119 protein-coding genes and 2 pseudogenes (2 of these 121 only partly in view) are annotated in these 109,192 nt (G+C 61.2%); 52 read left to right on the top strand and 69 right to left on the bottom strand.

Annotated elements, in window-relative coordinates; genetic code table 11:
• Together PH551_RS06380 and denD are read right to left on the bottom strand one after the other, a co-directional pair.
• Positions 1-223: the start of an SDR family oxidoreductase gene (locus tag PH551_RS06380; protein ID WP_285192315.1), read on the bottom strand. The gene continues 551 nt to the left of window position 1, outside the view; 223 of the gene's 774 nt are visible here — the first part of the coding sequence; it begins with the start codon at positions 221-223; its stop codon lies off the left edge, out of view.
• Positions 220-1,206, bottom strand: coding sequence for a D-erythronate dehydrogenase (gene denD / locus PH551_RS06375; protein ID WP_285192314.1), 987 nt, complete (start codon positions 1,204-1,206; stop codon positions 220-222). Before denD ends, PH551_RS06380 begins: the two co-directional genes overlap by 4 nt.
• Positions 1,207-1,651: 445 nt before the next feature.
• On the opposite strand from denD, the gene PH551_RS06370 reads away from it, so the two are divergent.
• Positions 1,652-2,656 (top strand): LacI family DNA-binding transcriptional regulator, encoded by a 1,005-nt coding sequence (locus tag PH551_RS06370; protein WP_085781382.1) that lies wholly within the window; start codon positions 1,652-1,654, stop codon positions 2,654-2,656.
• A gap of 32 nt (positions 2,657-2,688) precedes the next feature.
• Here PH551_RS06370 and PH551_RS06365 read toward each other — a convergent pair whose 3' ends face one another.
• The gene (locus PH551_RS06365) at positions 2,689-3,162 is read right to left on the bottom strand and encodes an NUDIX hydrolase (RefSeq protein WP_285192313.1); all 474 of its coding nucleotides are present in this window, start codon (positions 3,160-3,162) and stop codon (positions 2,689-2,691) included.
• A gap of 97 nt (positions 3,163-3,259) precedes the next feature.
• On the opposite strand from PH551_RS06365, the gene PH551_RS06360 reads away from it, so the two are divergent.
• From PH551_RS06360 to PH551_RS06345, 4 genes are all read left to right on the top strand, one after another.
• A complete protein-coding gene (locus PH551_RS06360; RefSeq protein WP_285192312.1) occupies positions 3,260-4,081 on the top strand; it encodes a DUF1206 domain-containing protein in 822 nt (273 codons plus the stop codon).
• Between the two features lie 47 nt (positions 4,082-4,128).
• Entirely contained in the window at positions 4,129-4,626 is a 498-nt protein-coding gene (locus tag PH551_RS06355) for a metallophosphoesterase family protein (RefSeq protein WP_085781379.1), read from the top strand.
• The gene (locus tag PH551_RS06350; protein WP_285192459.1) at positions 4,626-5,171 is read left to right on the top strand and encodes a GXWXG domain-containing protein; all 546 of its coding nucleotides are present in this window, start codon (positions 4,626-4,628) and stop codon (positions 5,169-5,171) included. The genes PH551_RS06355 and PH551_RS06350 overlap by 1 nt, the downstream gene beginning before the upstream one ends.
• Positions 5,172-5,278: 107 nt before the next feature.
• Positions 5,279-5,797, top strand: coding sequence for a hypothetical protein (locus tag PH551_RS06345; protein WP_285192311.1), 519 nt, complete (start codon positions 5,279-5,281; stop codon positions 5,795-5,797).
• Between the two features lie 42 nt (positions 5,798-5,839).
• Here PH551_RS06345 and PH551_RS06340 read toward each other — a convergent pair whose 3' ends face one another.
• The 3 genes from PH551_RS06340 to PH551_RS06330 form a co-directional block, all read right to left on the bottom strand.
• The gene (locus PH551_RS06340) at positions 5,840-6,025 is read right to left on the bottom strand and encodes a hypothetical protein (protein ID WP_285192310.1); all 186 of its coding nucleotides are present in this window, start codon (positions 6,023-6,025) and stop codon (positions 5,840-5,842) included.
• A 103-nt stretch (positions 6,026-6,128) separates the two neighbouring features.
• Positions 6,129-6,485, bottom strand: a complete 357-nt coding sequence (locus tag PH551_RS06335) for a response regulator (RefSeq protein ID WP_285192309.1) — start codon at positions 6,483-6,485, stop codon at positions 6,129-6,131.
• Positions 6,482-8,176 carry a sensor histidine kinase gene (locus PH551_RS06330; protein ID WP_285192308.1) on the bottom strand — a complete coding sequence of 565 codons (1,695 nt, stop codon included), beginning with the start codon at positions 8,174-8,176 and terminating at the stop codon, positions 6,482-6,484. The genes PH551_RS06335 and PH551_RS06330 overlap by 4 nt, the downstream gene beginning before the upstream one ends.
• Positions 8,177-8,328: 152 nt before the next feature.
• On the opposite strand from PH551_RS06330, the gene PH551_RS06325 reads away from it, so the two are divergent.
• Positions 8,329-9,624, top strand: coding sequence for a GGDEF domain-containing protein (locus tag PH551_RS06325; RefSeq protein ID WP_285192307.1), 1,296 nt, complete (start codon positions 8,329-8,331; stop codon positions 9,622-9,624).
• Positions 9,625-9,734: 110 nt separating this feature from the next.
• Here the strand turns inward: PH551_RS06325 and PH551_RS06320 are convergent, their stop codons facing one another.
• A complete protein-coding gene (locus tag PH551_RS06320; RefSeq protein WP_085781373.1) occupies positions 9,735-9,935 on the bottom strand; it encodes a hypothetical protein in 201 nt (66 codons plus the stop codon).
• 235 nt (positions 9,936-10,170) lie between these two features.
• Positions 10,171-11,352, bottom strand: coding sequence for an MFS transporter (locus PH551_RS06315; protein WP_285192306.1), 1,182 nt, complete (start codon positions 11,350-11,352; stop codon positions 10,171-10,173).
• 154 nt (positions 11,353-11,506) lie between these two features.
• Here PH551_RS06315 and PH551_RS06310 point away from each other — a divergent pair, with 154 nt between their 5' ends.
• Positions 11,507-12,430, top strand: coding sequence for a LysR family transcriptional regulator (locus PH551_RS06310; RefSeq protein ID WP_285192305.1), 924 nt, complete (start codon positions 11,507-11,509; stop codon positions 12,428-12,430).
• Between the two features lie 442 nt (positions 12,431-12,872).
• Positions 12,873-13,499 carry a hypothetical protein gene (locus PH551_RS06305; RefSeq protein WP_285192458.1) on the top strand — a complete coding sequence of 209 codons (627 nt, stop codon included), beginning with the start codon at positions 12,873-12,875 and terminating at the stop codon, positions 13,497-13,499.
• Positions 13,500-13,597: 98 nt separating this feature from the next.
• Here PH551_RS06305 and PH551_RS06300 read toward each other — a convergent pair whose 3' ends face one another.
• The 6 genes from PH551_RS06300 to PH551_RS06275 all read right to left on the bottom strand — a co-directional run bounded on the left by PH551_RS06300 (position 13,598) and on the right by PH551_RS06275 (position 20,070).
• Positions 13,598-15,196: an MFS transporter gene (locus PH551_RS06300; RefSeq protein ID WP_085781370.1), complete on the bottom strand. Its 1,599-nt coding sequence runs from the start codon at positions 15,194-15,196 to the stop codon at positions 13,598-13,600.
• A complete protein-coding gene (locus tag PH551_RS06295) occupies positions 15,193-15,636 on the bottom strand; it encodes a DoxX family protein (RefSeq protein WP_085781369.1) in 444 nt (147 codons plus the stop codon). The genes PH551_RS06300 and PH551_RS06295 overlap by 4 nt, the downstream gene beginning before the upstream one ends.
• A gap of 161 nt (positions 15,637-15,797) precedes the next feature.
• A complete protein-coding gene (locus tag PH551_RS06290) occupies positions 15,798-17,780 on the bottom strand; it encodes an amidohydrolase (protein ID WP_285192304.1) in 1,983 nt (660 codons plus the stop codon).
• Positions 17,780-18,067, bottom strand: coding sequence for a XapX domain-containing protein (locus tag PH551_RS06285; RefSeq protein ID WP_285192303.1), 288 nt, complete (start codon positions 18,065-18,067; stop codon positions 17,780-17,782). Before PH551_RS06285 ends, PH551_RS06290 begins: the two co-directional genes overlap by 1 nt.
• Before the next feature lie 65 nt (positions 18,068-18,132).
• Positions 18,133-18,822, bottom strand: a complete 690-nt coding sequence (locus tag PH551_RS06280) for a hydrolase (protein ID WP_285192302.1) — start codon at positions 18,820-18,822, stop codon at positions 18,133-18,135.
• A 315-nt stretch (positions 18,823-19,137) separates the two neighbouring features.
• Positions 19,138-20,070 carry a VOC family protein gene (locus tag PH551_RS06275; RefSeq protein WP_285192301.1) on the bottom strand — a complete coding sequence of 311 codons (933 nt, stop codon included), beginning with the start codon at positions 20,068-20,070 and terminating at the stop codon, positions 19,138-19,140.
• A gap of 113 nt (positions 20,071-20,183) precedes the next feature.
• Between PH551_RS06275 and PH551_RS06270 the strand changes: the two genes are divergently transcribed.
• Positions 20,184-21,083 carry a LysR family transcriptional regulator gene (locus PH551_RS06270; protein ID WP_085781364.1) on the top strand — a complete coding sequence of 300 codons (900 nt, stop codon included), beginning with the start codon at positions 20,184-20,186 and terminating at the stop codon, positions 21,081-21,083.
• Between the two features lie 49 nt (positions 21,084-21,132).
• Here PH551_RS06270 and PH551_RS06265 read toward each other — a convergent pair whose 3' ends face one another.
• Positions 21,133-21,861, bottom strand: a complete 729-nt coding sequence (locus PH551_RS06265) for a gamma-glutamylcyclotransferase (protein WP_085781363.1) — start codon at positions 21,859-21,861, stop codon at positions 21,133-21,135.
• Positions 21,862-22,037: 176 nt separating this feature from the next.
• Positions 22,038-22,874, bottom strand: coding sequence for an alpha/beta fold hydrolase (locus PH551_RS06260; RefSeq protein WP_483315407.1), 837 nt, complete (start codon positions 22,872-22,874; stop codon positions 22,038-22,040).
• A 353-nt stretch (positions 22,875-23,227) separates the two neighbouring features.
• Here PH551_RS06260 and PH551_RS06255 point away from each other — a divergent pair, with 353 nt between their 5' ends.
• On the top strand, positions 23,228-23,419 hold the full coding sequence (locus PH551_RS06255; protein WP_285192299.1) for a hypothetical protein: 192 nt from the start codon (positions 23,228-23,230) through the stop codon (positions 23,417-23,419).
• Between the two features lie 395 nt (positions 23,420-23,814).
• On the opposite strand, the gene PH551_RS06250 is transcribed toward PH551_RS06255, so the two are convergent.
• Positions 23,815-24,219, bottom strand: coding sequence for a hypothetical protein (locus tag PH551_RS06250; RefSeq protein ID WP_085781361.1), 405 nt, complete (start codon positions 24,217-24,219; stop codon positions 23,815-23,817).
• Between the two features lie 296 nt (positions 24,220-24,515).
• On the opposite strand from PH551_RS06250, the gene PH551_RS06245 reads away from it, so the two are divergent.
• From PH551_RS06245 to PH551_RS06230, 4 genes are all read left to right on the top strand, one after another.
• Positions 24,516-25,406, top strand: a complete 891-nt coding sequence (locus PH551_RS06245) for an alpha/beta fold hydrolase (RefSeq protein WP_285192298.1) — start codon at positions 24,516-24,518, stop codon at positions 25,404-25,406.
• Positions 25,407-25,588: 182 nt separating this feature from the next.
• On the top strand, positions 25,589-26,026 hold the full coding sequence (locus PH551_RS06240) for a curlin (protein WP_085782030.1): 438 nt from the start codon (positions 25,589-25,591) through the stop codon (positions 26,024-26,026).
• A gap of 63 nt (positions 26,027-26,089) precedes the next feature.
• Positions 26,090-26,488, top strand: coding sequence for a curli-like amyloid fiber formation chaperone CsgH (gene csgH, locus PH551_RS06235; RefSeq protein ID WP_285192297.1), 399 nt, complete (start codon positions 26,090-26,092; stop codon positions 26,486-26,488).
• 169 nt (positions 26,489-26,657) lie between these two features.
• The gene (locus PH551_RS06230) at positions 26,658-27,071 is read left to right on the top strand and encodes a curlin (protein ID WP_285192296.1); all 414 of its coding nucleotides are present in this window, start codon (positions 26,658-26,660) and stop codon (positions 27,069-27,071) included.
• A gap of 67 nt (positions 27,072-27,138) precedes the next feature.
• On the opposite strand, the gene PH551_RS06225 is transcribed toward PH551_RS06230, so the two are convergent.
• From PH551_RS06225 to PH551_RS06205, 5 genes are all read right to left on the bottom strand, one after another.
• Positions 27,139-28,173, bottom strand: a complete 1,035-nt coding sequence (locus PH551_RS06225; protein ID WP_285192295.1) for an L-idonate 5-dehydrogenase — start codon at positions 28,171-28,173, stop codon at positions 27,139-27,141.
• Between the two features lie 9 nt (positions 28,174-28,182).
• Positions 28,183-29,589 carry a TRAP transporter large permease gene (locus tag PH551_RS06220; RefSeq protein ID WP_285192294.1) on the bottom strand — a complete coding sequence of 469 codons (1,407 nt, stop codon included), beginning with the start codon at positions 29,587-29,589 and terminating at the stop codon, positions 28,183-28,185.
• Positions 29,590-29,593: 4 nt separating this feature from the next.
• Positions 29,594-30,166: a TRAP transporter small permease gene (locus tag PH551_RS06215; RefSeq protein WP_097601694.1), complete on the bottom strand. Its 573-nt coding sequence runs from the start codon at positions 30,164-30,166 to the stop codon at positions 29,594-29,596.
• 262 nt (positions 30,167-30,428) lie between these two features.
• The gene (locus tag PH551_RS06210) at positions 30,429-31,403 is read right to left on the bottom strand and encodes a sialic acid TRAP transporter substrate-binding protein SiaP (protein ID WP_285192293.1); all 975 of its coding nucleotides are present in this window, start codon (positions 31,401-31,403) and stop codon (positions 30,429-30,431) included.
• Positions 31,404-31,427: 24 nt separating this feature from the next.
• A complete protein-coding gene (locus tag PH551_RS06205; protein ID WP_285192292.1) occupies positions 31,428-32,186 on the bottom strand; it encodes a FadR/GntR family transcriptional regulator in 759 nt (252 codons plus the stop codon).
• Between the two features lie 191 nt (positions 32,187-32,377).
• On the opposite strand from PH551_RS06205, the gene PH551_RS06200 reads away from it, so the two are divergent.
• Both PH551_RS06200 and PH551_RS06195 read left to right on the top strand, forming a co-directional pair.
• The gene (locus PH551_RS06200; protein WP_085781352.1) at positions 32,378-32,638 is read left to right on the top strand and encodes a hypothetical protein; all 261 of its coding nucleotides are present in this window, start codon (positions 32,378-32,380) and stop codon (positions 32,636-32,638) included.
• 169 nt (positions 32,639-32,807) lie between these two features.
• A complete protein-coding gene (locus PH551_RS06195; RefSeq protein WP_285192291.1) occupies positions 32,808-32,984 on the top strand; it encodes a hypothetical protein in 177 nt (58 codons plus the stop codon).
• A 49-nt stretch (positions 32,985-33,033) separates the two neighbouring features.
• Here the strand turns inward: PH551_RS06195 and PH551_RS06190 are convergent, their stop codons facing one another.
• Complete coding sequence (locus PH551_RS06190) at positions 33,034-33,231, bottom strand: cyclic nucleotide-binding domain-containing protein (RefSeq protein ID WP_285192290.1); 198 nt, start codon at positions 33,229-33,231, stop codon at positions 33,034-33,036.
• A gap of 131 nt (positions 33,232-33,362) precedes the next feature.
• Here PH551_RS06190 and PH551_RS06185 point away from each other — a divergent pair, with 131 nt between their 5' ends.
• Complete coding sequence (locus tag PH551_RS06185; protein WP_183704934.1) at positions 33,363-34,736, top strand: sensor histidine kinase; 1,374 nt, start codon at positions 33,363-33,365, stop codon at positions 34,734-34,736.
• A gap of 189 nt (positions 34,737-34,925) precedes the next feature.
• Positions 34,926-35,666, top strand: a complete 741-nt coding sequence (locus PH551_RS06180; RefSeq protein ID WP_285192289.1) for a Crp/Fnr family transcriptional regulator — start codon at positions 34,926-34,928, stop codon at positions 35,664-35,666.
• Here the strand turns inward: PH551_RS06180 and PH551_RS06175 are convergent.
• From PH551_RS06175 to PH551_RS06165, 3 genes are all read right to left on the bottom strand, one after another.
• A complete protein-coding gene (locus PH551_RS06175) occupies positions 35,650-35,889 on the bottom strand; it encodes a DUF6894 family protein (protein ID WP_085782029.1) in 240 nt (79 codons plus the stop codon). The two genes, PH551_RS06180 and PH551_RS06175, sit on opposite strands and share 17 nt — an antisense overlap.
• 117 nt (positions 35,890-36,006) lie before the next feature.
• Entirely contained in the window at positions 36,007-36,303 is a 297-nt protein-coding gene (locus tag PH551_RS06170) for a hypothetical protein (protein ID WP_285192288.1), read from the bottom strand.
• A complete protein-coding gene (locus PH551_RS06165; protein WP_285192287.1) occupies positions 36,296-36,595 on the bottom strand; it encodes a hypothetical protein in 300 nt (99 codons plus the stop codon). The genes PH551_RS06170 and PH551_RS06165 overlap by 8 nt, the downstream gene beginning before the upstream one ends.
• Before the next feature lie 274 nt (positions 36,596-36,869).
• Here PH551_RS06165 and PH551_RS06160 point away from each other — a divergent pair, with 274 nt between their 5' ends.
• From PH551_RS06160 to PH551_RS06145, 4 genes are all read left to right on the top strand, one after another.
• Entirely contained in the window at positions 36,870-37,241 is a 372-nt protein-coding gene (locus PH551_RS06160) for a hypothetical protein (protein ID WP_285192286.1), read from the top strand.
• Positions 37,242-37,375: 134 nt separating this feature from the next.
• Positions 37,376-37,672 (top strand): hypothetical protein, encoded by a 297-nt coding sequence (locus PH551_RS06155; RefSeq protein ID WP_285192285.1) that lies wholly within the window; start codon positions 37,376-37,378, stop codon positions 37,670-37,672.
• Positions 37,669-37,851: a hypothetical protein gene (locus PH551_RS06150; protein WP_285192284.1), complete on the top strand. Its 183-nt coding sequence runs from the start codon at positions 37,669-37,671 to the stop codon at positions 37,849-37,851. The genes PH551_RS06155 and PH551_RS06150 overlap by 4 nt, the downstream gene beginning before the upstream one ends.
• Before the next feature lie 67 nt (positions 37,852-37,918).
• Positions 37,919-38,350: a DUF983 domain-containing protein gene (locus PH551_RS06145; protein WP_285192283.1), complete on the top strand. Its 432-nt coding sequence runs from the start codon at positions 37,919-37,921 to the stop codon at positions 38,348-38,350.
• A gap of 24 nt (positions 38,351-38,374) precedes the next feature.
• Here the strand turns inward: PH551_RS06145 and PH551_RS06140 are convergent, their stop codons facing one another.
• Together PH551_RS06140 and PH551_RS06135 are read right to left on the bottom strand one after the other, a co-directional pair.
• Positions 38,375-39,094, bottom strand: coding sequence for a Crp/Fnr family transcriptional regulator (locus PH551_RS06140; RefSeq protein WP_285192282.1), 720 nt, complete (start codon positions 39,092-39,094; stop codon positions 38,375-38,377).
• A 113-nt stretch (positions 39,095-39,207) separates the two neighbouring features.
• On the bottom strand, positions 39,208-40,191 hold the full coding sequence (locus tag PH551_RS06135) for an alpha/beta hydrolase (protein WP_285192281.1): 984 nt from the start codon (positions 40,189-40,191) through the stop codon (positions 39,208-39,210).
• 401 nt (positions 40,192-40,592) lie between these two features.
• Here PH551_RS06135 and PH551_RS06130 point away from each other — a divergent pair, with 401 nt between their 5' ends.
• The 5 genes from PH551_RS06130 (at position 40,593) to PH551_RS06110 (ending at position 43,184) form a co-directional block, all read left to right on the top strand.
• Positions 40,593-41,327, top strand: a complete 735-nt coding sequence (locus PH551_RS06130; RefSeq protein WP_285192280.1) for a Crp/Fnr family transcriptional regulator — start codon at positions 40,593-40,595, stop codon at positions 41,325-41,327.
• Between the two features lie 278 nt (positions 41,328-41,605).
• Positions 41,606-42,154 (top strand): sigma-70 family RNA polymerase sigma factor, encoded by a 549-nt coding sequence (locus PH551_RS06125; RefSeq protein ID WP_285192279.1) that lies wholly within the window; start codon positions 41,606-41,608, stop codon positions 42,152-42,154.
• Positions 42,151-42,795, top strand: coding sequence for an NrsF family protein (locus tag PH551_RS06120; RefSeq protein ID WP_285192278.1), 645 nt, complete (start codon positions 42,151-42,153; stop codon positions 42,793-42,795). Before PH551_RS06125 ends, PH551_RS06120 begins: the two co-directional genes overlap by 4 nt.
• A 66-nt stretch (positions 42,796-42,861) precedes the next feature.
• Positions 42,862-43,014: a hypothetical protein gene (locus PH551_RS06115; RefSeq protein WP_210632049.1), complete on the top strand. Its 153-nt coding sequence runs from the start codon at positions 42,862-42,864 to the stop codon at positions 43,012-43,014.
• Positions 43,011-43,184, top strand: coding sequence for a hypothetical protein (locus tag PH551_RS06110; RefSeq protein WP_285192277.1), 174 nt, complete (start codon positions 43,011-43,013; stop codon positions 43,182-43,184). Before PH551_RS06115 ends, PH551_RS06110 begins: the two co-directional genes overlap by 4 nt.
• Positions 43,185-43,221: 37 nt before the next feature.
• Here PH551_RS06110 and PH551_RS06105 read toward each other — a convergent pair whose 3' ends face one another.
• Together PH551_RS06105 and PH551_RS06100 are read right to left on the bottom strand one after the other, a co-directional pair.
• Entirely contained in the window at positions 43,222-44,544 is a 1,323-nt protein-coding gene (locus tag PH551_RS06105) for a cytochrome P450 (RefSeq protein WP_285192276.1), read from the bottom strand.
• Positions 44,545-44,669: 125 nt separating this feature from the next.
• On the bottom strand, positions 44,670-45,197 hold the full coding sequence (locus tag PH551_RS06100; protein ID WP_285192275.1) for a sigma-70 family RNA polymerase sigma factor: 528 nt from the start codon (positions 45,195-45,197) through the stop codon (positions 44,670-44,672).
• Positions 45,198-45,482: 285 nt separating this feature from the next.
• On the opposite strand from PH551_RS06100, the gene PH551_RS06095 reads away from it, so the two are divergent.
• The gene (locus PH551_RS06095) at positions 45,483-45,986 is read left to right on the top strand and encodes a YciE/YciF ferroxidase family protein (protein ID WP_285192274.1); all 504 of its coding nucleotides are present in this window, start codon (positions 45,483-45,485) and stop codon (positions 45,984-45,986) included.
• Positions 45,987-46,062: 76 nt separating this feature from the next.
• Here the strand turns inward: PH551_RS06095 and PH551_RS06090 are convergent, their stop codons facing one another.
• From PH551_RS06090 to PH551_RS06055, 8 genes are all read right to left on the bottom strand, one after another.
• A complete protein-coding gene (locus PH551_RS06090) occupies positions 46,063-47,781 on the bottom strand; it encodes a GH32 C-terminal domain-containing protein (protein ID WP_285192273.1) in 1,719 nt (572 codons plus the stop codon).
• Positions 47,782-47,785: 4 nt separating this feature from the next.
• Positions 47,786-48,679: a carbohydrate ABC transporter permease gene (locus PH551_RS06085; protein WP_285192272.1), complete on the bottom strand. Its 894-nt coding sequence runs from the start codon at positions 48,677-48,679 to the stop codon at positions 47,786-47,788.
• Positions 48,672-49,604: a carbohydrate ABC transporter permease gene (locus tag PH551_RS06080; protein ID WP_285192271.1), complete on the bottom strand. Its 933-nt coding sequence runs from the start codon at positions 49,602-49,604 to the stop codon at positions 48,672-48,674. The genes PH551_RS06085 and PH551_RS06080 overlap by 8 nt, the downstream gene beginning before the upstream one ends.
• A gap of 89 nt (positions 49,605-49,693) precedes the next feature.
• Positions 49,694-50,986, bottom strand: coding sequence for an ABC transporter substrate-binding protein (locus PH551_RS06075; RefSeq protein WP_285192270.1), 1,293 nt, complete (start codon positions 50,984-50,986; stop codon positions 49,694-49,696).
• 36 nt (positions 50,987-51,022) lie between these two features.
• Complete coding sequence (locus PH551_RS06070) at positions 51,023-52,027, bottom strand: LacI family DNA-binding transcriptional regulator (protein ID WP_285192269.1); 1,005 nt, start codon at positions 52,025-52,027, stop codon at positions 51,023-51,025.
• Between the two features lie 82 nt (positions 52,028-52,109).
• The gene (locus PH551_RS06065; protein ID WP_285192268.1) at positions 52,110-53,963 is read right to left on the bottom strand and encodes an ABC transporter ATP-binding protein; all 1,854 of its coding nucleotides are present in this window, start codon (positions 53,961-53,963) and stop codon (positions 52,110-52,112) included.
• 218 nt (positions 53,964-54,181) lie between these two features.
• Complete coding sequence (locus PH551_RS06060) at positions 54,182-54,502, bottom strand: hypothetical protein (protein ID WP_085781329.1); 321 nt, start codon at positions 54,500-54,502, stop codon at positions 54,182-54,184.
• Between the two features lie 227 nt (positions 54,503-54,729).
• Positions 54,730-55,425 (bottom strand): NUDIX hydrolase, encoded by a 696-nt coding sequence (locus PH551_RS06055; RefSeq protein WP_285192267.1) that lies wholly within the window; start codon positions 55,423-55,425, stop codon positions 54,730-54,732.
• Positions 55,426-55,552: 127 nt separating this feature from the next.
• Here PH551_RS06055 and PH551_RS06050 point away from each other — a divergent pair, with 127 nt between their 5' ends.
• Positions 55,553-56,587, top strand: coding sequence for an SPFH domain-containing protein (locus PH551_RS06050; protein WP_085781327.1), 1,035 nt, complete (start codon positions 55,553-55,555; stop codon positions 56,585-56,587).
• Positions 56,574-57,512: a diacylglycerol kinase catalytic domain-containing protein gene (locus PH551_RS06045; RefSeq protein WP_285192266.1), complete on the top strand. Its 939-nt coding sequence runs from the start codon at positions 56,574-56,576 to the stop codon at positions 57,510-57,512. The genes PH551_RS06050 and PH551_RS06045 overlap by 14 nt, the downstream gene beginning before the upstream one ends.
• A gap of 20 nt (positions 57,513-57,532) precedes the next feature.
• Here PH551_RS06045 and PH551_RS06040 read toward each other — a convergent pair.
• From PH551_RS06040 to PH551_RS06030, 3 genes and pseudogenes are all read right to left on the bottom strand, one after another.
• Positions 57,533-58,145: pseudogene (locus PH551_RS06040) on the bottom strand (AAA family ATPase).
• A 627-nt stretch (positions 58,146-58,772) separates the two neighbouring features.
• A pseudogene (locus tag PH551_RS06035) lies at positions 58,773-59,719 on the bottom strand (IS110 family RNA-guided transposase).
• Positions 59,720-60,119: 400 nt separating this feature from the next.
• Positions 60,120-60,560 carry a GFA family protein gene (locus tag PH551_RS06030; protein WP_483315406.1) on the bottom strand — a complete coding sequence of 147 codons (441 nt, stop codon included), beginning with the start codon at positions 60,558-60,560 and terminating at the stop codon, positions 60,120-60,122.
• Positions 60,561-61,415: 855 nt separating this feature from the next.
• Here PH551_RS06030 and PH551_RS06025 point away from each other — a divergent pair.
• The 3 genes from PH551_RS06025 (at position 61,416) to PH551_RS06015 (ending at position 65,975) form a co-directional block, all read left to right on the top strand.
• Complete coding sequence (locus tag PH551_RS06025; RefSeq protein ID WP_285192264.1) at positions 61,416-63,158, top strand: adenylate/guanylate cyclase domain-containing protein; 1,743 nt, start codon at positions 61,416-61,418, stop codon at positions 63,156-63,158.
• 317 nt (positions 63,159-63,475) lie between these two features.
• On the top strand, positions 63,476-64,555 hold the full coding sequence (locus PH551_RS06020; protein WP_285192263.1) for a YihY/virulence factor BrkB family protein: 1,080 nt from the start codon (positions 63,476-63,478) through the stop codon (positions 64,553-64,555).
• A gap of 136 nt (positions 64,556-64,691) precedes the next feature.
• On the top strand, positions 64,692-65,975 hold the full coding sequence (locus PH551_RS06015; protein WP_285192262.1) for a cystathionine gamma-synthase family protein: 1,284 nt from the start codon (positions 64,692-64,694) through the stop codon (positions 65,973-65,975).
• A 49-nt stretch (positions 65,976-66,024) separates the two neighbouring features.
• Here PH551_RS06015 and PH551_RS06010 read toward each other — a convergent pair whose 3' ends face one another.
• Positions 66,025-66,438, bottom strand: a complete 414-nt coding sequence (locus PH551_RS06010; RefSeq protein WP_285192261.1) for a cupin domain-containing protein — start codon at positions 66,436-66,438, stop codon at positions 66,025-66,027.
• Between the two features lie 144 nt (positions 66,439-66,582).
• Entirely contained in the window at positions 66,583-67,347 is a 765-nt protein-coding gene (locus tag PH551_RS06005) for an SDR family oxidoreductase (RefSeq protein WP_285192260.1), read from the bottom strand.
• 477 nt (positions 67,348-67,824) lie between these two features.
• Between PH551_RS06005 and PH551_RS06000 the strand changes: the two genes are divergently transcribed.
• Positions 67,825-68,217 (top strand): IS110 family transposase, encoded by a 393-nt coding sequence (locus PH551_RS06000; protein WP_285192259.1) that lies wholly within the window; start codon positions 67,825-67,827, stop codon positions 68,215-68,217.
• Positions 68,218-68,376: 159 nt separating this feature from the next.
• Here PH551_RS06000 and PH551_RS05995 read toward each other — a convergent pair whose 3' ends face one another.
• From PH551_RS05995 to PH551_RS05985, 3 genes are read right to left on the bottom strand one after another with little or no spacing between them, the layout of a single operon-like run.
• Positions 68,377-69,576 (bottom strand): thiolase family protein, encoded by a 1,200-nt coding sequence (locus PH551_RS05995; RefSeq protein WP_285192258.1) that lies wholly within the window; start codon positions 69,574-69,576, stop codon positions 68,377-68,379.
• Positions 69,554-71,071, bottom strand: coding sequence for a class I adenylate-forming enzyme family protein (locus tag PH551_RS05990; protein ID WP_285192257.1), 1,518 nt, complete (start codon positions 71,069-71,071; stop codon positions 69,554-69,556). Before PH551_RS05990 ends, PH551_RS05995 begins: the two co-directional genes overlap by 23 nt.
• A 3-nt stretch (positions 71,072-71,074) precedes the next feature.
• On the bottom strand, positions 71,075-71,491 hold the full coding sequence (locus PH551_RS05985; RefSeq protein WP_285192256.1) for an acyl-CoA thioesterase: 417 nt from the start codon (positions 71,489-71,491) through the stop codon (positions 71,075-71,077).
• 53 nt (positions 71,492-71,544) lie between these two features.
• Here PH551_RS05985 and PH551_RS05980 point away from each other — a divergent pair, with 53 nt between their 5' ends.
• The gene (locus PH551_RS05980; protein WP_285192255.1) at positions 71,545-72,513 is read left to right on the top strand and encodes a zinc-dependent alcohol dehydrogenase family protein; all 969 of its coding nucleotides are present in this window, start codon (positions 71,545-71,547) and stop codon (positions 72,511-72,513) included.
• Between the two features lie 115 nt (positions 72,514-72,628).
• Here PH551_RS05980 and PH551_RS05975 read toward each other — a convergent pair whose 3' ends face one another.
• Entirely contained in the window at positions 72,629-73,000 is a 372-nt protein-coding gene (locus tag PH551_RS05975; protein ID WP_285192254.1) for a winged helix-turn-helix transcriptional regulator, read from the bottom strand.
• A 137-nt stretch (positions 73,001-73,137) separates the two neighbouring features.
• Between PH551_RS05975 and PH551_RS05970 the strand changes: the two genes are divergently transcribed.
• Positions 73,138-73,602, top strand: a complete 465-nt coding sequence (locus PH551_RS05970) for a nuclear transport factor 2 family protein (protein WP_285192253.1) — start codon at positions 73,138-73,140, stop codon at positions 73,600-73,602.
• 32 nt (positions 73,603-73,634) lie between these two features.
• On the opposite strand, the gene PH551_RS05965 is transcribed toward PH551_RS05970, so the two are convergent.
• Positions 73,635-74,240 (bottom strand): TetR/AcrR family transcriptional regulator, encoded by a 606-nt coding sequence (locus PH551_RS05965; RefSeq protein WP_285192252.1) that lies wholly within the window; start codon positions 74,238-74,240, stop codon positions 73,635-73,637.
• Positions 74,241-74,545: 305 nt separating this feature from the next.
• On the opposite strand from PH551_RS05965, the gene PH551_RS05960 reads away from it, so the two are divergent.
• The gene (locus PH551_RS05960; RefSeq protein ID WP_285192251.1) at positions 74,546-75,385 is read left to right on the top strand and encodes an oxidoreductase; all 840 of its coding nucleotides are present in this window, start codon (positions 74,546-74,548) and stop codon (positions 75,383-75,385) included.
• 50 nt (positions 75,386-75,435) lie between these two features.
• On the opposite strand, the gene PH551_RS05955 is transcribed toward PH551_RS05960, so the two are convergent.
• Entirely contained in the window at positions 75,436-76,311 is an 876-nt protein-coding gene (locus PH551_RS05955; RefSeq protein ID WP_285192250.1) for a LysR substrate-binding domain-containing protein, read from the bottom strand.
• Between the two features lie 106 nt (positions 76,312-76,417).
• On the opposite strand from PH551_RS05955, the gene PH551_RS05950 reads away from it, so the two are divergent.
• The 5 genes from PH551_RS05950 to PH551_RS05930 all read left to right on the top strand — a co-directional run bounded on the left by PH551_RS05950 (position 76,418) and on the right by PH551_RS05930 (position 79,277).
• On the top strand, positions 76,418-77,122 hold the full coding sequence (locus PH551_RS05950) for an SDR family oxidoreductase (protein WP_085781310.1): 705 nt from the start codon (positions 76,418-76,420) through the stop codon (positions 77,120-77,122).
• A 10-nt stretch (positions 77,123-77,132) separates the two neighbouring features.
• On the top strand, positions 77,133-77,705 hold the full coding sequence (locus PH551_RS05945; RefSeq protein WP_285192249.1) for a PNPOx family protein: 573 nt from the start codon (positions 77,133-77,135) through the stop codon (positions 77,703-77,705).
• A gap of 271 nt (positions 77,706-77,976) precedes the next feature.
• The gene (locus PH551_RS05940) at positions 77,977-78,534 is read left to right on the top strand and encodes a DUF3299 domain-containing protein (protein ID WP_285192248.1); all 558 of its coding nucleotides are present in this window, start codon (positions 77,977-77,979) and stop codon (positions 78,532-78,534) included.
• A gap of 75 nt (positions 78,535-78,609) precedes the next feature.
• Positions 78,610-78,870: an antitoxin gene (locus PH551_RS05935; protein ID WP_285192247.1), complete on the top strand. Its 261-nt coding sequence runs from the start codon at positions 78,610-78,612 to the stop codon at positions 78,868-78,870.
• Complete coding sequence (locus PH551_RS05930; protein ID WP_285192246.1) at positions 78,867-79,277, top strand: type II toxin-antitoxin system VapC family toxin; 411 nt, start codon at positions 78,867-78,869, stop codon at positions 79,275-79,277. The genes PH551_RS05935 and PH551_RS05930 overlap by 4 nt, the downstream gene beginning before the upstream one ends.
• 95 nt (positions 79,278-79,372) lie before the next feature.
• Here PH551_RS05930 and PH551_RS05925 read toward each other — a convergent pair whose 3' ends face one another.
• Both PH551_RS05925 and katG read right to left on the bottom strand, forming a co-directional pair.
• Entirely contained in the window at positions 79,373-80,098 is a 726-nt protein-coding gene (locus PH551_RS05925; protein ID WP_285192245.1) for an SDR family oxidoreductase, read from the bottom strand.
• 555 nt (positions 80,099-80,653) lie between these two features.
• Positions 80,654-82,840, bottom strand: coding sequence for a catalase/peroxidase HPI (gene katG, locus PH551_RS05920; RefSeq protein WP_285192244.1), 2,187 nt, complete (start codon positions 82,838-82,840; stop codon positions 80,654-80,656).
• Positions 82,841-82,984: 144 nt separating this feature from the next.
• On the opposite strand from katG, the gene PH551_RS05915 reads away from it, so the two are divergent.
• A complete protein-coding gene (locus PH551_RS05915) occupies positions 82,985-83,899 on the top strand; it encodes a hydrogen peroxide-inducible genes activator (protein ID WP_285192243.1) in 915 nt (304 codons plus the stop codon).
• A 44-nt stretch (positions 83,900-83,943) separates the two neighbouring features.
• Here PH551_RS05915 and panB read toward each other — a convergent pair whose 3' ends face one another.
• Positions 83,944-84,765 (bottom strand): 3-methyl-2-oxobutanoate hydroxymethyltransferase, encoded by an 822-nt coding sequence (gene panB / locus PH551_RS05910; protein ID WP_184459863.1) that lies wholly within the window; start codon positions 84,763-84,765, stop codon positions 83,944-83,946.
• Positions 84,762-85,685, bottom strand: coding sequence for a pantoate--beta-alanine ligase (gene panC, locus PH551_RS05905; protein WP_285192242.1), 924 nt, complete (start codon positions 85,683-85,685; stop codon positions 84,762-84,764). Before panC ends, panB begins: the two co-directional genes overlap by 4 nt.
• Positions 85,686-85,928: 243 nt before the next feature.
• On the opposite strand from panC, the gene PH551_RS05900 reads away from it, so the two are divergent.
• Complete coding sequence (locus tag PH551_RS05900; protein WP_285192241.1) at positions 85,929-86,408, top strand: ProQ/FINO family protein; 480 nt, start codon at positions 85,929-85,931, stop codon at positions 86,406-86,408.
• Here the strand turns inward: PH551_RS05900 and repC are convergent.
• From repC to PH551_RS05850, 10 genes are all read right to left on the bottom strand, one after another.
• Complete coding sequence (repC, locus tag PH551_RS05895) at positions 86,401-87,702, bottom strand: plasmid replication protein RepC (RefSeq protein WP_285192240.1); 1,302 nt, start codon at positions 87,700-87,702, stop codon at positions 86,401-86,403. The two genes, PH551_RS05900 and repC, sit on opposite strands and share 8 nt — an antisense overlap.
• Positions 87,703-87,914: 212 nt before the next feature.
• A complete protein-coding gene (gene repB, locus PH551_RS05890; protein ID WP_285192239.1) occupies positions 87,915-88,889 on the bottom strand; it encodes a plasmid partitioning protein RepB in 975 nt (324 codons plus the stop codon).
• 70 nt (positions 88,890-88,959) lie between these two features.
• Entirely contained in the window at positions 88,960-90,168 is a 1,209-nt protein-coding gene (gene repA / locus PH551_RS05885) for a plasmid partitioning protein RepA (RefSeq protein ID WP_285192238.1), read from the bottom strand.
• 240 nt (positions 90,169-90,408) lie between these two features.
• Positions 90,409-91,470, bottom strand: a complete 1,062-nt coding sequence (locus tag PH551_RS05880; RefSeq protein WP_085782018.1) for an ABC transporter ATP-binding protein — start codon at positions 91,468-91,470, stop codon at positions 90,409-90,411.
• Between the two features lie 22 nt (positions 91,471-91,492).
• Positions 91,493-92,347 (bottom strand): sugar phosphate isomerase/epimerase family protein, encoded by an 855-nt coding sequence (locus PH551_RS05875; RefSeq protein WP_285192457.1) that lies wholly within the window; start codon positions 92,345-92,347, stop codon positions 91,493-91,495.
• 45 nt (positions 92,348-92,392) lie between these two features.
• A complete protein-coding gene (locus PH551_RS05870; protein WP_097601242.1) occupies positions 92,393-93,631 on the bottom strand; it encodes an ROK family transcriptional regulator in 1,239 nt (412 codons plus the stop codon).
• 43 nt (positions 93,632-93,674) lie between these two features.
• A complete protein-coding gene (locus tag PH551_RS05865) occupies positions 93,675-94,517 on the bottom strand; it encodes a carbohydrate ABC transporter permease (RefSeq protein WP_085782016.1) in 843 nt (280 codons plus the stop codon).
• Positions 94,514-95,443 carry a carbohydrate ABC transporter permease gene (locus tag PH551_RS05860; RefSeq protein WP_085782015.1) on the bottom strand — a complete coding sequence of 310 codons (930 nt, stop codon included), beginning with the start codon at positions 95,441-95,443 and terminating at the stop codon, positions 94,514-94,516. The genes PH551_RS05865 and PH551_RS05860 overlap by 4 nt, the downstream gene beginning before the upstream one ends.
• 85 nt (positions 95,444-95,528) lie before the next feature.
• Positions 95,529-96,827: an extracellular solute-binding protein gene (locus PH551_RS05855; protein WP_097601244.1), complete on the bottom strand. Its 1,299-nt coding sequence runs from the start codon at positions 96,825-96,827 to the stop codon at positions 95,529-95,531.
• A 76-nt stretch (positions 96,828-96,903) separates the two neighbouring features.
• The gene (locus tag PH551_RS05850) at positions 96,904-97,182 is read right to left on the bottom strand and encodes a hypothetical protein (RefSeq protein ID WP_285192237.1); all 279 of its coding nucleotides are present in this window, start codon (positions 97,180-97,182) and stop codon (positions 96,904-96,906) included.
• On the opposite strand from PH551_RS05850, the gene PH551_RS05845 reads away from it, so the two are divergent.
• Positions 97,169-98,215: a Gfo/Idh/MocA family protein gene (locus tag PH551_RS05845; protein ID WP_285192236.1), complete on the top strand. Its 1,047-nt coding sequence runs from the start codon at positions 97,169-97,171 to the stop codon at positions 98,213-98,215. The genes PH551_RS05850 and PH551_RS05845 overlap by 14 nt on opposite strands.
• A 28-nt stretch (positions 98,216-98,243) precedes the next feature.
• Here PH551_RS05845 and PH551_RS05840 read toward each other — a convergent pair whose 3' ends face one another.
• Positions 98,244-99,383 (bottom strand): ROK family transcriptional regulator, encoded by a 1,140-nt coding sequence (locus PH551_RS05840; protein WP_285192235.1) that lies wholly within the window; start codon positions 99,381-99,383, stop codon positions 98,244-98,246.
• A gap of 144 nt (positions 99,384-99,527) precedes the next feature.
• The gene (locus PH551_RS05835; protein ID WP_285192234.1) at positions 99,528-99,716 is read right to left on the bottom strand and encodes a hypothetical protein; all 189 of its coding nucleotides are present in this window, start codon (positions 99,714-99,716) and stop codon (positions 99,528-99,530) included.
• 541 nt (positions 99,717-100,257) lie between these two features.
• On the opposite strand from PH551_RS05835, the gene PH551_RS05830 reads away from it, so the two are divergent.
• The gene (locus tag PH551_RS05830) at positions 100,258-100,941 is read left to right on the top strand and encodes a peroxiredoxin-like family protein (protein WP_285192233.1); all 684 of its coding nucleotides are present in this window, start codon (positions 100,258-100,260) and stop codon (positions 100,939-100,941) included.
• A gap of 329 nt (positions 100,942-101,270) precedes the next feature.
• On the opposite strand, the gene PH551_RS05825 is transcribed toward PH551_RS05830, so the two are convergent.
• The 4 genes from PH551_RS05825 to PH551_RS05810 all read right to left on the bottom strand — a co-directional run bounded on the left by PH551_RS05825 (position 101,271) and on the right by PH551_RS05810 (position 104,733).
• Positions 101,271-101,750, bottom strand: coding sequence for a DUF302 domain-containing protein (locus PH551_RS05825; RefSeq protein ID WP_483315408.1), 480 nt, complete (start codon positions 101,748-101,750; stop codon positions 101,271-101,273).
• 98 nt (positions 101,751-101,848) lie between these two features.
• Positions 101,849-103,054, bottom strand: coding sequence for an MFS transporter (locus PH551_RS05820; RefSeq protein ID WP_285192232.1), 1,206 nt, complete (start codon positions 103,052-103,054; stop codon positions 101,849-101,851).
• 88 nt (positions 103,055-103,142) lie between these two features.
• Entirely contained in the window at positions 103,143-103,643 is a 501-nt protein-coding gene (locus tag PH551_RS05815) for a cupin domain-containing protein (RefSeq protein ID WP_285192231.1), read from the bottom strand.
• A gap of 193 nt (positions 103,644-103,836) precedes the next feature.
• Entirely contained in the window at positions 103,837-104,733 is an 897-nt protein-coding gene (locus tag PH551_RS05810; protein WP_285192230.1) for a LysR family transcriptional regulator, read from the bottom strand.
• Positions 104,734-104,914: 181 nt separating this feature from the next.
• Between PH551_RS05810 and PH551_RS05805 the strand changes: the two genes are divergently transcribed.
• The 6 genes from PH551_RS05805 to PH551_RS05780 form a co-directional block, all read left to right on the top strand.
• On the top strand, positions 104,915-105,745 hold the full coding sequence (locus PH551_RS05805) for a 3-hydroxybutyrate dehydrogenase (RefSeq protein ID WP_085862089.1): 831 nt from the start codon (positions 104,915-104,917) through the stop codon (positions 105,743-105,745).
• A gap of 30 nt (positions 105,746-105,775) precedes the next feature.
• Positions 105,776-106,849, top strand: coding sequence for a patatin-like phospholipase family protein (locus PH551_RS05800; protein WP_285192229.1), 1,074 nt, complete (start codon positions 105,776-105,778; stop codon positions 106,847-106,849).
• A gap of 222 nt (positions 106,850-107,071) precedes the next feature.
• Positions 107,072-107,341 (top strand): BufA1 family periplasmic bufferin-type metallophore, encoded by a 270-nt coding sequence (locus tag PH551_RS05795; protein WP_085862087.1) that lies wholly within the window; start codon positions 107,072-107,074, stop codon positions 107,339-107,341.
• Positions 107,342-107,373: 32 nt separating this feature from the next.
• A complete protein-coding gene (gene bufB / locus PH551_RS05790; protein ID WP_285192228.1) occupies positions 107,374-108,399 on the top strand; it encodes an MNIO family bufferin maturase in 1,026 nt (341 codons plus the stop codon).
• Entirely contained in the window at positions 108,389-109,171 is a 783-nt protein-coding gene (locus PH551_RS05785) for an HvfC/BufC family peptide modification chaperone (RefSeq protein WP_285192227.1), read from the top strand. The genes bufB and PH551_RS05785 overlap by 11 nt, the downstream gene beginning before the upstream one ends.
• Before the next feature lie 14 nt (positions 109,172-109,185).
• A protein-coding gene (locus PH551_RS05780; RefSeq protein WP_285192226.1) for a DoxX family protein crosses the window boundary here: on the top strand, positions 109,186-109,192 show its 5' end (the start). 467 nt of this gene lie beyond the right edge of the window; the window shows 7 of its 474 coding nt (coding positions 1-7); its start codon is at positions 109,186-109,188; its stop codon lies off the right edge, out of view.

Below are 109,192 nucleotides of genomic sequence, written 5' to 3'. Positions count from 1 at the left end.
GCACCGAAGCGGGATCGCCGACATCGGCAGGAACTGCGAAAAACTCGGCCCCCGTTTCGCTGCCAAGATCGCTCGCCGCCTTCTCAAGCACATCGGCCCGTCGCCCTGAAATCACGACCCTGTAGCGGGCAGCGCCGAGTCCCCTTGATATGGCACGCCCGACACCGGTGCCGCCGCCGGTGACAAGCGCGATCCTTGCTTCTCCTCCCGCCGATATGCTCACGCAATCCTCCCGCCGAGTTCATCCTCGATATGCACCTGCAGAATTTCGTCGAAGCTCGTTTCCGCCGTAAAGCCGAGCGAAGAGGCTCTGGTCGCATCGAACTGAGTCGGCCAACCGGCGACGATGCGTTCAATCACGGGATCGGGCACGCGCTTGATGAGGGCGACCGCCTTGTCGCCGGCCACCCGGCGCAGAGCGTCGATCTCTTCGGAGACCAGCGCGGAAAGGCCCGGCATGGTGAGGTTGCGCCGCGCGCCGATCTTTTCGGTATCGATCGTCGCGGCATGGACGAAAAAGCCGACGGCCGCGCGCGGACTGGCAAACCAGTGCCGCACGCCGTCGCTGACCGGCAATATGGCTTCCTTGCCGACCAGCGGCTCGCGCAGGATGTTGGAGAAGAAACCGGAGGCAGCCTTGTTCGGCGCACCCGGGCGCACGCAGATGGTCGGCAGCCGTATGCCGATGCCGTCGAAGATGCCGCGGCGGGAATAATCGGCAAGCAGCAGTTCGGCGATCGCCTTCTGGGTGCCGTAGCTCGTCAGCGGCGTTGTGAAGAATTCGTCCGGAATGACCTCCGGGAACGGTGTGCCGAAGACGGCGATCGAGGAGGCAAAGACGACGCGCGGTACATAATCACTCTTGAAGCCGAGCTGACGGATCGCATCGAAGAGAGCGCGGGTACCATCGAGGTTGACGGCGTAACCCTTGTCGAAATCAGCCTCCGCCTCACCCGATACGATGGCGGCCAGGTGAAAAATCAGATCCGGCCGGCTTTGAATCAGCCTGTCAGCTGCGCCGGCGGCGGCAAGGTCGATCGTCTGCGTCGTCGAGACCGCCTGGAGCGTCTCCGGCACCGGCGGCTGAAAGGCATCCACCAGTGTCAGACGGGTGACGGGCCGACCGAAAGCGAGCGGCTCGCGCCCGATCTTCTCGACCAGCTTGCGGCCGACCATGCCGGCTGCGCCCAGGATCATCACATGCATATCGGCTCTTCCTCCCGTCGGCCGGTCTCTTCGGTCAAGATCAGGCTACTCTTCGTATTGTCTTGTGGTCACTCCCCGGCCGGCTCGCAACGCGATCTGGAACCGGCCCGATCGGCATATGCCTGATCGAATTCAGATAGGTTTGCAACCTGCGGGTCAAGTCACCTTTCCTGATCCGCAGATGATCGGTACGAACGTTAATCAGATGCCGGACCCTCCGAAGTGTTGCCTTTCCGCCCATCGACTCCCATTCGACGACCATGGCCTTCCTTGTCCCCCGCACGGCTTCTCTCCCGTTTCCGATGGCTGGTATCGATACCGGTATCGGTAACAACGCCCATTTTTACCGTGCATGTCAAGTAGCGAGTGTTTTCCTTTTTTGGAAAAGAGCCTATGAGTCTGACGTTGCCCGATGGCGAGGCAGTTCGACGATGGGGTCGGTGCGATGCGTAAATCCACACTGGAAGAGGTTGCCGCTGCGGCAGGCGTCAGCAAGATGACGGCATCGCGCGCTCTTCGTGGCGCCGCCGATGTCTCCAAGGAGACCCGCGAAAAGGTGCTTCAGCAGGCCGAGCGGCTAAATTACGTCGGCAACCGGCTGGCGCTCTCACTGTCGTCGCAGCGCACCAACCTCGTTGCCGTCGTCGTTCCCAGCATGTCCAACATCGTCTTTCCCGAAATGCTGGCGGGCATTTCCGCTGGGCTGCGGGGATCCGGCATGCAGGCGGTGTTCGGCATCTCGGACTATGACATGGCGAAGGAACGGGAGATCATCCGCGACATGCTCTCCTGGCGGCCCGCCGCCATCATCGTGACGGGCCTCGATCAGCCGGCGGAAACGGTCAAAATGCTGCAGAATGCAGCCATTCCCGTCATCCAGCTGATGGACCTCGACGGCACACCGATCGATTTCAACGTTGGCCTCTCGCACGGCAAGGCTGGGGAAGAGATGGCAAAAGCGCTTTTGGCGGCCGGCCGCCGGCGGTTCGGTTATATCGGCAGCGCGATCGACAGAGATCTGCGCGCAGGCAAGCGGAAGGCCGGCTTCGAGAAAGTGCTGCGCGAGAGCGGCCTTTCCTTCGTAGATGAGCGGTTCAACGCCGCCTATTCCTCAGTGGCGCACGGCAAGCGGCTGTCGATGTCCATGCTTGCCGCGACCCGGGATCTCGATTGCATCTATTATTCCAACGATGACATGGCAACGGGCGGCGTCTTCGCATGCCTGGAACTCGGCATTTCCAGCCCTGCCGAAATCCTGATCGCCGGCTTCAACGGATTGGATGTTGCCAGTGCCCTCCCCGTCAGGATTGCGACCTCGATCTCGCCGCGGCGCCAGATGGGCGAAGCCGCCGCCGCGCTTCTGCTAGCCGCGAACAGCGGTGACGAAAACCGGATATGCGAAAAAGTAATTGCTTTCACTCCGGAGATCACCGGAGTCGATCGAGGTTAAAGGCCTCGCGTGCTTCAGAGGATTGAGCGCGTTCACTGGTCTCGACCGAGCTGTTTTACGAGATCGGCAAGCATTGCGGCCTGGCCCTTGAGAATCTTGATCTCAGCCTCTGCGATCGCAAACCACCCAGCGCGGTCGACCTCGGGAAAACTTTGGATCCGACCCGATCGCGGCGGCCATTCGATCTGAAACTCCGAACTCCGTACCTTCTCGACATCAAGCGTGACGTCCGCCTCCACCGACCAGACGACCACCACCTTTCCGCCAGGCTGGCGATATTCTCCGAGCGGGACGAAGCTTCCCTTGATTTCGATGCCGAGCTCCTCCTGCGCCTCCCGGATTGCTGCCGACAGTTCGTCTTCGCCGGCCTCGATCAATCCTTTCGGGATCGACCAGGCGCCCTCGTCCTTCTTTGCCCAGAAGGGACCGCCGGGATGGACGAGCAGGACCTCCGGCCTCCTCTCGCAAAGGCGGTAGATGAGAAGCCCGGCGCTACGGACCGGCATCGGCAACTCCCTCAATGATCATGGTCTTTCCTCGAGGACAACTTTCCGCGCGGTGGCGCGTTAGAGCTGACAGCCACACAGACGCGCGGAGAATATCATGCCCAAAGGATTTCGTTTCGACCTGCTTGCCAAGAGCGGCTATGTGGCGCGCGGTATCGTGTTCCTCCTCGTGGCGGGCCTCGCTCTCTTCTCCGGCGTTGCCGGGGGGAAGCCGGAAACGAAATCGGCACTTTCGACGCTTCTCGAACAGCCCTTCGGCCGCGTCTGGGTCGGGCTCATCGGCGTCGGACTTCTGGGTTTCGTCGCTTGGCGACTGGCGCAGTCGCTCGCCGACAGCGACGGCCATGGCCGCGACACCAAGGCCATCGCCATCCGCGCGGTTTTCTTCGGCAGCGCCGTCGTCTATCTCGGGCTTGCCGGATACGCGCTGGGGCACGCACTCTTCAGCGGCGGCGGAAGCGAAGGCTCGGGTGAGAAGGGATTGGCCCAGTGGATCATGTCGCAGCCGTTCGGCGCCTATCTTGCCATGGCCGTCGGTCTCGGCTTCATCATCGGCGGGGTCGTGACGGCGGCTAAGGGCATCACCAGGAAATTCGAGCGCTATCTCAGGCTCGCCGACGCCAGCGGCGTGGTGACCTCGGTCTGCGTCTACGGCCTCGTCGCCCGCGGCATCGTCTTTGTGATCACCGGAATCTTCTTCGCCTATGCAGGTTTTCGTGTTGATCCTGAGCAAGCAGGCAGCATGGCGGACGCGCTCGAATGGGTGAGACGGCTTCCTTTCGGCGCCATCCTCTATATCGCCGTGGCGATCGGACTGGCGGCCTTCGGGATCTATAACCTCGTCGAAGCGCGCTATCGCATCGTGCACAGCCCGTCCCTTGAGGACGTGAAACATTCGATCCCCACACCTGGCCATTAGCAAAAACGGCGGCTTCCCAAGCAGGCGGGCTGCGCCATCTCTGTCAGATGATCTATTTTACCGGCGATACCCATTTTGCAGATCCCCGCGTCCTTCGCATCGACCGACGCCCCTTTCCCGACATGACGTCCCACGACGTGACCCTGATCCAGAACTGGAACGAAATCATTGGCCCGCAGGACGATATCTGGCATCTCGGCGACTTCATGTCGTTCCGCGGTGGGGACTGCGACCAGCTCCTTTCGATGCTGAACGGGCGGAAGCACCTCATCATCGGGAATAATGATCCCCCGGCGACGACAGAGGCGACGGGATGGGCAAGCGTTCAGCACTACAGTGAGATGACTCTGGACGATCATCTGCTGATCCTGTGCCATTACCCCTTCCGCACCTGGAAGAAGATGGGCAAGAAGTCGATCAATCTGCATGGACATTCCCACGGCCGCCTCAAGCCCCTGCCCCGCCAGTACGATGTCGGCGTCGATGCGCAGGGCCTCAGGCCGGTGTCGCTGCAAGCCCTGTTGTCAACGAAGCCGGGGTCATGATGCCGCTGAAAAGCGCTAAGCGACAGAACGAAATGACGGCCTGGTTCTCTTCGCTGGCGCCGGTCCAGCCGACCGAGATGCTCGGCCTGTGGCGAGGTGCGGGCATACCATCGGATCACCCGCTCGACGGCGTTCTCGAGAACCTCGGCTGGTTCGGCAAGCGGTTCCACGCCGACATGCGCGCGGACGCCCTCCTCTTTCAGTGGCGGTCGGATCGGCTGGTGGCGATCGAACCCGGAATTATCCCAATCAGCCTGGCGATCAAGGCGGCGCCGTTCGGCCGCACTCGGATCGCCCGGAACTGGTTCTCCTATCTGCAGAAGGCACTCCGGGCGCGGGGCACGACCGCCTCGTTGAAGCTTCGGACGTTCGACAACGTCAGCACTGCTGCGATGGTCTACGACAGGCAGCCTATCGCCGACTATTTCCGCAGGATGGGAGATCACGAAGTGGCCGGTATGATGTGCGTCGATAATGATCCCCGTCGCTATTTCTTCAATCTCCGCAAGATCGAAGTCGTATCTCAGCGAGCCTTCCCAGATTGAATAAGGAGGCGACTGCCCGATGCCGCCACGATGGCGCGAGCGCCTCGGCGCCGGGAACAATCTGCCGCGTTCGCCAGTTGTAAGGGCACGCTAGCGTGGGGGATATCATGCGTGCCGTCCTGATCGCGACTTTGCTCTCGCTCTCCTGCTTGCCGTCGAACGTAAAGGCGTCCGAGGCAGGGTTTTTGCAATCCTTGGCAGGTGACTGGAGCGGGGGTGGAATGGTGCTCACCAAGATAGGCGGCACCAATTTCAATGTCTCGTGTACCCTCAGATCAGATGCCAGCGCATCCGCCGTCTCGATGAACGGAAAATGCCGCGGCTTGGCGGTTTTCACCCGAAGTTTCTCGGCGAGTGTGAAGGCAGCCGGGCAGCGTTACACCGGGAATTACATCGGTCCATCGGGGCAGCCGTCCAAGCTTGCCGGCAGCAGGAACGGTGAAGCACTGAACCTGCGTGTGACCTGGGCGCGGATCGTCAATGGCGATCGAGACGCCACGCTGATGATTGAGAAACTCGGGCAAGACAGGTTGCGACTGCAAACGGTTGACCGAGATCCGGCCTCGGGCCAGTCGGTCGTGACGAGCCGCATCGATCTACAGCGTCCCTCGCCAGCGAAGAAATGAGGCCTCCTCCTGACGTCAAGAGGTTTTCCCGCCGCAGCGCCTTCAGTGCTTTTTGGCGCGATGGTCGCCTCGGTCGCCTTCCCCGGGCTTGGTGTCATTCTTTGCCCGCCGCCGCTTGTCTGCCGACAGCGAGCGGCTGACGTCGTCGGATTCCTTGAAGCGACCGCGATTGTCGCGGCGGACGTAGCGCTTGTCGGTGCCCGTATCTACCAGTTCACGTTTCGACATGATCGTCTCCTTTGCTGTTGGATTAGGGAAACGCACAAGATTCCAAAAGGATGCATGGCTCAGCTTCCAAAGACGCCTAGGCGACGGTTTTGAAGACCATGCTTTAGGCGGCCATCCTGACGAGCGCATCGGTGAGCTTGCGGGTGTCGTAAGGCTTGGAGAAGAAGAGGCCGCGCTCAGGCAGGTCATTCGCGTCCGGCTGCTTCATGCCGGAGACGATGATGATTTCCACCGGCGGCCAGCGGTCGCGGACAGCCTTTGCCAGCATCAAGCCATCCATGCTGCCCGGCATGTCGATATCCGTAAACAGGATCCGGATGCCGGGCACTCTTTCGAAAAGCATCAGCGCCTCGTCGGCATTGCGTGCCTCGAGCGCCTCAAAGCCTGCCTCCTCGACGATGGCGACCGCCATCATCAGCAGCAGAGCTTCGTCCTCGACCACGACTACCTTGGTTTTCATGTCTGGCTCGTATGCTTTTCGTCCCGGCTTGGAGGGTCAACTTCGCCTTTGGCAACCGGTTCCCCAATCGAAAATATTACTTCGAAGATGAGGCCTTCGGTCCGGTAGTCCACCCGGGATCGCGCCTGCGCCTTCGAAGGGAAGGCACGTTCTATGAGCACCGAGCCGAAGCCCTTTTTCGTCGGCGTCGAGACAGGCGGGCCGCCGGCTTCCGTCCACAGAAGCTGGACGCGTCCATCCTCATGTTTCCATTCGATGGTGACTGTTCCATTTTCGCTGCCGAGGCTTCCATACTTGGTTGCATTGGTCGCCAGCTCATGAATCACGAGCGAGAGCGGCAGGGCGGTGTCTGCGGGAAGAACGACGTCCGGTCCTTCGAGGTGAATGCGCTCGGCTTGCGAGGCGACATGCGCCCTCAGGGCGGCGGAGAGGATATCCCGAATAGGCGAAGCCGACCCCTCCCGCGACAGGATGAGGTCATAGGTGCCGGCGAGGGCTGCGAGCCGCTCGGCGAAGGAATTGTATCTCTCCGGATCGGACCGCGAGAAGGTTTGTCTGGCAATCGCCTGCACGAGCGTGAAGCCATTCTTGACGCGATGCGCCAGCTCGCGGACGAGCAGGCTTCGTTCCTCCTCCGCCTGCTGATTTTGGCGCCTGCGCTCTTCGAGTTCGTCGAGCAGCCGATCGAAGGTTGCGCCGACCTGCCCCAGCTCGCCCGGTCCCTTCATGCCGGTCCGCGCCGTCGTCTGACCGCTGCGCCAACTTTCCATCACATCCGCGATCCTGGAGATCGGTATCAGGATGAAGCGGTTGCCGATAAAAATCGCGGCGAGGAAGGCGAAAAGCGCACCGCCGATGATGGCGAGCGTATTCATCAGCGTCGCCCGGTCGATCGGCGCGAAGGCTTCCGCTTTCGAGAAGCCGGCGCTGACATAGAGTGGGTTGGAAGGCAAGGCTATCGGGCGATAGCCGAGGATATGCGCTGTTCCGTCCTGGCCGGTCATCTCGATGACATCAGGCTGTTCGGCGTGGATCAGCCGCTGGTATTCCTCGGGCATAACCGTACCGACGAACTGTTCGGGAGAGGGAACGTGCGCAATGATAGTCCCTTTGGCGTCGGCGAGCGTTACCGCATTGCCGGGAGCAACACCGCGCTCGGTGATGCGGTTCTGCAGCCAGTCCAGCCGAATTCCGCTGATGATCATCGCCTTGATGGTATCGCCTTCCATCAGCGGCATCGCGAGCGGCAACACCGGGCGATCGGAAAGGCGGCTCTGCGTATAGGTGCCGACGACGAAGTCTTTGGTCTCCAGAGTCTGCCGGAAGTAATCGCGGTCGGAAAACACCACGCCCGGGGGAAAAGCCATGCTTCCGCAGATCGGCCGCCCATCGAGACCGGCGACGAAGATGGTGCGGATGTTGGGGATGCTTTCGACAACCGACTTCAGTGCATCGTTGCAAGCCTGGACGTCGAGGTGCCGGACGGAAGGCATGGCGGATACGGCGACGAGAAGGGCGTGCAGACCCTCGATGATCCGTTCGACTTCCGACGAGGCTTGCCTCGCCGCCTGCGCCGCGGAGGCGCGCACTTCCTCGTTGCGCTGGTGGCGGAGCGCGACTTCGTTGTAGACGAGCATCGCAACCACCGGCGCCAGCGCCGCAACCGCAACTGCAACCAGTTTGAGCCTCATCCTGTCCCCTTTCGGAAAAGGGTTGGTAGCATGAGCGAGACGATCCGGCCCAGACCGCGCGCGCAATCTTGTTTACAAAATATCAACATACGAATCCCGATGCGGGTACGTAAGCCTTGCCGGGCTTTGCAACGCGGCTAGTTAAATCAAAGATGAGTGATGCCAAAAGCACTTCCTCTGAAACCTCTCCAGCGGGCTCTGTTCCGCCACGGCCGCTGTCTGGCGTAATGGCGGATGAGGTCGAACGTCTTTTATCGGGCCGAACCCGCGATATCCGCCTGACGGGCGAGCTGCGCCGCCGTTTTGACGAAAGGCTGTGGCGGCAGACCGCGAAGGTCATCCGCTCCTGGATGATCTGGGTCGCATTCGTCGATGTTCTGACGCTGGCGCTGAACGCACTCCTGCTTCCCGGGCAGATCGTTCTGTCGATGATTGCCCCCGCCTGCCTTTTGCCGCCGGCGGCAATCTTGACCGCGGTCGTCTGGAACAAGCCGCGGCCGGCGGCCGTTCAGCGGGCGTCACTGCTTGTGGGAATGTTCCTTATTCTCCTCTCGGTCGGGCTCGTCGGCGTTTTTGCCGGCGGCGAATTTTACGAGCGGCATTTGAGCATCATGTTGTTCGTCGCGACGAGCGCAATCACCATCTTCAGCGTACCGCTGGCCTGGACGATTGCAATTGCCTGTTATGCCCTTTGTCTCTACTTCATCCTCCAATGGTACAACCCGCTCTTGGAAGCGGGCAGTGTCGTCGCCGCGACCCTGTTCTTTTCCTGTGGGATCATCGCTACGGTGGTCGCCAGGCGAACGATGAATATCCTGGCGCAGAAGACATTTCTTCTAGACTGCAGGGATCAACGCCGTGTCGCGGAGCTGGCCGACGCGAACGCCCGATTGGAGCGGCTGGCCCGAACCGACCCGCTCACCGGGATCGCCAATCGCCGTTGGATGATGGAAACGCTCGAGGGCCTCTGGCGCAATGGCCGCGAAACTGGCGTCGCCATGCTGATGTGCGATATTGATCATTTCAAGGGGCTGAACGATAAGCTCGGCCATGGCGAAGGCGATCGCTGCCTCGTCAAGGTTGCCGGCATCATCCAGAGCTGCGTGCGCGCAGATCGCGATCTTGTCTCTCGACATGGCGGCGAGGAGTTTCTCATCGTGCTTCCTGATGTCGATGAAGAAGAGGCCGTCGCGGTCGCCAGGCGAGTACGCGAAAGCGTGGAAGCGGCCGCCCTGCCGAACCCGGCCTCCAGCGTTGGCCCTTCGGTGACGCTGAGCGTCGGGGTGGCGTTCAAATCGGCACTCGATACGGATGTTTCGTTGGCCAATCTCCAGCACGAGGCCGACATGGCTCTTTACCGCGCCAAGGAGGCCGGACGCAACCAGGTCTCGATCTTTCGTCGTCCGCCTGCTGCCGCCGGGCAGACCGCCGCGCGACGTCAGGGGTAGCGGATAGGCAGATCTATCAGAGCTCCTTCCCCCGAACGATCATCCAGCCCGCAGCCACATAATTGACGGTCGCGGGAAGGCCGGCCCTATGGCCAGTCGGGTGATCGAGGTCATCGGATCACCAGGATCAATACCATCGCGATAGCGGAGATGAAGCCGGTGACGCTCAGACCGAATGTCAGATATTCGGCTGTCTTTTGCCCGTGATGGCCAAGCTCCACGTTTCCAAGCACAGCCGCGAAGCCTCCGGCCAACCAGCTCGCCAACGTCAATATGCCAAGGAGAAGCGCCCAATGTGTTGCTGTGTCCATCGTCTTGCTCCCGCTAAGGCTACTTTTCCTCGCAAGGGAAACGCTCCTGCGCGTCTGATCAGTAACCACGTAGCCGCCGTTTTGTTTCCGTGCGGTCGGCCCAGGGCGTCTGGCCTCCTCCGGCTAGCTGATGCGGTCAAGCGCGGAAAACTGGCTGGCTTTCAACGTAGACATGGGAGTACTCCTGGGTGAGATCCGATAGGCGACCCGGCGCGCAAGGCGCCGGGTCGCTATGTTAGGCTGTCTTCAGGGCCGGAACCGCGCGACGGTCGAGAGCGCCGCTCAACATGGTCAGTAACAGAGCGATGACAACCAGAATGGCACCAACCCAAGGGGTCGCACCTAGGCCAAGCGGCGATTCAACTACCAGACCGCCCAGCCATGCGCCGATTGCGATGCCTAGGTTGAAGGCGGCAATATTGAGAGCCGATGCGACGTCCACGGCACCCGGACGGTGTTCTTTGGCCAGTTTGACGACATAGAGCTGGAGGCCGGGCACGTTGCCGAACTGAAGGAACCCGAGCGCAGCAAGGGTGACGATCGCCAGAACCGGCGAGGCCGCGGTAAAGGTCAAGATGACAAGTACAATGGCCTGCAAGATGAACAGACCGATCAATGCCTTGACCGGGTTAAGGTTGGCGATTCTGCCGCCGGCAACGTTGCCGATTGCGATTGCGATGCCGTAGAGAACCAGAATAAGGCTGACGCTCTCCTCGGAGAATCCGGCGATTTCCTGAAGGATCGGCGCCAGAAAGGTGAAGGCGACGAAGGTGCCGCCGTAGCCAAGCGCTGTCATTGCGAAGACGATGAGCAGACGACCGGAGCCAAGAACGCGAAGCTGATCGAGCAGGCTTGCCGGCGGCGCCTTCTTGAGCGTGTGCGGCAACAGGGCGGCAATGGCGAGGAAGGCGATGACGCCGAGTGCGGCAACGGCCCAGAAAGTCGCGCGCCAACCGAGGATCTGGCCGATATAGGTGCCGAGTGGCACGCCCGTGACGATGGCAACTGTCAGGCCCATGAACATCATGGCAATGGCCGAAGCGCGGCGGTTCTCCGGCACGAGATCGGCGGCAATGGTCGAGCCGACCGAGAAGAACACGCCATGGGCGAAGGCGGCGATCACCCGGGCCACAAGCAGCAGATCGTAGCCCGGCGACGACGCCGCGATTGTATTGCCAACGATGAACAAGGCCATCAGGCCGAGCAGCAACGGCTTTCTTTCGATTTTGGCAGTGAGCGCCGTCAGGATCGGCGCGCCAAAGGTCACGCCGAGCGCATAGACGCTGACGATAAGCCCGGCAAGCGGCAGGGTAATGTTGAGGTCTGTGGCAACGGTCGGCAAAAGACCGACAATCACGAATTCTGTGGTACCGATTGCATAGGCCGCGATCGTCAAGGCTAAGATTGCTAAAGGCATGATAAATTTCCTTCCGCTCGCCGTTGAGGTGGTGGCTGCAAAGACAGCAGCGCTGTCAGACGAAGTTGTTGACCGCAATATGATTGCACGGGACTTTTGTGATAACGGGCACTATTGAAGAAACAGATGTGAATCAAATTCACAGGACAACACGATGGATAATCGCATTGGGGAAATGGAAGTATTTGTAAATGCGGCCGAATTGCAGAGTTTTTCGGCGGCCGGACGGCGCCTGAAACTTTCGCCTTCGGCGGTGAGCAAGCTTGTCACCAGGCTTGAGGACCGGCTCGGGACCCGACTGCTCGTCCGCTCAACCCGCACGATGACGCTCACGCCGGAAGGCGAAATTTATCTGGAGAGAGCCCGGCGAATCCTGGGCGACATTGCGGAGACTGAACGGATCATCGCGTCTGGCAGAAAAGTCGCGCCGCGAGGGATTCTCAGGGTCAATGCCTCCGTTGGCTTTGGCGAACGCTATCTCCTCCCGCTCGTCCCGAAGTTCCTCAAACTCTATCCCGAAGTGCAACTCGACATATCACTTACGGACGGCGTCATTGGCTTAATCGAAGAGCGGACCGACATTGCGATCCGCTCCGGCCCCATGGAAGATTCGTCACTGAAAGCCCGAAAACTCCTTGAAAGCCGGCGCGTCATTGTGGCATCTCAGGCCTATCTGGATGCCCATGGCATACCAAAGACACCGGCCGATCTCGTTGGCCACAATTGCCTGACTTTCAATTTCCGCCGAACGCTCAACGAGTGGCCCTTTCGAGCGCCGGGATCGACCGAGATGTATCGGTTGCCCGTATCCGGCAACAGCGCGGTCAACAGCGGAATGGCCATACGCAGGCTGTGCCTTGCCGGCGTTGGTTTGGCTCGGATCGGCCAATTTCATGTTGAGCCAGAGATCGACTCTGGGTTACTCGTCCCGGTGCTGGAAGAATACAATCCAGAAGATATCGAGTTGATCCACGCAGTATTCGCCGGGTACGAGCACCTCGCAGCCCGCATTCGCGCTTTCATAGATTTCCTTGCGGAAAATGTCGGCAAAGATCGTTCGCCGGAGCAGATCATCTGAAACTCTCGAAAGGTAAGTTTCAAATAGATGGTCTACCCCAAAATACGGTATCAAGCTTGGCCGCTTTGCCCAGCTGCCTAGTGGCGACGTCCGCCTGTCTGTGTCGCACATCCCGGCCGAGCCAATCTCAGGCCAATGCCGAAGCAAGCCGATTGTGCATTCTCGAGCGGCTGATATTCTCACCGCCGCCCATCTGTCGTACCAAGTCAAGCCGATCAAATCGCTGGCCGCGGGGGGTGGAAGGACTTGAGCGGCCCTGCCGCTTTTAAGTGGGTGATCCCTCACGGCAGGATGGGTGGCCCTGGCTAACAGAACGGACGCATGGGCCCTGGTGGATCAAGCAAAATCGCCCGAATGTGCGAAGCGCCAACGACGGCATCGGACAGGCAGCCGGTTGACGCTCGCCGCTTGCGACCCCATCTGCTCCGGTATGCCCAACACGATGGCGAAAAATAACAGCGATGATCCCGAGCTGATCAGGGAGTGGTCACTCCGCGTGGAGGCGACGCTCGGCTCGGCTGTCAGGGTGAAGGGAATCCTGCAAGAAGTCCGGTCTCGCCTGCCTCCCGCGGTAAGAAAGTCGCTGAATATGCAGTCGGGCGCGCTCACCCTAGTCATGGCGGAGTCTTCGAAGACAGCGTTTCGCGCGACCTCGTCGATTGTAACCGAAGCACTACAGGATATCGCCAACCTTCCGATCATTCCTCGCGAGATTGAGGACATCCTGGGGATAACGGCCTTTGAAAGGAAGCGTTGGTTGGAGGACGGGCGTCTTCCAAGCGCTGGAACGAGAACCGTCCGGCTTCAGGGTCGAGCGCGGCGCATCACCTTCCACGTATTCAACCCGCGGATTGTCGAAGACCTGCTCGACCGCGGGGCTGTGGACGAATGGCGTGAAGAAGACGCGAGGACGAAGGCAGAAAACCGCAGACGCGCCGCTTATCAGGCGAAGCTGACGCGTTCGCTGAGGAAAAAAGAGAAAGTCAATCAAGCTGATCCGAAAGCTGAAGATGCTGCCATCGGGTTGAGCGGCTGGGACGAGTTCGGAAGCGACGGCCTGCTGCGGTAGGATTGGCGGCGTTCGCATCGGCAAATGATCTCTCGAGTTACCTAATTAGCTAATGGATCGGAAGCGGCAGCCCTAGCTGCCACTTCCTTACTTCTGTGTCATGCCGCCGCGGGCCGATTGATTGCCAAGAAGTGCCGGACGACAGGTTTTTCGGCACCGACATGGTAAGCCAAAACCTTCCCTTGCAGATCGGCGTCGGCGTTCGAGACCCGCTTGTGCTGGCGAAGATGTTCAGCCCAGGATTCCACCATGAACCACTCAACGATCTTCTCGGGATCGGCGGAATCCTCGGTGATGCCCCATCCGTAGGCACCATCGCGGCGCCGCTCCCTGGAAAGATGATCGATTGCGTGCAGGAAGGCTGTGCGGTGCTGCTTCTCGACCTTGTATTCGATCAGGATCAGAACCGGGCCGCGGTCATGAGCGATCGGTTCGGCAACAAGCGGCTCCGGCCAGTGGTTGGACGGCACCAGGTCGGCATCCCCCGAGGGAAGCTTCAGTCGGTGCATGATGAACCCGGCGATGAGCAAGCCGCCAGCTCCGATGAGCAGGGTCGACTGGATGCCGACGGCTTCGCCGACAGCACCCCAGCCGAGGCTTCCGGCAGTCATCGCACCATTGAAGACGGTCAGATAGACAGCAAGACCACGACCACGCACCCAGTTCGGGAGCACAGCCTGGGCGGTGCCGTTGAGCGTCGTCAGCGCCGTGATCCACGCTCCCCCGAGGAAAAGAAGGACGACGATCGCAACCCACTTCGGTGGAGCGAGAGCAAGCAGACCCATGACGGCTGCTGTGACAAGCGCTGAGCCGAGGAGCAGGCCGTCCGAGCTCAAGCGTGCACGCAGCTTCGGCATCACCAAGGCACCGCCGATCGCACCAGCACCGACCGCACCAAGCAGGATGCCGTAGAAGCTCGCATCACCACCGAGCAGTTGGCGGGCAACGAGCGGAAGAAGAGCCCAGACTGCGCTGGCGAAGGCAAAGAAGATCGCCGCCCGCATAAGCACGACGTGCAGCGGCTCGCTCGCGCGGGTGTAACGGAGGCCGGCTCGGAACGCACCAAAGAAGTTCTCCTGAAGCGCATCGTTGGAGTTCGTTGCCCGCGGCCACCAGACAAGAGCTGCGATCACGACGATATAGCTGGCCACGTCCGCGCCATAGGTGATCCCGGCTCCGAAGGCTGCGAGAAGCAGGCCACCCGCGGCAGGCCCGATGGAGCGGGCGATGTTGATGCCGAGCGAGTTCAGCGCCACCGCGCTCTTCACGTCCTCGCGTTTCACGAGTTCCGGCACTATCGCCTGCCAGGTGGGTCCCATCAGCGCAGCACCGATCCCGCCGAGGAATGTGAGACCGATCAGCGCGCTGACGGAAAGCATACTCGTCTGAGAGAGAACCATCAGCGCCATGCTGACAGAGGCGAGTAGCACCTGGATGGCGATCAGGAACTTGCGGCGATCGAGGATGTCGGTCAGAACGCCTGCGGGGATGGCAAGCAGGAAGATCGGCAGGGTTCCGGCAGCCTGGACCATGGCGACCGCAGCCGGCGATGCGGACAGATCCGTCATCAGCCAGGAGCTTGCGACATCGCGCATGAAGCTTCCGGTGTTACCAATAACGGTGGCGATCCACAGGACGGCGAACACGGGCTGTGCGAGGGGCGCGAAGGTTCCCCCGGATGATTTTGCGGCGCTCATTTGCCTGCTCCCTTGGTGAGGTCGAATGCTGTAACGAAGACGAATGCGCCTGCGAGGCCGAGGTGCTCGAAGAAGGCATTGGTGGCCATCATGCGGTCCATCCCAGGCGCCATCTCCCAGAAGCGAAGGGCGATGAAGGTTGCAAGTAGGGTGAAGCCTGAAAGCGCAAGCCCGCCCGCCCAGCGCAGGAAACCCGAGATCACCATGGCGGAGGCCGTCAGCTCGAATACGATCACGGCGATCGCGAAGAACGCGGCGGGATGCAGAGCGAAATGATCCATCTCAGCCAGTGCACCGTTGAAGTCGAACATCTTGGTGAGCGGACCCTGGATGTAGGCTGCGCAAAGAGCCAGCAGCGACGCCGTTCGCACCACAGGCGATTCGACGACGCCTGCCACGCGGCTCCGGATTGGATTGGATGATTGAGATTGGTAGGTCATGTCGGCTCCTGTATGTCCGCCGCGAGCGGCTGTGTTCGATGGAGCGATATTGGCTGGCTACCGCCTTGCCAACAATTGCAGCAATAGTTTCGATTTAATTGCAAAAACAGCAATTATGGGCGGCTCTCGGGCGGCAGTTGGCCACCCGAGCTGAATGTTCGTCAGACTGCCCAGCAGGAGCAGCCGAGAGCGCCGAAGAAGCCCTTGAGGTCGGCTATCGGGAGCTTGGATGTCCAGGCTCCGCCATGGTCGTGGCCGTGAACGCTGCAATCGTTGGCGCATCCGCATGTAGAGATAGCGGTGCGGCGCAGCGAACGAGCGCCCGCGCCTTCCGGTTCACCCCAGGCCGCGTATCCGCCGAACTTGCGGACAGGCGACCAGTCGGGCATCGCGGGCGGAATGTCGTTCTCGTCAAGCGTCTTGAAGTCACCCGCGCCGTAGACGATCTTGCCGCCGACCATGGTCAACTCCGAGACGATGAAGGAGATCTCGTCTTCGGCGCAGGAGAAGAAGTCCTTGTCCGGCACCACGAGATCGGCGAACTGCCCTTTCTCGATGCGGCCCTTCTTGCCTTCCTCGTTGGAGAACCATGTGACCTTTTCGGTCCACATCCTGAGCGCCGTCTCGCGGTCGAGGCAATTGGCCCGCGGATAGAGCTGCATGCCGCCGAGCGTCTTGCCAGTCACCATCCACGACAGCGAGACCCACGGATTATAGGAGGCGACGCGGGTGGCATCGGTGCCGGCCGAGACGTTGACGCCCTTGTCGAGCATCTTCCTGATCGGCGGGGTCGCTTCCGCCACGCCGTGCCCATAGCGCTCAACGAAGTATTCGCCCTGATATGCCATACGATGTTGTGTGGCGATACCACCGCCGAGCGCGGCGATACGGTCGATCGAGCGATCCGAGATGGTTTCGGCATGGTCGAAGAACCAGTTTAGTCCCTCGAGCGGAATGTCTTTGTCGACCTTCTCGAACACGTCAAGGGCACGGGAGATCGTCTCGTCATATGTGGCGTGCAGACGCCACGGCCAGCGGTTTTCGGCCAGAACCCGCACGACCTCTTCCAGCTCGCCCTCCATTTCCGGCGCCATTTCCGGGCGCGGCTGCCGGAAGTCCTCGAAGTCGGCGGCGGAGAACACCAGCATTTCGCCGGCGCCGTTGTGGCGGAAGTAATCGTTGCCCTGCTTGTATTTGACCGAGGACGTCCAGTTTAGGAAGTCTTCCTTCTCCTGCTTCGGCTTCTGCGTGAAAAGGTTGTAGGCCAGCCGAACCGTCATCTGGTTCTCGTCGGACAGCTTCTGGATGACCTCATAGTCGTCAGGATAGTTCTGGAAACCACCACCCGCGTCGATCACGCCTGTCACGCCCAGTCGGTTCAACTCGCGCATGAAGTGGCGGGTAGAGTTGACCTGATAGTCCAACGGAAGCTTGGGCCCCTTGGCAAGCGTCGAATAGAGAATGCCTGCATTCGGCTTGGCCAGCAGCATACCGGTCGGATTGCCGTTGGCATCGCGGGTGATCTCGCCTCCGGACGGGTTCGGGGTGTCACGGCTGTAGCCGACAGCGCGAAGAGCCGCACCGTTGAGCAGCGCACGATCATAGAGGTGCAGAAGGAACACGGGTGTGTCAGGCGCGACAGCGTTGATCTCGTCGAGAGTGGGCAGCCGCTTTTCGGCGAACTGATGTTCGGTGAACCCGCCGACGACGCGAACCCACTGCGGCGCGGGCGTGATCGCCACCTGGCGCTTCAGCATGTCCATCGCATCGGCGAGCGAGCGCACGCCGTCCCAGCGTAGTTCCATGTTGTAGTTCAGGCCACCGCGAACGACATGGGTATGGTTGTCGATAAGGCCGGGGAGAACGCGCTTGCCCTTGAGGTCGATGATCTTAGTGCTGGAACCAGCGCGCGCCATGATCTCACTATCGGATCCGACTTCGAGGAACAGCCCATCCTTAATGGCGATTGCCGTCGCATTCGGATTGGACCGGTCAAGGGTGGTCACGCGGCCATTGTGGAGGATCAGGTCGGGATGCATGGTATCTACTCTGGTCTGTCTGGGATCGGCAGCTTTCGCTGGTGAGAAGAGGTTCGAGAAGGCCAAACTCGATGCACCTCCGAGAAAGGATCGACGCGTGGTCATCAGCCCCGCTCCTCTACAGTCGCCTTTGCCTTATGAGCAATGTTGATGCGGTCGCCGCCCTTCGGCAGGTGACCGAAGATGTGCGGCTTGATCTGATCAATCCATGAGATCGCCGCCGGCTCGTTTCTCCAAAGCGTCTTCGCGAACGGAATAATTTGTTCGCCGACAAGGATCCCGAGAAGGCCGACCAGGGCAATGACAGGCGGTGCTGGTGATCGGACGTTGAGAAGGCTGTAGACGGTCCCGACGAGCAGGCCAGCGCCAAGCGACATTAAATAGATTTTCATGAGATGTTCTCCAATTAAGCAAAGGACCGCTCCGATGGGGTGATCGGAGCGGTCTGATCAGACTGTTACTTTGCGGGATTTGGACCGATGCGCTTGCCGTGCTTGACGCGTTCTTCTGCGCCGTGAACCATTGTGTAGGCGTAGTCGATGCCCATTCCGTACGCGCCCGAATGCTCCTTTACGAGGGCTGTGACCGCATCGTAGGTCTCCTTGCGGGCCCAGTCGCGCTGCCACTCGAGCAGGACCTGCTGCCAGGTGACCGGAATCACGCCTGCCTGCACCATGCGATCCATCGCGTATTTGTGTGCGTCCGCGGACGTGCCGCCGGAAGCATCCGCGACCATGTAGATCTCGTATTCCGGGACATCATGGAGAGCCGAGAGCGCGAACGTCGTGTTGCAGACCTCGGTCCACAGACCGGAGACGACGATCTTCTTGCGGCCGTTGGCGGCGTTCTTCGCCAGAGCGTCACGAACGTTCTGGTCGTCCCACGAGTTCATCGAGGTGCGCTCAAGGATATCGTTCTCGGGGAACACGGCGAGGAGTTCCGGATACGTGTTACCCGAGAAGGATTGCGTCTCGACTGTCGTGATCGTGGTCGGGATGTTGAAGATCTTGGCGGCCTTGGCGAGGCCGACGACATTGTTCTTCAGCGTCTGACGATCGATCGATTGGACCCCGAATGCCATCTGCGGCTGCTGGTCAATAAACATGAGCTGGCTGTTTGCGGGGGTCAGGACTTCGAGCTTGGACATGGTCACTTCCTCTTCGGTTGTTTGGACCGCCTGTTGCGGAGTTATAAATGGGCAGCAGCAATTGATCGGACGCGGGTGCGACCTCGTTCGGCGAACCTTGAAGTTCCTGGACCCGTCTCGGAGCCGCTCACTCGTTGTCTTGGCTGCTGAAAACAAACTTATCGCACGGCTGATGCCCAAGGAATTGCAATAAGACTTTCCATTGAATTGCGGTATCTGCAACAATCGTTAGACCGCAAGCGCGGCCGAAATGGAAAGCGCCGCGGCCCTTTCGGACGCGGCGCTCTTATCGTGGCTTTGACGGGAGATTGCTGCTCACGCCGCCAATGGCACGAGGTTGGCCTGAATCTCGGTGCGGTAGTTCTCGTATCGGCTTGGGAGCTTGAGAGCCTCCCCAAGATGCGCCGTATCCTCGTCCCGGTTGAAGCCGGGCTCGCTCGTCGCGACCTCGAACAGTATCCCGCCCGGCGTGCGGAAGTAGATCGCCCAGAAATAGTCGCGGTCGATGACGGGCGTCACCTGATAGCCTGTATCCATGAGAGCTTTGCGCACTTCGAGCTGCTTCTCGCGGTTTTCGACGGCGAACGCGATGTGGTGCACCGAACCTGCGCCTTGGCGCGCAGAAGGCGTCTTCGGCAACGCTGCCAGATCGATCGTGTCCGCCCCATTGCCGTCGGGGATAATGAATCGGGTCACGTCGCCCTCTTTGTCAGCGCGCTGGTAGCCCATGAAGCCGAGCAGCTCTTCGGTTGCAGCGGTGTCATGAAGGCTGAAACGAGCGCCAGCGAAACCGCGAATGGCCGCATCGTCGGGGATTCCATCTGCAACCCACGGCGCCCGCGTGTCACCGGAGGACTCGATCAGCGCAAGGTCGTCGCCGTCCGGCCCCATGAAGCGAAGTCGGTTGGCACCGAAGACGGTGTCAGATTCCAACCCGTCCACACCTTGAGCGATGAAGCGATCCAACCAGAATTTCAGCGAGCCCTTCGGCACGGAGAACTGTGTTTCGCCCACTTCGCCGACGCCGGGACGGCCGAGCATCATGTTCGGGAATGGAAAATAGGTCATCACTGTCCCGGCCGACCCTGTCTCGTCACCGTAGTAGAGGTGATAGACGCTGGGGTCATCGAAGTTGACCGTCTGCTTCACGCGGCGCAGACCGAGAGTGTTGGTGAAGAAGCGGTTGTTCTGCCGCGCATCCGATGCCATTGAAGTGACATGGTGCAGTCCCTTAATGTCCTTGATCATGCCGATGCCTTTCAGTGGGCGTTGAAATTGTTGATCTCAAAACTAAGCCCGTTGATCGCCATCCGGTATTGCAATATTCCTCTCGATTGAATTGCAGTTTATGAAACAATGAGATGAACGACTACAAAGCTCTCCGAACCTTTCTGCTCGCTGCCGAAAAACGAAATTTCGCCCAGGTCGCCCGCGAGTTGGACATGACGCCGGCAGCCGTCACACGCGCGATCGCAGCACTCGAGGCGGAACTTGGCGTGCAGCTTTTCGTGCGCACGACAAGGCAAGTCTCCCTGACGACTGACGGCGCAATCTTCGCCGCCCAGATCCAGCCAGCGGTGAAGACGCTGGAAGAAGCGCGCCGCGAAGTTATGAATGCACACAAGGCTGACGAAGGGCGGCTGCGGATCAGCGCGCCGACATGGTTCGGCAAGACCGTGCTGCCGCCGATCCTGTCAGGTTTCAAGGAACGCTATCCGAAGATGAGCTTTGAGATTTCCTTGTCCGACGGTTTGGTGAATATCGTCGATGACGATTACGATCTGGCGATCCGTATCTCATCACAGCCTTCGGACAAGTACACGATCTGGAGAAAAATCAGGGTAGTGCCGCGCATCCTGGTCGCGGCCCCGGGGAGCCGTTTCGCCGATATGCAACATCCCAACGAACTAAAGCCAGACGACTGCCTCGCCTATAGTGGCGAAAGCCGGCGCGAGAACTGGCTATTGTCCGACGGTGGCTCAAGCATCACGATCTCGGCAGGTCGGGCCTTCAGTGCCAACAGTGGCGAGGTACTGGCGGACATGGCCGCCGACGGTGCAGGTGTCGCACTCCTCCCAGGATTCAACATCGCCGATCACATCAGGAGCGGTCGTCTCGTCCACGTCTTCAAGGGATGGGCGCCGCCTGACCTGTGGCTGACGCTGTTTTACCCGCCGTACCAGGCCCTTCCACCACGCATCGCTTCATTCTCGAAATTCTTCGAAGAGCAAGTCGCGGCGCAGATGGTCATGCTGGATTGACGTACACCGCCGCGCATCATCACGGATCCTCAGGAGACTTACACCTTCCTCAGATCGAGCCGTCCTGTGAAAGCGCCCTTAGTCTTGCGGCGACGATTTTCTGTAGCTGCCACAGGTTTCGATCGAAGATGTTCCGGTCCGCCAGATCCAAGACCGTCCGATGCAGGTATTCCGCGCAGGATCCCGCCGGTCCGCATGCCTGAGCGATCAACACTGCGGCGTCGTCGAGCGGTATCTTCTCCGTGAGCCGTGATCGCTTCGTGCTCGCCCAAAATGTGAGTGCGCGGCGTCTACCCGTCGGTGTCTCGACCGAAACCCATCGCACCATGTCGCACACCTCGGCATATCGGATTTCGCGCGCCAGAAGCGTACGCAGATCCTGCCTTTTCGTGGCGCAGGGGAGCTTCAGCACGAGGCCAGAGCAACTCCCTCCCGGCCGAAGCGCCAGCATCAGACCCGGCGCATCGGAGGTAGCCCTTAGCCGTTCTATCCTCAACGAGAACGCACGATGCCACCCGTACGCAATGGCTTCTTCACTTGTCGCTACTTCGAAGCCCGGGTTCCACATCAAAGACCCATAAGCGAACACCCATATCTCCTCGTCACCAGCCTCCCGCTCTACTCTGCTGACGAGTTCATCGAGTCGCTGACCCGAGATTGGAGTCCAGTTAGGCTCTGGGCCCTCGTCCTCGACCGGCTTGAAGGTTTTGGCTACGAGGTCCGGGGTCAGTTGCATGGCAACAGGTACCGGTGTCTTGGCGGTGGTTGTTTTTCGCATGGCGGCAATTATTTCAACGAGATAAACGCCGAAGGACCATCGCATCCGGCAGTTCTTGGGGGTCGCCTGATCATTTAACGGTGACTGTTTCTATCGAAGAGGGTAGCGCGCCGAGCGCCTGTGGATCTTTGTGAGGCGACGGGTGCGTGGGAGGCCGCCCCCGTCGCCAAGACCGATCAGGCCTGGACGAAGGCCAGCAGGTCGGCGTTCAGCACGTCGGCATTCACGGTCAGCATGCCATGCGAAAACCCCGGGTAGGTCTTCAGCGAACCTTTCTTCAGAAGCTTCATCGACTTCAGCGCCGAGTCCGCAATCGGAACGATTTGGTCGTCTTCCCCATGCAAGACGAGCGTCGGAACGGTGATTGCCTTCAGGTCCTCCGTCTGGTCGGTTTCGGAGAAGGCCCTGATGCCATCGTAATGGGCCTTGGCGCCGCCCATCATGCCCTGACGCCACCAGTTCTGGATCACGCCTTCCTGCACCTTGGCGCCTTCGCGGTTGAAGCCGTAGAACGGCCCGGTCGGAACGTCGCGAAAGAACTGCGCGCGGTTGGCGGCAAGTGCCGAGCGGAAACCGTCGAACACTTCCATCGGCAGGCCTTCGGGATTGGCCTCTGTCTTGAGCATGAGCGGCGGCACGGCCGAAACGAGAACCGCCTTGGCGACGCGGCCGGCAGGTTCGCCGTGCTTGGCCACATAACGGGCGACCTCGCCGCCACCGGTGGAATGACCAATATGGACGACATTCTTCAGGTCGAGCGCCTCGACGACGGCAAAGGCATCGGCTGCGTAATGGTCCATATCGTGACCGTCGGCCACCTGGGCGGATCGGCCATGGCCACGCCGGTCATGGGCGACGACGCGAAAACCTTTCGACAGGAAAAACAGCATCTGCGCATCCCAGTCGTCGGACGACAGCGGCCATCCATGGTGGAACATGATCGGCTGGGCATCCTTAGAGCCCCAATCCTTGTAGAAGACTTCGACGCCGTCTCTGGTGGTTACATATGGCATGTTCTTGGATCCTTCGATTGGGTTGATGATGGGAGCCGCATTGGCTGCGAAACTGAGAGAGGGTGAAATTGCCATGGCTGCTGCAGCGGCGCCTATTGACAACAGCGCGTCTCGGCGGGTTATGGAATGGCGAGGTTGGGTCATCTTCGTCCTGCGATTTCGTTATTGAAAACTTCAGCTAACTTGTGTTCGTCTGACAGGGGTAATATTGCCGTCATATCCTCACATCCACAATTGCGGGAATAATTGCGAGTTTATTGCGTCGCGTGAAATAATGGGGAGTCTGGCCCGGGCCTGACGTGCTCTCGTCTTGAGGCCATCTGTTTTTCCTGAAGCAGGCGGCGGACGGCAAGATGAGCCCGGTGCCAAAAGCGTCGCCGGGGCTGATTGGCGAGGACGTGAAGACGCTCGCCGCCGACAGCGCCATTTCAGGCCATGCAGAAATTCATGACCCTGTCGACGCCGCTGCAATAACCTATCTTCTTGATCTGCACCGCCGCATCGGGCCGATCTGCGCCTACTTCGATGAGCTTTACAAGGTTTGAAAAAGCACTGAGACAGCCAGGCTTCCGAGGAATTCACCGCCAAGGGCATCGCTTCGCCAACCGAGTTTATCGATCCGAACGAGCTGTGCTCACTTCCGATCGAACGGATCGCATTCTGCCGGCAGGCACGAACGCGTTCATGTCCTGGTGATCGGATTGCTGAACGGGCCTCAGTGCATTCTAGGAGATCTCCGCCCGCGCGGAGCCGATGTGACAGCGATCGGCTCAATCCAAGCCTTCGCAACCTAGCGCGATTCGCATTTGACAGTGTCGATCAACGGTTGCCAAGCCAAGCCCAAAACTCCCGATAATTCTCAGTGCAAAAGCAGGAGATGCATTAAGAAAATTCGAACATGCAACTTGGCAACCGAGATCGTCGCTCTTTCCCGATTGGATCAGCTCGCCCGGGAGACGCCGGCCCGACTCGAAGCCTCGCTGCCCGAAAAGATGATGACGGCGAACATCAGCACGCCGGCGAAGGCGATGAGCGAGGAAATGGCGACAATCGGTTCCATTGCCATGTTTCCGGAAAGCAGCAGATAGAGGGACGGGATCAGCACCGCGACACCGAAGGTATAGACGACGTACTGGATCATCGCCAGGCGCTTCTCGGCCTTGTGTGGATTGAGCGCGTGGTAAACGCCGAAGAGCGCCATGGTGACCCAGCCGAGCAGATTGGCGTGGGCATGGGCCCCCGTCGGTGCGTGGTTACCTGAAATCGACATGTGAAGGCCGACCGAGATACCGGCGATGAGAAAAATGATGGCGGTCTTGAAGTAAAGATTTGCGATGCGTGGCATTGGTTTTCCCCTCTGTAGCCGACGAAACTTAGCACGTTTTCAAGTTTCTGAGAAAGAGCGCATCAGAGGATCTTTGGAGCGCCAGCCCTGTCATCGATATCAGAATGGAAATATTGCCGGGAAGCCAGGCGACACTAGAACAACATTGCGGGGGCGAGCAGGTTAACCCTGATGGCAGTGTCAGTGGGAACTTGTTACAACGGCTTGCCGCAGGCACGCTCCGCCTAGAACAGGTTGGTCGAACTAAGCCACAAGTGTCGCGGAACCGAGAACCAACCGCGGGCGTTTGTTGGATCATGTTGAAGCAGCAGGTATTTCGCCCCCGGATCGAAACGGTTCACCAGATCGACAAGCACCAGGTGCATGTTCTGGAGAGCGGCGACTTGAACGCCAGGCCGATCGTTGTCCTCCATGGCTGTGGGAGCCTAGCTGAAGAGGTTCTGCTTCCGTTTGCTCAGAGCCCGTTCCGAATGGTAGCCCCGGATCGCCCGGGCTACGGTTTCAGCAGCCCTCTTCCTCTCGCTGAACGAGGACCGATAGGCCAATCCTTTTGGCTTGAGCGCCTGATCGATGCAATGGACCTGCATTGCGTCTCGATTGTAGCCCACTCCATCGGCAGCGCGCCGGCACTTCATTTGGCCGCGCGCCGGCCGGAGCTGGTGAACGGATTGCTTCTGATTTCGCCGTGCTGCAGGCCCGTCCCACCGAAACCGCTGCCCATCCTCCGGGCATCCGTCGCCCCGGTGGTGGGATCCTTGATCCGCCAGCACGTAATCAGCCGATGGGCAGCGTTTTTTCTTGAGCGTGGTCTGCGATCGTCGTCCTTTCCAAACCCTTTGCCTCCCCAGCTGTCGATATTGCCCGCCGCTCATATGGTTAATCCGGGCGCAATTGAAACAATGGCTAACGAGCTGCGAGCCTTCAACAAAGACATGGAACTTCAGCCGAAGCTGCCCGGCAATCTTCCATTACACGTCCTGTTCGGTTCGGAGGATCGCATAGTTCAGCCCGCCTGGCATATCGATGGCCTTCGGCAGAAGCATCCGAGGCCGACGATCAGGGTGATCGAGGGCGTCGGCCACCTTCCACATCATGTTGTGCCAGCCGTAGCCCGACAGATGCTGAGCGACCTTGCGAGGGAGCAAGCACAGCAATCGTCTGAGCGGAATTTGGCTGTTGTCGCGTGAGCGGGCCCACCTATCCCTCGCCTGAACTCTCGAGTAGGCAGAATAGGGTGATTTGGCCGCGGAGGGGCGCTGATCTCCGCGAATGAACCCCGACTGAATGGTGTCTTCAGCTTCCGTTCCGAAGAGAGCGTCTAGAAGAAAGACGTTCAACCGCGGTCTTATCCGCCTGAGGAGACATATTCATGATCCGCACGTCTATCATTGCAACCGCACTCGTCGCTCTCGTCGGCATTGCCGCCGCAGCCCCCGCCATGGCCAATGATGTTCGTATCGAACAATATGGCTGGTCGAACTCTGCCGGTGGGGCACAGGAAGGATACGGAAACCGGATCAGAACCTATCAGAACGGTGGCTACAACCGGATTCTCGGCCGTCAATATGGGCGACATAATCTTTCAGCTGTTGGTCAGGAAGGCAATGACAACTATGGCGCCACCTATCAGCGCGGCAACCGCAACGTAGCGGGCATTGGCCAATTCGGCTCCAGCCACACGACCATTCTTACCCAGGACGGTAATGGCAACATCGCGGCCGGCGTCCAGGTCGGCCATGGCTGCAGCGCGAATGTCAGCCAGGGCGGCAACGGCAATGTCGCGGCCTTCGTCCAGGCCTGCCCTTAGGCGCCTGCACGATGATGTAAAAGAGGTCAAGATCGCAACAGCAGACCATCAGAGGAAACGACCATGCCAAATAGCATCAAACATCCGCACCGCATGATGACGATTCTCGCGCTGGTCCTGCTTCCCGTCGGCGCGGTTTCCGCCATGACGAAAGCCAACCAATCTGACCGGGTGCAGCTTTGCGAAATCAAAGCAACCCCGGGGGCAGGTATGGTGAGACTGGACGCGCTCGTCCACGCCGACAAGCATGTCGGCGGGACTTACACCTTCCATGTCGAAAAAGTGGGAGACGGCGGAAGCTCCACGATCAACCAGAGTGGCGATTTTGATGCAGTCGAGGGACATGCGGCAATCCTTGGTTCGGTCTCGCTCGACTCGAAAGGAGCCAAATACAAAGCCACGCTGGACGTCGTCGTCGGGGATGAGAGTTTCAGCTGCGTGAAGCAGATCGGCGGCAACTAATCGGCCGCCACATTCTCCAGTTTTCCTAGAAGGGCGCCGTTTACGGCGTCCTTTTGCTTCTACCGGGCCGAAGCGACTGAACGACAACTGAACGGGCAATTCCGACTGGGTTCAGCTGCAAGATGTGAAAGTTGATCATCGGCTGAGGCAGCCGCAAATGGAGATCAGAATGACCCGCAACCTGTTTAAGATCCTTGCCGTCACCCTTCTTGCCGGGAGCCTCGGCCAAGTAGCCTTGTCTGCGCCAGCCTATGCCGGGGGCCGGATCTCATTCAACCTCGCGCCGGACAATGCGCGGGATGCCGGACTTTTTTCAACCGGGTTGCGCGTCTATTCGCTGTATCGCGGTTTGAAAGACGCTGACATCAGGCAGCTGGGTCGGGGTAACGCGGCTGGTATCGCTCAGGCTGGCCGCGGCAACCTCGGCTTTGTCAGGCAAAGGGGCAATGGTCATTCCGCGACGTTGCGGCAGAACGGCAACAACAATGCCTATGGCATTTTCCAGTATGGACGAAATACTGAAACCGACGTGGTGCAAGATGGGGATAACGGCAGTGGCGCTACCTTCAGCTATGGCTGGTAAGGCGGTTCACAGGCCGGGCGCGACCAGCCAGCGCCTATACGGAATCTCTACGGCGAGTTTTAAGCCGCTAAAACGTAAGCTGTACCTTACAGGCGGCCGTACGGTCGCCGGCAAGGGTGAAGGCGGCGGCGGCTTCTTCCAAGGGTAGACTGTGGCTGATGATCGGCCGGACATCGATCTTGCGGCTTGCGATCAGCCTCGCGGCTGTGGCGAATTCCTCGTGGAACCTCTGCGTGCCGTGGATATGCAGCTCCTTGCTGACAATGGCGTTGAGCGGGACCGGGATCTCGCCCGTGACGCCGACCTGCACGAGGGTGCCGCGCGGGCGGATGGCGGCGATTGCGCTTCGGATCGCGGGTGCGGCGGCCGAGCATTCGAAGACGAGATCGAAATAGCCCTTGCCCGCCTCGAATTTGCCAAACGCTGCCGCATCCCCGGAAACATTGATCGTGCGATTGGCGCCCATCGCTTTCGCCCGCTCCAGCGCCGCATCGGCGAGATCGGTCACGACGATCTCGGCCGCACCGTGATGCCGCGCGGCGGCAACCATCAGACAGCCGATCGGGCCGGCGCCGGTGACGAGGGCGCGTTTGCCTGATATCTCGCCGGCGCGCGTTGCGGCATGCAGGCAGACGGCAAGCGGCTCGGTGCAGGCCGCTTCCTCGGCCGTCGTCTCGGCTCCCATTTCGAAACATTGCCGGGCCGGCACCACCAGCCACTCCCGGAACATGCCCTGCTCATGCGGCAGGCGCATCGCGCTGCCCATGAAGCGCATATCGAGGCAATGGATCGGCAGCCCCGTCACGCAGTATTCGCAATGGCCGCAAGGCTGGCTTGGATTGACTGCGACCAGTGTGCCGGCTTTGAGATCGACCCCCTCGCCCGCTTGGTTCACCCTCCCCGAGGCCTCGTGGCCGGGGATGATCGGCTCGCGCACCCTGACCGGCCCGAAGCCGCCGTCCTGATAATAATGCAGGTCGGAGCCGCAGATGCCAGCGGCCGCCATCTTGAGAAGCACCTCGCCTGGACCGGGAGCTGGAACCCTGTCCATTTCGACCCTGAGATCGCCCTTCTGGTAAAGCCGCGCCAGACGCGTCTGCATCCTATTCTCCTATCTCAACAGTCCGAGCTGCTGCGGCAGCCAGAGGGATACCGCGGGAATGAAGGTGATCAGGATCAGCGCCACGAACAGCGGCACCAGCCAGGGCACGATCGCCATCGTCGTGCGTTCGACCGAAAGCTTCGCGACGCGCGACAGCACGAACAACACCATGCCGAGCGGCGGGTGAAGCAAGCCGATCATCAGGTTCAGCGTCATGATCAGGCCGAACTGAACGGGATCGATGCCGAACTTCGCGACAATCGGCAGAAGGATCGGAACGAGGATGGTGATTGCGGCGATCGTATCGAGGAAGCAGCCGACGAACAGCATCAGCAGGTTCACCAGGATCAGGAAAACCCATTTATTGTCGGTGATCGACAGGATCGCATCGGAAAGCAGCTGCGCGGCCTGGCTGACCGTCAAGAGCCACGCAAAGACCGAAGCCGCCGTGACGATGAAGAGCACCGACGCCGTCGTCTCGATTGTATCGAAACTTGCCTTGGCAAGCGTCGAGAGTGTCATCGTGCGGTAGCGCACGAGGCCGAGAAACAGCGACCAGAGTACGGCGGCGACGGCGGCTTCCGTCGGCGTGAACCAGCCCATCGTCATGCCGCCGATCAGGATGACCGGCGTCATCAGCGCCATGACGGCGGAGAAGCCGAAATACCAGTCGAGCGCCAGGAGCACGAGAAGGGCTATACCCGCCGCGGCATTCATCGAGAGACCGGCGCGCATCATCAGATAGATCGCCACAGGCACCATCAGCACCACCATGATTTCCATGCCGGCCGACACGAGCTGGCGCACATCGAACGGCGCGTCCGAACCCCAGCGCTTGCGGTAGGCGAAGGCGGCGACCGTGATCATCATCAGCAGCGTCATGACGACGCCGGGCAGGATGCCGGCCATGAAGAGGGCGCCGATCGAGACGTTCGCCATCATGCCGTAGATGACGAAGGGCAGCGACGGTGGGAAGATCGGCCCGAGTGTCGCCGAGGCCGCCGTGACACCGACAGCGGCCTCGACGGGATAGCCATGGTCCTTCATCGCCTTGATTTCGATCGTGCCGATGCCGGCCGCATCGGCAAGCGCGGTGCCGGACATGCCGGAGAAGATGACGGAGCCGATGATGTTGACTTGCGCCAGCCCGCCCTTCATCCAGCCGACGAGAGCGACCGCGAAGGAATAGATACGGCCGGTAACGCCGGCGGAATTCATCAGATTGCCGGCCAGGATGAAGAAGGGCACGGCGAGCAGCGGAAAACTCTCGACGCCGGCGATCATGCGCTGGGCGACGATGATGTCTGGCGCCACGCCGTAAAGGACGATGTAAAGCACGGAGGCGACGGCCATCGAGATGGCGACGGGCACGCCGACCAGCATCAGCAGCAGAAACGAGCCAAGAAGCAGCAGCATCGGGTCATCCTTCGACGGATTGAAATTCTTCCGGGCGCTCCAGGACGGAGTAGCCACGGCGCAGATTGGCTATGAAGACGATGACCGCACGGATCAGCATCAGCACGAAGGCGACGAGAACGGAGTAAAAGACGATGTTGCGCGGCAGGTCGATGGTGACCATCTGCTCGTCGGCGACGATGTCGACGTAACGCCACATCAAATAGCAGCCATAGGCGAAGAAACCGATGCGGACGATATCGACGAAGGTTGCGAGCACGCGCGCCAGCCCTGCCGGCATATAGTGATAGAACACATCCACCTGAATATGCCGCGAGGTGCGCACGCACATGACCGCGCCGAGAAAGACGACGCCGATCAGGCAGTTGATGGCGATTTCCTCGGTCCAGGCATAGCTGTCATTCAGCACATAACGCGTGAAGAACTGCAGGAAGACGCAGCCCGCCATCAGCCAGAAGACGATCAACGTGATCCAGTCCTCGACAGCATAGTCTGCGACATGTGCGGTCGGCGCGTGCCCTTCGAATTCGTGGCCGATTTCCTCGGCCGTGATTGGCGTATGAATTTCTTGCGACATGATCGGCCTTGTTGCGGTTGGAGAAGATGGGCGCGGCGTGTGGCGGCGCGACCTTCATATTGTTGGCAAGCCTTGTGCCGCTGCTGCCCTTGTTCGTGCCGAAGGCTGCCCCTCACCCTAACCCTCTCCCCGCCGGCGGGGAGAGGGGACTTGCCCTGCGAGGTGTAAGGGGGAAGCGGAAGGGTGCGGCTTGTCCCTTCTCCCCGCGCGCGGGGAGAAGGTGGCGGCAGCCGGATGAGGGGCTGGCCGCGCTCTCAGGCTCCTACTGAATCGCCCGGATCGCTTCCCAATCGGCCTTCTCGTAGCTGAAGTCTTCGAACTTCACCTTTTCCATCACATTCTTCTCGAAATCGCTCTTGTCGACCTCGGCGACGTTGAGCCCCTTCTCCTTGAAGGTCGCAACCAGGCTGTTTTCCTTGCCGGCGATCGTCTTGCTCGTGCGCTCGGCTGCCTGCTGCATCACTTCACCGAATATCTTCTTGTCCTCGTCGGAGAGCTTCGCCCACAGCTGCTTCGAGATCACGGTGTTCAGGTGATCGACGATATGGCCGGTGAGGATGATGTTTTTCTGGACCTCGTAGAACTTCTTCGCCTCGATCGTCGTCAGCGGGTTTTCCTGCGCCTCGACCGTCCCGTTCTGCAGAGCGAGATAGACCTCGGCAAAGGCAATCGGCGTGGTGTTGGCGCCGCATGCTCGCGGCATGGCGAGATAGGCCGGAACGTCGGGCACGCGGATCTTCAGACCCTGCATGTCGGCGCATTTGGCAATCGGTTTATTGGAGGTGGTGTGGCGCGTGCCGTAATAGCTGACGGCGGCGATATGGTTGCCGGTCTTGTCCTCATAACCCTTGGCAAGACGCTTGAAGACGTCGCTCTTGGTATAGGCGATCAGATGATCGGGGTTGCGGAAGATATAGGGGAAGTAGGTGACGCCGATCGGCTTGTAGTCGCGTGCGGCAAAGCTCGATCCAGAAATGATGATGTCGACCGTACCGAGCTTGAGCCCCTGGTTGATGTCGGCTTCCTTGCCGAGCTGCGAAGCCGGATAGACCTCGATCTTGTAGCGCCCGTCGGTACGCTTGGCGATCTCTTCCGCGGCCCAGACGGAATCAGTGTGGAAGGGCTCCGAGGTTTCATAGACATGTGCCCATTTCAGTACGGTCTGGGCATGCGCAACCGCCGTCGTCGCCATGATCGCGGCTGCGGTGCACAGTATCGTTGCCAGTCTCATCTTCATTGCGCTCTCCTCCCGTGCTCGGGTTTAAGTCTTGGTGGTTCCTTTCGCGGGCGCCTTGTCGCGGCCGCGCTCCTCCTCTCCCGAGAACTCCTCCCCGAAGCTCTCGGAAAATCTCTTCTGCGATAGGGTGAGATGGCTGCGCATTGCAGCCTTCGCGCCGGCGGCATCGCCGGCGGCGATTGCATCGCGGATGGCCCGGTGCTCATCGACGGCGCTGCGCCATGTCGTCGGCCCCTCGAAATGGCTGGCGAGCTTGGCGAAATAGGGAGTCATGCGCATGTCGAACATCTCGCCCGTCACGCGGGTCAACGTCGAATTGCCGACAATGGCGGCAATGCCGGTGTGAAAGGCGCGGTCGGCGGCGAGCACCGTCGCCGCATCGTTGACGCCGCCGCTCATGCGCATCAGCGCCTCGTCAAGCACGGCAATGTCTTCAGGCCTGGCCCGGGTTGCCGCTTCTTCGGCTATGGCGCATTCGATGATGGCGCGCGCCTGCAGCAATTCGAAAGGTCCCTCCACCGGCTCGCTTTCGCTTGTCGCCGTGCTGACGCCCTGCCGGCGCACCACATAGATGCCTGAGCCCATGCGGATGTTGACGAGGCCCTCGACCTCCAGGACAATCAGGGCTTCGCGCACGGTCGGGCGTGAGACCGACAGTTGCTCCGCGAGATCGCGCTCGGCCGGGAGCTTCTGACCGACGACAAGCTCGCCACCGGCAATCATCGAACGAATTTGATCTGCTACCTGCCTGTAGAGGCGGCGCGATTCAACTGGCAGAAACATTCTGGCCTCCCCGGCGGCTTCTCCTCAAGCGCGCAGCTGGTCAACTGGCCTGACCAATTTGAGTGGTAGCATCGTGGGAGTTGTGCGTCAATGTGCCACATGAAATTCCAGCTGGCATCGTTCCCGCGTCAACGACCGTGGGAACCTTCACCCCCGTCACGGGTTCGGGGACCGACATTGGGAGCATGATGATGAATTATCTCTGGCTTTTTGCAGTATCGGGAGGGGCGGCCTTTCTCGGAATTGCTCTTGCTTTCGGAATGATCAAGCAGGATGGGCGACGATCGGTCGCCGCCATCGCCGGCGCTTTTGTGGTCGCCATTGGCGCGCTCGGACTCGGCATCTATGTCCAGAAGGCGCCCACAGCTCCTTTGCGCGCGTCCGATAGGGAGGGGTCGCAGAACCGCCTTCCGGCGGCTGCGACGACCGAAAAGGATCTGCCGGGAAAGTGACGCTTGAGAGATCGTCGGTTCCGGTGCGAGACGTGCCTCAGCGCCTCAGCGCCTCAGCCGGGCCGGGCCAGCTGCGTCCTGTATGCCAGGGACCTCGTAGGCGTCTGCAGCGAAGGCTTCGAGGGATGCGCGGTTGCGAATGATTACCAAGCCGCGGGTGGAGGCGGTCATGGCACAGCAGAAGCCATCTCGCCAGACGAACGTCGATCTTGTGAACGGCGTTGGACAGCGCGGTGTTGGCGACCTGCGCGAAAAAACTATGGAGAAAACGCAAAAGCAGCTGGCGGACGGTGGCCGGTCGGCGAGGAAGCATGCCAGGGCGCCGGCTTCCACACGGCGCCCGTGACCGCCAACTTGCATCATGACGTCGAATGAAAACTGCTCCGCGTCCACCGTCATGGCGGCGGCGACATCCCGTTCCTGCCGAGCACGCCGATGTCGGCCTTCCTGCCCTCGGGGCTCGTCGCCACCATGGAAGCAATGCCGGTTTCCAGTAAATAATAATGGCTGACCGGCATGCCCAAATGCACGAGCGCACCACAGATGCGCTCAGCCCCACGCAAAATTATGAATCCCGGAATGGCCGATTTCAAGGCGCTGAGGCTTATCTCTCATGATCCGCAGACGACTTCGTGGAGGGTTTTGTACGCAACCGCACGCGCCAGAGAAATTTCCTGTAGCAAGTGCTAATGTAGTCGACGGCAATAGCGGGGCGCGCGCTGGCATGGATCAATATCCTCTCCCGAGCAACGAGACTGAAATCTATCGGCACATCGTTGAGAGCGCCCGGGATTATGCAATTTTTGCAATGGATCGCAATGGCACTGTCATGACGTGGAGCGCCGGTGCCGAAAAAATCTTCGGCTATTCGGGATCCGAAATCATCGGACAGAGCGGTGCCGTGATCTTTACGTTCGAAGATCAGCTTGCCGGGGCCATGCTTAAGGAGATCAGGCTTGCCTTGACCACCGGCCGCGCCGACGACAATCGCTGGCATGTGAGAAAGGACGGCAGTTCGTTCTGGGCTTCGGGACTGATGATGCCGCTTCGCAACGATGCCGGCGAGACCTATGGCCTTCTGAAAATCGTCCGCGACCGAACGCAGATGCTGCATGAGGACGAAGCTCGGCGCGCCAGCGAAGAGCGCCTCCAGCTTATTCTCAAAAGCGCGATCGACTATGCGATCTTCGCCTTCGGCCGCGATGGGCGGATCATCAGCTGGAACACCGGCGCGTGCCGCATCTTCGGCTACGAGGAGAGCGAGATCCTCGGTCGCGACGCCCGCATCCTGTTCGTTCCCGAGGACCGCGAAGAGGGCGCGCTGGAGCGCGAGATGGAGGCGGCGGCCGAGCGCGGCCGCGCCGAGAACGAGCGGTTTCACTTGCGTAAGGACGGCTCGACATTCTGGGGCAGCGGCTTGACCATGCCGCTGCGCGCCCAGCGCGCCGGTTTTCTCAAAGTGCTCCGGGACGATACCGAGCGGCATTTCGCCGACGAGCATCAGCAGATCATGCTGCGGGAGATGAGCCATCGCGTCAAGAACAGCCTGGCTCTGGTTGCGGCCATGCTCGCCATGCAGGCCCGTTCGACCAAACAGGAGGAGGTCGGACAGGCGCTTCGGGATGCTGAAGCGCGAGTCGGAACCATCGCCCAGGTGCACGACCAATTGTGGCGCCAGCCTGATATCGAAACGGTGGATCTGGCCGATTTCCTGTCCAGCCTTTGTCAACGCCTGCAGCAATCGACCTCCGGCCACACGGTGTCGGTCGTCGCCGATCCATGCATGATCGATGCCGACCGTGCGATCCAGATCGCCCTCCTCGTCAACGAACTGGTAACCAATGCTTTCAAACACGCTTATGCCGAGGTAGCAGGCGCCGTCACGGTCAGCGCCCGGAGCATTGCCGACGAGATCTGCCTGGAGATCGCCGACGACGGACGAGGACTGCCGCCGGAAGTGCTGTCCGGCGAGAACGGCGGAAAAAGCCTCGGAATGAAGATCGTGCGTGCGTTGGTGCAGCAACTGAGGGCCGAGCTTCACATCGAAAACCGGGAGCCCGGCACGGGGTTCGTGATCAGGCTGCCGAGGGAGGTTTGAGAGCGTTCCGTGTCGGGCAGGAAATTATCCCAGAAGCGGTGCGCCTGGGACTCTATGGCTCGGCTTTTGTCAGAACCGTACAAAACTTATCTGAAGATGGTCATCATTGCGCGCGTGACCCATATCTCTGTCATTACCGCCAATTAGGCGTCGGTATGAGCACGGGCTGTCTCCCGCCAGGAGAAGCGCATGCACGTACCGGACCAACGCAATATTCGGAATCTGCTGTTGAAGGCCCTGCCGGCCGAGGCATTCCAAAAGCTCACCGGCGATGGCAGTCTGATCGAACTTCCGGCCAGACATGTTCTGGTCGAAGCCGATCAGCCGAACGAGTATGTCTGTTTCATCGAAGGCGGTCTTGCCTCAATGGTGGCCGCCAATGGCGATGACGAAGCCGTCGAGGTCGGCCACATCGGACATGACGGCATGTCCGGCCTCCATGTCCTGCTGAGAACGGATACGACACCCAACCGCACCTTCGTTCAGGTCGCCGGCTCCGGCGTGCAGGTGTCAGTGAAAAGCTTCAAGCAGGTGCTGGCGGAATTTCCGGTCGCCAACGAACTGTTCCTCAAATACATGCATTGCTGCGACATTCAGCTGGCCCAGTCAGCGCTTGCCAACGGGCGCTACAACATGCACGAGCGGCTCGCCCGCTGGCTGCTGATGTGCCACGACCGGCTGAATGGCAGCGACCTGCCGCTGACGCATGACCTGCTGGCCATCATGCTCGGCGTGCGCCGCGCAGGCGTCACCAACGAATTGCACGTCATTGAAGGTCTTCGAGCGATCAGGTCGACGCGCGCCAATGTCAGGATCCTCGACAGGGACCGGCTGGAAGAAATCGCAGCCGGCTGCTACGGCGTTCCGGAGCGCGAATATCAACGTTTGATCGGTCTGCCGATCCGGCGCCCCACTAATCGGCACTCCTGATCGTATCGGCGAAAGGCACGATCAGAACCAGGGTCCCCTGTTCGTCGCAGATGTAGATCTTTCTCGCTGAAATGTCTTTTCCCGAAAGAATTGCCTGACTCATGAGGGCTCTTGCATCCTGAACGGCTTCGCGCCTGGCGTCTTCGATCGTTGCCAGTTCCGAACCATCGGGATCAACGACCGTGCCGGTGTCTGAAACGACATTAAAATAAAATCTTGGCATCAGCCGCCCCATCGTTGCAGAATCAATGCCATAGCCTGTCTTAAGGTTCCGTGGAAAAGAACCAGGGCGCCCTTTAAAACGGCGACAATATCCTCGTTTCAAATCCTGCTGTCGAAATCAGTGGGACGTTTCGGCGCCGCCAGTGGCAAGACGCGTCATCGTCGCGCGAAGATCGAGGAGCTCCATAAGAATGATCTCCCATTCCTCGTCATCCGCTTTGGCAATCGATATGACCGAAGCGTCGATCATGCCAAGCAGACGATCGAGAGCCGGAGCTCGACCGAAGTTGTCCGGCACTCCATCGCGCAGGTTTCTAAGATCGGCAACGATCTGTCGCAGAGCAATCTGCCGATCGACAAAACCGAGTTCGGAATGCCCCGCCGCGACAGGAGCACTTTGCCGGGTTCTAACCATCGTGCCCATCCGCCCGCCAGGCATTCTCGCGCACATGTGCGCAGGCCGGTGCATCCGGGGTGACGAGCAGGTCCTCTGGATCCAGATACACATGCCGCATCAGGCCTGCGAGCCTATGCTTGTCTCGAATGCCGCATTCGAACCAGGATACGAGTTCTCTGGCAATATGTTCGGCTGCCGGGCTGGCGATCCCGCATGATTTTTCCTGGCACCAGTCTTCAAGGACCGCGGTCAGCATTGCCACGTCGTCGGGCTGTAACGGCGGCTTCGTGATTCCCGCGTGCTGCATCATCCGCGTTCCTCCCCTTGTATGCGACGATCCTAAACTTAGGGTCATCGATTTCAACAGCTGGTGCGAAAACGTACGGATCGCACGGCCGGCGCCCCGATCCCAACCGCCGGGGAACAAGGCGGCCCGGCAAGGGTTCGGCGGTCAGGGCAAAATGAACGTCGCATGACAGGCTCGAATATGGTAGGCACGATACAGGCGCGGACCCGCCTGTGCTTCTAAACCGCCATTGAACAGCATGATCACCCTAAAACCTGGATTACAGTAGGCGTCCGCCATGAAGTCGCTCAGTCCGGTCGCCGGCAAGACGATCCTTATCATTGGTGAAGCCGGCTTCCTTTCGGACGGTGCAAGAAAGGCGTTGATCGCGCGCCAGGCGGTGCTCGCCGGCCCCGTTGTCATCTCCAGCGCCATGGAATGCTTGAGCGAGGGCCTGCTGTTCGATGCGGTGATCGTCGACGTGACGATTTCCGACGAAGCCATGCTCTGGATAAATGATTGGTTGGAGACACGGCGGATTCCTTTCATCTTTGCCTATGACGAGCGATCCGAAACACCGCCGGGCGGCTTTGTGGTCAGTGGGCGTCCTTCCGACGTGGACGCGATGATCGCCGCTCTGTTCGGAGGGGACCCGTCCTATTATCACTAAAGCGCCTGGCTTCCCTTCGGGCGCGCGATGCGGTGGGTGTTCGCTTCCGTACAATGGAGGACGAGGAGTTGTTTCGGCTGCAATAGAGTCCCATTATTCAAAAACGCACGGTGAAAAGCTTAGGGACCAGGGTCATGCTCGATTCTCAGTCCATCCATTTGAAAGCGCTCGATTCTGCCGATCTTCAGCGTCTGCAAATCGTCTTGGATGTGATCTGCCGCGAGGCCGGCAAAGCCGTGCGTTCGCCTGAAATGCAGGAGGTCGCCGCTCTGCTCATTCGCCTTTATCGCCACGGTTTGACTGACGAGGTCAAGCTGCTGTCGGTCGGCCGTCTGGCGTCGGCGAAAAGGGGGCTCTCCCGAACTGCTGCGATCACGGCGGGGCGGAGATCGAAACGGCCCGTTCTCAATCTGACGAGGAGCAGCTCATGAATGACGGTGAAAAAGCGCGGACCGACGTCGAAGGAACCGAAAAGAAAACCGCCGATGCGAGGAAAAACCCGCCGGCCGGTCCTCACGCCAAGGATCATCTCATAGACGAAAACAAAACGCCCGGCGCCGGCGCGCTGCCCGAGAAGGACGAGCAGAGCATCACGCCAGGATCAGGCTGATCCACTGCGGTCCCCCGAAAACACCGTCGGCTGCGGAACCTGCCCCTTCGGGCGCGGTTCGAGGGGAATGGAACCCGAAAATGAAGTTCCCGCCAATTATCAGGTAACGACGAACCCTGCCCTCACGGGACTTTTGGGACGCTGCCCGCGGTGCCAGCGGGGTCATCTGTTTTCCGGATATCTTACGCTCGCCCGAGGCTGCGAAGTCTGCGGCCTGGATTATTCATTCGCCGATCCGGCGGATGGGCCGGCCTTCTTCGCGATGTCGATCGTCGCCGTTCCGGCGCTCGCCTTTGCCCTCTGGTTCCAATTCACGTTCGAGCCGGCGATCTGGGTGCATCTCATCGTCAGCCTGCCCCTCAGCGTCATCGCCTGCATTCTCATTCTGAGGCCGCTGAAAGGCTGGCTCGTCTGCTCGCAATTCTTTCACAAGGCGGAGGAAGGCAGTATCGACAGAGCCTGGCATGCCTCCGAGAAGGAGCGGAGGGAGCGGTCCTGAGGCGCTCACGCGGCGGCATGCTTTTCAGCGGGCGAGATCCTTGCCGATCAGCCGCCGATATTCTTCTTCGGCAGCGCCGTAGGATCCATGCGCCTCTTCTATCAATCCCCGCCGGTTGAGGATGACGATCTGTCGCCGCGTGGATCGGATCAGCCCCTTGCCTTCGAGCAGATGCAGCGCGACCGTGACCCCTGCGCGGCGCACGCCGAGCATCACCGCCAGAAACTCGTGGGTCAGCCAAATGGTCGCGCCATCGGTCCGGTCATGGACCATCAGCAGCCATCGCGCCAGCCGCTCCTCGAGCTTGGCATGGCCGTTGGCGAGCACCGTCGACGTTGTCTGCGCGAGCAGCGCCTGGACATAGGCGAGAAGCAGGCTACGCAAGGGACGGCTTTCCTCCATCGCCGCAGAAAGGACCGATGCCGGCAATTTGAAGCCATGGCCGGAGACTTGCATGAACGTCCGGTTCGCGGATTGATTTCCCCCCAGAATTACTGCTGCACCCGTCATGCCCTCGCGGCCGACAATGCCCACTTCGATATCACGCCCGCCCGGAAATCTCGCCACGATCGAGGCAAGCCCTGATTCGAGAATATAGACGTCGCTGACCGGACTATTCTCCATTTCAAGGACCAAAGGAACCTCGAGATCGATCGGCTCCAGATGCGGCAGCAGGAGTTCCTGCTCCTGCGGGCCCATGGCGCGCAAAAGTTCATTGCGAAAGTTCAATTGTTGGTCATCCATGTCCATCCGCGCATCAGTGATAATGCGGCCCTTGCTGCGGGCGAACCTAACCATCTAGAATCGTTCAGCAATACATTGTGCAATAGCGTACAGACTCGAGGGCCTGCGCTCGATCAGCCACTGCCCGCGCTCGCAGTGCGGCCGAGCGTCTGCGAGATCCATGCCCTGACTAGGCTGTTTGCTCTATCTGCCAGCCTAGTCGGCAATCGGTTGAAGCCGTGCGGGGCCTCCGGAAAGATGACGCGGTCGGCATTGCCGCTTTGGCTCTGCCATCGCTCATACATCGAGATGCTGTCGTCGAGGATTGGATCGAGCGCTCCGGCGACCAGCAGGGCGGGGGGCAGGCCAGAGAGATCGGCAAACAACGGACCCTTCGCCTCACGCCCGGAAAGACTTGGCGTCAGTCGCTGCAAATTGCGCAGCGCCGATGGCCCATCGATCACCAGGCTTCTGCCGGTCGAGAGCCGCAGGCTTTGCGACCCGCCGAGATCGAAAGCACCGCACATGGAAACAAATCCGACAACCCTCTCCGCCTTGCCGCGCTCGCGAAGGTGGAGGAGCGCCTCCGCGGCGAGATGTGCACCCGAGGACTCGCCGCCGAGGATCATCCGCTCGACCTCAAACTCGGCGAGATGATCGACGAGCCATTCGATCGCGACCGTGCTGTCCTGAAGAGAGAGGTCCAGCCGGTCGTCGGCGGCATTGTGAAAATCGACGCCGGCCGCTACCATCCGACAGTCTCTGGCGATCGGGTAGGTGATGCCGTCGTCAAAGCGGGCGTTGCCCATCACCCAGGCGCCGCCGTGGAAATGGACGTAAAGGCCGCGCGGGGCTCCGTTCGGAAGCATCAACCTCAAGCCGATCCGCCTGCCGTCGGCTGCGACAAGGTGGGTAACAACGTGCCTGCGGCGCAGCAGCCTGTCTGGAGCCAGCAGTTGCGCGACGCGAATTGAGGTCTGCACGATTTTGGCGTTCCAGCGCCGATCGGTATGATAGCTGGGAAGGAAGCGCAGCAAGGCATTGAGCCTGCGGGCGGCGCCGATCTCGCGGGACGTGAACGGCGCCGGCCGCAGGCCCGATGCTGTTCGAGGGGTCATGTCCTTCACTTCGCTGTCAGGCTTCATCGGCAGCAAAGGCAGGCGTCGCGGCCAGGAAGAGAAGGGAAAGGTTGAGCATCAGCCGCATCATCGTTCTCCGTGTTTATTCGGTTGAAGCAGGCGATTGCGCCCGAACGACCGGACCGAGAGTCGGTTCCCGAAACCGGAGGACAGATTTGAGCTGCTTACGCGCGGGAACCAGGGGAAGTTGAAGCGAATTGACAACAATCCGCAGATCGAGGCCCGCCGGCAAGTCCGGCAACATTCCTTTCGTTAATTCCGCGCAAATCGGGAACCAAGGGCTGGCTGGTGAGTTGCGTGCAAGAGCCGCCTAGCGAGTCCGTATTTCGCACCTGAAACGATCAGACTGCGCCCAACCCCACACTTCCGGAGGGCGAGCATTGGCAGCAACGACACCGACCAGGGAAAACCGGCTATTCGCCCTCTTGCCTCAGGAGGAGCTTGCAGCTGTTGTTGCGGATCTCGAACCTTGCGACACTCCTCGCGGCTTCGTCATGGCCGAAGCCGGCGCCACGATCGACTACGCATATTTCCCGTGCTCGGGAGTAGGTTCGATCATCAATGTTTCGCCCGAGGGCAATCGCGTCGAAGCTGGATTGTTCGGCCGTGACGGGTTTGCCCCCACGGCGGCAGCGATAGACGGCGGAATCAGCGTCACCGAGGTCGCCGTCCAGGTGCCGGGCTTTGCCTATCGGATGCGGCAGGACAAGCTTGTGGATCTGATGAAAACACAGCCGGTGTTTTCCGACCTCCTGCACAAGAGCACGCACGTTCTTGCGACCCAGGCCGGATTCACTGCGCTCTCCAATGCGATTCACGGGATCGATGAGCGGCTGGCTCGCTGGATCTTGATGTGCCACGACCGCATTGATGGGGACAAGCTCGCCCTGACGCATGAGTTTATCGCTCTGATGCTGGCGGTCAGGCGGCCGAGCGTCACCACGGCTCTCCATCTGCTCGAGGGCAACCATTTTATCCGCTCGGTCCGCGGCCTGGTGATCGTCAGAGATCGCGCCGGCCTCGAGGAATTCGCCGCCGACGCCTATGGCAGGGCGGAGGAGGAATACGAGCGGTTGATCGGGCCTCTGAGAAAATCGAAGCGACAGACTTTGTAGGGCTCTGGTTGAAACAGCGGCAGCCGTATCCGGTACACCGGTCTTCGCCACAACTCCCAGAGTTCGTCATTGCCGCCTGCCGGGAGATCCACGACCGCCCAATGGGGGTCAGCTCGACGCAATCGTTTCGGTCGATCTGCATGCGCCAACACGATGCTTTCAGCTGCGAGTCGCAATTCGTTACAGCTTCACGTTCATATGCTATAGAGCTGTATTGCAAAAATCTTTGGTTTCCCTGTAACCGATTGCCCGCTTTTACGAATGAGCTCTTTGACAGCATGACCACCGCCCATTCGGAAGAAGCCCTGAAAGCATTGATGCTTCTGTCCCTTGACGGGGACGAGGCTGCCTATCGGCGTTTGCTGACGGCTTTGCGTGTGCTGCTTGTCGGCTATTACAGCCGCAGAATGGCTGCGGCGACGAGAGCGGACATGGAAGATCTGGTGCAGGAGACGTTGCTGGCACTGCATTCCCGACGGTCTACCTATGACCGGAACAGACCTTTTACCGCCTGGTTTTTCTCCATCGCCCGCTACAAGCTGATAGACCATCACCGCGGCCGTGGCGGACGCAGGCTGGCTGAGACAGAGCTTGATGACGAGATCGAAAGCGACTTCAGCGAGGATAGGCTGTCTGCCCGCATGGATGTCGAGCGGTTGCTCGACGGCTTGCCGCCGAGACAGCAGGAACTGATCCGCCAGGTGAAGCTCGAGGGCGGCTCGGTCGCCGACGCCGCAAACCGCACCGGCCAGTCCGAATCGGCGGTGAAAGTCAGCATCCATCGGGCGCTCAAGGCGCTCGGAGAGAGATTGCGAGGCACATCGTGACAAAGACGGACGATATCATCGAGCGATTGACAAGCGACCTGAAGCCGGTGCCGCGCAACGCGCTATGGCGCCGCTTTGCGCTCGGCATAGCGCCCGCCCTCGCATTTTCCCTGCTGCTTATGCTGATCATTCTCGGCCCCCGGGTCGATATCTCAGACGTGCTGATGCTGCCGGTCTTCTGGATCAAGTCGGCCTATAATGCCCTGATTGCGGCGGCCGCCTTTGCCGCCGTTTTTCGGCTTTCCCGCCCCGACGGTTCGGAAGGTCGCTTTTTCGGTCTGCTAGCCGTGATTTTCGCTGCCATGACGGCCGTCGCGGCCACCCAGCTCCTGATGGCACCGAGCGAGAACTATCGATTGCTGATCCTCGGCTCCTCGGCGCTGCATTGCCCGCTGCTCATCGCAGGCTTTGCGATTCCGGTCTATGCCGGCACGGTCTGGGCACTGCGCCGCGCGGCGCCTGTCGATCTGCGGCTGACCGGCTTCGTCGCCGGCATTGCCGCGGGAGCAGCCGGCGCCTGGGTCTATTCCTGGTTCTGCACCGAAAACGGCATGCCTTTCGTGTTGATCTGGTATACGCTCGGCATCCTGCTCATTGGAGCTGTCGGCGCCGTCACCGGACCCCGCCTGCTACGCTGGTGACCCCTCTCGATTTCTTGATCTGGAACATTCCGGGTTTCCCTTGGTTCGAGGACCGAAGGAGAGAAGATGAGCCAGGAATCGGACCGTCGCGCTTTCATGATCTATTTGGGAGCCATTCTCTTGGTCGGGCTCGTGATCGTGTTCGGCGCTACGCTCTCGTGGAACTCGATCAGCATAAGCGGTCAGCCCACGCAATCTTCAACGGAAGCCAATCCTTGACGAAGTGGCCGAAAGACGAGCCGATCCGCTTGGACCGGCCGAGCGACGAAGGGCAGCGGGATGCGCTGAAAACCCTGTGGCAGGTCATCGCTGTGATCGCGACCGTGGTCGCTGTCGCATTTCTGCTCTACGTCTTGATCCTCGCTTACGGGGTCATGCAAAGGCTCTGAGCCGGCGCGACCTGTGCCGAGGCCATTGAGGCAGCATCTATTTCTCCCTGCGCCGCGCAGTCAGCTTCAGCCGGATGCCATAGTGATTGAGAGTGCCGGGAAGATTGGCGACGTCTAAAGAGGGATGCAGCAGCACAATCTCGCCGGCCGACAAGAATGTGCCCACGGCAAGGCTTGCAATCGTCGGCACGAGATTATGTGCCGGGCATATGACAGGACCGGCGCTGAAAGGCACGAGCCCTGCGGCCGGCAACGCATCGTTCTGTCCCCAGATGCTCGGTTCCATCCGATTGGCATAGAGGAGCGCGGGGTCTCGATGGAAAAAGGGGACGAAGATGATGACGCCAGTGCCTCGAGCGATGACCCTGTCGCCTGACTGGATGTCCTTGGTCAGCTGCCTGAGGATGGCGGGCGTCGTCGGCCAGAGACGCAAAACCTCCAGCAGACAACTGCGTGTGAAGGGCCGATCGAGATCGCCGCCGATGGCCTCTTCGACGGCTTTGCCCCAGTAGCTCACATGGCAGGCCAGCAAGGCGAGCGTCCTCATAACGGCAATTCCGGCTGCATCAAAGGCGAACAGCCACTGGGCCACCTGGTTTTCCGGAGCAAGCTCATCGCCTCTGGGAAACCGGTTGACCAGACTGTGCTTCTCCGGGTTCCCCAGATAGCGGCCGACCTGGTCGTGAAACCGAGCAAGCTTGCGCTGATCGACTGGGGCGGCAAATGCCCAGTTCGCCCGGCCTCGAAGTTCGTTCAAGGTCTCGGTCAATGTGACGTCGTTGCGCGCTCGTTCGCCGAGGACAATCCGCCGGACGATCCGGAACCAGGCCTGAGAAAAGGCCGGCCAATCGAGCTCACGGGGTAAGTTCAGGACCTGCAGGAATTCTTCGTCGACGATATTTTTGAAATGCATCGCATATGGATGCAGCCGGTCTGCCGCTGCCAAAGCGTGCTCATGGGCAGGCCGAAGCTCGGCGCGCCGAGAGTCCGATGAGATGAGGACGTTTTTCGGCTCGAAGTGAACAAGGGCGGCATGCTTTTCCGCCGTCGCCGCGGCAAACGGTTCGGGCGAGGATTGAAGCACCGTGGCGACATCGGCCGGATCGAGGATCAGCAGCTGTGGTCGCAATGGGATGGGCAGCAGAAGAGGAGCCGGCCCGTATTTGTTTCTCAGCCGCTGCATCTGTTCCACGGCGGTTCTGTCGAAGCCTTGCCGCTCCGCCAGACGCTCCATTGTCGGGCGGCGAATGATGATGCCCTTGGCAACCGTTGGGGCCACGACCGCCGTCAATACGCGGAGCGTATCGAGCCATCCGGCGCGATTAACTCTGGGAAAGATGGCGTGGCTTCGCGCGTTCATGACTCTTCAGCCTGGCCCGGCGGTTGGCCCATATCGATTCGATCGGCCGATCCTATCGATTTGGGTTTGGAACCAGGACCACGACCGTTTGTTCCGCTCGAGGCGAAGCGGCCGGCGCAAGCCGCTCAATCGACGAGATGGTTTCCGAGCATCGCAATCAGGCACTCGCGGGCGCGGCTCACCCGGCTTTTCAAGGTGCCGATCCGGCACCCGCACATTTTGGCGGCGTCCTCATAGCTTGTTCCGGCAGCCACCAACGTCAGAGCCCGGCGCCTGTCGTCGGAAAGCCGAGTCAATGCCCGCTGCAATTCGTGCTCCCGCAGCACCCACTCTTGGGTCGGGGCGATCGCGACCTGTTCCATCGCCGTGTCCATTCCAGCCGGCTCGCGTTTCTTCCGGCGATAATTGGTGCAGAACGTGTTTCGCAGGATGGTGAAAAGCCAGGATTTGAGGGAGGTGCCGGGCTGGTAAAGATGAATCGAGTTCAGCGCCTTCAGCAAGGTTTCCTGAACGAGATCGTCGATATCATCATCGCTGCGCAGGAACCTTCGGGCAAAGGCGCGCAATGCCGGCGTCAGCTCGACGATCTCCCGCTCGATCGCGGATTTTTCTTTGCAATGCGATGCGGGGCGTACTGAAGACGGGGAAGCCATTTTTCTCTCCTGGGATGAGAAGGAAAGTCGCTGGCTCCCTATTCGTTGCCGTACGATAGCGGACAAAAGTCCGGCTTGGCCGGCGACTGCTCGCCGGCTCGCGGACGGGAACAACGGCCTCCCGCAATCGTTCGGTGATCGCCGTCCGGGTACTCTCGATCGGGCGGTCTCTTCCTTGGCCGGACAGAGATGACGCCCCCGCCCAAGGGGGCGTCATATTTCCGATCGGAACATCCGACCGATGCGAGAGTTGATTGTCGTCACGACACGCCACAGGAGGATTAAATGGCAACCGAGAAGACTCTGAACGATCTGTTTCTCGATACTCTCAAGGACATCTATTACGCCGAAAAGCAGATCCTGAAGGCCCTGCCGAAGATGGCCCGCGCCGCGCAATCGGAAGAGGGCAAGGCCGGTTTTCTGCAGCATCGCGACGAGACCCAGGCGCAGGTCGAACGCCTCGAACAGGTTTTCGAAATGATCGGCAAACCGGCACGCGGCAAGACCTGCGAGGCCATTCAGGGCATCATCGCAGAAGCCGAGGAGATCATGGACGAATTCAAGGGCACGGTCGCCCTCGATGCTGGTCTGATTTCGTCCGCACAGGCCGTCGAGCATTATGAAATCGCCCGCTACGGCACGCTGATCGCCTGGGCCAAACAGCTCGGCCTTAAGGATGCCGTGCCGCTGCTGCAGGCTACGCTTGCCGAAGAAGAGGCGACTGACAAGAAGCTCACGCGGCTCGCCGAGTCCTCGGCCAACGTCAAGGGCAAAGGCAAGGCAGCCTGAGCCGCTCGATGCGCTATGCTTCTTCGCAACGGCCGCCGTCCCGGCGGCCGTGCTTTTGCCCGGATTGCCCCTGAGATCAAAGACCGAGCTGCCAGATTTCGGCGGTGAGCACATTCCCCTCGGGCGCGATGAGACGCGCCGAGCTTACCCCGCTGAAGCCGGGCAGCCGCTTGGTTCCGGTCCAGCGGCCATCGTCGGCGAAGACCTCGATTGAACCTGCATCGAGGAATATCCGGATGGACGACGGGCGCGCGCCGGCGGCGATGTAGCGTGGCGACACCTTGGCATGCGCCACCGAAAAGGGAATGCTCAGCCCATCGTCGTTCAAAAGAACCTCGAGCGCCGCCTGCGGATGTTCGAACGTCAGGCGAAACGCCTTGCCCGGCTCCTTGAGTGTGAGCAGGATTTCGACGGCGCCGTTGGCGAGGTCGACCGCCTGGCCGTCCAGAAGGCCATAGGCATCTAGCCGGCGTTGCCGCAGGCTTTCGACACCGGCGACCGGCGGCGTGATCAGAGCCCCCTCGTGCAATGCCAGCCGGCGCGGCAGCGTCATCGCCGACGCCATGTCGATATCCTTGGAGACGTCAGTCCAGTTCGCCAGCCATGCGATGCCGACCGGGCCGCCGCCATCGACGAAGGCCTGGAACGCGTAGGCGTCGGTGCCGAAATCCAGTTCCTGTTCGAATTCCACGGCGAAGCTGCGGCCATCGAAGCGGCCGACGGTCGCAAGCGTCATATTGCGCCGGCCCGTTGCCGGATCGCGGCTGGTGAGAAGACCGAAGATCAGTGCCCAGCGGGTCGACGGGTCGTTTACGGGACCGTTGAGGGGCACCATGCAGGGGCATTCCGCGGCCGTCATTCCGAAGCGGTTCTCGCGATGAAGCACGCCGAGGAAAGTCCATCCCGTCGCCGCGGCCGGATCATCGGTTTCATAGAGCAGGATCACGCCGCCCTCACGGTCCCGAGTGCCGAGCAGCATCTTCCATTTGTCATCGGGACCCATGAAGACATAGGGATCGCGGAAGTCGGTCGTCAGGCCGAGGCCCGCGGGCCGCGCGGGCAGGATCAGGCTTGCCGGCTCGACGCTGACAAGATCGCGACTGGTTGCTGTGAACTGAACCTGTTCCTCCGGTTTCCGATCCTTCATGTGCTCGGTGAAGAAGATGCGAAAGCCGGCTTCATCCCCGGGAAGAGCGATCGCCGAGCCGGAAAATGCGCCGCCGCGTCCATCGGCCCGTGCGGCGAGTTCGTCCGAAGGCGGAAGAAAGATCGGAAGATGCTTCCAGTGAAGAAAATCGTCCGAGACAGCGTGACCCCAATGCATGTTGTTCCACCGCAGACTGTGGGGATAGTGCTGGTAGAACAGGTGCACCCTGCCGCCGAATCTACCAAAACCGTTGGGATCGTTCATCCAACCGAAGCGTGGGCGGAAGTGATAGCCGCCGGAGATTTCGGGTGCGACGTTGGAAGACCCGACATGCAGCATCCGGATGCCTTTTTCGAGAACGCCGGGCTGAAGGAAGGCGTAGAGAACCGAGACCTGCGTCGTCACGGGATCGTAGGAGAAGTCGGTTTCCCCTCCGCTTTCCAGCGTCAGCACCCGAAACTCGAATTCATGGCGATTTGACGTTTCCACAGTGATGGCCGGATCGCCATCGACATAGGCGGTCAATCTTCCCACGGCGCCGCCATGCCGGGCCTTGATCCACGCGTGGATCGTCGCTCCCGCGGGCAGGACGGCGCTGATCGTCTCCGACCCGCGTTCATGGGACGGAGTCATCGCTTGGCTTGTCATCAATTCAACCTTTCACGGCGGAGCCGATGAAGGAACTCACGAACCAGCGCTGGAAAACGAGGTAGAGCCCCAGGATCGGGATCATCATCAATACGGAGGCGGCCATCGCCCGATCCCAGTAGATGCTGTCCTGACCGAAGAAGGTCGCGATGGCGACGGCGATCGGGCGGGCATAATCGGTCTGGGTGACGAGGATCGGCCAGAGATACTGGTTCCAGGTCTCGATGCCCATGAGGATCGAGACGGTGGCCAGTGCGGGCAGGCTGAGGGGCAGGAAAATCGAGCGATAGGCCCGGAAGAAGGACGCGCCGTCCATCTCGGCGGCTTCCAGCAGTTCCTTCGGCAGCTGCGTGAAGAACTGGTAGAACAGGAAGATGTAGAGCGGGCTCGCGACCCAGGGCACGATCTGCACCGCGAAGGTGTCGGACATTCCCGCCCTGGATACCATGATCACGAGGGGCATGATGATGCTTTCCTGCGGGATCACATAAAGCGCAATCACGATCGACAGGATGACGGCGCGGCCCCGGAGCGATCCCCAGGCCAGGACGAAACCGGCCATCGAATTGACGATCAGGCCTGAGCAGACCGTGGTCGCCAGGATGATCAGCGAGTTGATGAGGTAACGGCCGAAGGCGAGTTCGCCTGAGAGGTGGCCGACCTCCGCATAGTTGGAGAGCGTCGGTTTCGAAACCCAGAAGGCGCGGAAACTGCCCATATCGGCCAAGATCTGGAACCGGTCATCCTTCAGGCTCGCCACGACGAGGAGCAGCAACGGGGAGACGATCACCAGGGCGATGATGAAGATAGAGACCGTCTGGATGGTGCGCAGAACCCTTGCGGCGGAGCGCGGCCGCGCCGCGCGGGCCTGCGGGATCGAGAGAGCGATATCAGACATCGAAGCGCCTCAGGAGCTGGCGCTGGATCAGCGCGATGATGAGAACGATGACGAACAGGATGACCGAAACGGCCGAGGCATAGCCCATCTTCTGCTCTTCGAAGCCGGCGCGGACCATGTAGTGCACCACCGTCTCGGTGCTGCTCTTCGGCCCGCCTTGCGTGAGGATGGCGACCTGGGTGTAGAGCTTGAACGCTTGGATGGTCGTGATCACGAGGACGAAGACATGGGTCGGCCGCAGGCCTGGCATCGTGACATGCCAGAATCGCCGGAAGGCGTTGGCGCCGTCGATCTTGGCGGCATCGTAGAGTTCGTCTGGAATGCCCTGGAGGCCGGCGAGATAGACGATCATCTGGAAGCCATAGGCCTGCCAGGCCGAGAGCAGGACGATGGAAAACATCGCCCATTCGGGATCGCCTAGCCAATCGATCGGCTGGATCGCTCCGCCGGAGAGAAAGCCGAGGATCTGGTTGAACGGTCCCGTCGGATATTGGAACAGGGTGCCCCAGATGACGCAGACCACCACCATAGAGGTGATCGCCGGAAGGAAGAACATGCCGCGCAGCAGATTGCGGAACGGCAGCTTCTGATGCAGCAGCAGCGCCGTCGCAAAGGCGAGGCCGCATTGCACCGGAATGATCCAAAAGGTGAAGCGCGAGACGTTCCAGAGAGCCGTCCAGAAGAGATCGTCCTGGAAGATGCGGATGAAATTGTTGAACCAGACGAAGCGGACGGGCGTCGGCCGGGGCACGAGAGGCTGGTTGGTCATCGCCGTCCAGAAAGACAGGAGGAACGGCACGATCAGAAAGACGGTCAACAGAATCACGGCCGGCGCGAGCATGGCCGCTTCCTGCATCAGCCGTCCCTTGTCACGCCGGAGCGTTATTCGAGCGGATCGCGACGATGTCGATTGTTGCATGGCCATACAGCTCCTCCTCTCCAGGCGTGATGTCGGTTCCGCCTTGCGATGTCACACGGACGCATCGCAAGGCTCCGATTGGTCGGCGAGGGCGATTATTGCTCGTCACCGAACGGCGGGTATCCGTCATTATCCTCGATGTCCTGGTCGATCTTCTTGGCGGCTGTTGCGAGCGCCTCCTTGGGATCGCCGCCATTGAACACCTCGTCGACGGCTTGCATAAAGGCCGACGTGATTGTGGGATAGGCTGGATGCGGCGGACGTGCGACGGCGGTCTTGGATGCCTGTTCGAAGGCGATCGCCATCGGACCGCCATCGGCATAGAGCGGAGACTCGGCAGCGAAGCTCTTCAATCCGGGGTAGCCGGATTGGCTTGCGACATAGGCCCGGTATTCCTTGTCCTTCAGCAGGAAGCTGATGAACTTAGCCGCGATATCGGGATGTTTCGATGTCTTGGTGATCGCCCAGATCCAGGTGCCATTGGGGCTTACGCTCTTTGCGCCGAACTTCGGAAGCGGCAGGACGACGAGGTTGTCCTTCATGGCGGCTACCGCCTCCGCATAGACCCAATGTCCGCCGAGCGCCAGGGCCGCCGGATTGCCTTCGGCGTAGAACTGGTTGGTGCCGGCCGACTGTGGCACGACCCAGCCGTTCTTAACCCATTTCTGCATCATCGCGAGTGCATCGACGCAGGCGTCGCTGTCGAGCGTGCCCTCGGATTTCCAGGCTTTGCGGTCGATCAGATCGCAGCCGGCCGATTGCAGGATGGGGCCGTAGGCATAGGTTATCCATTCGGTCTTGATGCCGTAGCCGCGGAAGGTGTCAATCGGCCATTTCACGCCATCGAGCTTCGAGAGCTTCTCGAGATAGGTTTCGAACTCCTCCCGCGTCCAGGCATCGTCGACGGATTTCGGGATGCGGGCGCCGATCGCTTCGAGATATTTCTTGTTGCCGTAAAGAACGACGGAAGAGTCCGTCAGGCCGATCGCATAGAGATCCTTGTCGATCGGATATGTGCCCTGCGCGATGTTGGACTCCGTCATGTCGTCGAGGACGTCCTTGTCGATCAGCGGCTTGATCGGCTGAAGATATCCCGACCAGACGTAATTGGCGAGGAACGGCGCATCGAGTTCCATGACGTCGGGCAGTTGCTTGGCCATGACGGCCGCGCTGAACTTCTCGTTATAGGCGTCGTGCGGCGCATAGATGAATTGGACGTCGACATCGGGATTGGCGGCTTCGAAGCGCTCGGCGACCTTGCCATAGGCGGCGACGAAGCCCGGATCGCCCTGATGCATGACCTGGATCGCGGTCTTTTCGGCTGCGTCAGCCCAAGTGGCGGCAAGTGCCGAAGACAGGACGAGAGACCAAAGTAAACGTTTACCCATTAGAATTCCTCCTCAATTGAATGGGCCTTCCTCAATTTACACGGATGCCCGTTCCACCAACTGGAACGGCAGTTTCTGCACCCCGACCGGAGGCCGGTCTTCGGCAAGCAGGATGTGCGCGGCCTGGCGACCCATGGCGCGGTGCGGCAGCGCCATTGTTGTCAGCGGCGGATCGAGGCGTGAGGCGATCTCGACCTGGTTGTCGAAGCTTGCAACGGCAACGTCATCGGGAATGGTCGCGCCCGAGCGGCGCAGTGCGGCATAGACCTCCATCGCCACACGGTCATTGCCGCACAGGATGGCATCGGGAGGCCGGGGACCGTTCATCAGCTCATGCACATGCGTTGCCACGAGGCTAGGCGCCCGGTCGCTGTAAACAGCCTTGCCGACGGCCGGCAAGACCACGGCGCCGGCTCCGTTGATGCCGGCATGATCGAGCGCCTGGCGAAAACCGAGTTCGCGCAGTTCGCCAGCGAGAATGCCGGGCAGGTTGATGAAGGCGATATTGCGACGGCCTGCCTCGATCAGGTACTGCGTCATTTCGATCGCCGCTCCCGTTTCGTCCGGCACCAGGGACGCCACGCGGTCATTGGCGTCCCGGCAGTTGATCATGACGCCGACCGTGTCGGCAAACTCGGCCGGCAGGTCGACGCTTTTGTGATACATGGCCGCATAGGCAATCGCGCGCGGGCGAAAGCGCCGCATCTCGTCGAGGATTGATCCGACGCTGCGGTGGCCGCCGAGCGTCATGGCGAAGACGGCCATGTCGGAAGCGCGCACGGCGCCGTCGAGCCCCCTGATGATCTCAGTCGCGAAGGGTGACGTGATCAGATCATCGGCAACGAGCCCAACGAGTGGCATCCAGCCCTGCCGCATGCTGCGCGCGGCGAAGTTGGTGACATAGCCGAGTTCCTCGGCGATCTCCTTGATCCGCTGGCGCGTTTCGTCCGACATACGCGCCGAACCGCCATGCAGAGCGCCTGACACGGTCTTGACGGAAACGCCTGCGCGGGCGGCTATGTCGTTGAGTGAAGCAGTCACGGGTTCGCTTTGGGTTATCGATTACCCACATCAGTATCAATCGCTTTCCGATGAGTCAAGCGGTGACAGTCCCCTGCCCCGCTCAATCGATCTCCTCAGGGATGAAGCCACCGGTCTGGCGCCTCCAGAGGCGTGCAAACAGCCCATCGCGTTCGACCAGTTCTTCCGGCCGGCCTTCTTCCACAATCCGTCCGTGATCGAGCACGACGATGCGGTCCATTCTGGCGATCGTCGAGAGGCGGTGGGCGATGGCGATCACCGTCTTTCCCTCCATGACGAGGTTCAACCGCTCCTGGATAGCGGCTTCGGATTCGCTGTCGAGGGCCGAGGTCGCCTCGTCGAGAACCAGGATCGGCGCGTCCTTCAGGAGCACGCGGGCGATTGCGACGCGCTGGCGCTGGCCGCCGGACAGTTTGATGCCGCGATCGCCGACGAAGGCCTCGTAGCCCTTGCGGCCTTCGCTGTCTGTCAGATCGGCGATGAAGGCATCGGCGCTAGCCATCTTCGCCACCCGCTCGATCTCTTCCCGCGTCGCCTCCGGCCGGCCGTAACGGATATTGTCGCCGACCGAGCGATGCAGCAGCGCGACATCCTGGGCGATGACGCCGATCGCCCGGCGAAGGCTCGCTTGGGTGACCGCGCGGATATCCTGCGCATCAATCAGGATCGCGCCCTCGTTGATATCGTAGAAGCGCAGGAGCAGGTTTGCGAGCGTCGTCTTGCCGGCGCCTGACAGACCGACGAGACCGACCTTCTCGCCTGGCCGGATCGTCAGCGACAGATTGTCGATCACGGCTTTGCCGGACTTGTAGGCGAAGCGGACGCTTTCGAAGCGGATTTCGCCTCGTTGCGCCGTGAGATTGGTCGCATCCGGCCGGTCGGTGATCGTGGGCGGCGTCGTCATGACGGGCATGGCGTCCTTGATCGTGCCGATCGCCTGGAAGATCTGCTGGCCCATCTGCAGGAAGACGAAGATCTGCGACGACAGCCGGTGGAGGATATAGATCGCCCCGACGAACTCGCCGACCGTGAGGAAGCCTTTGACGAGGCCGGAAAATCCGACCGCCAGCATGCTCAGCCACAGCAGCGTATTGAAAATGACGACGGTCACTTCCGACGAGCGGTAGATGCGCTGTTCGCTGTGCTGCGTCTGCACCGCCTTGCCGATGATGCGGCGGATGGCGCCCGCCTCGCTGTCTTCGGCCGCAAACTGCTTGATCATCTGCATGTTGGTATAGAGATCGGTGATGGCGCCGGCGACCAGGCTGCGCTGCTTGGCGGTGCGGCGCGAGCGCTCGACGAAAACGGGCACGATCTTGGCGGTGAAGGCGACGTTGAGCACGATCCACACGACGACCGGCAGCGCAAGCTGCCAGGCAAGCGCGCTCAGCAGGATCACCGAGCCCACCAGCTGCATCAGGAAGCGCGGAATGGACTGGAAAGCGGCGAGGATCTGCTGCTGGACGGCGGACGAGACCTGCTGCAGCCGCGAGGAAACCTGGCCGGCATAGACATCGTGGAAGAAGGCGAGATCCTGCCGCTCCACCGCCTTGTGCCCCTGCCACTGGATGGCGGCCGGCATTGCTATGCCCAATGTGTGCGAGTTCAGCGTGTTGAGCATGAAGGACACGATCGGCATTACGGGAAAGATCAGGAGGCCGAGAACGGTCAGCAGCCGCCATTCACTCTGCAGGAAGGCGGCAGCACCTACCTCAGTCACACCGTCAACGATGACCGAAAGCCCCCAGACAATCGTCAGGTTGATCACCTCGAACACCATGGAGCAAAGCGCCAGCGCAATCAGCACGCCACGAAACATGCCGATGAAATGCAGGAGCACCGTCACCGGCCCTTTCGACGGCAGCGGCCGGTAGGGTATGTCCAGCGGCCGGATCAGGGTTTCGAAAGGACGATAGATCGCATCTGAAATCGACATGGGCCGCTCGGGTTCAAATATCGGAAGGAGAGCGCGGACTCAGGGCTTCGCAGGTACGATAGGACCATCTCGCGCCTGCAATCTCAACTAGAATTTTGCTGAATGTCTGGAAACGGGAGGCTGTGGAAATGGATAAAGTGAGCGGTGGAAGGGTGGCAGATATGCCTTCCCTCGGAATGAACCCCGCCGAAGCGGGGTTCATTGAGCAGGCAAGTCGCTCAGTTATTATGCGCTGCGCAGGCTTCGTCCATCGGCGTGGCGTTGCTCGTGCCGCCCTGCGTCTGGAGATTGGCGGAGTTGTTGACCGGGTTCGGGCACTTGGTCTTGTCCATTTTCATCGTGCCGCTGGTTGTTGAGCCGGTCGTGGTGGTATCAGTGGCCATCGGCTTCTTGGCCTTCGTGTCTGTCGTGGCGCCGCCGCCCTGATCGGCCTGGTTCTTGTCGATCGTGGCGCCGGCCGGTGCCGGGTTGGACTGGGCGAAAGCCGACGTGGCCATGCCGAGAGCGAAAAGTGAAGCTGCTACGAGTTTCATACGCATTCTATTGTCCTCCTTGGGGATCTTTGCATGCTAGGCCTATTCACAACCTCGCCGGCAGATCATTGTTCCGCTTCCGTGGAAGACAAATGCATCCATGGCCTGCGACCCGGATTGCAGGCAGCAAGCGGGAGGATGAGCGGCAGACCGCTCCACGGGTTGATTTCTTCGACCAGCAAAAGCAGCAGCGTCTGAATGCCTGATCTGGCGCCCCGCTGGGCGCGGACGGCTCAGATCCTTCGGTCGAACAGCACCAGCGACTGGGCGTCCTTCAAGCGGAACATCTGGGCGGGCCGGTTGCTCGCCCGGCGCATCTCGCCTTCGACCGGCTCCAGGAAATCGGCCTCCGCCATGCGCTTTCGAAAAGCCGATTTGTCCAGCTTGCGGCCGAGAAGGGTTTCATAGACCGATTGCAGCTCGCTGAGTGTAAAGCGGGCCGGTAGCAGATGGCCGGGCATATTCGAATATTCGACCTTGCTGCGGATGCGGCCGAGCGCCTCCTTGAGGAGGGACGCATGGTCGAAGGCAAGGGACAAGCCGACGCCGTCGCCTTCTATCGGCCGCCATTCGGCCTCCTTAGCCAGCGCATCCTGCCGTTCGGCGACGTCGTCGGCCGAAAGCAGCGCGATATAGACGATGCTGATGCTCCAGCCCCTCGGGTCTCGATCGCGGTTCCCCGTCGTTTGCAGCTGTTCGAGATAGGGTGTTTCGACGCCGGTTTTTTCCTTCAGAACCCGCCGCGCCGCTCCCTCCAGATCCGCATCCTCGTCGATATGGATCCAGCCGCCAGGCAGAGCCCAGTCGCCGGCGAAGGGCGCGTTCGCGCGTCGCACCAGAAGCACGGAGAGGCCCGCCGGCGACAGCGAGAAGATGGCGAGATCGACGGTCGCGATCGGTTTGAAGGCGTCATTATCGTGTGTCGTCATGATGGGAACATAGCAGGTGTGAGCCTTAGTGTAAATCTTCAACTAAGTTAGTTGACATTTGTCACTAAGTCATGTTTTTCTTTTTCGACACGAGCGAGGGGCTCGCGCCAAGAACAGGAAAACGGATATGTTCGGACTTCGCTTCATCAAGACGGAACCCACGCAATACGTCATCCAATATCAGAACGGCAAGGCCGTCCGCGAGGGCGCCGGCCTTGCCTTCTGGCATTTCTCGCCTTCGAGCTCTCTCGTGCTCGTGCCGACGGCCAGCGTCAACGATCCTTTCATCTTTCCTCTGGTGACATCAGACTTCCAGGAAGTGACGGTGCAGGGGCAGATCACCTACCGCATCGCCGAGCCGCGCCGCACGGCGGCACTTTTGAATTTCACGCTCGACCGCAGGGGCCACTATGTCTCGGAGGATCCGCAGAAGCTTTCGACCCGCGTGATCGACCGCGTTCAGGTGGCGATGCGCGCCGAGGTGCAGACGCTGTCGCTGAAGGAGGTTCTTGCTTCGGGCGAGGCGCTCGTCGCCGGCGTGGCCGAGGCGCTCAAGGTGCATCCGACGATCGAAGCGCTCGGCTTGGAGATTCTCGGCCTGTCGCTGCTTGCCGTGATGCCGAAGGCCGAGACATCAAAGGCGCTGGAAGCACATGCCCGTGAAGCCCTGCTGCGGCAGGCCGACGAGGCCATCTATAGCAGGCGAAACGCGGCGATCGAGCAGGAGCGGACGATCAAGGAAAACGAGATCGCCACCGAGATTACCCTGGAGAACAAGAGGCGGCAGGTGCGCGAAGCCCAGATGGAGGCCGAACGCGCCGTGCAGGAACGGCAGCTGCAAATCCGCCGGGAAGAAATGGCCGGCAAGATCGCGCTCGAAGAGCAGAACCGCGAGCTGGTGACGCTGGCGGCGACCAATGCCCGGGCCGAGGCCGACGCGCAGGCCTATGCGCTGACGGCGATGATGAAATCCTTCGAAGAGGCCGATCCGAAAGTGCTGCAGGCACTCGCCTCGGTCGGTATGCAGCCGGGCCAGCTGATGGCGCTCGCCTTCCGCGACCTTGCCGACAATGCGACGAAGATCGGCCAGCTGAACGTCTCGCCCGATCTTCTCAGGGAGATCTTGCAGCCGCAGGAGGGCAAGGACCGTGCCGGTCTCTGACGAGCGCAAGATCATCCTTGTCGTCAGGCCGACCCGGCTCGACGAACTCATCGCCCGATTCAACACGGTGCAGCAAGCGCAGTTCTATGTCGAACATCTCGGCGCCGACTTCAGCGACTACCTCGCCGAGAAGAAGCGATACGAAACGGCTATATCAGAGGTGGAAGCAAGCCTGCGCGCCGTCGCCCGCGTCCAGCGCCTCGACCGCCGCTACCTCGCGAGCTTCGTCTTCGCTCCCGACGATGTTGTCGTGGTGCTCGGCCAGGATGGCCTGGTCGCCAATACGCTGAAATATCTCGACGGGCAGCCGGTGCTCGGCGTCAACCCCGACCCCAAGCGCTGGGACGGCCTGCTGCTGCCCTTCAACCCGAAGAGCCTTCCGAAGGTGATCGGCGAGGCGCTGAAAAACAAGCGGCCGATCAAGCACGTCAGCATGGCCAAGGCGACGCTCAACACCGGCGTCGTCATCCACGCGGTCAACGACCTCTTCATCGGCCCGCAAAGCCATGTCTCGGCGCGCTATATCCTGCAGGCCGAACAGCGCGAGGAGCGCCAGTCCTCGAGCGGCATCATCGTCTCGACGGGCATGGGCTCGACCGGCTGGCTGAAGAGCCTCTATTCCGGCTGGCTCGGAGCCGCGACCGCGCTGGGGCTCGAACCCGCCGACCGGACGATCGACATGTCCTTCGCCTGGGATGCGGATTACCTGCGCTACTTCGTGCGCGAACCCTTCCCCAGCCGCACCACCGGCACCACCATCGTCGCCGGCATCGTCTCTCAGGACCAGCCGCTCACCATCGTCTCCGAAATGCCGGAACACGGCGTCATCTTCAGCGACGGCATCGAGGCGGATTTTCTGGAGTTCAACGCCGGCACGCGGGCGGAGGTGACGCTGGCTGAGCGGCAGGGGATGCTGGTGGTGTGAGGGAGCTGAGGTTCGGATGGCTATGGTAGGGTAATGACACCGGTGTCCTGGAGCGAACCGAGATCGCCGGCTGTTACCCTTAAGATATAATCGTAAATCGCTGCTGCGCTTGCTTCCGCCGTCTTTGAAGTGACATCCAAATTCAGCGTAAACGGGTGTCGGGGGTGGAGGACCTGGGCTCGTCTGCTTTTCTCCCTGGCAGCCTGCACGTCAACGGACTTTAACCGCTCGCGACGCGCCGGTGTGGTAACGCGCCGCGCCAACTCTTCCTCGTCGCAGAGCAATCTCACGGGCACCAGCACCGCCCCGCGTTGTTCGGCCGCGCCGGCAATCTGCTGAAAGGTGCGATTGCTACGTTCATCACCTTCTATGCCGGCATGCGTGAAAATGAAATTCGCCGAAGGAGTGGCCATAAGCGACAATCGCATCTAGGACGGCTTGTCGGACTCTTGCGGTATATGCCCGTACTCCATTCGGGAGAGGCGTCATTCCGTCGTCGTCGAGCAGACGCAGTATCGGGTTGTTGAACCAATGATTGTCAATGACCTTTGCAGTCAGGAGCGGGCTTAGTTCTCTCGCGATGGTCAGCTTTCCGACGCCGGGAAAGCCCAAGAGAAGAATAAATAGTTTCATGGGCTGTCTTCCTTATTCACAGCTGACTTCTCGAACCTCGCAGTCACTGCAATCGACGATTAAGATGCGGTGCCCGATTTGGTCGGGCTTATAAAATCATAAATCGTAGCGCGGCTTCGAAAAGCCGTCGCTTCCTTTGGTCGTCTCAAGGCTCATCAAATGCCTACCATGTTGGTAACCGCCTTGCCGTGGGCATCGTCTCCCGCGAATCAGCCGCTCGCCATCGTTTTCCGAGATGCCTGAACGCGGCGTCATCTTCAGAGATGGCATCGAAGCGAATTTTCTCAAATTTAATGCCGGGACACCAGGGTGTGATGCCGGCTAAGCGGCTGGAGTTTGCAACGGTATAGGGGGCTAGCGCCCTGATTTATTTGGTATTGATCCGGAAATGGAAGTAATATCGAGGTTTGGTTCCTTTACTTCTCTACTGTCTTCTCACGGCATGTAGTTGCTGTCGCTTTTGAGCGGAGACGAGGAGCTTTCGCAGGGATGAAGCTGAGCGGCGGCTGCTGATCAAAAATGCGTCGGGATATCGACTGTTGCTCCGGAGAGGAGCGGCGCGCCACGTTATTGATGCAAGGGGCGGCGCTGCGATCCTTCGAGGCTCCGCCCTCTGGGCTGCGTGACTCAGCAACCGTGTTGTTGCGGTTCGCTCCATGGGGTTCGTCTTTTGATGATAGTGTTGATCATGACGATGAATTTCCGCATGGCGGCGGCGAGCGCGACCTTGGGTGGTTTGCCGGCAGCGCGCAGTCGTTTGTGGAAGGCCTTGATGGCCGGACTGCAGCGAATGGCCGAGAGCGTTGCCATGTAGAGGGCGCAGCGGACGGTGGCGCGGCCGCCGGCGATGTGGCGCTGGCCACGCCAGGTGCCGCTGTCGTGGGCGACCGGGGCGACGCCGACGAGGGCTGCGAGTTTCTTGTCGTCGATGGCGCCGAGTTCGGGCAGTTCGGCGATGAGCACGGCGGCGCCGACCTCGCCGATGCCTGGCACGGTCAGCAGCAGGTCGCGGCGTGCGGCCATGTCGGGTTCGGCCTCGATGGCAAGCGCGATGGCGGCATCGACGCGGGCGAGCTGGCTCTTGAGGGCGGCGAGGGTCTCGCCGATCAGGGTGGCGACGGCTTGCGGGGCGTGTTCGAGGCGGTTCTTCTCAGCGACCGCCATGTCGATGAGCTGGCGGCGGCGGGCGACCAGGGCAGCAAGCGCGATGCGACCGTCGTCGATATGGGGGATCTTTGCCGGCCGCATCGCTCTGGCGAAGTGGAGAATGACGCGGGCGTCGACCTGATCGGTCTTGGCCAGCCGGCCGCTGGCCCTGGCGAAATCGCGCACCTGGCGGGGATTGACAACGGCGACGGCAATATCGGCGGCCATCAGCGCCCTGACGATCGCCATCTCGTAACCGCCGGTGGCTCGACGACGGCCAGCTCGGCGCCGGCTATCGCTGTCGCCAGCGCGGCCCGGCCTGGCGCGTCGTTGTCGAAACGGACAACCGCGGCTTTGCCCTCGACGGCCACGTCGAAATGGGCTTTCGAGACATCGATGCCGACCATGAAAGCTTGGGCAATATGCATGGGTGCTCCTCCTTGCAACGCGGGCTCGAAGCCCATCAACCGTTCGAGCGAAGACATCGCGACGGAGATGCTCGCTGGGGCACGAGTTCGAAACGCAAGGATGACACGCATCCCCGTCGGTCGCGCAGCCCGTTTATACGCCAACGGCAACGTACAAGGATGGAGGGATGTTGGGGGATGCCGCGCCTTGGAGGGCGTTGGCGAGGCCGTGTCGATGGCGGGCGCCGTATGATTTTGCGCGGGCGCGACGCCCAAGAGAGCGTCACCCTGAGGTGCCCGTAAGGGCCTCGAAGGTCGGAGCGGGTGCGCAGGTGTCAAATGAAAAGGACCGGTGTTGCCGCACGCTCCGCACGGGCTGCCGAGGAGGAGCCGCCCTCATGGCGCACCGCCGCCAAGGCCGCTAGCCGGTGCCCTGCTCCTTGTCCGCAGCCACTGCCGAAACCAGCCCGCGCTGCGCGTGCCTCATCCCATCGGGAAGGTGAAACCAATCGTGCCTGGACTCCTCGTAGACGGAAACCAGGGGCGGTGGAAATGCCGGGTCGGCGAACGCGCCAACGGCGACGATGTAGAGGTCGGGATTGAAATCGCCTTCCCAGTATAGGGACGTGCCGCAGTTCGGGCAGAAATGGAATCGCACCTTGCGCCCCTGCGCGGCGTCCCGCTCGAAGATCCTGCGATCCCCCTCGATCATCACTTCCGCCTTCCCGAAGATCGCGCCGCTGCCGGCCACCGCGCCGGTTCTGCGCTGGCAATCGCGGCAGTGGCAGATGCTCACCATGAGCGGATCGCCTGATGTCTTTGCGCGGAGTGATCCGCAATGGCATTGCGCAAGCCTGTTCATCCGTCACCTCGGTTGCTTTTTGCTGATCTTGTTCGTGGTCGGTTAGAGCGCTGCGTCCCATGAGAGTGTAGGAGGTTACCGCGCCGGCGCTCAAGAGCACTTCAAGGGGCGTGGGTGCGAGTCGCGTCGAAAGGAGCGGCGTTGCTGCGAGTGCTTCGAGGCTCCGCCCTGCCGGCTGCGCACCTCAGCATGAGGGTTGGCGGAGGATGCCGTGGCTGACGTCCGTTGGTGAGTGCCGAGGTCGACGAGAGGCGTTGGAGGGTGTCGGCGGCCACGAGGTAGTGACCCTGCGGTGCCCCATGAGGGCTTCGAACGGCGTGGGGGTTTGATATCGCCCTGACAGAAGCCCGGCGCGGGAGAGTGCGCCGGGCTTCGATAGTGACCGACAGCATGGGAGGAGGAGTGCTGTCTATCGGGCCAAAGCAGCTAGGAGGGCAGCGCTTCGGCTCATCACGAGGTAGTGCCGCAATGCGGCGAATTCAAGCCGATATCTACCACCGATATCGCGCAGATGATCTCCTGCGTCGTTGTCCGCGGACAACCGGGGAGGCGGCGATTTATGATCGGTCGCGAACGAGGGCCGCCTAGTTGTCGCCACATGAGGCCAGTTGGCGTCGTGGCTGCCTGCCGCCGGTTTGCTCTTTTGCAGCGGCGGGTCAACGGCTTTCTGTCCGCGCAGGTTCTGTAAGATCTTCTTTCGGCATGTTCGGCAGGCATCTCCTGGATGGGTTGTCCGCGGACAACTGATGTGGTGATGCTTCATCTTGCCCGCATTTGCTGCTGCTGCCGGGGAGGCTCCTAGGTGGCTTTCCGCTTCTATGTTAATGTTCGGCATGTCTTCATGTGAGGGGGTAGATGGACAGGAAGCTCGCGGCTATCTTAGCGGCCGACGTCGTCGGGTACTCGGCGCTGATGGAGCGGGACGAGACGGGCACGTTCGAGCGTCTCACCGCGATGCGCAAAGCGCTGATCGAACCAGAAGTCACCAAGCGACGCGGCTGCATCTTCAAGCTCATGGGCGACGGCTTGCTCGCCGAATTCGGCAGCGCCGTGGATGCTGTGGAATGCGCGGTGTCGGTGCAGCGCGCGCTGAACGAGCGCAATGCGAAGGTGCCGCAAAACGAGCGGCTGGAGCTGAGGATTGGGCTCAATCTCGGTGAAGTCATTGTCGACGGCGATGACCGCTATGGAGAAGGCGTCAATGTGTCGGCGCGTCTGCAGCAACTCGCTGATCCCGGTGGCATCTGCATCTCCGGCAAAGTCGTGCGGGAGGTCGAAAAGACACTTGCCTTCGGATTTGAATCGATGGGGGAGCAGCAGGTCAAGAATATCACTGAGCCGATCACGGTGCATCGCCTCGTGCAGGAAGGGACTTCACCGGAGACGCGATTGGCGAGGCCACCTGCCCTGCCGAATAGGCCGTCGATAGCCGTGTTGGCCTTTGAGAACATGAGCGGCGATCCAGAACAGGAGTATTTTGCGGATGGACTGGTCGAGGATGTCATCACCAATCTTTCCAAAATTCCGAGCCTGTTCGTCATCGCGCGAAACTCCACCTTCGCATACAAACATAAGGCCATCGACGTCAGGCAGATCGCCAGAGAACTTGGTGTCCGCTATGTGCTGGAAGGCAGTATCCGGCGCTCAGCGAACCGGTTGCGCATCACTGCGCAACTGATCGAAGGGCGGGACGCAACCCATATCTGGGCCGACAGGTTTGAGGGCGCAGCGGAGGACATTTTCGATCTGCAGGATCAGCTAACCGAGCGGATCGTTGGTACACTTGAGCCGACGATCCGGCGGGCGGAGATCGAGCGCGCGCGACGCAAACGGCCAGGCAGCCTGGATGCCTATGATTTTTTTCTCCGCGCGTTGCCGCACACTTATGCCAACACGCCGGCGGAGTCTGATGAAGCCCTGCGGTTGCTGAGAGAGGCCTTGCGTCTTGATCCCGACTACGCCTGCGCACATGGCTATGCCGCCTGGGGATACGAGCAGCGTTTCCTGCGCGGCGGCTTCGATCCCGAGGATAGAGCCGCTGCGCTTAGACACGCGCACGCGGCACTCGCGACAGGCCGGGACGATCCGCAGGCGCTTTGCCTCGGAGCTTTCGTCCATGCCACGATAACCCACGGTTACGAGCGCTCGATCAACGCGCTTGACAGGGCACTGATGCTGGACGGCAATTCGTCGCTCGCTTACGGATTAAGCGCGATGGTCCACATGTTCAACGAAACTTACGACCAGTCACGCGACCATGCATTCAAGGCGCTTCGGCTAAGCCCACTCGATCCAATGAACTACCATTCCTATCTCGCATTGGCTTGGGTCAGCCTGTTTACCTCGCAGTTCGAGGAGGCGGTAAAGTATTCAGCTCTCGGCATCCAGGTGAACCCCGGTTTTAGCATCCTTCATGCCAGCCTGGTGGCAAGTTATGCCAATCTCGATCGGCTGGAGGCCGCTCAAGCCGCTGCCGGGCGCCTCCTGCAGGTCGCGCCTGGCTGGACGATAGGCGAGTTTGTCCGGATGGGCGTGGTGCGGCCTCAGCTAATGAATGGGCTGGCGTTGGCGTTGCGCAAGGCCGGACTGCCGGAATAAAATATTGCCTTCCATCCAGTGGTTTACGGGCGCGAATTTGCTCTTCTGGCGCCGCAAGGATGCCATGCCCGCGAAAGAGCATGAACCATGGCTTTGCCGAAGTAACGAAAGCAACGGTCGATTTGGCTTCCGTACGAGAAATTATACACGTAGAATCATCGACTTAAGATTTTCTAAGCCGAGGCAGTTCCTGCCTTGCGGCGCTTGTAGCGGCAGCAGGCGCCCTCCCCTCACTCGAAATCCCCGGAGGAAAGCAACGGCTTGCATCCTTTAGCCGCACCCGGCGTTATCCACGAAGCAATTCGGAGGATAGGGTAATGGCTGATGCGCTCCACCTCAAGAGATATCCCCTCGCCACGGCGATGGTCGCCGCCGCTGTCGGGGCGATCGTGTTTATGCAGGCAAGGCAGCGCAGCTCGCTGGCGCCGCCGGCGGCAGTCGCCTGGTCCGGTGACGATCACGGGCGCAGCGCGGCGACACCCGAGGCCATTCCGATGAGCGGCCTACGCGATGTGTTCTGGCGCGTCTTCCACGAAGTGTGGGATGACCGAGTTACGCTGATCGCCGCGGGCGTGACCTTTTATCTTCTGCTGGCGATATTTCCGGCGCTTGCGGCCCTGGTCTCGCTCTATGGACTGGCTGCCGATCCCGTCACCATCTCCGAACATCTGCGCGAGATGGCCGTTCTCCTGCCGCCCGGCGCCTTCGATCTTCTTGCCGATCAGATCAAGGCGCTCGTCGAAAATCGCGAGAGCACGCTTGGCATTACGTTTTTCGTCGGTCTGGCGATCGCGCTCTGGAGCACCCATAGTGGCACGCTGGCGATTTTCGATGCGATGAACGTCGCCTATGAGGAGAGGGAGAAGCGGAGCTTTTTGCGGCTTAATCTGATCGGCCTCTGCTTCACACTATGCGCGATCATCTTTGCGGTCCTCATGGTGGCGCTCGTCGGCGTGATGCCTGTCGTGCTCTCCTATCTCTGGCTCGATCAGTTCAAGGAGCAGATGGCGCTGCTCCTGAGATGGCCGCTGCTTCTGCTCGTGGTAGCGGCAGCCGTTACGTTGGTCTACCGTTTCGGCCCGAGCCGTGAGCCCGCCAGGATCCGGTGGATGACGTGGGGCGCTGTTCTGACCGCGCTCGCCTGGGCCGCCATGTCGCTCGGCTTCTCCTTCTATCTCGAGCATTTCGCCAATTACAACGCGACCTATGGCACCCTTGGCGCGTTGATCGGCTTTCTCATCTGGATCTGGCTTTCCGTTGTCATTCTCATTGTCGGCGCGGAGCTCAACGCCGAGCTGGAGCATCAGACGGCGCGGGACACGACGACGGGCCACCCGCTGCCGATGGGCGCGCGAGGCGCCTATGTCGCCGATACGCTGGGTGAGACGGTGCGCTGAGCGTCCGAGCTGATGGCGAAAACTGTGAGTGGTTTTCGGACGACATCATCACCCACTCTTCAATGGGGCAGTCTCGGTGACTGCTCCTCCAATTGATGTATCCTGTCCTTCGGCAGGTTCGACAGAGGAGACGATCATGACCGCCCCGCATCCTTCCAAAACCCATATCGGCAATCATGCGCTGCATCCCGAAACGCAGATGCTGAACTACGGCTACGATCCCGAGCTTTCGGAAGGGGCGGTCAAGCCGCCGGTGTTCCTGACCTCTACCTTCGTCTTCAATTCCGCCGAGGATGGCCGCGACTTCTTCGATTATGTCTCGGGCCGGCGCGAGCCGCCGGCCGGCAAGGGCGCCGGCCTCGTCTATTCGCGCTTCAATCATCCAAATAGCGAGATCGTCGAAGACAGGCTCGCCGTCTATGAGCGGACGGAAAGCGGCGCGCTCTTCTCGTCCGGCATGGCGGCGATCGCCACGACCCTATTCGCCTTCGCCCGCCCAGGGGATGCGATCCTGCATTCGCAGCCGCTCTATGGCGGCACCGAAACCTTGCTCGCAAAGACCTTCCTCAATTTCGGCGTCGCCGCGGTCGGCTTTGCCGATGGCGTCAGCGAGGCATCGGTGCAGAAATCGGCGGATGAGGCGGTCGGCAAGGGCCGCGTTTCCGTCATCCTCATCGAGACGCCCGCCAACCCGACCAACAGCCTCGTCGACGTCGCGATGATCCGGCGCGTGGCCGATGCGATCGGCGTAAGGCAGGGGCATGTGCCGATCGTCGTCTGCGACAATACTCTGCTCGGACCGGTCTTTCAGCGGCCGATCGAGCATGGCGCCGATATCTCGCTTTATTCGCTGACCAAATATGTCGGCGGCCATTCCGATCTGATCGCCGGCGCTGTCCTCGGACGCAAGGCTGTCATCAAGCAGGTCAAGGCGCTGCGCGGGGCGATCGGCACGCAGCTCGATCCGCATTCCTGCTGGATGCTCGGCCGGTCGCTGGAAACGCTGCAGCTGCGCATGGAGCGGGCCAACAGCAATGCCCGCGCCGTTGCCGATTTCCTGCGTGATCATCCGAAGGTCGAGAAGGTTCATTATCTCCCATACCACGATCCGGACTCGCCGTCGGGCCGCACCTTCGCCGCGCAATGCACCGGCGCCGGCTCGACCTTCTCCTTCGATATCCGCGGCGGCCAGCCGGCCTCCTTCAAATTCCTGAACGCGCTGCAGGTCTTCAAGCTTGCCGTTAGCCTCGGCGGCACGGAGTCGCTGGCGAGCCACCCCGCCGCCATGACGCATTCCGGCGTGCCGGCCGATGTCAGGGAGCGCATCGGCGTGCTGGAATCGACGATCCGGCTATCGATCGGCATCGAGCATCCGGACGATCTGATCGCCGACCTGGAGCTCGCCTTGCAGACCGCCTGATCTGGCTGGAGGAGAAGATGCCCGGCGGCGCCGGACATCGAGGACGAGGTCACTTGTCGTCGGTCGTCAGCTCCGTCTCGTCTGTATTGAGCACGAACACCGCTAGCAGGCGCGCCGGCTTTGTCTTGCTGGCGTTCTTGCTGACGGCGTGATGATCGCCGGGAAATTCGGGAAAGCTCTCGCCGGCCTTGTAGGTCTTCTCCGGCCCGTCATTCACCTTGCTGGTGATCGCCCCTTCGAGAACGGTGGCGTAGATGAAGGCGGATTTCGGGTGGGTGTGGCCGGGCGACTGACCGCCCGGCTCATATTCCACCAGCACGGCCTTCATGCTCTTGCCGGGAACATTGGGCAGCTTCTGGTCAAAGACGACGGTCACCTTGGCTTTGCTGCCAGCGGCGTCAGCCTGAGTGCCGGCGGCAAGGACAAGCGCAAAGGCCGCCGCCGAGATGATTTTCCTGAGCATGTCTGGTCTCCTCGGTTGCTGAAGCAATTCCAGGAAAGTGCGAGCGGTCTCGCCTGGAATTCTGAAATCAATTGCTGAGGGCGGCTCTGCGCTGCTTGAAAGCTGAGCCGCTCCAGGAGTGGGTGGACAAGAGCCGGCTCGATGTCACGCGCTCTTTTTCTGGGGCGGCTGCTGGCGCAGCCAGTCGTCCAAGCGAATCTTGCCGAGCCGCGCATTGGCGCCGGCGACGAGCGACATGTCATCGAGCTCGACGCCGAAATAGCGGGCGTGCGGATCCGTCATCACCTGGCGCGGATCGTTCGTCGCCTTGAAGAGGCGCATGACGATATCGGTCAGCCGAATCTTCTCGGGGCCGCCGATTTCGATCATGCCGTTGACTGGTGCAGAGAGCGCCACGTCCGCCATGACGTCGGCGACGTCGTCCGAGGCGATCGGCTGAAGATAGGCCGGCGACAGATGCACCGCCTGGCCGACCGTGTTCGCCTGGGCGATGCCGGCCATGAATTCATGGAACTGGGTGGAGTGCACGATGGTATAGGGAATTCCGGAGCTCTTGATCAGCTCTTCCTGCGCCATCTTGGCGCGCATGTAACCGCTGCCCTGCAGCCGCTCCATGCCGACGATCGATAGCGCGATGTGGTGTTTCACGCCGGCCGCAGCTCCTGCCTTGAGCAGGTTGCGCCCCGAGGTCTGGAAGAATTCGAGCACGGCCTGGTCTTCGAAGGAAGGCGAGTTGGCGAGGTCGAGCACCACCTGCGCCCCGGCAAGCGCTTCGGCGACGCCTTTGCCGGTGATCGTGTCGACGCCCGAATTCGGCGAGGCCGGCAAAACGTCGTGTCCCTTCTTGCGCAATCTCTCCACGGTCTTCGAGCCGATGAGGCCGGTGCCGCCGATAACGACGATCTTCATGGTAATCTCCCTTGTTTACGAGGAATGTCCTCTGTTGATCTGCATTGCTGAATGAAGGCGAGCAGGAACTGCTCGGAGTCCCGAAACCGCGCACTTCACGAGGCCAGGCGGCTTCATTGGCCGGAACTGATCGCCAGCAGAATGCGCCGGATCGCGGGTTCGAACCATTCTCTCTCGGTCGCTGTCGACCTATGCCAAGGCAGTAGGGCGGCTAGTCCTGTGATCGAATTGTCTTGCGGAAATGAAGGGCGGTGCGCTGGTGTCGCCCCTCATCCGGCTGCCGCCACCTTCTTGGATGCGCAAAATGTAGGATACTGATGCCTGCCGGGCGGGTGGCCGCCCGCCCGGCAGTTGGTTGTCGGATCGTCACCTTCTTAGCCGTTTTGGGCTGTGGGGAGCAGGATCGCAACCGGCTCTTCATCTGGCCCGTGTGGTTGCAGGAACCTTGGGGTTCGTTCCAAGACAGGGACGACGAAGATGACCGATAATAGCATGATTTGTGCCGGAATCGATGTCGGCAAAAGCCATCTCGACATTGCCCTCCATCCCGGTAAGGCAAGGCTGAGGGTCACGTACGACACCGCTGGCCTGAAGGCGCTTGACGCCTTTCTTCGAGAGCATGACGTCAGCCGCATCGGCTTCGAAGCCTCTGGCGGCTATGAATGGCGGCTGCTGGCGCATCTGCGGGCCGGTAAGCGGCCGGCGGCGCGTCTGCAGCCGGCGCAATTGCGTTTCTTTGCCAAGAGCCGGCTCAAGCGAGCCAAGAACGATCGCCTCGATGCCGTGTTGATTGCGCTCTTCACGGCAAGTCTCGAGCACTTCCATGCTCTCTCGAAAGACGATGGACGCCACGATACCAGCAAAAATTAAACATGATTGCTCCCCGCGCGCGGGGAGCAGGGACATGCCGCAACGTCTCGGTTCCTCACCGACCTCTCGTATGGCACGTCCCCTCTCCCCGTTTTTACGGGGAGAGGGTTAGGGTGAGGGGTAGCTTCCGGGTCCGAACCGGGCAGACTTGCCTTTCTATCAGGTAAGCCTGACTGCCTCGAACAGCGCCGTCAGTCCTATGCCGCCGCCGATGCCGATCATGGCGAGACCGGTGGCGGCGGGCCTCCGACCATCCCCGCGGATGAGCTGGCTGTAGAGCCGGGTCACGAGGATCGCGCCGGAGGCGCCGAAGGGATGGCCGAGCGCCAGGGCGCCGCCCTCCTTGTTGACAGCGTCGGCTGATATATCCAGCTGATCGAGCGACGCCAGAACCTGGGCCGCGAAAGCCTCGTTGAATTCGATGGCGTCGATCGCGGAAAGCGACAGGTGAGGCTGGCGCTGCAGAAGCTTGTCCGTCGAGGCGACCGGGCCGATGCCGAGCAGGTTGGGGTCGACGCCGGCGGCGGCGCTGTCGATGAAGGCGAGGCCCTTTTCGATGCCGAGGCTTTTTGCCATGCCACGGCTCATGACGAGCACCAGGCAGGCGCCGTCGTTCACAGGGCAAGCATTGCCTGCCGTCACCGAGCCATCCGCCAGAAAAACAGGTTTCAGCTTTGCGAGCGCCTCGAGCGAGGTCGTCGGGCGCGGACATTCGTCTCGCGTTACGGGGCCGCTGGCGGTGGCGATCTCGACGATCTCCGGCCGGAAGCGGCCTGCTTCGGCCGCTGCGGCGGCGAGCCGGTGACTGCGTAGGGCGAACTCATCCTGAAGTCGGCGCGAGATGTCAAATTTGCGCGCAACATTTTCGGCGGCGATGCCCATCTCGGGATCGCCGATCGCCTCAGGTGAAAACCGCGCCCGCCCGTAAAAGCGCGGCACGGCGCCATTCGTCTTCGGTCGTTCCACGCGCCACGGCGCAGTGCTGACGCTTTCGACGCCGCCGGCAAGGAAACACGAACCGGCCTTCGCCTGGATCAGCCGAGCGGCCATGATGATCGCTTCGAGGCCGGAACCGCATTGCCGGTCGATCGCAACACCGGGAACGGCCATGGGCAGGCCGGCATGGAGGGCGGCCAGCCGGCCGATATTGCCGCCGCCGCCGGCGGCATTGCCGACCAGCACGTCGTCGATGGCATCGGGCGCAACGCCTGTTTCTGCGACGATCCGGCGGATGATGGGCGCAAGCAGGTCTTCGGCTGCAACCGTCGACAGCGAGCCGAAGGCCCGGCCGATCGGCGTGCGGTAGGCGGCGACCACGACCGGCTGCCAATCCTCGTCAGGCTGATAGGCGTAGGACAAGACCGTCTCCCGAAATCACCGATGCCTCTACCTGCCCGCGCGCGATCTTGCCGCTGCTCGTCATCGGCCAGGCGCCGATATGGTAGAACTGCCTGGGGATCTTGAACCTTGCAAGCCTGCCTGCGCAATGCTCGGCAAGCATTTTCGCATCCATCGCCTCCCCCGAGACGACGGCAACGATGCTTTGGCCGTAATAGGGGTCCGGCCGCCCGAAGACGACGGCATCTTCGACGCCGCGGCAGGTTTTGAGCGCGCTCTCGACCTCGGCGGGGTAAACGTTGTTGCCGCCCGATATCATCATGCCGCCCGCCCGGCCGATCACCAGCAGCATGCCATTTGCATCGATTTCGCCGAGATCGCCGACAGTCGCGCCCGCCGGAGTGACCCGGAATGCCTGGCCGTCGTTACCCCAGAGATAGCCGTCGGCAATCAGGTCGCTGTTGACGAAGATGGTGCCCGGCACATCGGTGCCGACATCGTTTTCCTCCGGGTCGCGAATGGAGATTTCGACGCCGGGATAGGCTCGCCCGACCCGGTCGATCGGAAAATCGATCGCGCCGCCAACGAGCGTCGAAACGGTCATGAAACCGATCTCGGAGGCGCCGTAATATTCCCGGATGCGCGCCTTCGGGAAAAGTCGGCGCATGGATTGGACTTCGTTGAGGTTCAGCTTGGCGCCGGCGGTCAGCACCTCGAGTAAGGATTCCATCGGCTCGCTCCATGCCCGGGCGATGCCCGCTATATGGGTGGGCACGGCAACCAGCCGCTCTATCTTTTCTGAGGAGAGAATGCGCGCGACCGCGCCGGCATCCCATTTCCCGATCGAATGGAAGGTTGCTCCGGCATCGAGCGCTTCGACGAGTGCGTAAAGCGAGAGCCCATGCGCCAGCGCTCCCGGGCACAGGGTCGAGGGCGCGTCCTGGAGTTCGAAAACGAGACGTCCCCGATCGAGGCTTCGGCGCCACTGTTCGCGCGAGCGGTAATAGGCCTTCGGCTCGGCTGTCGTGCCCGAGGTGAAGCCGATCAGGAAGGTCCCCTCGGCATCGACGGGCATGTCGTCTCCGGTCGCGGCGAGGTCAAAGGGCTCCGCGCCGGCGACGATCACGGGAACACCGAGCCGGCGGCCGATCTCGGCGCTTGCGCTGGCAGCATCATCGACGACAAGCGCGTCAGGCGCCAGGCGCTCGACGATGCGCTCGATCGTTGCCTCCGGCATCATCGGATCGATGACAGCGCAGGCATTCGCCAGTGCGGTGGCGGCGATAAAATACTCTGCAAAACCGATGTGATTGCCGAGGCTGACCGCTACAAGCTTCTCGACGCCGGGAAGATCGAATGAACGGCCGTTCGAGCGCGGAAGCGCCTGGATGAACCGGTAGATCGCGCCGGCGCGGCTATAGAGTTCGCCATAGCTCAGGGAGCCACCGTCGATCACGACCGCCGGCTTGTCCGGTCTCTCTGTGGCGTGTCGAAGAAGCTCCGCGTGGATCGGCATGGGTCAGCCCTGCGACAAGGCGGCTCTCGTCGCCTCGGGGATCGGCGTCGGGCGGCTGTCGGAAAGGCCGACGCAGACCCAGACGAGGCCGGCCGAGGCGCAATGGGCGCCGTCGCGCTGGCGATAGAGCTCGATCGTAAAGGAGAGGCTCGACCGCCCGATCTTCTCGACCTTGACCTTCGCCTCGACGACATCGTCGACGTCGATCGGGTTGTGAAAGGTGATCTCCGCCTTCTTCACGTGATAGGCAACGCCTGAGGTGGTGTGGCGGAAGTGGCTGAGGATCTCCCGGTGGCGCAGGAACTCGACGACCGCATCCTCGCAATAATCGAGATAAACCGAATTGTGGACATGGCCATAAATGTCGATGTCTCGCATCGAGACCCGGAACGATGCTAAAGGCCTATCGTCAACGCTCATTCGATCACCGAAATTTCGAAGGCGTGTTCTAACCGACTGTGTGGGGGATGCAAATGCAATATCAGGCGGTCGTGCGAAAATTCGGGCCGGCCGAGGAGGTCGTCGGCATCGAACGCGCCGATCTGGCGCCGCTTTCGCGAGACCAGGTTCGCGTTCGCCTGCTGGCGCGCTCGATTAATCCCTCCGATATCATCACCATCTCTGGCGCCTATGCCGGCCGCACGGCCCTGCCCTTCATCCCAGGCTTCGAAGCCTTCGGGGTGGTGGAAGAATGCGGCGAAGAGGTTCATGGGCTTGCGCCGGGGGCACGCGTGCTGCCGGTGCGCAGCGCCGGCGGATGGCAGGAGTTCAAGGATACCGATCCGAACTGGTGCCTTCGCGTGCCCGACGCTCTTTCGGATTTCGAGGCCGCGACCAGCTATGTCAACCCGATGACCGCCTGGCTGATGCTGCATAAGAAGATCGGGCTGAGACCCGGCATGCGTATCGCCATCAATGCCGCCGCCTCTTCGATCGGGTCTGTCCTGATCGGCATGGCAAACGCCGTTGGCGTCGAGCCGATCGCGATCGTCCGCAGCGAAGAATCTCTTGCGCACCTACATGGCCGGCTGGAGGCAGTTATCGTCGACAGGGCGGGCAGCGATCTCGCCGCCGGCCTCGCCGGCAGGTCCGGGCTCGATGCAGTGCTCGACTGCGTCGGCGGCGCGCGCGCCTCGGTACTTGCCGATGCGCTGAAGCCTGGCGGTTATTTCCTGCATTATGGTCTGCTTTCGGGTGAGAGCATCCCGCCGTCATTCTGGTCGTCCCATCCCGACATCGCCTTCTCCTATTGCCACCTCAGGGAATGGGTCCACTCCGAGGCGATGGGCGACGTCCAGCGCGCCTATGCAGAGGTGGCGGCGATGATCGCCTCCAAGGCGATCGCGACTGAGGTGCGGGAGGTCTATCCTCTGGAAATGATCGGCAAGGCGCTGCGCGCCGCCCTGCCCTTCCGCACGGGGGGAAAGGTGTTGCTGGCGTGATGGGGGCGCCTTATAGAAGCGGCAGCGACGCACGCCTTGAGCGCAAGCGAAAGGCAAATCACGAATACCAATTCTCGATCAGGTGGCAAGCATTGAGCTGTTGGTGATTTAAATTCTAACCTGTCTCATTCCGCTCCCGCGCCCTCAGGATTTCCGAATGGTTCCGGTCCGCCCAGCCGATCAGCGCTTTCATCGGGATCAGGAATGAGCGCCCCATCTCCGTCAGTTCATATTCCACCCGCGGCGGAACCTCAGGATAGACCGTGCGGCTGATGAAGCCGTCCTGTTCCAGATGCCGCAATGTCTTGGAGAGCATCTGTTTCGAAACGTCGCCGATCTCGCGCAGCAGCTCGTTGAAGCGTTTCTTTTCGTGTTCCAGCGCTTCGAGGGTGAGCAGGCTCCATTGATCACCGATGCGATCGAGCACACCTCTGATCGGGCAGCCGGCTCCAGGCTGTTGTTTCGGCTCGTTCCATTCCCCAGGCATGCCCTCTCCTCGGTCACCGCAGGCTGACCTTGCCACCAAAACCTGCCTTCTTGCCGGGCAAGGCGAGGTTTCATAGACCAGCTCTCATAGTCTGTCTTTTAGACTAGATCGCTGATCCATACCAAGGAGCTTGATGCATGAAATTTCAATCGCTTTTCGCGCTCGCCATTCTGGCAGGCATCGCCGCGCCTTCGGGCGCTTCTGCTGAATCGGCCGCTCGCGACTTGAAGATCGAGGAAGCCAACCGGAAGCTGGTGGTGGAATTTTACGACAAGTTCTTCAACAAGCACGATCTAACGGCCGCCTCGGTCGTTGCGGAGGATTACCGGCAGCACAATCCGCAGGTTCCCGACGGCAAGCAGCCGCTGATTTCCTTCTTCACCGGCTTCTTCAAGGACAATGCCCAAGCAAAGGCGGAGATCGTCCGCAGTGCCGCCGATGGCGATCTCGTCTGGCTGCATGTGCACGCGACGAACGGCGCCGACGACCGCGGCCAGGCCATCGTCGATATCTTCCGCGTCAAGGACGGCAAGATCGTCGAGCATTGGGACGTGATTCAGGCCGTTCCGAAAGAGGCGGCCAACAAGAACACGATGTTTTGAGGTCGATGGGGCCGGCTCCCGCCGGCCCATGGTTATGCCCATTGAGCTTTCAGTATTTCCGGCAGGAGCCTTTTACGAAAGTCCTCATCGTAGTTGCCCTGGAGCGCGAAGTGCATCTTGTCTTCGAGTGCGAGATAGGCGATGCCGTGGGCGGTGGACCAGGCGGCAAAGATCGGGGCGAGGTTCCGCGCTTCCAATAGTGCCTCCAAAGTCGTGCCGTTGACCCGCGCGATGGCTTCGGCGAAAGGCCAAAGAGCCCGTTTGCTCGTTTCTTCGTAGACCGGGTTCGTGCGGTTGACGAGATCCTTCCGAAACATCAGACGGAACCGGCCGGGATGGTCGAGCGCGAACGCGACATAGGCCGCGGCCAGGGCGCGCATTCTGCCGGCCGGTGTTCCGTCATTCACTGCCTCACCGAGATAGCGGGCCAGTTCCTCATAGCCCAGAATTGCAACTTCGGTCAGCAGGCCCGATGCGCTGCCGAAATGGTGCGCGGGCGCTCCCGGCGAAACGCCGGCTCGTCTCGCCGCATCGCGCAATGAAAACCCCTCTATGCCGTTTTCTCTCAGGATGTCGTCGGTGGCGGTGATCAGCGCCTTCCTCAGCTCCCCGTGATGATAGCCCCGCTTTTCAGACACTCCAGCGCTCCAAAATTTTTCGCACGTACATCTATACAGCGTTCAAATTGACGTCTATATATGCATCTTAACACTGTTCAAAATAGGATGCAAAGAACTGCTATGTCGAAGAACTGGCATATCACAGACACATCGTCCGGCTTTGCCCGGGAACTCATCCGGCTTTTGCTCGCCCGCGCAGATTTCGTAACGGCGACACTGGGCAAACCCGGAGCCTTCTCCACCGACTTCCAAAACTAACCGACTGGCGAGGCCGTCAGTCCGACGTGGCCCGCCGACCCATTCCATCAACTGAAGGTGCTGTCATGGCTATCTCATCCAATACCGCCAAGAAAAAAACCGCTTTGATCACCGGTGCCTCGTCCGGCATCGGCAATGCCACGACCCGGAAACTGCTGCAGGAGGGTTACCGGGTCTACGTCGCCGCGCGCCGCGTCGAGCAGATGCAGGAACTCGTGCAGCGCGGCGCCGTCGCCGTCCCGCTGGATCTCACCAAGGACGAGGAGATCATGGCGGCGGTCGAACGGATCGTCGCGGAATGCGGCTCGATCGATATTCTCATCAACAATGCCGGTTACGGCTCCTACGGGGCGATCGAAGATGTCCCGGTTGACGAAGGCCGCCGGCAGTTCGAGGTCAACCTCTTCGGGCTTGCCCGGCTGACGCAACTCGTGCTTCCCAAAATGCGCGAGAACAAGTTCGGAAAAATCGTCAACATCACCTCGATCGGCGGCAAAATCTACACGCCGTTCGGCGGCTGGTATCATGCGACGAAGCATGCACTCGAAGGCTGGTCGGACACGCTTCGCCTGGAAACCAAAGCCTTCGGGATAGACGTCGTCATCGTCGAGCCGGGCGGTGTCAAAACGGAATGGGGACATATCGCCGCCAACAATCTCAGGAAGACATCAGGCGGCGGCGCCTATGCCAAGGCCGCCAACAATGCCGCAGCCAGCATGCATGAAATCTATTCCGGCTCACGGCTGTCGGACCCCGCCGTTGTGGCGGCCACCATTCTGAAAGCCATCACCGCAGCCAGGCCAAAGACCCGGTATCATACCGGCTACATGGCAGGTCCGGTCTTGTGGCTGCGCCGCTGGCTGAGCGACCGGATGTTCGATCGCATCATCACGTCGATGGTCTGAGCGGCAGAAAGAGCAGCAGCAAGCCACTCTTAGCCGGCCGAGGCGGCGCTTCAGGAGAGCGGCAACTGCGTCGCACACCAGTCCCAGACCGCTTCCACAGCCTTTCGCGGCGATGACGAGCGCTTGCGCACGAGGTAGTAATCGGGTCCAATGGTCGCCGTCGCATCAGTCACCTGCACCAGCCGTCCGGCCTCGAGATCGGCCATGACGAAAGCACGGCAGGCGAGCACGACGCCCTGGCCGGCGAGTGCGGCGTCGAGCGCCAGGGTCGTATGGTTGAAGGCCGCGCCGGGCAGCTTCTCGCGCGTGCGCAGGAATAACGGCCAGTGATCGTGCGAGTCATGTAGAAGCGGCAGTTTGCGAAGCTGTTCGCCGCTTAGGGGCAAGGTCAGGCCCTTGACCAGATGCGGGCTTGCGACCGCCACAAGTTCCTGGCGAAACAGCAGTTGCGCCTGCAGGGTTGCCGGAAAAGGCGGGCGGGTGAGGCGTACCGCGATGTCTACCTGGTCGCGATCGAAATCGGCGAGCGCCTCGGTGGCGACCGTCCTGAGATCGATGTCGGGAAGGGCGGCATAGAGCTCGGCGAGCCGCGGGATCAACAGCCTGGTGGCGACCGTGGGGGTGGCGCTGATCGTCACCATTTCCGGCCGGTCGAGAAGCCGCCCGGTCGCTTCGGCAAGCGTATCGAAGGCGCGGGTCACGTCCGCCAGATAGGCCGTGCCATAGGCAGTGAGCGCAAGGCCGCGGGCAAGGCGTTGGAACAGCCTGAGGCCGAGCTGATCCTCCAGCGCGCGAACCTGCTGCGCGACCGCGCCCTGCGTGACGCCCAGTTCTTCGGCGGCGGCGCGGAAATTCAGCCTGCGGCCGGAGACCTCGAAGGCGCGCAGGGCATTCAGGGGCGGCAGCGTGCGGCGGGATTGGTTCATCGGCATATCCAGTAGATTTTCTACAGTCTGGCAGCTTTCTTTCTCACGCGAAAGTCCCATCAGCATCTGCCATAATGCTGCGCAAAATCAGCTATCGGAGGTTTCAATGTCTGAAGGAAAAGTCGCTCTCATCACCGCCGGCGGGTCCGGCATGGGGGCGGCGGCCGCCAGGAGGCTCGCCGCGGACGGCTATCGCGTCGCTGTTCTCTCTTCCTCCGGCAAGGGAGAGGCGCTGGCAAATGAGCTCGGCGGCGTCGGCGTCACCGGCTCGAACCAGTCGAACGACGACCTGAAGCGGCTCGTCGATCTGGCGATGGAGCGATGGGGGCGGATCGACGCGCTGGTCAATTCCGCCGGTCACGGTCCGCGTGCGCCGATCCTCGAAATTTCAGACGAGGACTGGCACAAGGGCATGGAGGTCTATTTCCTCAGCGCCGTGCGGCCGACCCGCCTGGTGACGCCGATCATGGAAGCCCAGGGCGGCGGTGCGATCGTTAACATTTCGACGGCATGGGCCTTCGAGCCTTCGCCGATGTTCCCGACCTCTGCGGTCGCCCGCGCGGGACTGGCAAGCTTCACCAAGATCTTCGCCGACACCTATGCGGCCAAGAACATCCGCATGAACAACGTCCTGCCCGGCTGGATCGACAGCCTGCCCGCGACCGACGAGCGGCGGGACAGCGTTCCGATGGGCCGCTACGGCACGAGCGATGAAATCGCCGCCACCATCGCCTTCCTCCTGTCGGAAGGTGCGGGCTACATCACCGGCCAGAACATCCGCGTCGACGGCGGCATCGCCCGTTCCGTCTGAGCGACTGCCGGTGGATCTGACTGACATCGATGCCTCGGCATGGGCGGAGCTGGAAACGGCTGCGGCGGATCCGCAGTCGGGTTTCCGCTATGTGAGCCTCTGCTCCGTCGATACCGAGGCGAAGCCGCAGGCGCGCATGGTCGTGCTGCGTGCAGCCGATAGGTCGGCGCGGTGTCTCGAATTTCATACGGATACGCGCAGCTCCAAATGGCTGGAACTTTCAGTCAATTCCCGCGTCACGATCCTCGGCTTCAGCGCCGAGAGCCGGCTGCAGCTTCGGCTTCAAGGGGCGGTCGAGCTTCATGGGCCGGGAAGCGGAGGTGCTAATGCCGCGTGGGGGAGGCTGCCCGCGCGGACGCGGATGACCTATGCGGGCGGCCCGCCCGGGGACGAGCGCGCCTTCGAAATGATCGACGCGGCAGAGCCTGCGGATGAGGCCGAGGGGAAGACGCGCTTTGGCGTCTTGATCTTCCGGGCCTGGACGCTGGACTGGTTCCAGCTGCGGCAGCAGGACAATCGACGCGCGCTGTTCTGTTATGACGAAGCCGGCGCCCTCTCTTCTTGCCGCTGGGTCAATCCCTGACCTGAAATCGCCGCGCTTTCGGACGTTGAGCGGAGGCGATCAATCGTCCCTGGGGGCGGTCCGATTTCGGCGTCGCCAGCCCGTGAGTTCCAGCGTCAGGATGCGAGTTTCGAGCAGGTTGAAGATGCGCAGCACCGCCTCGATCGCCTCGAAGGGCTTGGTCAGGAAATCCTTTGCGCCGAGGGAAAGCGGATGGACGGCCGAGCGAAATCAGGAGTAGCATCCGCGCGGCAGCGGCAGGTCGCCGAAACGGCCGGCCGCGGGAGACGCGATGATGAAGCACAGACTGTTTCGCCTGATGTTCGGGGTGCTGGCATTTGCTTCCGCACCGCCGGTTTCCGATGCCTTTGCCGCAGCCCAGCCCATCTTCTGGAGCGCTTTGAGGCCGGCCGAACAGGCCAAGGCGACAATGCCGCTGTCGGGCAAGACGGTCAGCGGCCCGCAGGGCGAAACGTTTGCCTGGCATGACGAAGGCCAGCCAGTCGAATTGACGGGCTTCGTGCTGCCGGTCGACCAGGATGGTGATCTCGTCTACGAATTCATGCTGGTCCCCTGGGCCGGAGCCTGCAGCCACATGCCTTCCCCTCCGCCCAATCAGTTGGTCCGCGTCGTTCCGCAGGAGCCTCTGCACCTCGAAAGAATCTACGAGACCGTCACCGTAACGGGCAGCCTGCGGCCCGGCTTGGACCAGGCGCAGTTCTTCATGATCGACGGCGTCCGCGTCCTTGCCTACGGCTACAGCATGAGCCATGCCCAGGTGGCGAAAGCGACGGCGACCGATGATCCCGATCTGCTGACGCTCTCGCCTTTCGGCATTCTGCCTCGCTAGCGGAACGGCTTCTTGCATGAGTGACGCCAGCCGCGTATATACATAATTATATATACGATCCGTGGAGCGTTCTCTGTGCCGCAATATGCGCGCGTCTTTCAATCCGGCAATTCGCAGGCCGTCCGGCTGCCGAAGGAGTTTCGCTTCGACGTCGATCAGGTGGAAGTGACACGGGAAGGCGATGCGATCATTCTGCGGCCGCGGACCGATCACGGCGGCCGCTGGGCCTCGTTGCGCAGCGCCCTGGAGCGCGGCCTCAGCGACGATTTCATGGCGGAGGGACGTGAGCAGGCAGAAGATCAGGAGAGAACTGGCCTTCAGGACTTGTTCAAGTGATCACTCATCTCATCGATACCAATGCGGTGATCGCTCTGATCGGCCGGAAGTCCGACATGCTGCTCGCCCACGTCATGGACAGCGACGAGGGTTCGATTGGGCTGTCGAGCATCGTCATGCAAGATCTCTATTACGGCGCCTACAAGAGCGCGAAAATTTCCTACAATCTCGAAACCCTGCGCCTGTTCATGGCGGATTTCCCGACCGTCGGTTTCGAGCGCGAGGATGCGCTGGCCGCTGGAGAGATCCGCGCGGCGTTGGCGGCAAAGGGACCACCGATCGGTCCTTACGATGTGCTGATAGCCGCGCAGGCGAAGACGCGGGATCTTGTTCTTATTTCGAACAACGTCGGGGAGTTCCGGCGCGTGGATGGCCTGCGCGTCGAGAATTGGACGACCGGGCGGTAGCCCCGGAGAGCTTCAGCCGGCGTTTCGGCACGCACTATCCGCCTCTTCACGCAGCCGGTTTATACGGAGAGGAATCCACACTGCCTTCACTCGTATCAGATGTCGAAGGCGCTCGGCAGGATCACCACGTCGCGGATCGTCACGTTGCGCGGCCGGGTCAGCATGAAGATCACTGCTTCCGCCACGTCGCAGGGTTCGATCAGCGCGCCCGCCTCTTTTGCCTTGCGCAGGTTTTCCGCAGGCCAGTCTTTCAGCAGAGCGCTGCTGACAGGTCCGGGCGAGACGGACCCCACGCGGATGCCGTTCTTGAGGAGCTGCCGCCGCATGGTCTGGACGAAGCAATGCATCGCCCATTTCGAAGGCGAATAGACCGGCTCCCACGGAACCGGGGCATGGCCCGCGACCGAACTGGTGACGATGATGTCTCCCGTCCCTCTTTCGATCATGTGCGGCATGACCGTCCGGACGTTCTTGATGACCACGTTGACGTTGAGATTGAGCATGCGGTCGATCGCATCGAGATCGGCATCCGCCAGATCCCCGCCGATATAGGTGCCGGCATTGGCATGGAAGATGTCGAGCTGGCCGGCCTTCGAGAGAATGCCGTCCAGCAGGCCGGCGCACTCCTCGGGTTTCAGAAGGTCGAGCGGCAGCGCGATCGCCCTCTCACCGAGCCTGCCGCAGGCCGCACTCAGCGCCGCCTCGTCCCGATCGATCATCACGACCGTGCCGCCCGCCGCGATGATCGCCTCGGTCGTCGCCAATCCAATGCCCGAGGCAGCTCCGGTAATGGCCGCGACTTTACCTTGCAAACCTTTCATATCCACTCCTCCAAATGTGTCGATCATCTATCGCATGCGGGATCGGTCATGGCTAGAAGTTCGCGGCGTGGCGGGATGATCTGGGCGATTGGGCGGTGGTGCCTCTGAACTCTCTTCCGTCATTCTCGGGCTTGTCCTGGCTTGTCCCGAGCATCTGCTTCCGGTCGATAGGGCAGCAGATCCTCGGCACAAGGCGGAGGACGACGCCGAGTAAAATGAAACGGCTGCGGAAAGGTGGCCGGAGGCCAACCCCACACTTCTCATTCCTGTGCCTGTCACAGGAATCCAGCCACCGCGCGTCCGCGCGGTGAATGACTATTTTGAAAACAAGGGAGTTTCCTGCGCCCAAGGACTTGGGCGCGCTGGATCCCTGTGACATCCCTCGGGCGAAGCCTGAGGTCAAAGGGATGAGGGAAGGATGGTGGTGCCCGCGCCCCACCAACCATCACGTGCGGCGAGGATCGGAAGCTTGGACGGTTGTAGCCGCCCCAGGACATTCACAAAAGATGCCGGGCGCGGCCGAAAGCCGCGCCCGGGCAAAACTTGCCGAACCGATCAGACGAGATCGAAGCGGTCGGCGTTCATGACCTTGTTCCAGGCGGCGACGAAGTCCTTGACGAACTTTTCTTTGGCGTCGGCCTGGCCGTAGACTTCGGCGAAGGCGCGCAGCTGCGAGTGCGAGCCGAAGATCAGGTCGACGCGGGTACCGGTCCACTTAGGCGCACCCGTCTTGCGGTCGCGGCCTTCATAGACGCCGTCCTTGCCGGCGGCGGGAACCCACTGCGTGGCCATGTCGAGCAGGTTGACGAAGAAGTCGTTCGTCAGTGTCTCGGGGCGCGAGGTGAAGACGCCGTGCTCGGGATTGCCTGCCTTCAGCACGCGCAGGCCGCCGACGAGGACGGTCATCTCAGGCCCGGTCAGCGTCAAGAGCTGGGCGCGGTCGACGAGCGCTTCTTCCGGCTTCATGAACTGATGGCGCTTGTCGTTCACATAGTTGCGGAAGCCGTCGATGCGGGGCTCGAGCGGCGCGAAGGAATGCGCGTCGGTCTGGGCTTCGGACGCGTCCATGCGGCCCGGCGTGAAGGGCACGCTGACGGCGTTGCCGCCCGCTGCCGCGGCCTTTTCGACGCCGGCAGCACCGGCAAGCACGATCAGATCGGCGAGCGAGATCTTCTTAGCCCCCGTCTGGGCTGCGTTGAAGTCCTTCTGGATGCCTTCGAGAACACCGAGCACCTTGGCGAGCTGCGCCGGCTGGTTGGCTTCCCAGTCCTTCTGCGGGGCAAGACGGATGCGCGCGCCATTGGCGCCGCCGCGCTTGTCGGAACCGCGGAAGGTCGAGGCCGACGCCCAGGCGGTCGAGACCAGTTCCTGCACGGAAAGGCCCGTGGCGAGAACCTTGGCCTTGAGGTCGGCAATGTCCTTGTCGTCGACGAGCGGATGGTCGACGGCTGGGATCACGTCCTGCCAGATCAGGTCTTCAGCCGGAACTTCAGGGCCGAGGTAGCGCACCTTCGGTCCCATGTCGCGGTGGGTCAGCTTGAACCAGGCGCGGGCGAAAGCGTCGGCGAACTCACCGGGATTTTCGAGGAACCGGCGCGAGATCTTCTCATAGATCGGGTCGAAGCGCAGCGACAGATCGGTGGTCAGCATGGTCGGAACATGCTTCTTACCCGCCTCATAAGCATCCGGAATGGTGGCTTCGGCGTTCTTGGCCCGCCACTGATGCGCGCCGGCCGGGCTCTTCGTCAGCTCCCACTCGTTGGCAAAGAGGTTTTCGAAGAAATAGTTGCTCCACCTGGTCGGCGTCTGCGACCAGGTGACCTCGAGGCCGGCGGTGATCGCGTCCTTGCCGACGCCGGTGCCGAACGTGCTCTTCCAACCAAGGCCCTGGTCTTCGATCGCGCCGCCTTCCGGCTCGGCGCCGATAAAGGACGGGTCGCCTGCGCCATGGGTCTTGCCGAAGGTGTGGCCGCCGGCGATCAATGCCACGGTTTCCTCGTCGTTCATTGCCATGCGAGCGAAGGTTTCACGGATGTCTCGGGCCGCAGCGACCGGGTCTGGATTGCCGTTCGGGCCTTCCGGGTTGACGTAGATGAGGCCCATCTGCACGGCGCCGAGCGGCTCTGCCAGCTGGCGTTCGCCGCTGTAGCGCTCATCGCCGAGCCAGGTGCCCTCAGGGCCCCAATAGAGCTCCTCGGGCTCCCAGACGTCGGCGCGGCCGCCGGCGAAGCCGAAGGTCTTGAACCCCATCGATTCGAGCGCGACGTTGCCGGTGAGAATCAGGAGGTCGGCCCAGGAGATGCGGTTGCCGTATTTCTGCTTGATCGGCCAGAGCAGCCGGCGGGCCTTGTCGAGGTTGGCATTGTCAGGCCAGGAGTTCAGCGGTGCGAAACGCTGCTGGCCCTGGCCGGCGCCGCCGCGGCCGTCGGTGATGCGATAGGTGCCGGCGCTGTGCCAGGCCATGCGGATGAACAGGCCGCCGTAATGACCGAAGTCGGCCGGCCACCAGTCCTGCGAATCCGTCATCAGCGCGTGAAGATCCTTCTTCAGCGCGTCGAGATCGAGCTTCTTGAACTCCTCGGCATAGTCGAAGTCCCTGCCCATCGGGTCGGCACGGCCGGAATTGTGATGAAGAATCTGCACGTTCAGCTGGTTCGGCCACCAGTCGCGGTTGGCTCTGCCGCGCGGCGTATTGCCATGGGCTACAGGACATTTTCCTGTGCTGTCAGTGGGGTTGTCCATGATCGTCTCCTTCATTGCTTGATCGGTCGGCGGTTCAAAAAGATGAGCCGAGCTGGCGCCCCACTCTCTCCCTGGCAGTCTTCATATCGGAAGCGTTCAATAATTTTAAGTTGGATTTACTGATTGCTGCGATAAGCTCAGGTTATGAAGAATCTTACCCTGAAACAGCTACGCTATTTCGAAGCCCTGGCGCGGGATGGCCGCTTCCGCCGCGCGGCCGACGCCTGCGCCATCTCCCAGCCGGCGCTCTCCATGCAGATCAAAGAACTCGAGCAGGAATTGGGCGGCGAGCTCTTCGAGCGCAGCGCGCGCGAGGTGAAGCTTACCCCGTTCGGCCAGAGCTTCGCGCTGAGGGTCCGAGACATCCTGCGCGCCGTCGACGAATTGGGGGAGTTTGCCCGAGCCTCGCGCGAATCCTTCCTCAAGCGCCTGCGCATCGGCATCATTCCGACGATCGCGCCCTATCTGCTGCCGGCAATTATAAACGATCTCAACGAAACCTTCGCCGGAATTCAGATCGAGGTGCGCGAGACGCAGACGGGCAGGCTGGTTCATGAACTGGCGCAGGGCCAGCTCGACATGGCGATCGTCGCGCTGCCGGTGTCGGAACCCTCGCTCACCGAGCTCGAGCTTTTCAGGGAAGAATTCGTGCTGGTCCGGCGGCAGGAGGATGGAGACAAGCCGGTGCCCGAGCGCGAGGCGCTGCGCGAAATGCGGCTGCTGCTGCTCGAAGAGGGCCACTGCTTCCGCGACCAGGCGCTGTCCTTCTGCAAGGTGGGCCCTGCCCGCCCGCGGGAGATCATGGAAGGCAGCTCGCTCTCCACCCTCGTCCAGATGGTCGGCGCCGGCATCGGCGTCACCCTGATCCCTGAGATGGCCGTTCCGGTCGAAACGCGGTCGGCGCCTGTCTCAATCTCCCGCTTCCCCGCGCCGCAGCCGTCGCGGACGATCGGCATGGTCTGGCGCAATTCGACGCCGATGGCCAAGCAGCTGCAGGAAGTCGCCGAGGCGGTGCGCCGCTCGGCCGAGACTATGCGCGCGCAGGATGCGCTCACGTGACGGACCTTGGCCGTCATCCTAGCGTCTAAGACCCGCCCCTCACCTCAACTGCGGCGCTTGAACGTATGCTCGGCTGCTGGAAATTTGCGCGCGCGCACCTCCTCGGCATAAGAGGCGGCAGCGTCCGCGACCCTCTTGCCGAGCTCGTCGTAGCGCTTGACGAAGCGCGGCTTGAAATCATTGAAGAGGCCGAGAATGTCGTCGGAAACCAGGATCTGGCCGTCGCAGGCGGAAGAGGCGCCGATGCCGATTGTCGGTATGTGGATTGAAGTCGTCATCTCGCGGGCGAGCGGCTCCACCGTGCCCTCGACGACGACGGCGAAGGCGCCCGAGCCGCCGATCGCATGCGCGTCGCGGCGGATCTTCGAGGTTTCGTGTTCGGAATGGCCGACGGAGCGATAGCCGCCGGCGGTGTGGACGAGCTGCGGCATCAGGCCGATGTGACCGAGCACGGGAATGCCCCGCTTCGTCAGGAAGGCGATGGTTTCGGCCATCTCCTCGCCGCCTTCGAGCTTGACGGCGTCGCAGCCGGTTTCCTGCATGATGCGCACGGCGTTGCGGAAGGCAATCTCCTTCGATTCCTGGTAGCTGCCAAAGGGCATGTCGACGACGACGCAGGCATTGGCGACGCCGCGCATCACGGCCTTGCCATGGGCGATCATCATGTCGAGCGTCACGCCGATCGTGGTCTCCATGCCGTAGAGCACCATGCCGAGCGAATCCCCGACCAGCAGCAGGTCGCAATGCTCGTCGAGGAGGCGCGCCATCGGCGTCGTATAGGCGGTGAGGCAGACGATCGGCTTACCGCCCTTCATGGCTGCGATTCGCGTCGGCGTCAGGCGCTTCTGAGATCCGGTGGCGCTCATTTCGTCACTCCCTTTCCCGGCTGGCCGCTCATTCGGTTGTCCCGGATCATTCTGTTCCCGCTCGCCGGGCTGCTGTTGTCTCCGACAACTCTGTTGTCGAGAAGCCGCGTCGTGCCGATCCTCACGAAGAGCGCCACGACGATGGCGCCTTCGAGCGAAGCGACCGGCGCCAGTGTTACCGCATCCCTGACGGCGACGACTTCGGGTTTTGCCAGAGGCTCGCGGCCAATGAAGGCGGTGAGTTTCGCCTCAAGTTCTTGCGCATCGGTGATGCCTTCGGCGATGAGCCGCTCGGCCTCATCGAGCGCCTGCGGAACGATCACCGCCGCGCGCCGCTCATCGGGGCTGAGATAGACATTGCGCGACGACAAGGCGAGGCCGTCGCTGTCGCGCACGGTCGGCACAGAGATCACCCGCACCGGCACGGCGAGATCTTCCACCATGCGCTTGATGATGACGACCTGCTGGTAGTCCTTCTCCCCGAAATAGGCAGTTTGCGGCTGGACGATGTTGAAAAGCTTGGTGACGACGGTGGCGACGCCGGCAAAATGGCCGGGCCTGACTGCGCCTTCGAGTTCGCGGCCGAGATCGGGAACGTCGACCACCGTCTTCATCGGGCGGGGATACATATCCTCGACGCCGGGCGCGAAGAGGAAATTCACGCCGGCCTGCTTGAGCATGTCGCCATCGCGCTCCAGATCGCGCGGATATTTGCCGAGGTCTTCGGCCGGGCCGAATTGCAGCGGATTGACGAAGATTGAGACGACGACGATGTCGTTCTCGGCCCGGGCGCGCGTGACGAGCTTGAGATGTCCGGCGTGGAGATAGCCCATGGTCGGAACGAGGCCGACGGTGCGCCCCTGCCGCTTCAGCGCATCGAGCGTGTGGCGCAGCTCTTCAATATTCGAGAAAACCCGCATACATCCTCCCCGCGGCCGGTCACTCATCTTGGGCGCGGATAAGAAGTGTAATCGAAGCGGGAGGTCAATGCACTTCCGTGACAAAAAACGATTAGATGCATGGCGGGCCGATAAACCGACCCATATCCGCTCGGGAATCTTTGTCTCGCATCCGGCTTGCCGCAGGGCTAGCAATGTGCGACCTGCGCCTCTATCTACCCTCTCCGTCAAGATACCATCACAGTCGGCGGTTATGGAGAATGCATGGACAAACCCTGGAAGATCAGCCGCGGCCCGATTGCGGCGACCGAGCTCGACGTGGAAAAGGCCAACGCGATCAACACGCTGTTGGTGCGGCCAGTCGGCGTGCTTCCGACAAAGGCGGGAGATCCGGTCCTTCCCTTCGCCGTCGGCCTGTTCAACGAGCTGCGCCCTCTCCTGAAGCCCGATGCCGGCGTGACGACGCTTCGGCGCGCGACCGCGGCCTATGTCCATTGCCGGCGCTATTATTTCGCCAGCGCTCAGCCCGATTCCATGCGCCATAACATCGACGGCGAACCGGTCGAGCCGCTGTCGGAGGAAGACCGATTGGTTGCGCAGAAGCGTTTCCTGAGCCTCAAGCAGAGCGCCGCGAAGGCCGAGGAACCCGAGCCGGCACCTGTCGTGGTTCCCGCTCCTGTGCTGAGCAAGAACGAACAGATCCGCGCCGCACTTCTGCGCGGCAGGAAGAACGCCGTCAGCTGAGCTTGGCGACAGGTGGATCTTTTGCGCGCAGGAGCGCCATCAGCATCGGCCCCAACGCGAACTCACCTCGCTCGGCGCGCCGCGTGAGGTCCCGGAGATAGCCGCCGGCGGAATGGATGCACCCTCCCCTCTGCAGAATGCAGGCGATGACAGTGGCGGCGTTTTCCGGTCCCATCACCACGCACGCCTGCTCATAGGCAGATGGGCTGACGTGAAGCATCGTGCGCACCACGATAACAGCCGTCATCAGATCCCGCCAACTGCCGATCGCGCCGCCCGGACCGTAATCGGAAATGTGGGGGCAGGCCTGGAGAATCATGGTGAGCGGGAAGGATTTGAGTTCGGTTGCCCTCTTCCTGACGGCGAAGCGCCATCGCTCCCCGCCACTCGCCTGCGCTTCCGGACTGTCATCCTCCGGTTTCGTCTCCGGCTGATCATTGCGCTCGGCCCGCCTCTCCGCCGTCACCCCCTGTCCGCTTTCGAGACCCGCTTCAAATTCAATTATGGATTCGGGGTGAGAATTCTGTATGTGGCGCTCAATTTGGGATTCACTGGCGCTCGGCATCTGCATTTTCTCATGCAGCTCCAACAGGTTGACGATTTTCTCGCGGGTTATCTCGAGTTCTTTGAGGATGGGCGGGAGGTTTTCCAGACTTGCAGCCTTCGGAATACGCTGCAGGATCGCCTGGAACGTCGAAGAGATGCGCTGCCAGTCGCCGGGAACAGCTTCCTCGACGGCTGCGGAAATCAGCTTGCCGATGTCGCGCCGGCAGATCGTCAGCCGCTCCTTCAGACCACGCAGCATCTGCCGGTCGGCGGCGATGCGCGCCGCCATCGTCTCGATGTCGCCGGCGCGGGCGAGAAGCGGGGCGAGGCTGAAGCCATAGGCCTCGTCGATCCCGCCTTCCCGGCTGCGGCGCACATAACGCTTGCCGTTCGGGCTGTCCTTGCGGGAGATGAGGCCGGCTCCGACCAGCGCGGCAAGATGCCGGCGCAAAGTTGCGGCGGCCATGCCGCGAGCTCGGAGCGAAAGCTGCGCGTTGGAGGGAAAGACAACCAGCGGCTTTTCGCTGGAGAGTTCGTCCTCAGGATAAAATGTCAGCAACGCATCGAGCACCGTCAGCGCCCGGTCGGTGACATCCAGCCCTGCCCGCGCCTCGCAGACCGATCGGAACAGTTTCCATTTGTTGCGCGTCGTTCCGGCCGCGATCGCCTCGCCTCGCCGCTGTTTCAGCAGCATGGCAAGCGACATCGGCCGCCGCCCGAAGGGCGTCGTCACATAGTCACTCTCCATTTCCTTCACCTCTCATCAGGCAAAAGAAATCCGCTCACCGAAACGATGCGAGGAGGAAAAGTGCCGCAGCGTCATTTGCGCGTCTGAAAAGACGCCGAGGCCCTGCAGGACTCTTGACTGGGATTCGTGAAAATGCGATTCTCTGTCTTGCTTAAGGATGTGAGAAGGGCTTCCACGACTCGTTCGTTTGGGGGCCTTTTTCTTTTGCGGTTTCAGTCTCCTTGTTTGCCCTCCTCGGCGAGGAATTGCTCATAGAGCGCATCCAGCCTGCCGGAGAGAAATTCTCCGAAGCGGCCGGCATTTCTCGCCTTCATCGAGAGCGAGAACGCCTTGCCGTCATTCTTCATTTCCGCCTGGACGGCTTTGTCCCGCGGCTGCCATTTCACCTTCCTCGCGGCGACGGTTTTCTTGACCGGCCGGGCGCTTTTGTTCAGCGCCGCATAGAGCGCTTCGAAACGTTTGTCGGAAGGTAACTGATGAAAGTTGTCGTCGTGCAGGACCTTGGCGACACTTGCCGCATTGGCCGATTTTCCGGCGAGCAGCGACAGTTCCACCCAGCGCTCGCGGCCGACGCCGGGCGCCGGTCCGATTGCCTGGACGACCTCCGGCGAGATGCGGTCCATTACCGACAGCATCTTCGAGACCAAAGCCGCATTGGCGGCAAGTGCGGTCGAGACGACCTCCCTGTCGTAACCGAGCTCCTCCAGCCGCCGGGCGAAGAGTGCGCGCTCGATGAAGGTGAGGTCGGCGCGGGCCGAATTCTCTTGCCCCTGGGCGATCACGTGGGTCCGGTCGTCGATCACCTTGACGACGGCACGGACATTGCGGCCGAGTTCGCGGGCGGCGCGCAGCCGCCGGTGACCAAAGACCACCTGATAACGTCCGTCGATCCTGGCGTGGGGACGCACCAGGATGGGCGTGTCCTGTCCGCGCGCGCGGATCGCTTCGACGAGCGCTTGGAAGTCCTCGTCATCCTCGGACAGGCGGTCCTTGATGAAGGAGGCTTCGACGAGATCGGGGTCGAGATCGACCACCGCCTCGCCCTCCAGGAATTTTTCCGCCTGCTTGGCAAGCTCATCCAGCGAGCGGACGAGCGAGCGGCCCGCCCCGCGCATCGGATAATTCGGCGCGCCTGCGTTTTCATCAGGCATATCGGCCAGCCCTTCCAGCAGATTCTTTCGTGCCATCAGCGTCCTCCGATTGCGGTCATTGCATTGATTTGCTTCACGGAAACGGTGAATTTGTCAGCCGACAAATTCACCGCCCCCATGCCTGGTGAATAAGGCCGGCGATCTCCGTGTTGACGGCGTCCATCGCCTCCAGCGCGCGATCATAGGTTCCCCGGTTCATCGAGGCGCGCTCGACCTCGTAAAGCGTTTGCTTGGTGATCCCGGCATCCGAGATCGCGGTGGATTTGACCATCTGGTTCTTCAGCATGAATTCGTGGAACATCGTCGACATGAAGCCGACCATCTGCGCCTGCGGCACATCGGTCGGCTCGTAGCGGGTGATGAGATAGCGATACCAGGAGAGGTTCACCTCGGCGCCGGCGGCGCGGATTGGCTTCAGGATGCCGCCGAGCATCAGAAGGAACTGGCCCATCGACATGACGTCGAGCATTTGTGGATGGATGGTAATCAAAACGCTGGTCGCGGCTGTCAGCGCCGTCAGCGTGAGGTAGCCGAGCTGCGGCGGGCAATCGATGACGACGACGTCGTAACGATCGTCGACCTCGGCAAGCGCGCGAGAGATGCGGGTGAAGAAGGTCTTGCCGTCATTGGTCGACTTGTCGGCCATGGCAAGCGGCGTATCGTATTCATATTCCTGCAGGTCGAGATTGGCCGGCACGATGTCGAGACCGGGAAAATTCGTCTTGTGGATGATCTCGGAGAGTGGCTTCTTCTCGCCGTCATAGCGGATCGCTTCATAGAGCGAGGCGGCCTGGTCGAACTCCGGCTGGAAGCCGTGCAGGGATGAGAGCGATGCCTGAGGATCGAGGTCGACGGCGAGTACGCGGTGGCCGGTCAACGCCAGATGCTGGGCAAGATGGGCAGCCGTCGTCGTCTTGCCCGAGCCGCCCTTGAAATTGACGACGGCGACGACCTGTAGCTTCTCATGAGCGCGGCGATGGGGCACATACATGCGGCTTTCGGAGCGGCCATGCGCATCGAGATAGCGCCTCAGCTCGAGCATCTGCTCAGCGCTGTAGGAGCGCCGCCCAGAAGGCGAGGTCTGCGGGCAGGGGCCTTTGCCCTCGAGATGCAGTTTCTTCAGCGTGCTCTGCGAAGCGCCGACATAACTGGCGACCTCGGCAAGAGAAAAGCTGCGCAGCGTCTTCTTCGCGTTCGGCGGAAAGCGCTGCACGCTCAAGAGATGCAGCTTCTTCGAAATCACGTCGCCGTGCTCGAGAATCTGATCCTCGAAATAGAGCGGCGCGGCCTTCACGGCGTTCGAATTAGCGTTCATCGGCAGCAATCTTTCGGATAACGGTTTTCGGGATCAAAAGCCCCTGTAACCGTTATTATCCGCGATTCTCCGATACCGGCCAAGAAATTTAAGGTTAACGCATATTAACCTTTTCGATGCTCGTCCAAGCACTTGCCGGATCTGCGTGATGTCCGGACGACCGGGTATTTTTGGGCCGGGGGCGCTGACAAAGCGCCCCCGGCGGCGCCCGGCCGAAGGGGAGGGGGCATTCGGCGGGCTTTAACTCAATGGCGCTTCGCCTGTGGTAATGCGCTGCTCGTCGGCGCCGAAGAGGTGAACGGTGTCGTGGCCGGGGGCGATCCTCAACACGTCGCCGGGGGCGGCCCGGATTCGCTCGCGGAAGACGCAGGTCAGCGTCTGCCCTCCGAGCCGCACGAGCACGAGTGTTTCCGAGCCTGTGGGCTCGACGACGACGGTCGTCACTTCGATGCCGTTGGGGTCGAGCATGATATGTTCGGGGCGAATGCCGTAGGTCACGGCATCCTTCGGCCGGCGTTCGCTCGGCAGCAGCAGCCCGTCCACGGTCCTGAACCCGTCTTCGCTCATGCTGCCCTTGATGAAATTCATCGCCGGCGAGCCGATGAAACCGGCGACGAACAGATTGTTCGGGCGGTCGTAGAGTTCGAGCGGCGAGCCCGATTGCTCGATCAGCCCGTCCTTCATGACGACGATCTTGTCTGCCATGGTCATGGCTTCGATCTGGTCGTGGGTGACGTAGATAGTCGTCGTCTGCAGCCGCTGATGCAGTTCCTTGATCTCCGAGCGCATCTGCACCCGAAGTTTGGCATCGAGGTTCGACAAAGGCTCGTCGAACAGGAAGACGGCCGGATCGCGCACGATCGCCCGGCCCATGGCGACGCGCTGACGCTGGCCGCCCGAAAGCTGCTTCGGATAACGCTCCAAGAGGTTTTCCAGCCCGAGGATTTTTGCCGCATTGCCGACGCGCTGATCGATCTCCGATCTCGGCATGCGCTTCATACGCAGCGAGAAGCCCATGTTCTTCGCCACCGTCATATGCGGATAGAGCGCGTAGTTCTGGAACACCATGGCGATGTCGCGGTCTTTGGGCGCAAGCTCGTTGACGATGTGCTTGCCGATCTGGATCTTGCCCGAGGTGATGCCCTCCAGGCCGGCGATCATTCTGAGCAGCGTCGATTTTCCGCAGCCGGAGGGGCCGACCAGGACGACGAATTCGCCATCGCCGATATCGACGGACACGCCTTTGATGGCTTTGAACGCGCCGTAGTCCTTGCGCGCATTGCTGACCGAAACATGGGCCATGAAACTCCTCCCGAATTCGCCGTCAAAGTCCGTTCAAGACACTTTTGAGAAAATCGAGGCCGAGGCGCTCACCCTCCTTGCGCGCGGCCAAGTCCTTGCCCGGCCACCCGTAAGCGGCATCCTCGTGCTCGATCGACAGCGTGCCGTCAAAACCGTAGCCGCGGGCCTGCCTGAGGAAACGCGGCCAGTCGAGCAGACCGAGCCCCGGCAACTTGTATTGCCACCAGCCCTTGCCGTGATAGCCGAGTGCCTGCAGGGCCTCGGCGTCGATCGCCGTATCCTTGGCGTGCAGAATGGCGATGCGGTCCTTGACCGCCTCCAGCGCCCGATAGGGATCGACGCCGATGCGGATGAGGTGCGAGGGGTCGAATTCGAGGCCGAAGCGGCGGTCCTCGATGCGGCGGAAAAGTTCCTGCCATCCCCTTGGCGTCGTTCCGATGAAATTGTCTCTAGGTCCGGGCCAGTTCTCGATCGCGAAGGTGAGGCCGCTTGCCTGCGTTTGCGCGATCAGCCCAATCGCGAAGTGGGCGAAGTCGTCATAGTTGGCCTCTTCGCTTGCCGTATCGTTACGACCGGGAAAGATCACGAAGATCGGAACGCCGGCGCCGCCGATCGCTTCGGCAAATTCTGAGGTCCTTGCCCGGAGTTCCCGGCGCTTGTCGCGATCGGCATCAAGCTGATTGCCGAAAAAAGTGATCGAGGAGACGAAGAGGCCGTGGCTTCTTGCCAGCGTAACGGCATCTTCCACCCGGTCGGGCGTCTTGATGTGACCGCCGACATCGATCTCGATCGCTTCGAACCCCGCCGACGCGGCGAAATCTACCACTTCCTCCAGCGGGCGGTCATTGAATGTCGAGGTATAGAAGCCGATTTTCACCATATCCTCCGATCCTCATCAAAATCCGGGGGCCTTGCGGTCGTTTCAACTGTTCAGCCGATCCATGAACTTCAGCGGCGAGCGCGTGCGCTGCGCCACATCGGCCGATGCGAGCATCAGGGCCGCCGCCATCGGCATGGCCGCCGCACCCATGGCCGAGGCGTCCTCGCCGATCGAGGCGCGATGCAGCGAGGGCAGGTTCGTGTCCTCGGCGTCGAGATGCTCGTGGACGTAACGCAGCAATTCATCGACGATGCGGATCGGCAGCCGGCCGCCGACGAGCACGGCATCGGGATCGACGATCATGGCGATATGTTTGACCGCGACGGCGAGATGCGCGCTCATTTCCTTCAGCCATTGTGAAACGAGGCGCTTGCCGCGCGCGTCGAGGGTCAGCAGATCCTGCGGCACGCTCACCTTGATCCCATGCCGGGCGAGGAAATCATAGAGGAAGAACAGCGAGAAGATCTCCCCGAGAAGCTGGACCTTCTGCGCCTCGCCGTCGCGGCCGTCGGCAATCGGAAGCCAGCCGATCTCGCCGCTGAGGCCCATGGCGCCGCGATGACCGTTGCCGTCCAGAACGAGGCCTCCGCCCGGGCAGGCATTGACGGCGATATAGAAGAAGCTGCTGCTTTCCGCGCCGAGGCCGTAGTTGAGCTCGGCAAGGGCAGCGGCATTAGCCTCGTTTTCGGTGAAGACGGGATGCGGCGTCAGGCTCTCCAGTGCGGCGCGCACGTCGAAATCAGTCCATTCCTGATAGGCGTCGGGCTTGCCGAGCAGCGAGATTTCGCCGAGCCAATCCGGCATGGCAAGGCCGATGCCGGCAAGGCGCGCATCGTCGATCAGCCGGCTGCGCTGGAAATGCGAGATCGCATCTGATGTCAGTTGCATGAATTCCGCTGGCAGGATGAAGCGTTTCTCGTGGTGTACGCGGGCGCGCACATTGCCCACGGCGTCGACCGCCAGGATCGTCAGATGGTCGCGGTCGATGTTGATGCCGATAGCGTAATAGGCGTCGGGATTGATTTCGAGTTCGATTGCCGGCTGGCCTCTGAGCCCATGCCGGCGGCGGGCCTCCATGATCAGGCCCTCGTCCAGCAGGCGGTCGACGATGCGGGCGATCGCCGGTTTGGTGAAGCCGGTCTGCCTGGCGATTTCGGCGCGCGAAATCGGCGCCTGGCGGTGGATGCAGCGGAGCACGACGGCCCTGTTGTGCTCGCCCGCGTCTTCGACATTCGCGCCCGTCAGATCGGGGGAGAGCCTAGCGCCGAGTGTCTGGTTCATGCGTTCAATCCTTCCGCGCGCGTGGAGAGTGAAGCAGACCCTCTCATCCCTTCACCGCGCCGCTGGTCATCGCGCCGAGGATCAGCCTCTGGAGCGACAGGAAGGCGACGATCGCCGGAACGACCGCAATCAGGCAGGCGGCTGCAAGCAGCTGGATGGACGAGTCAGTCTGCATGCCGCGGAAGTTAAAGATTCCGACGCCGATCGGCATCAGGTCATTTTTGGTGAGCAGCAGGAAAGGCACCAGGAATTGCGACCAGCCGGCAATTACAGTGATGATGAAAACCGAGGCGATGCCCGGCGCCGACAGTGGCACGATGATGCGCCAGAAAACCGAGAAGCGGTTGCAGCCGTCGATCATCGCCGCCTCGTCGAGGCTGCGCGGAATGCCGTCGACCGTACTTTTCAACAGCCAGGTCGCCAGGGGAACGCCGAGCGCGATATAGACCATGACGACGGCGAAATGCGTGTCCAGCAGGCCGAGGCGGTTCATGTAGCGATAGAGCGGCACCATGATGACGAGCGGCGAGATCATCTGGAAGAGCAGCAGCCCCATCATCGAGAGGCCCTTGCCACGGAACTGGAAGCGGGAGAAAGCGTAAGCGGCGGGCAAGGCAACGATCAGCACGCCGAGCCCGCTGAGAGCCGCAAGCTTCAGGCCGTTCCAGAGATAGATCGGAAAATAGCTGTTGTTCAGAACCGTGATGAAATTCTGGATGGTGGGATTGTCGGGAATATAGCGCGCCGCGCCGCGATAGACCTCCCGCTTGTCGCGTAGCGCCATCGACAGCAGATAGGTGAGGGGGCCGGCGAAGAAGACGAACATCACCAGCATGAAGAGATAGCTCATGGCATCGCCTAACCGGCTTCCGGTGCGTCCGCTCATTGCTCTTCCTCCTTCGGCAGGAACGACGCATAGACGAAGGCGAGCCCGAGGCTGATGATCAGCATCAGCACGGAGAGCACGCTGCCGCCGGAGAGGTCATAGTTTCGGAAGACGATATTGAAGACGTAGAGCGAGATCACTTCGGTCGCGCGCCCGGGCCCGCCGCCTGTCAGTGTGATGATCGCATCGAAGGTGTTCACCGTCTGGATGGTGATCAGTATCATGTTGACGAGGATGGCGGCGCGCAGCTGCGGCAGCGTGACGAAGAAGAACTGCTGCGAGGCGCTGGCGCCGTCGACCTCCGCCGCCTCGTAGAGCGAGGGATCGATCGATTTCAGCGCCGCATACATGACGACCATCGAAAAGGCGGTGCCGCGCCAGATGTTCGAGATCAGAGTCGACCACGGCGCCATTGCCGGGTCCGATAGCCAGGCGACGGTCGGCATGTGCATCAGCCTCAAAATGCTGTTCAGCGCGCCGTAAGGCGCTTCGGAAAACAGCATCTGCCAGATGATGCCGCCGGCAATGCCCGGCACGACCCAGGCGACGAGCGCCGTGGTCCTGAGGATCGTGGTGCCGAACAGGCCGCGCTTTTCGCCGCGAACGACAGTGACGGCGACCGCAAGGCCGAGGATCTGCTGGCCGATGACGCTGCCGCCGACGAAGATCAGCGTCGCCCAGAGAATGTCGGGCAGTTGCGGCGAGCTCAGCGCATTGGTGATCGACCCCAGCGTATAGTCCTGGGTGTCGCCGATCAGCGTTGCATTGGTGAAGGAAAGCCGGAAAACGTCGATGACGGGATAAAGGTAGAATATGCCGATGACGATGATCACCGGCATGATCCAGGGCAGGGGCGCACCGGCGAACCGGCGCATGAACGTTCTGCTCTGAGGCGGGCTGTCAGCCTCGATGGCAATAGGGCTCATTGGCTTCTCTGTCCGGGTTTGGCACTGTCGACGGCGCCTCAAGTCCAGGCGCCGTCGCGGTCGGAAGCGTTGGAAACGCCCGGGATCAGAGACGCTTGTAAGCCTCCATCGCCGCGCTGAATGCAGCATCCAAGGCCTCTTCCGGTTTCTTCGTCCCCGACAGCACGTCTCCCATCATGATCTGGATCTGGTTGGAGATCTCGGGATAGATCGGCACGCCGGGCCGGGCTTGGCCATCGACCAGCGCATTGGCGAAGGTCTTGTTGGCTTCCGTCGAGAAGACCTCATACTTGTCGAAGAGCGACTTGCGCGTCGGCAGCTGCTGCTGCAGCGCGTTTGCAGGACCCATATAGACGTCGCGCGCCAGGTTGGCGCACATTTCGATCTTCTCCTTGTCCTTGCTGAAGGAGGCGACCGTCCAGCCGCCGGTGCCCGTCGACTTCTGGTCGGCCGTGGGGCCCGGGATCGGCGAGAAGGTCCAGTTCTTGAATTCCTCTTCGTCGAGCGTCGTCTTCAGCTGTGCATATTGCCAGTTGCCGCCGATGAAGAGCGCCGTCGTCGCGGCAGCCGCCGCAGCGTTCATATCGTCGTAATTGGCGATCGTCGTAACGCGCTTCGGCGCCGCACCGGAATCGACGAGATCCTTGAAGTAGTTCAGCGCCTTCAGGAATTTCTCCTTGTTCTCGCCTTCGCCGAAGATTGGCTTGCCCGAGTCGTCGACGAGTTTGCCGCCGAGCGCCCAGTAATTGGCGAGCCAGTCGAAGGTCGTGCCTTCCCAGCGCCCGCCGTTGAAGAGCACGCCTTCCATGCCCTCCTTGGTGGAGGCAAGGGCGGCCTTCTTCAGTTCGTCCCAGGTCTTCGGCGCATCTGCGACCACAGACTTGTTGCGGTAAAGAACGCGCAGGTCCGTATCCCACCACCAGGCACGGATGGTCTTGTCCTTGTCGGTGATGCCGTCGCGGATGAAGGGGAAGAGATCGTCGATTTCTTCCTTGGAGAAATAGGGTGTGAAATCGGCCAGCACGTGATTGACCATGAACTGCGAGAGCACGAAGGAGTCGACGGCCGCACAATCCGGCGCGTTGCCGGCCTTGGCCTGCTCCAGCATCTTGGCCTGTTCGGTGCCGATGTCGGAGGACATGAATTGCATCTGCAATTTCCAGTCCGGATGCTTCTTGATGAAATCGACGAACAGCTTCTGATAGCCCTCGGCGATCGCGGGATCGGAATTGTTCGGGCTGTCGTTTGTCAGGCGGACGACGAGCGTTTTCGGCGCATCGGCAAGGCCGATCCGGTCTTTGGTGGCAAGTTCCTGGGCAAAAATGGTGGATGCTGAAAATAAGACAGTGCTCAGCGCCAATGCGCTGACGGTCGCGCTCTTCATGATGGGTCTCCTCCCCATTTTGAACGAATACAGCCTGGCGGTCGGTTGACCTCTCCTCATTTCCGTGCTGCATTAATTAGATTAAGTTACTTTGATTTGATGTCAAGCCAGAGCTTGGGAGGATGAGATGCTGGCGACATTCAACAGCAGCTAGCGCGCGCTGCGGTTTTCGGAAGGGATGCGCGCCAAAATAAGTTGCCGACAGCGCCTCAGGGACATCAGGCGCATCCAACCGCAATTTTCCTGACGAAAAGGCCGATCGATCGCGGATGGCCGCGACGGTGTCAGTTCGTGCTCCGGGCCGCAGCGGCAGCCGGAAACTGAAGTCCATGGAGGAGAAGATGCGTTTACTCATTCTGGGAACCGGCGGCATGGCCAACCAGCACGCCGCGCGTTTCAAGGCGATCGAAGGCGTCAGCGTCGTTGGCGGCGTCGATGTCGTCCCGGAGCGGCTCGCCGCCTTTTGCACCGAACATGGCATCGCCAATCGTTTCATCTCGGTGGAAGAGGCGCTTGCATGGGGCGAGTTCGATGCAGTGGCGAACGTTACGCCTGACAGCATCCACCACCCGACGACGCTTCAGGCGATCGCCGCCGGCAAACATGTCTTCTGCGAAAAGCCGCTCGCCACCGATGCTGTGAAAGCGATGGAAATGACCGAGGCGATCGAGCGGGCCGGCAAGGTCGGCATGGTCAACCTCACCTATCGCAATTCGCCGGCGCTGCAGAAGGGCCGGCAGATGGTGCTTGCCGGCGAGATCGGCGCCGTGCGCCATGTCGAGGCGTCGCATCTGCAAAGCTGGCTGGTCGGCCGCCACTGGGGCGATTGGAAGAGCGAAAGCAAATGGCTCTGGCGGCTGAGCAAGAAGCACGGCTCGAACGGCGCGCTTGGCGATATCGGCATTCACATCGTCGATTTCGCCTCTTATGGCTCCGGCCTCGACGTCGCCCACGTCTTTGCGCGGCTGAAGACCTTCGACAAGGCGCCGGATCACAGGATCGGCGAATATGATCTCGACGCCAATGACAGCTTCACGATGAATGTCGATTTCACCAATGGCGCGATCGGCACGATCCAGGCGACACGCACGGCAGCCGGCCAGATGGATCAGCTCCGTCTCCGAGTCTATGGCGAAACCGGCTCGGTCGAGATGATCTATGATACCGGCAAATCGAGCTTGCGCGCCTGCCTTGGCGAAGACGTGCACACAGCGACCTGGCGCGAAGTGCCCTTTGATCCCGTCGAGACGAACTACCAGCGTTTCGTCCAGGCCGTGCGGGCGGGCAAGACCCAGGAACCGTCCTTCCGGCGCGCCGCCAGCATCCAGAAGGTGCTCGACAAGGCGCTCGCCTCCGATCTCAGCCACGCCGACGAAGCAATCGGCTGATGCAGCCGAAGCGCGCTTTACTTTCGGCTTAGGCCGAAGCTGGCGGCAGCAGGAGCGTGTTGAGGAAAGGCAGGAGGGCTGCACCGAGTGCCACGCCGCCGCCGCTGAAGCTTGCCGGCCGCATCGGCGAAATCCAGGGCGTCAGCAGCGGCCTGGTCGAGGTGTCGCGCCGCTCGACGGAAAGCTGATGGATCAGCGCCTCGATCACGCCCTGTGGCAGGTCGCCGCCGATCATCACGACGCTCGGGGCGATGAAGCCGGCCATGGCGATGATCGGGTCGAGCAGATGGCCGGCGGCCTCGCGTATCCATTGCGACAGCGACGACGAGGAGAACTCCTCGCCCCTGAGCAGGCGCGCGAAGTCCTCGTCTCCGATGCGTGAGCGCAGGGAACCGAAACCGACGACGGTATTGAGCTGGACATTGTCGGGCCCGGTCAGCATTTCGCCGATGCTGCCCGCCCGCCCATGCACGCCGGAATAGGGTATGCCTCGGATGAGGAAACCCGCCTGAACGTCATCGTCGATGATGATCATCGCGAGCCCGCCCTCCGGCATGGCGCTGCCGATCGTGCGCTCGGCAAGCAGGCCCGCCGTGCATTCGTTCTCGACATAGGTGCGTGCGATCGTCGACATCGCAGCAAGCTGCTCGCTGCGGGCATCGTTCCAATCGTTGGCGGCGATCCCGAGCCCGACGATCGGCAATGTCGCATGCCGATCGGCCATGTCCCGGACCGCCGCATGTACCGCGCCGACCCCGTCTTCCGGCTCCACGTCGAAATAGACCCGGTCATGCACTTGGCCGCTCAAATCGATCAGCACGATCTCGCCGCGCGTCCGGCGAAGCTTGACGCCGATCGAAAACGCGCCCTCCGGCCGCAGCGCGAATTCCGTGGCCGTCGCCCCGCCGCCGAGCCCGGTGCGCCGGTTCGATGTCACGAGCTTCTCGTCGGCAAGCCGACGCAAGATATTGGTGATGCCAGGCCCGGTCAGCCCGCTATGCCGCCCAAGCTCGGTGCGCGTCAGCGGCCCGTGCCGGCGGATTGCTTCCAGAATGACGCGGATATTCCGGTCGGCGATCTCACCCGATCTCAAGCCCACCGTTTTGGCGCGGGGAGCGCCCAACTCTTGAGTGTGAAGCCGACGCGGCCCCGACCGAAGATACCGCATGACCGTCTTTCTTGAGAGCACTTCGACGGTGTGTATCACGCTTATCGGTGTTCGTAACGATTTTCCAACAGTCGTTGTAACGAAGAGCTCCGGCTTTCGACGAACCGCACGGGGTGCCGATCATCCTCGCTGAGTCTCTTTAAGCTAATAGCTGCAAGGACGATCGTTGCCGAATCCGTCGCGGCAAGCCGGCCTGAGTGCGAAGTCAGCGCTGGAGTATCCAACCGAGCCGGTCTGCACCGAGTCGGTAGAGCTCGTCGTGCAGGACGACACCGACATGGCAACGGCGATGAGCGGTGCCATCGCTGCGGGCAATTTCCGAATCCGGAGCATCCCTCAACCTCCCTTCGCTCGCCCAAAGCGAGCGTCTTCAGTGTGATTGCCAAAGCAGATAGATCGATGCTGCGATCGGGAAACTGTCGCCGTCGATCAAGATTGCGTTATCCTTGCGGCTGATGGTCGCCTACTTAGAAGGGAAGGGGTTTTTCGAAGGGCTCGGAGGCTGGAGAGAGCTCCGGGGCTCGTTAGGGAGAAACGACGTGGCACGGGCCGTTGAGAAAATCACGCTCTGCGTTGGACTTGAGATCGCTTTCTATAAACTTATCCGGGCGATCAAAACGCGCTTTGAGGCAGGAGCTCGATCAAAAATCTCTCGGAGGACATAGCACGCCGCGGATTGCTGACCAGCCTGAATGTTCGCCCGCGGGTGTCATTTCCATGCTATGATGGGCCTGCGAAGCTCAAGTTCGACGTCTGGAATATGGCGGAGGCCGAACGCTACTTTGCCCCGGCGAAGGGAGTTTGCGCCAGCAGGGGCTCGATCCCCGAAGCGCTGGGTGTGCTGCCTTTTTGATTGATCGGGAGGAGGTTGTTCATGTCCACGGATAGTGTCGACCGCCCGCTGCAGCCGGGAGACCGGGCACCGAATGTTGTACTCGACGCGATCTCGCGCGAAGGCAAGATCGCGCTCGATGACTTTCGAGGCCGTAGCCCGCTACTGATCGGTCTATTTCGAGGCCTACACTGTCCATTCTGTCGGCGTCATGTCTCGGCGATGGCGCAACTCAACCCTGCCCTGAAGGAGAAAGGCATCGAGTGTCTCGCCATCGTCAAGACGCCCGTCGAACGGGCGCGGCTCTACTTCCGTTACCATCCGCTACCGAACCTTATCAGCGCATCCGACCCGCAGGGGGCTTCGCATCGCGCCTTCGGTTTACCCATTCTCGAACTCACGGAGAATGAAACCGAATGGCCGCATAAGCTTGGAATGGACGCGGTCATGACGATGCGGATTGATCTGCCGGGGGAGTTGCCCGTTCCGATGAACCCGGCTGCGGCGGGCGACTTTCTGGAGAAAAAGGACCCGTATGAAATGACGGCGGCCGACCAGCAGATTATCATCGCCGGTCACATGCCGCTTATCGGCGAGTTCCTGCTCGATCGGGAAGGCACTGTGCGCTGGAGTTTTACAGAAGCCGAAGAGGGGGGCCAAAATCTATGCCGGGCGCCGAGTCCCGAAGAATTGATGTCAGCAGCCTCCCAAGTCGCACTTCAATAAGCTGCTGAACAACTCGTCCCACGAGATCGTTGGCAGCCTTAAACCAATCGGCGAACGCGCAGAGCTTCCCGTTGTATACGATGATCAGCAGGTCTGGGACACCAGCGGACCGTGGCATTGCGAAGCCCGCGGCCGGTCGTTACGCAGCTGCACCAAGTCCGTGGCGAGCAACGGTCATCAGAACCAGTAGAATCTAGACCAAAGTCAGCATCGCCTGGAAGGGTCTCAACCAACCATCAAGGTCAGGGCCTCGGATGGTAACCTCTTTGCAACATCCGCAATGAGGAGGAAGTCGCTCCCTCCCCATTTATCACTGCATCGCCGTGACCTCATTGATGGACCGGATCCGTCACCGCTTTGATGACCTCGGACGCCATCTTGAACTCCTTCTCGCGGCTGGTGATGCCATGGCGTCGCGCGATCCAGTTAAAATCCGTATAGGCAACACGGACCGTTCCATCCTTCGCTTCGTAGACGAGAACTCTGACGGGCCAATCGAGCCCGGCCACTGGATTGGCGGTGATGAACGTCGTTCCGAGCGCCGGATTGCCGAACAGGATCAGCCGCGATGGACGGACCTTGTTGCCAGCCGCGTTGCCGAGCCTTGCTTGATCGATATCATCGAACAGCATTATGCCCTTCTCTGCGACGCTGCCTTTGATCTTTGTGACAGTCTCGTCGACCGAATAGCGACTCTTCAGAACAACTACACCGTCCCGGGCACCTGCCTGGACGATAGTGGCTGATGCCGACAGAATTCCTGCCAATGAAAGCGCGGCCATGAACAATAGTCTGATCGTTTTTTGCATGTCATTTACTCCTTTCGGTTGTGTCTGCATTCAAACTCGTCGCCGGCTTCCGCATGGAAGGGGCGACCCCTATTCCGGCTACCACGGAAAGCTGGGATCTATCGGTGCGGGGCGCTTAGCGAACCCGCGAGCAGCATTGCTACCGCCAGAGCTGCGATAAGCACGTAGACGGATGCGTTCCAGCCGACGTGATCGTAGACCTGACCGAGAACCACACTGCCGGCCATGCCTCCGGTATAGTAGGATGCGAGGTAGATGCCGCTCGCTCCAGCCTTGTCGCTCCTGGCATGTTGACCCACGACGCCGGTTGCCATTGCCTGTGCGAGGAAGGTGCCAACCGCCACCAGTGTCAAACCGATCAGGATGACCGGCAAATACGCGCTGAGAAGCGCGACGAGTCCGACGATGGCAATCGCAAGCGTCAGCACGATTCCGGTTGCCGGCCCCACAGCGCTTGCGAGCCTGCCGGCGAAAGGCGTGGTGAAGATCGACGGAAGGAAGACGAGGTAGACAAGGCCGAGCGCCATCGGGCGTACCCCGAGCGTGACAATCCGAAAGTTGACATAGGTGTAGGTGCCGATGAACACGAAGAGGATGAGGAAACCGATAGCGAAGACGCGTCGCAGCTCCGGATCGGCAAGATGTCCGCCCCAGATGCGCATGGTGAGGTTCCCGCGATCATCGCTCCGCATCATGCTGGTCGTCCTTTTGAGCGTGAACCAAACCAGGGCGGCGCCGAAGAGGTTGAGGGCGGCAAACACCAGAAAATTTATCGAGAGGCCGCCAATGCCTGCGACGGCAGCGGACAGCATGCGGCCGAAGAGGTTGCTGGCAACATTGCCGGTGACATAGGCGGCTAGGGCCGTGGAGGCCTTTCCGGCGGAGAAATGCTCCGACAGATAGGCGGCCGTCAGCGTGAAGGCCGTCGACATGCAAAGCCCCTGAAGTACTCGCAGCGCGGCAAAGACGATGATGTTGTCGGTAAATGCCAGAAGCGTCGTTGGCACGGACAGGATCGCGAGGCTGATCCAGATGCCGTTGCGCCGGTCCAGGCCGCTGCCGACGAAGGCGACGAGCAGACCGGCGAGCGCCATACCGAGGGTGCTGGCATTGACGGCGAAACCCATCGTGGCACGGCTGACCTGAAACCTCTCGACCAGAGAAGGCAATACGGCTTGCGCCGCAAAGAGGTCGACCAAGGTCAAAAAGGCGATGAGTGCGATCAGTCCAAAGCGCCAACTCTCGGCGTGAATGGTCCGGCGCTCTTGAACGGATGCCGTGAGCGGCTGTTCGATGTCAGTCATGCTTGTTCCTCCGGGATGCGGCGTTTCCCTGCCAGTGCGAGGGAAACGCCGGCGAGCGATGGGGCTGCTTCAGATCAGAGGGCAACCGTTACATCGCCGCGTCATCGGTGTGCATTTCCGGGCTCAGTATGTCGGAGGAATAGAGCACGGCCGAAGCCTTGCCATTGTTCTTCCACCAATGGGAGAGATGTCCAAACTCGGCCGTCACCTCGCCCTTCTTGTGCAGGATCGGCACCTTGCAGGTGCTGCTGTATTCCGTGATCGAGCCGGAGATGATCAGGATATTGGCCGGGCGCATCTCGTGCGAATGCCAGGGAACGATGCCGCCTGGCTGCACGACGAGCTTGCGCATGCGCAGCATGCTGCCCTTCCAGGCTTCGCCCTTGGACGAGAGATCGATTGTCCTGACGACGCTGTCGGAGACGCCCTTCGGCATCATCGGGCCAGGCTTCATGCCATCCTCAGTGACCTGATCAGCCGGGCATTCGCCCGCCATGGCGGACGCGGCGGGCAGGCCGGCGCCGAGGACCACTGCAGCGAATGCGAGAGCGGCGAGGGACATGCGGTCGGTTTTCAATACGGGCTTCATCAGCGGTTTCTCCTTGTTGGAGCCCGGCGGGGACGGTGCCGAGCATGTTCGAAGACTGGCGGAGCGCCGATCGAAAGAGAAATGCCAGATGCTTTTGATTTCGATAGCCGCAAGCTATTGTCAGCCGCAGGGGAAACACCGAATGCCCGGCAGCTTGCCAGGCTGTGCTCCCGTGGTTGTTACGATACTGCCTTTAATGCGAACGGCCCGACGCTTTCGCCCAGCCGTATGATTTCACGGCGCCGACAAAGACCGAAACCGCCGGGGAGAAGCGTCGGCCCGCCACCGTCACAAGGCAGACCTCGCGCGAGACTTCCGGGTCCGCGACAGGTCGCACCTGCAATCCTGGAATAACGGCGCTGTATTCGGGAATGAAACAGATACCAAGGCCGCCGGCGACCAGGTTCTGGATCCAGTCCTCGCGCTCGCTGGAATAGGAAACGAGGGTCTTCACGCCTTGTGCGTCGCAGAGATCCGTGAGGTAATCCCAGTATTCGCAGTTGACGCGACGCAGGTAGATCTCACCGTCTATCGCCGCGATCGGAATGGCTTCGTATTGGCCGAGTCGATGGCCGGCGGGGAAAGCGAGCATGAACCTCTCGCGAAAGAGCGAGGTCACGTCGAAGCGTTCCGGAAAGCTCGTTGCCGTCGACATGAGCGCCACATCGATTTCGCCAGTCTCGAGCAGATCGGACAACCGGGCGGGCACGCCCTCGATCAGTTGCAGCTGGATTCCCTTGTGGCGCATATTGAATTCGGTGAGCAGACCGGTGAACCGGCGCGGTCCGATCGTGCACATGATGCCGACCTTGAGATGCGCTTCGCTGAGACAAAGAAATCGCGATGCCTCAGTACGCACACCCATCAACTCGTCCTGGATCTGCTGGAATCGTGGGCGCAGAAGATTGCCGAGATCTGTTATGTGCGTGAGATTGCGCTCCCGGCGGAAGAGCAGTCCGCCCACCTCATCCTCCAGCTGCTGGATGGCGCGACTGAGCGCTGGCTGAGTAACATTGCACTTTTCGGCCGCGCGCGTGAAGTTTCGCGTTTCACACACCGCCAGGAAATACCTTATATGGTGAATATCCATCGCCGCCCCTCGGCATAAATTCTATTTGCAATACCCTCAATATTCTCCGCGGGCGGCATTCTCCTCCAATGCCATGGATTTATCAATTCCATACCAGACTGGCATTTCTAAAACGAAGTCCCGTCGACCATTGTGATTGCAAGACGCTAGACGGCGTCGTCGATCGTAGTGGAGAGCGGATATGCTGAACGCCTTTGATCCCGTAACTGATACTCTCGTCGGCCGCAGGCCCTTGGAAGGGCGTAGCGCCATAGTCACTGGCTCGACCAGCGGCATCGGCCTTGGAATTGCACATGCGCTTGCAAGGGCAGGGGCCGCCGTGATGTTGAACGGCTTCGGCGATCCTGCCGAGATCGAGATGCTGCGCGACGGCATTGCCACCGATAACGATGTCGACGTTGCCTACGACGCCGCTGACATGTCGAAGCCGGAAGCGATCCGCATGATGGTCGAGAGGGCGGTCGCCCGTTTTGGGCAGGTGGACATCGTCGTCAACAATGCCGGTATCCAGCATGTTTCGCCGCTCGGAAAGTTTCCGCCTGAAAAGTGGGACGCCATACTTGCTATCAATCTTTCCTCAGCCTTCCATCTCGTTCAGGCGACGTTCGACAGCATGTGCGCCAACCGCTATGGCCGGATCGTGAACGTCGCCTCCGCCCACGGATTGGTCGCGTCCCCCTTCAAATCCGCCTATGTGGCGGCCAAACACGGTATTGTCGGCTTCACCAAAACGATCGCGCTCGAAGGCGCGGAATACGGGGTGACGTCCAACGCGATCTGCCCCGGTTACGTTTGGACGCCGCTTGTCGAGCACCAGATCGAGGATCAGGCGAAGTCGCACAACATCCCGCGGGACGCGGTGATCCGCGACGTTTTCCTGAAGGACCAGCCGACGAGGCGTTTTGCCACGGTTGAGGAAATGGGCGCGCTTGCCGTCTTTCTCTGCAGCGATCTTGCCGGATCGATCACCGGCACGGCGATCCCTGTCGACGGGGGTTGGACTGCGCACTGATCAATCATTTGAGGCACGGAGGTTGCGATCGTGAACAAACATGTAGGTGCAAAGCTCAAAATGCAGCCCGACTCGTCGCCTGCCGAGCGCGAGCCGCGGACGATCAATCTTGCGCTGCAGGGCGGCGGGGCGCACGGCGCCTTTACGTGGGGAGTGCTCGATCGGTTACTGGACGAGCCGAGCCTGTCATTCGAAGGCATTGTGGCAACCAGCGCGGGCGCGATGAATGCTGCGGTCGCAGCCTATGGCCTGGCTGAGGGCGGGCGGAGCGGAGCACAGACGGCGCTTGCCAATTTCTGGCGCCGTGTCAGCCACGCAGCTGCATCCGGACCTTTGCAGCCAACCTTGCTCGACCGCATTATAGGCTCGAAATCGCTGGAATTCTCGCCGGCGTTCATCATGTTCGACCTGGTGACACGGCTTATGTCGCCGTACCAGTTCAACCCCTTCAATTTCAATCCGCTGCGCCAGGTGCTGGAACAGTCGATCGACCTGGAGGCAATCCGAATGGCACGCTGCCCTGTCAAGCTCAACATCTGTGCCACCAACGTGCGGACTGGCAAGGTGAAGGTGTTCGGCAACGACGAGCTCTCGATAGATGCCATCATGGCGTCTGCCTGCCTGCCCTTCCTGTTCCAAGCCGTGGAAATCGGAGGGGAAGCCTATTGGGACGGCGGCTATATGGGCAATCCCGCAATCTTCCCGCTGATTTATGGCTGCGACACGCCCGATGTACTGGTCGTACACATAAATCCGATAGAACGAACGGAACTGCCGCGCACGGCTGGAGAAATCCTCAACCGTATCAATGAGATCAGTTTCAACTCGTCGTTGCTGAGGGAAATGCGTGCGGTGGCCTTCGTCACACAGCTGATCGACACGGCAGCGTCGCCGCCTTCCAATCTCAAGCGCATTTTCGTGCACGGTATCTCAGACGACGAAGCGATGAAAAACCTCAGCGTCGCGAGCAAGCTCAACGCCGACTGGGGGGCGCTCATGGACCTGAGGGATCGCGGCCGCCAATGCGCCGATCTCTGGCTGCAGGCCAATTACCAAGATATCGGCAAACGATCGACCGTGGACGTCCGCGAACGTTATCTCTGATCCTCAGCCATTTCGGCAGTCCCGCCTCCCGCCCGCAGAAACTTGAGCCCCGTCCACCACTCCGGCGGGGGCTTTTTTTGTCTTCAAGATTGCCTGTCGACGCATAGAGACAGCGTATCGAAACCATGCAGAGACAGCATTTCAGGTGACAGCTGACTTCTGGGAAGGTGAAGACAGGCAAACCGATGGCGGTTTGACCTCACGCAACCCAGGAGATTTCTCATGAATACCACTCGTCTTCTCATCAGTTCGGCCCTTGCCGCCGCAGCCTCCGTGGCTGCGGGCAGCGCCTTTGCCGGCCCGGCTGCCAAGCCGGATTTCTCGTTCGAAAAGTGCTTCGGCGTCGTGAAGGCCGGCCTGAACGACTGCCAGACGGCCAGCCATTCCTGCGCCGGTACGGCCACCGCCGACAACGCCAAGGATTCATGGATCTACGTGCCGGCCGGCACGTGCACCAAGATCACCGGCGGAAGCAACGAACCCAAGGCCTGACCTTTCCACCACTTCAATCAAAGGAGTAATCGATGTCCAAGATATTTCCGAGCAATCCGGTGCCAACCGCCGCGGGCATCGGTCTTCGCTCCCAGCATATCGGCGAAATGCTGTCTCGCCGCCCCGCGGCGGGATGGCTTGAAGTCCATGCGGAGAACTACATGGGCGGCTCGGCGGCCGTCGAGGCGCTGGAGCGGCTGCGGGAAAGCTATCCCCTGTCCGTCCATGGCGTCGGTCTCTCGCTCGGGAGCAGTTCCGGTCTCGATCGCGACCATCTGGAGCGCATGCGCAAGCTCTGCCTGCGTTTCCAGCCAGGCCTGGTCTCCGAGCATCTCGCCTGGAGCGCCGCCGACGGCGCCTATCTGAATGATCTCCTGCCGCTGCGTTATGACGCAGAGGCCCTCGCCATCGTGACCGCCAACGTCTCGCGGCTGCAGGATACGCTCCAGCGGCGCGTCTACATCGAAAACCTCTCTGCTTATGTCGCCTTCGAGGACTCGACAATGACCGAGGCGGAATTCCTGGTCGAGCTCGTGCGCCTCACCGGCTGCGGGCTGCTTCTCGATATCAACAATGTGCATGTCTCGGCCTGCAATCTCGGCTTCGATTCCAAAGCCTTCATCGACCAGCTTCCCGCGTGCGCCATCGGGGAGATTCATCTTGCCGGGCACGCGATCAACGAGGTGGAAGGCGATATCGTATTGATCGACGACCACGGTTCGCGCGTTCCGCCGGCTGTCTGGTCGCTCTATGCTCATGCGATCCGCAAGATCGGCCCGCGTCCGACGCTCATCGAATGGGATACGGATGTGCCCGCTCTCGACGTGCTCCTCGGTGAAGCCATGTGGGCCGACATGCTGGCGCAGTCGATCGCCTTCGAAGACCGCATGCTGGCTGAAAGGCTGACACCACAGTCGACCCGGTTCGAGGGTATGATCCTGCCATTGCGGGCCGACAACCGGACGGGCCCGATGCCGGCGCTCGCCGCGCTTGCGACGATTAAGCCGTCGGTCTTCGCCAATCATTCGGGCGCAAGGAGGGTTGGCCATGCTCTCTAACTGCGCGCTGCAATCGCGGGTCGCCCAAGCCATCCTCGGTGAAGATGGCCGTGATCTTGCGCCGGTGCTGGCGAAAGGTGCTTTCGACCCGCTGCGTCGGTTCAACATTTACCGCAACAACACCTTCGCCTCGCTGACAGCGACCTTGATCGCGGTTTTTCCGATCACGGTTCAGCTTCTGGGCGAAAACTACTTTCGTCATGTCGCCGGCGCCTTCATTCGGAATAATCCGCCGCAGGAAGCGCAGCTTGTTCGCTATGGCACGAGTTTCCCTCGCTTCCTGGCCGACTTCGATGGCATCCGCACCATGCCCTTCATTGCCGAAACGGCGCGGCTGGAATGGATGATTGCCGAGGCGCTGGATGCGCCGGCGCTGCAGGGCTGTCGCTTGGAGCAGCTGGCGGACGATGAAGCCGACACCGCTCCCCAGATATTTCTTCAGCCCTCGCTACGCCTGCTGGTTTGCCGTTGGCCGGCGCTGGACATATGGGAGGCGCATCAAGCCGGCGGAAACATCGAAGCATTGGCGAGTCTCAGCCGCCGACCGGAGCGGATCGCGCTCTGGCGCGGCCAAGATAGCATGCGATTTCTGCGCCTCGATGCCAGCCATTTCGCCTTCCTTCATGCCCTGAAAAGGCGCGCCAGCCTGGAGGCTGCGGTCAGCCGCGTGCTTGCCCGCACTCCCGGCTTCGATCTCGAGGGTGCCTTTGGCGGCCTTTTCGCCTTTGGCCTCGTCGCTCGCATTCGCCACATCAAGCCCGCAACCAAGTGAACAGGATGGAAGTCATGACTA

Origin of the sequence: Rhizobium atlanticum (assembly GCF_030182485.1) — a bacterium.
Taxonomy (GTDB): domain Bacteria; phylum Pseudomonadota; class Alphaproteobacteria; order Rhizobiales; family Rhizobiaceae; genus Rhizobium.
This window is presented reverse-complemented; position numbering and strand designations above follow the sequence as displayed.

What these genes read in the sequence shown, in the direction of transcription:
- denD (WP_285192314.1), bottom strand. Translation starts at nt 1,206, where the DNA reads ATGCATGTGATGATCCTGGGCGCAGCCGGCATGGTCGGCCGCAAGCTG.
- PH551_RS06370 (WP_085781382.1), top strand. Translation starts at nt 1,652, where the DNA reads ATGCGTAAATCCACACTGGAAGAGGTTGCCGCTGCGGCAGGCGTCAGC.
- PH551_RS06365 (WP_285192313.1), bottom strand. Translation starts at nt 3,162, where the DNA reads ATGCCGGTCCGTAGCGCCGGGCTTCTCATCTACCGCCTTTGCGAGAGG.
- PH551_RS06360 (WP_285192312.1), top strand. Translation starts at nt 3,260, where the DNA reads ATGCCCAAAGGATTTCGTTTCGACCTGCTTGCCAAGAGCGGCTATGTG.
- PH551_RS06355 (WP_085781379.1), top strand. Translation starts at nt 4,129, where the DNA reads ATGATCTATTTTACCGGCGATACCCATTTTGCAGATCCCCGCGTCCTT.
- PH551_RS06350 (WP_285192459.1), top strand. Translation starts at nt 4,626, where the DNA reads ATGCCGCTGAAAAGCGCTAAGCGACAGAACGAAATGACGGCCTGGTTC.
- PH551_RS06345 (WP_285192311.1), top strand. Translation starts at nt 5,279, where the DNA reads ATGCGTGCCGTCCTGATCGCGACTTTGCTCTCGCTCTCCTGCTTGCCG.
- PH551_RS06340 (WP_285192310.1), bottom strand. Translation starts at nt 6,025, where the DNA reads ATGTCGAAACGTGAACTGGTAGATACGGGCACCGACAAGCGCTACGTC.
- PH551_RS06335 (WP_285192309.1), bottom strand. Translation starts at nt 6,485, where the DNA reads ATGAAAACCAAGGTAGTCGTGGTCGAGGACGAAGCTCTGCTGCTGATG.
- PH551_RS06330 (WP_285192308.1), bottom strand. Translation starts at nt 8,176, where the DNA reads ATGAGGCTCAAACTGGTTGCAGTTGCGGTTGCGGCGCTGGCGCCGGTG.
- PH551_RS06325 (WP_285192307.1), top strand. Translation starts at nt 8,329, where the DNA reads ATGAGTGATGCCAAAAGCACTTCCTCTGAAACCTCTCCAGCGGGCTCT.
- PH551_RS06320 (WP_085781373.1), bottom strand. Translation starts at nt 9,935, where the DNA reads ATGGACACAGCAACACATTGGGCGCTTCTCCTTGGCATATTGACGTTG.
- PH551_RS06315 (WP_285192306.1), bottom strand. Translation starts at nt 11,352, where the DNA reads ATGCCTTTAGCAATCTTAGCCTTGACGATCGCGGCCTATGCAATCGGT.
- PH551_RS06310 (WP_285192305.1), top strand. Translation starts at nt 11,507, where the DNA reads ATGGATAATCGCATTGGGGAAATGGAAGTATTTGTAAATGCGGCCGAA.
- PH551_RS06305 (WP_285192458.1), top strand. Translation starts at nt 12,873, where the DNA reads ATGGCGAAAAATAACAGCGATGATCCCGAGCTGATCAGGGAGTGGTCA.
- PH551_RS06300 (WP_085781370.1), bottom strand. Translation starts at nt 15,196, where the DNA reads ATGAGCGCCGCAAAATCATCCGGGGGAACCTTCGCGCCCCTCGCACAG.
- PH551_RS06295 (WP_085781369.1), bottom strand. Translation starts at nt 15,636, where the DNA reads ATGACCTACCAATCTCAATCATCCAATCCAATCCGGAGCCGCGTGGCA.
- PH551_RS06290 (WP_285192304.1), bottom strand. Translation starts at nt 17,780, where the DNA reads ATGACCACGCGTCGATCCTTTCTCGGAGGTGCATCGAGTTTGGCCTTC.
- PH551_RS06285 (WP_285192303.1), bottom strand. Translation starts at nt 18,067, where the DNA reads ATGAAAATCTATTTAATGTCGCTTGGCGCTGGCCTGCTCGTCGGGACC.
- PH551_RS06280 (WP_285192302.1), bottom strand. Translation starts at nt 18,822, where the DNA reads ATGTCCAAGCTCGAAGTCCTGACCCCCGCAAACAGCCAGCTCATGTTT.
- PH551_RS06275 (WP_285192301.1), bottom strand. Translation starts at nt 20,070, where the DNA reads ATGATCAAGGACATTAAGGGACTGCACCATGTCACTTCAATGGCATCG.
- PH551_RS06270 (WP_085781364.1), top strand. Translation starts at nt 20,184, where the DNA reads ATGAACGACTACAAAGCTCTCCGAACCTTTCTGCTCGCTGCCGAAAAA.
- PH551_RS06265 (WP_085781363.1), bottom strand. Translation starts at nt 21,861, where the DNA reads ATGCGAAAAACAACCACCGCCAAGACACCGGTACCTGTTGCCATGCAA.
- PH551_RS06260 (WP_483315407.1), bottom strand. Translation starts at nt 22,874, where the DNA reads ATGCCATATGTAACCACCAGAGACGGCGTCGAAGTCTTCTACAAGGAT.
- PH551_RS06255 (WP_285192299.1), top strand. Translation starts at nt 23,228, where the DNA reads ATGAGCCCGGTGCCAAAAGCGTCGCCGGGGCTGATTGGCGAGGACGTG.
- PH551_RS06250 (WP_085781361.1), bottom strand. Translation starts at nt 24,219, where the DNA reads ATGCCACGCATCGCAAATCTTTACTTCAAGACCGCCATCATTTTTCTC.
- PH551_RS06245 (WP_285192298.1), top strand. Translation starts at nt 24,516, where the DNA reads ATGTTGAAGCAGCAGGTATTTCGCCCCCGGATCGAAACGGTTCACCAG.
- PH551_RS06240 (WP_085782030.1), top strand. Translation starts at nt 25,589, where the DNA reads ATGATCCGCACGTCTATCATTGCAACCGCACTCGTCGCTCTCGTCGGC.
- csgH (WP_285192297.1), top strand. Translation starts at nt 26,090, where the DNA reads ATGCCAAATAGCATCAAACATCCGCACCGCATGATGACGATTCTCGCG.
- PH551_RS06230 (WP_285192296.1), top strand. Translation starts at nt 26,658, where the DNA reads ATGACCCGCAACCTGTTTAAGATCCTTGCCGTCACCCTTCTTGCCGGG.
- PH551_RS06225 (WP_285192295.1), bottom strand. Translation starts at nt 28,173, where the DNA reads ATGCAGACGCGTCTGGCGCGGCTTTACCAGAAGGGCGATCTCAGGGTC.
- PH551_RS06220 (WP_285192294.1), bottom strand. Translation starts at nt 29,589, where the DNA reads ATGCTGCTGCTTCTTGGCTCGTTTCTGCTGCTGATGCTGGTCGGCGTG.
- PH551_RS06215 (WP_097601694.1), bottom strand. Translation starts at nt 30,166, where the DNA reads ATGTCGCAAGAAATTCATACGCCAATCACGGCCGAGGAAATCGGCCAC.
- PH551_RS06210 (WP_285192293.1), bottom strand. Translation starts at nt 31,403, where the DNA reads ATGAAGATGAGACTGGCAACGATACTGTGCACCGCAGCCGCGATCATG.
- PH551_RS06205 (WP_285192292.1), bottom strand. Translation starts at nt 32,186, where the DNA reads ATGTTTCTGCCAGTTGAATCGCGCCGCCTCTACAGGCAGGTAGCAGAT.
- PH551_RS06200 (WP_085781352.1), top strand. Translation starts at nt 32,378, where the DNA reads ATGAATTATCTCTGGCTTTTTGCAGTATCGGGAGGGGCGGCCTTTCTC.
- PH551_RS06195 (WP_285192291.1), top strand. Translation starts at nt 32,808, where the DNA reads ATGGCACAGCAGAAGCCATCTCGCCAGACGAACGTCGATCTTGTGAAC.
- PH551_RS06185 (WP_183704934.1), top strand. Translation starts at nt 33,363, where the DNA reads ATGGATCAATATCCTCTCCCGAGCAACGAGACTGAAATCTATCGGCAC.
- PH551_RS06180 (WP_285192289.1), top strand. Translation starts at nt 34,926, where the DNA reads ATGCACGTACCGGACCAACGCAATATTCGGAATCTGCTGTTGAAGGCC.
- PH551_RS06175 (WP_085782029.1), bottom strand. Translation starts at nt 35,889, where the DNA reads ATGCCAAGATTTTATTTTAATGTCGTTTCAGACACCGGCACGGTCGTT.
- PH551_RS06170 (WP_285192288.1), bottom strand. Translation starts at nt 36,303, where the DNA reads ATGGTTAGAACCCGGCAAAGTGCTCCTGTCGCGGCGGGGCATTCCGAA.
- PH551_RS06165 (WP_285192287.1), bottom strand. Translation starts at nt 36,595, where the DNA reads ATGATGCAGCACGCGGGAATCACGAAGCCGCCGTTACAGCCCGACGAC.
- PH551_RS06160 (WP_285192286.1), top strand. Translation starts at nt 36,870, where the DNA reads ATGAAGTCGCTCAGTCCGGTCGCCGGCAAGACGATCCTTATCATTGGT.
- PH551_RS06155 (WP_285192285.1), top strand. Translation starts at nt 37,376, where the DNA reads ATGCTCGATTCTCAGTCCATCCATTTGAAAGCGCTCGATTCTGCCGAT.
- PH551_RS06150 (WP_285192284.1), top strand. Translation starts at nt 37,669, where the DNA reads ATGAATGACGGTGAAAAAGCGCGGACCGACGTCGAAGGAACCGAAAAG.
- PH551_RS06145 (WP_285192283.1), top strand. Translation starts at nt 37,919, where the DNA reads ATGGAACCCGAAAATGAAGTTCCCGCCAATTATCAGGTAACGACGAAC.
- PH551_RS06140 (WP_285192282.1), bottom strand. Translation starts at nt 39,094, where the DNA reads ATGGATGACCAACAATTGAACTTTCGCAATGAACTTTTGCGCGCCATG.
- PH551_RS06135 (WP_285192281.1), bottom strand. Translation starts at nt 40,191, where the DNA reads ATGACCCCTCGAACAGCATCGGGCCTGCGGCCGGCGCCGTTCACGTCC.
- PH551_RS06125 (WP_285192279.1), top strand. Translation starts at nt 41,606, where the DNA reads ATGACCACCGCCCATTCGGAAGAAGCCCTGAAAGCATTGATGCTTCTG.
- PH551_RS06115 (WP_210632049.1), top strand. Translation starts at nt 42,862, where the DNA reads ATGAGCCAGGAATCGGACCGTCGCGCTTTCATGATCTATTTGGGAGCC.
- PH551_RS06105 (WP_285192276.1), bottom strand. Translation starts at nt 44,544, where the DNA reads ATGAACGCGCGAAGCCACGCCATCTTTCCCAGAGTTAATCGCGCCGGA.
- PH551_RS06100 (WP_285192275.1), bottom strand. Translation starts at nt 45,197, where the DNA reads ATGGCTTCCCCGTCTTCAGTACGCCCCGCATCGCATTGCAAAGAAAAA.
- PH551_RS06095 (WP_285192274.1), top strand. Translation starts at nt 45,483, where the DNA reads ATGGCAACCGAGAAGACTCTGAACGATCTGTTTCTCGATACTCTCAAG.
- PH551_RS06090 (WP_285192273.1), bottom strand. Translation starts at nt 47,781, where the DNA reads ATGACAAGCCAAGCGATGACTCCGTCCCATGAACGCGGGTCGGAGACG.
- PH551_RS06085 (WP_285192272.1), bottom strand. Translation starts at nt 48,679, where the DNA reads ATGTCTGATATCGCTCTCTCGATCCCGCAGGCCCGCGCGGCGCGGCCG.
- PH551_RS06080 (WP_285192271.1), bottom strand. Translation starts at nt 49,604, where the DNA reads ATGGCCATGCAACAATCGACATCGTCGCGATCCGCTCGAATAACGCTC.
- PH551_RS06075 (WP_285192270.1), bottom strand. Translation starts at nt 50,986, where the DNA reads ATGGGTAAACGTTTACTTTGGTCTCTCGTCCTGTCTTCGGCACTTGCC.
- PH551_RS06065 (WP_285192268.1), bottom strand. Translation starts at nt 53,963, where the DNA reads ATGTCGATTTCAGATGCGATCTATCGTCCTTTCGAAACCCTGATCCGG.
- PH551_RS06060 (WP_085781329.1), bottom strand. Translation starts at nt 54,502, where the DNA reads ATGCGTATGAAACTCGTAGCAGCTTCACTTTTCGCTCTCGGCATGGCC.
- PH551_RS06055 (WP_285192267.1), bottom strand. Translation starts at nt 55,425, where the DNA reads ATGACGACACACGATAATGACGCCTTCAAACCGATCGCGACCGTCGAT.
- PH551_RS06050 (WP_085781327.1), top strand. Translation starts at nt 55,553, where the DNA reads ATGTTCGGACTTCGCTTCATCAAGACGGAACCCACGCAATACGTCATC.
- PH551_RS06030 (WP_483315406.1), bottom strand. Translation starts at nt 60,560, where the DNA reads ATGAACAGGCTTGCGCAATGCCATTGCGGATCACTCCGCGCAAAGACA.
- PH551_RS06025 (WP_285192264.1), top strand. Translation starts at nt 61,416, where the DNA reads ATGGACAGGAAGCTCGCGGCTATCTTAGCGGCCGACGTCGTCGGGTAC.
- PH551_RS06020 (WP_285192263.1), top strand. Translation starts at nt 63,476, where the DNA reads ATGGCTGATGCGCTCCACCTCAAGAGATATCCCCTCGCCACGGCGATG.
- PH551_RS06015 (WP_285192262.1), top strand. Translation starts at nt 64,692, where the DNA reads ATGACCGCCCCGCATCCTTCCAAAACCCATATCGGCAATCATGCGCTG.
- PH551_RS06010 (WP_285192261.1), bottom strand. Translation starts at nt 66,438, where the DNA reads ATGCTCAGGAAAATCATCTCGGCGGCGGCCTTTGCGCTTGTCCTTGCC.
- PH551_RS06005 (WP_285192260.1), bottom strand. Translation starts at nt 67,347, where the DNA reads ATGAAGATCGTCGTTATCGGCGGCACCGGCCTCATCGGCTCGAAGACC.
- PH551_RS06000 (WP_285192259.1), top strand. Translation starts at nt 67,825, where the DNA reads ATGACCGATAATAGCATGATTTGTGCCGGAATCGATGTCGGCAAAAGC.
- PH551_RS05990 (WP_285192257.1), bottom strand. Translation starts at nt 71,071, where the DNA reads ATGCCGATCCACGCGGAGCTTCTTCGACACGCCACAGAGAGACCGGAC.
- PH551_RS05985 (WP_285192256.1), bottom strand. Translation starts at nt 71,491, where the DNA reads ATGAGCGTTGACGATAGGCCTTTAGCATCGTTCCGGGTCTCGATGCGA.
- PH551_RS05980 (WP_285192255.1), top strand. Translation starts at nt 71,545, where the DNA reads ATGCAATATCAGGCGGTCGTGCGAAAATTCGGGCCGGCCGAGGAGGTC.
- PH551_RS05975 (WP_285192254.1), bottom strand. Translation starts at nt 73,000, where the DNA reads ATGCCTGGGGAATGGAACGAGCCGAAACAACAGCCTGGAGCCGGCTGC.
- PH551_RS05970 (WP_285192253.1), top strand. Translation starts at nt 73,138, where the DNA reads ATGAAATTTCAATCGCTTTTCGCGCTCGCCATTCTGGCAGGCATCGCC.
- PH551_RS05960 (WP_285192251.1), top strand. Translation starts at nt 74,546, where the DNA reads ATGGCTATCTCATCCAATACCGCCAAGAAAAAAACCGCTTTGATCACC.
- PH551_RS05955 (WP_285192250.1), bottom strand. Translation starts at nt 76,311, where the DNA reads ATGAACCAATCCCGCCGCACGCTGCCGCCCCTGAATGCCCTGCGCGCC.
- PH551_RS05950 (WP_085781310.1), top strand. Translation starts at nt 76,418, where the DNA reads ATGTCTGAAGGAAAAGTCGCTCTCATCACCGCCGGCGGGTCCGGCATG.
- PH551_RS05940 (WP_285192248.1), top strand. Translation starts at nt 77,977, where the DNA reads ATGATGAAGCACAGACTGTTTCGCCTGATGTTCGGGGTGCTGGCATTT.
- PH551_RS05925 (WP_285192245.1), bottom strand. Translation starts at nt 80,098, where the DNA reads ATGAAAGGTTTGCAAGGTAAAGTCGCGGCCATTACCGGAGCTGCCTCG.
- katG (WP_285192244.1), bottom strand. Translation starts at nt 82,840, where the DNA reads ATGGACAACCCCACTGACAGCACAGGAAAATGTCCTGTAGCCCATGGC.
- PH551_RS05915 (WP_285192243.1), top strand. Translation starts at nt 82,985, where the DNA reads ATGAAGAATCTTACCCTGAAACAGCTACGCTATTTCGAAGCCCTGGCG.
- panB (WP_184459863.1), bottom strand. Translation starts at nt 84,765, where the DNA reads ATGAGCGCCACCGGATCTCAGAAGCGCCTGACGCCGACGCGAATCGCA.
- panC (WP_285192242.1), bottom strand. Translation starts at nt 85,685, where the DNA reads ATGCGGGTTTTCTCGAATATTGAAGAGCTGCGCCACACGCTCGATGCG.
- PH551_RS05900 (WP_285192241.1), top strand. Translation starts at nt 85,929, where the DNA reads ATGGACAAACCCTGGAAGATCAGCCGCGGCCCGATTGCGGCGACCGAG.
- repC (WP_285192240.1), bottom strand. Translation starts at nt 87,702, where the DNA reads ATGGAGAGTGACTATGTGACGACGCCCTTCGGGCGGCGGCCGATGTCG.
- repB (WP_285192239.1), bottom strand. Translation starts at nt 88,889, where the DNA reads ATGGCACGAAAGAATCTGCTGGAAGGGCTGGCCGATATGCCTGATGAA.
- repA (WP_285192238.1), bottom strand. Translation starts at nt 90,168, where the DNA reads ATGAACGCTAATTCGAACGCCGTGAAGGCCGCGCCGCTCTATTTCGAG.
- PH551_RS05880 (WP_085782018.1), bottom strand. Translation starts at nt 91,470, where the DNA reads ATGGCCCATGTTTCGGTCAGCAATGCGCGCAAGGACTACGGCGCGTTC.
- PH551_RS05870 (WP_097601242.1), bottom strand. Translation starts at nt 93,631, where the DNA reads ATGAACCAGACACTCGGCGCTAGGCTCTCCCCCGATCTGACGGGCGCG.
- PH551_RS05865 (WP_085782016.1), bottom strand. Translation starts at nt 94,517, where the DNA reads ATGAGCGGACGCACCGGAAGCCGGTTAGGCGATGCCATGAGCTATCTC.
- PH551_RS05860 (WP_085782015.1), bottom strand. Translation starts at nt 95,443, where the DNA reads ATGAGCCCTATTGCCATCGAGGCTGACAGCCCGCCTCAGAGCAGAACG.
- PH551_RS05855 (WP_097601244.1), bottom strand. Translation starts at nt 96,827, where the DNA reads ATGAAGAGCGCGACCGTCAGCGCATTGGCGCTGAGCACTGTCTTATTT.
- PH551_RS05845 (WP_285192236.1), top strand. Translation starts at nt 97,169, where the DNA reads ATGCGTTTACTCATTCTGGGAACCGGCGGCATGGCCAACCAGCACGCC.
- PH551_RS05850 (WP_285192237.1), bottom strand. Translation starts at nt 97,182, where the DNA reads ATGAGTAAACGCATCTTCTCCTCCATGGACTTCAGTTTCCGGCTGCCG.
- PH551_RS05840 (WP_285192235.1), bottom strand. Translation starts at nt 99,383, where the DNA reads ATGCGGTATCTTCGGTCGGGGCCGCGTCGGCTTCACACTCAAGAGTTG.
- PH551_RS05835 (WP_285192234.1), bottom strand. Translation starts at nt 99,716, where the DNA reads ATGCTCCGGATTCGGAAATTGCCCGCAGCGATGGCACCGCTCATCGCC.
- PH551_RS05830 (WP_285192233.1), top strand. Translation starts at nt 100,258, where the DNA reads ATGTCCACGGATAGTGTCGACCGCCCGCTGCAGCCGGGAGACCGGGCA.
- PH551_RS05825 (WP_483315408.1), bottom strand. Translation starts at nt 101,750, where the DNA reads ATGCAAAAAACGATCAGACTATTGTTCATGGCCGCGCTTTCATTGGCA.
- PH551_RS05820 (WP_285192232.1), bottom strand. Translation starts at nt 103,054, where the DNA reads ATGACTGACATCGAACAGCCGCTCACGGCATCCGTTCAAGAGCGCCGG.
- PH551_RS05815 (WP_285192231.1), bottom strand. Translation starts at nt 103,643, where the DNA reads ATGAAGCCCGTATTGAAAACCGACCGCATGTCCCTCGCCGCTCTCGCA.
- PH551_RS05810 (WP_285192230.1), bottom strand. Translation starts at nt 104,733, where the DNA reads ATGGATATTCACCATATAAGGTATTTCCTGGCGGTGTGTGAAACGCGA.
- PH551_RS05805 (WP_085862089.1), top strand. Translation starts at nt 104,915, where the DNA reads ATGCTGAACGCCTTTGATCCCGTAACTGATACTCTCGTCGGCCGCAGG.
- PH551_RS05795 (WP_085862087.1), top strand. Translation starts at nt 107,072, where the DNA reads ATGAATACCACTCGTCTTCTCATCAGTTCGGCCCTTGCCGCCGCAGCC.
- bufB (WP_285192228.1), top strand. Translation starts at nt 107,374, where the DNA reads ATGTCCAAGATATTTCCGAGCAATCCGGTGCCAACCGCCGCGGGCATC.
- PH551_RS05785 (WP_285192227.1), top strand. Translation starts at nt 108,389, where the DNA reads ATGCTCTCTAACTGCGCGCTGCAATCGCGGGTCGCCCAAGCCATCCTC.